The organism is Streptomyces sp. NPDC051987, assembly GCF_040680735.1.
GTDB lineage: Bacteria > Actinomycetota > Actinomycetes > Streptomycetales > Streptomycetaceae > Streptomyces.
Genome location: NZ_JBFAXI010000028.1, coordinates 1 through 102,258 on the forward strand (window position 1 = coordinate 1; position 102,258 = coordinate 102,258).

A 102,258-nucleotide genomic window follows, 5' to 3' on the forward strand; every position below is an offset into this window, starting at 1 on the left:
ACGATCACCGCGAGCGTGACCGCCACGGAGATCATCAGCGAGGTCCGGATGCCGTAGATCAGCTTGGTGAACACGTCGTAGCCGTTGCCCGGCTCGAGTCCGAACCAGAACTCGCTGCTGATGCCGCCGTTGGGCTGCACCGGCACACCCGCACTGTCGAACAGCTCCGGACGCACATCGGCGTACACGGTGTACGGGTTCTTGCCGTACAGCTTCGCGATCAGCGGAGCCGCCGCCGCGACGAGGAAGAAGAAACCCACCACGTAGGCGGATATGACACCGGTGCGGTCACGCTTGAAGCGCATCCAGGCAAGTCGGCCGGGTGACCTGTTCTCGCTGCCCTTCGAACCGTCCGCAGGGGTCGGCTTCTGCACGCTCTCGTTGGTCACCTCGAGCGAGGCAGCCGCGGATGGAGTTGGGGGGGTCATGGTGCTCCTGGCCCAAGGGAGGGTCTGATGACTCCGCAGGGCACTCTCCCCTACGGGCTACGCCGGACTTTTTCAACGCAATTCATTCACGGTCAATAAATTCTCGGGCGACTTGGGTTGCTCTTTACTTTCTTGACCTTCTCTTGACGGTTCTGTAGCTACGCGGGTAGCGCGTCGTAATCGAGTCGTGCTTTATTTCCGACTAAGCCGACCAAACGGTCAACAGGTTCGTTATGCGGACGCGTGTGCGCCGAAATCCGTACATCGACGGGTCGCAATCCAACGTTTCGGCATCGTTACGCGAAGATCCATTGCGCTACCGGAGCAAGATCCTCCGGTGGCTCGGATGAGGCGTCCGTGATCGGGTGAGGTGTCCCCCTAAAGGTCGACATCCGGCACTCCAGCCCCTCCGTTCGGGGCAGTCGGTGAGCGTTGTCGACTGATTGTGCCGATATTGAACCGGTAATGGATGATTCGGCACGGAGGAGGCACGCCATGCGTTCAGCCACGCACGCCCGAGGGGCGGTCTGCGCGGTGGTGGTGGCGTTCGCCGCCACAGCCTGCGGGGGCGGCGGGGGCAGCGGGGGCGGCGGAGGCGAGAGCGGCGTGCTCAGCTCCTCCTGGGGTGACCCCCAGAACCCCCTGGAGCCGGCCAACACCAACGAGGTCCAGGGCGGCAAGGTCCTCGACATGATCTTCCGGGGCCTGAAGAAGTACGACCCGAAGACCGGCAGGGCGACGGACATGCTCGCCCAGAAGATCGACACGAGCGACTCGCAGAACTTCACGATCACGATCAAGGACGGCTGGACGTTCAGCAACGGCGAGAAGGTGACCGCCAAGTCGTTCGTCGACGCCTGGAACTACGGGGCGAGCCTCAGGAACAACCAGAAGAACGCCTACTTCTTCGGCTACATCCAGGGCTACGACAAGGTCCACCCGGCCACCGGCGCACAGAGCGCCGACACGCTCTCCGGCCTGAAGGTCGTCGACGACAGGACCTTCACCGTCGCGCTCAACCAGAAGTTCTCCAGCTTCCCCGACACCCTCGGCTACGCGGCCTTCGCGCCGCTCCCGCAGTCCTTCTTCACCGACCACGCCGGCTGGCTGAAGCAACCCGTCGGCGACGGGCCGTACCGCATCGACTCCTACACCAAGGGCGCGCAGATGGCCCTGAGGAAGTGGGACGGCTATCCCGGCTCCGACAAGGCGCAGAACGCCGGTGTGACCCTCAAGGTCTACACGGACAGCGACACCGCCTACACCGACCTCATCGCCGGCAACCTCGACCTGGTCGACGACGTTCCCGCCTCCCAGTTGAAGAACGTCAAGAGCGACCTCGGCGACCGCTACATCAACACGCCGGCCGGCATCATCCAGACGCTCGCCTTCCCCTACTACGACAGTGCCTGGAGCAAGAACGGCGCGGAGAAGGTCCGCACCGGCCTGTCCATGGCCATCAACCGCAAGCAGATCACCGACACCATCTTCCAGCACACCCGCACCCCGGCCACCGACTGGACCTCGCCGGTGCTCGGCGCGGACGGCGGCTTCAAGGAAGGGCTGTGCGGGAGCGCCTGCGACTACAACCCCGCCGAGGCCAAACGGCTGATCCAGGAGGGCGGGGGACTCCCCGGCGGACAGCTCAAGATCACGTACAACGCCGACACCGGCTCGCACAGGATGTGGGTGGACGCCGTGTGCAACTCCATCAACAACGCACTGGGCAACGACAAGGCATGCGTCGGAAACCCGATCGGCACCTTCGCCGACTTCCGCAACCAGATCGGGCAGCACAAGATGACCGGGCCGTTCCGCGCGGGCTGGCAGATGGACTACCCGCTCATCCAGAACTTCCTCCAGCCGCTCTACTACACCAACGCCTCCTCCAACGACGGCAAGTGGTCCAACCAGGACTTCGACCGACTCGTCGACCAGGCGAACGCCCAGACCGACACCGCCCAGGCCGTCAGCACCTTCCAGCAGGCCGAGGGGGTCGTCCGCGACAACATGGCCGCCATTCCGCTCTGGTACCAGAACGGCAGCGCCGGCTACTCCACGCGGCTGTCGAACGTGGCCCTCAACCCGTTCAGCGTCCCCGTCTACAACGAGATCAAGGTCAGCTGACCCGGCATGGGGCGCTACGTCGTCCGGCGGCTGCTCCAGATGATCCCGGTGTTCGTCGGGGCCACGCTGCTGATCTTCCTCATGGTCAACGTCATGGGCGACCCGATCGCCGGCCTGTGCGGTGAGCGGGCCTGCGACCCGGCGACCGCCGCCCAGCTGAAGAAGGAGTTCGGCCTCGACCAGCCGGTGTGGCAGCAGTACCTCACCTATATGGGGAACGTCTTCACCGGGAACTTCGGCACGGCGTTCAACGGGCAGCCGGTCACCGAGCTGATGGCCACGGCGTTCCCGGTCACCGTCCGGCTGACCGTCGTGGCCATCGTCCTCGAGATCGTCATCGGCATCACGCTGGGCGTGCTGACCGGACTGCGGCGCGGGCGGCCCGTCGACACGGGGGTGCTGCTCGCCACTCTGGTCGTCATCTCCGTACCGACCTTTGTCACCGGCCTGCTGCTCCAGCTCCTGCTGGGCGTGGAGTGGGGCTGGATCAGACCGTCCGTCTCCCCGGACGCCGGCTTCGGCGAGCTGATCGTGCCCGGCTTGGTGCTCGCCTCCGTGTCGCTCGCCTACGTCACCCGGCTGACCCGCACCTCCATCGCCGAGAACAGACGGAGCGACTACGTCCGCACGGCCGTCGCCAAGGGGCTGCCCAGGCGCCGGGTCGTCACCCGGCACCTGCTGCGCAACTCCCTCATCCCCGTCGTCACCTTCATCGGCACCGACATCGGCGCGCTCATGGGCGGCGCGATCGTCACCGAGCGGATCTTCAACATCCACGGCGTCGGCTACCAGCTGTACCAGGGGATCCTGCGGCAGAACACCCAGACGGTGGTGGGTTTCGTGACCGTGCTGGTCCTGGTGTTCCTGGTGGCCAACCTCCTGGTGGACCTGCTCTACGCCGTACTCGACCCGAGGATCCGCTATGCCTGAGCAGCCGTTCGACCAGGACCGGGCCATCGCCGGGACGGGCATGGGCGGGGCGATGGACCTCGCGACGACCGAGGCGGAGACGCTGGAGCGGACGCCGGGCGGCCCGCTGGGCACCGGCCCGGCGGCCAGGCCCCGCTCGCTGTGGTCCGACGCCTGGCGGGACCTGCGGCGCAACCCGGTCTTCGTCGTCTCCGCCCTCGTCATCCTCTTCCTCGTCGTCATCTCCCTGTGGCCGTCCCTGATCGCCTCCGGCTCCCCGCTCACCTGCGACCTCGCCAAGGCCCAGGAGGGCTCCCAGCCGGGCGCGCCCTTCGGCTACGACGGCCAGGGCTGCAACGTCTACACACGGACCGTGTACGGCGCCCGTACGTCCGTCACGGTGGGTGTCTGCGCCACGCTCGGGGTCGCGCTGCTCGGGTCGGTGCTCGGCGGACTCGCCGGGTTCTACGGCGGGTTCTGGGACTCGGTGCTGTCCCGGATCACCGACGTCTTCTTCGCGATCCCGGTCGTCCTCGGCGGTCTGGTCCTCCTCTCGGTGGTGACGAGCAACACGGTCTGGCCGGTCATCGGGTTCATGGTGCTGCTCGGCTGGCCCCAGATCTCCCGGATCGCCCGCGGCTCGGTGATCACCGCCAAGCAGAACGACTACGTCCAGGCCGCCCGCGCCCTCGGCGCCTCCCACTCGCGCATCCTGCTGCGGCACATCGCGCCCAACGCCGTCGCCCCCGTGATCGTCGTGGCGACCATCGCGCTCGGCACCTACATCGCCCTGGAGGCGACCCTGTCGTACCTCGGCGTCGGTCTGAAGCCGCCCAGCGTCTCCTGGGGCATCGACATCTCCGCCGCCTCGCCCTACATCCGCAACGCCCCGCACGCGCTGCTGTGGCCCTCCGGGGCGCTCGCGCTCACCGTGCTGGCCTTCATCATGCTCGGCGACGCGGTGCGCGACGCCCTCGACCCGAAGCTGAGGTGACCGCCGCCGTGCTGCTCGACGTACGCGATCTGCAGGTGGAGTTCCGGACCCGGGACGGGGTGGCGAAGGCGGTCAACGGCGTCTCGTACGCCGTCGACGCCGGCGAGACGCTGGCCGTGCTGGGCGAGTCGGGGTCCGGGAAGTCGGTGACCGCCCAGGCCGTGATGGGGATCCTCGACACGCCGCCGGGCCGGATCGGCGCGGGCGAGATCCTCTTCCGGGGTCGCGACCTGCTGAAACTCAATGAAGAGGAGCGGCGGCGGATCCGGGGCGCCGAGATGGCGATGATCTTCCAGGACGCGCTGTCGGCGCTCAACCCGGTGCTCAGCGTGGGCGACCAGCTCGGCGAGATGTTCGTCGTGCACCGGGGGACGTCGAAGAAGGAGGCGCGGGCCAGGGCGGTCGAGCTGATGGACCGGGTGCGGATCCCGGGCGCGGCCCAGCGGGTGCGGGACTATCCGCACCAGTTCTCCGGGGGCATGCGCCAGCGCATCATGATCGCCATGGCGCTGGCCCTGGAGCCGGCGCTCATCATCGCCGACGAGCCGACGACCGCCCTGGACGTGACCGTGCAGGCCCAGGTCATGGACCTGCTCGCGGAGTTGCAGCGCGAGTACCGCATGGCGCTGATCCTGATCACCCATGACCTGGGCGTGGTCGCGGACGTGGCCGACCGCATCGCCGTGATGTACGCGGGGCGGATCGTCGAGTCCGCGCCCGTGCACGACATCTACCGGGCGCCGGCCCACCCCTATACGCGCGGGCTCCTCGACTCCATCCCGCGCCTCGACCAGAAGGGGCAGGAGCTCTACGCCATCAAGGGCCTGCCGCCCAACCTGATGAACATCCCTCCGGGGTGCGCCTTCAACCCGCGCTGTCCGATGGCCCAGGACGTCTGCCGCACCGACGACCCGCCGCTGTACGAGGTGGCGCAGGGCCGGGGCAGTGCCTGCCACTTCTGGAGGGAGTGCCTCCATGGCTGACAGGGTGGTCGAGCCGCTCCTGGAAGTGAGGGGACTGGTCAAGCACTATCCCTTGACCCAGGGCGTCCTGTTCAAGAAACAGATCGGTGCCGTCAAGGCCGTCGACGGTGTCGACTTCACGCTCGACGCGGGAGAAACCCTGGGCATCGTCGGGGAGTCCGGCTGCGGCAAGTCGACGGTGGCCAAGATGCTGGTCCATCTGGAACGGCCGACCGCGGGGTCGATCAGGTACAGGGGCGAGGACATCACCAGGCTGGGCGGCCGCGCGCTGAGAACGGTCCGCCGCAACATCCAGATGATCTTCCAGGACCCGTACACCTCCCTCAACCCCCGGATGACCGTCGGCGACATCATCGGCGAGCCCTACGAGATCCACCCCGAGGCGGCTCCCAAGGGCGACCGGCGCAGGCGGGTGCAGGAGCTGCTGGACGTCGTGGGGCTCAACCCCGAGTACGTCAACCGCTATCCGCACCAGTTCTCCGGCGGCCAGCGGCAGCGCATCGGCATCGCACGGGGGCTGGCGCTGCGCCCCGAGGTGATCGTCGCGGACGAGCCGGTGTCCGCGCTCGACGTCTCCGTCCAGGCCCAGGTGGTCAACCTGCTCGACCGGCTCCAGCACGAGTTCGACCTGAGCTACGTCTTCATCGCCCACGACCTGTCGATCGTGCGGCACATCTCGGACCGGGTCGCCGTGATGTACCTCGGGCGGATCGTGGAGACCGGCACGGACGAGGAGATCTACGAACACCCGACCCACCCCTACACCCAGGCCCTGCTCTCCGCGGTGCCGGTACCGGATCCGGCGGCCCGGGAACGCCGGGAGCGGATCATCCTGAGCGGGGACGTCCCGTCGCCCACGAACGTTCCGTCGGGGTGCCGGTTCCGCACGCGGTGCTGGAAGGCCGAGGAGCGGTGCGCGCGAGAGGTGCCGCTGCTCGCGGTGCCCGAGGTCTTCCGGCTCGCGCCGGGGCCGGCCGCCCATGACTCCGCCTGCCACTTCGCGGAGGAGAAGCGGGTGGTCCCCCCTGAGGAGGCGGCCGGGGAGCCGGTGGACGATCTTGGCAACGGGGGTGCATAGCGGGGCATATGCGGGCCAATCTCGTTAACACGCAGGCAACTTCGGCGACCCGGTCCCGATATACGGACGCGGCACGCTTAACAGCGTACGGCCGTGCGGGTGCCGTAAACGGGCCGGGATGCGCCATGTCATCCCGGCCCGTTGCCCCTTTTTGCGCCTAAACCGGCGCCGCTCTCGCGGACCTGGCTGGTGCTTCGTCGTGGTTCCTCAATTAATGGTTGCGGTGCTCTGTGGGGAGAATCCGCTCAGCCCAGCCCCAGAGCGCGCCGGAGAAAGTCCAGCTGAAGCAGCAGCAGGTTCTCCGCGACCTGTTCCTGCGGGGTCATGTGGGTCACGCCCGACAGGGGGAGGACCTCGTGCGGGCGGCCCGCTGCCAGCAGGGCCGAGGACAACCGCAGCGAGTGGGCGACCACCACGTTGTCGTCGGCGAGGCCGTGGATGATCATCATGGGGCGGTGGGGTTCGGCCGCGTCGACCAGGCCCGCGTCGTCGATCACCGAGTTGCGGCGGTAGACCTCCGGCTGTTCGCCGGGGTGGCCGAGGTAGCGCTCCTGGTAGTGGGTGTCGTACAGACGCAGGTCGGTCACCGGGGCGCCGACCACCGCCGCGTGGAAGACGTCCGGGCGGCGCAGGGCCGCGAGCGCGGCGAGGTAGCCGCCGAAGGACCAGCCGCGGACGGCCACCCTGGTCAGGTCGAGGGGGAAGTCGGCGGCGAGCGCCTGGAGCGCGTCGACCTGGTCCTGGAGGACGACCGCCGCGACGTCGTCCTTGATGGACTTCTCCCAGACGGGGGAACGGCCCGGGGTGCCCCGCCCGTCGGCGACGATCACCGCGAAACCCTGGTCGGCGAACCACTGGGAGGTCAGGTGGGCGTTGTGCGCGGCGACCACCCGCTGGCCGTGCGGACCGCCGTAGGGGTCGAGCAGGACCGGCAGGGGAGTGTCCCCGTGGTAGTCCCGTGGCATAAGCACGGCGCACGGAATTCGGCGTGCGCCCCCCTCGGTGAGCGTCACGCGCGGGGACAAACCGGGGTCTTCGGCGTACGACGTGACCGTCGCCGCCTGCTTCCCGTCGCGCAGGACCTGGGCGCGGGCGCCGGGGGTGTCCAGCGTGGCGGAGACCAGTACGGTCACGCCCCCGGCGCGCACCGCCGTGTGCACGCCGGGCTCCTGCGACACGCGCTCCACGCCGAGCTCGTTCACGCGGTAGACGTGTACCTCGCCGGTCTCGGGGGACTCGGCCTCCTCGCCGGCGGACGCGGAGACCAGCACGTCATCGGCGGTCACGTCGAGCACCGCCCGGATGTGCAACTGGGGCCCGGTGAGCGGCCGTTCACCCACCGCGAGGACCCGGGCGCCGCCCTCGTCGGCGATCCGGACCAGCTGTCCGGAGGGGCTCCAGCAGGGCACTCCACCGAAAAGTTCCAGCCATGTTGGATCTTCGTCCGCGTGCACCATCCGGGTCGCTCCCGACCCCGGATCCACGGCCAGGAACAGCTGGCTGCGCTGGTCGCGCGCCTGGACGAGCAGCAGCGGCGCCCCCGCCTCTGACCAGTGCACATGCGCCAGGTACGGATAGCGCGCCCGGTCCCAGGAGACCTCGGTGCGCTGCCCGTCGAGATCGTGCACGAACAGGCGTACGTCCGCGTTCTCGGTGCCCGCCGCCGGGTAGGCGACATGATGTGGCTCACGCTCCGGGTGGGCGGGGTCGGCGATCCACCACCTCCGGACCGGCGTGTCGTCCACGCGCGCCACGAGCAGCCGGTCCGACTGCGGCGACCACCAGAAGCCGCGGGTGCGCCCCATCTCCTCGGCCGCGATGAACTCGGCCAATCCGTAGGTGACCTGTTCCGACTCCGGCTCCGCGAGCGCCCGGTCGCCCTCGCCCTCGGCGCCCACCACGCGCAGGGCGCCCTCCGCGACGTACGCGACGTGGCGGCCGTCGGGAGCGGGGCGCGGGTCGATCACCGGCCCCGGGACGGTGAGTTCGCGGGTCGTGCCGGCCCTGAGCTCGGCCGTGAAAAGCCGCCCTGACAAGGCGAAAGACGCCAACTCCAGGGCCGCGTCCGTGGCATAGCCGACGATGCCGGCGCCGCCCTCACGGCTGCGTTCGCGGCGGGCCCGCTCCTGGGGTGAGAGATGCTCCTCGGCGCCACTGAGCAGCGTGCGCGGGTCCGCCGCGAGCCGCTCCTCGCCGCTCGGCACATCGAGCACCCAGAGGGAGTTGGCGCGGTCGGTGCCGGAACCGGAGCGCAGAAACGCCACGCGGGAGCCGTCGGGGGCCACGGTGAACGCGCGCGGCGCGCCGAGCGTGAAACGCAGGGTGCGGGCGTGCCGGCGGGGGAATGAGACAGCCTCGGTCGTCATGCCCTGACCATATTGGCCATGCGCCCCCTTGTGCGGCTGTGCGCCGAGCGATGCGCGAGCACGCATAGTTATGATCACTACCGCTAGGTGGGTATGAACCTGCTGGCTTGCGCAGGGAATTGCTGTACCGATCTACAACCCCCATAGTCCGAACCCCCCGCGTCCCTGGGATCTTTGGAGGTGAGCCGCCGTGGCACTCTCGATTTCGGCGGTGGTGCTGCTGGCGATCATCGTCTTCTTGTTGATCAAGAAGTCGGGTCTGAAGGGCGGCCATGCCGTGGTGTGCATGCTGCTCGGTTTCTATCTCGCCTCCTCGACCGTCGCACCGACGATCAGCGACCTGACGACCAACGTCGCCAGCATGATCGGCAGCATCAAGTTCTGACCCTGTCGCGACCGGGGCTGCGCGGCACCGTCGGTGCCGTTTCGTAGGGTGGGCACATGACGGAACTGCCCTCCCGGCGGCTGTTGCTCGTGCACGCGCACCCGGACGACGAGTCGATCAACAACGGCGCCACCATGGCCCGCTATGCGGCCCAGGGTGCCCATGTGACGCTGGTCACCTGCACCCTCGGCGAGGGCGGCGAGGTGATCCCGCCCGAGCTGCGCCGTCTCACCGGCCCGGCGCTGGGGGAGCACCGGCTGGGCGAGCTCGCCGCCGCCGTGCGCGAGCTCGGCGTCACCGACTTCCGGCTGCTCGGCGGCCCCGGCCGCTACCGCGACTCCGGAATGATGGGCCTGCCCGACAACGACGCACCCGACTGCTTCTGGCAGGCCGACGTCGACGAGGCCGCCGGGCACCTGGCCGAGGTGATCGTGGAGATCCGCCCCCAGGTCCTCGTCACCTACGACGACAACGGCGGGTACGGCCACCCGGACCACATCCAGGCCCACCGGGTCGCCATGAGGGCCGTCGAGCTCGCCGCCGACGCCGGTCACCGCGTCCCCAAGGTCTACTGGAACCGCGTCCCGCGCACGGTCGCCGAGGCCGCCTTCGCCCGGCTCCGGGACGACCTGCCGGGGCTGCCCTTCGCCAAGTCCGCCGCCGTCGAGGACGTGCCGGGCGTGGTCGAGGACCACCGGGTCACCACCGAGATCGACGGCGCCGCGTACGCCGATGCGAAGGCCGCCGCGATGGCCGCCCACGCCACCCAGATCGAGGTGGCACCGGGCGGCGCCCGCTGCTTCGCGCTCTCCAACGAACTGGCGCAGCCCCTGTTCACCACGGAGTACTACGAGTTGGCGAGCGGCCCGGCCGCAGGCGGGCCCGGCGCCACGCGCGAGACCGATCTCTTCGCGGGCCTCAGGGAGGCGTCATGAGTTCCGGCGACCGCGGTTCGATGCTCGCGCAACCGTTGCAGGCGCCCTCGGCCGGACGGGTCGCGGCCCTTCTCGGACTGGTCGTGCTCGGGGCCGTGGTCGGGCTCGCCGGGGCCCTCGTCCAGGCCGGCTGGTTCCCCGGCGGGCTGCTGCTCGCCCTGGCCGGCGCCGCCGGTCTCTTCCTCGGCGGGGCCCGTGCCCTGGCGAGCCGCTCCGGGGCTGTCGCACCCGCGTTCGGCTGGGTCGTCGCCGTCATCTTCCTCACCGCCAGCAGGCCGGAAGGCGACTTCCTGTTCGGCGCGGGCGGCGGCTCGTACCTCTTCCTGCTCGGCGGCATGGCGCTCGCCGTGATCTGCGCCACAATAGGTTTGGGGCGGCAACCTCAGGCGGACGGCGCCCGACTTGGCAAGTGACGTACCACTTCGCCGTGGGGCGACCGTGCGAGTCCGGTGTGGGTTTCCCCAGCGGTCATGGGATAAGCGTCAGAAGTGGCCAGTATGGTGGTGCGCGCCGCCGAACCGCCCGAGCAAGGTCGTCACGGGCGGTGGAGCCAACCGGGAGAACCTGCCTTGAGTCGTGAAACTGACACTCCGTCCTCCGGGCCCAACGGGCGCGGGGGATCCGCATACCCCTCGGGTACGCCGCCGTACGGGACCCCCATGGCTTCCGACGACGCCACGGACACGGCCCGTCCGGCCGCGCGGCCGGAGGAACGCAAGACCGAGACCACCCTGACGACTCGGATCCGGATCAACATCCCCGGTTCCCGGCCGATTCCGCCCGTGGTCGTCCGAACTCCCGTTACGGACGCCGACAGTGCGGCGGCCGGTGCCGGTGCCGGTGGCTCGGGCGAGGAGACGGGCGCGCACGCGCGACCGGCGGGTCCCGCCGCCATGGCCACCGGCACCGTCGAGTCGCCCGCGGCCGCACCGGCGTCCGCCCCGGGCGCCGACGAGAAGTCCAGCGACTGGTTCGCGCCACGCAAGTCCGGCCCGGCCAAGGGCGGTCCGCGCGACGGCGCCGGCAACGGCGCCGCGGCGCAGACCGGTTCGCCCGCCCCTGCGCCGAACGGCCCGGCGCCGGCCGGCCCGCCGCCCGGCGGCCCGGCGACCCAGGGCGGTACGCGTGCGGGCGGCGGACAACCGGGCGGTGTCGTCGGCTCCATGCGTGTGCCCGGCGCGTCCCGCCCCGGCGCCACCAACGGCGCGGGGCTGCCCGCGGGCGCGACCGGCGGTCCGGTGGCCCCCGGCCACGGCGGCGGCACCGGCTCCTTCGACGTGACCGAGGCGCTCGCCGCGGGCCCGCTCGGCGGCCCCCGGGGCGGTGCCAAGGGCGGCGGCGACACGCGCCGCGACGAGCTGCCCTACTTCTCCGACAACGGCGGCCAGAACAGCGGCCAGAACGGCGCCCAGGCCGGCCCCGGCGCGCCCGGCGGCGGCCCGGCCGGTCCGGGCGGCCCCAGCGGCTTCAACGGTCCGGGCGGTCCCGGCGGTCTCGGTGGCCCGCAGGGCCCGGCGGGCCCCACCGGCGGTCCGGTCACCGGCGACGGCCCGTTCGTCCCGCCGGTCAACGGCGGCGAGCCCTTCGGCGGCCCGAACGGCCCCGCGACCCCCGGCAACGGTTCCGTGGGCCCCGGCAACGGCCCCGCGGGCCCCGGCGGCCCGCGCAGCCGTGGCGCCCAGCCCCGGCCCGGCGCGCGCACCGCCGCCCCCGCCGGTCCCGGACTCGCGGTCCCCGGCGGCGGTCTGAGCGACGACACCGCGATCCTCACCCCGCAGAAGCCCGCCCCCGGACCGGGCACGCCCGGCTACGGCGCGCCGGCGGCCAACGTCTCCGGACACACCGTCACCAGCGGCATGCCGGTCGTGCCGCAGGGCACCGACTCCCCGTTCGCGCCGGGCGCCCCCGGCACCGTCCCGCAGTCGCAGACGACGCCGAAGCTGCCCGAGCCGGTCTCGCCGCCCCCGGCCGACGCCAAGGGCAAGGGCAAGGCGAAGGCCAAGAAGAAGCGCGGCAAGCTGCCGCTGCTCGGCGGGGTCGTGGTGGTCGCCGGCCTCGGCGTGTACGGCGCCGGGCTGCTCATGAACCACTCCGACGTGCCCAAGGGCACCACCGTGCTCGGCGTCGACATCGGCGGCGGCACCCGCGACGACGCGGTCAAGAAGCTCGACGACGCGTTCGGCAGCCGGGTGAACAAGCCGCTGAAGCTCTCGGTCGACGGCCGGACCGTCTCACTGCCCCCGGACCAGGCGGGGCTGCAGTTCGACATCCAGGCCACGGTGGACAGCGCCGCCAAGAGCGACTACAACCCGGTCTCCGTGATCGGCTCCCTGTTCGGCCAGAAGCGGGTCGTCGCCCCCGACATGCCGGTCGACGAGGAGAAGCTCCAGGCCGCCCTCAAGGGCCTCGGCGGCAGCTCCGGCTCGGTCACCGACGGCACGATCAAGTTCACCTCCGGCAAGGCCGTCGCCGTCTACGGCAAGCCGGGCAAGGGCATCGACGTGGCCGGCTCGATGAAGGCGGTCGAGCAGGCCTACCAGGCCATGGTGGAGACCGGCACCTCCTCCGCGGTGAGCGTCCCGACGACCACCGTGCAGCCGACGGTCTCCAAGGCGGAGGTCGACCGCGAGATGAAGGCGTTCGCGGAGCCGGCGATGTCGGGGCTGGTCACGGTCAAGACGGACACCGGCGTCCCGCTGCCGATGAGCCCGCAGAACTCCCTGTGGAAGTTCCTCCGGGTCAAGGCCGTCGACGGCAAGCTCGTCGACAGCCCCGACCTGAACGCGCTCAAGGAGCTCTACGGCAGCACCTTCGACGGCGTCAAGATCACCCGTGCCGGCGGTGAGAAGACGGCCGTCACCCCGCAGGACGTCTACGTCGCCCTGCGCCAGGCGTTGCTGAGCAAGACGAACCGGGTAGGTGTCATCAAGACGAACCCGAGCTAGTCGAACAACAACGAGAGGGGGCACCCGGTGATCACCGGGTGCCCCCTCTCGTCCTGTCACGCCCTGCCCATGACATCTGTCACGCGGCGCTCCGGACGGTCGGCACTGCCTCCGGTCGGGGGCTCGCCGTCAGCATGGAGGCATGACAACGACAGCGGCGACGACGGCCACCGGGGCACCGGTGGTGGTCGGGTTCGACCAAGTGAGCAAGACCTACGGGAACGTGCGGGCCGTCGACGGGCTCTCGCTGCGGCTGCACCCGGGGGAGACCGTGGCCCTGCTCGGGCCCAACGGCGCCGGCAAGTCGACCACGCTCGACCTGCTCCTCGGCCTCAAGCAGGCCGACACCGGCACGGTGAGCGTGTTCGGTCTGAGCCCGCGGGAGGCCATCGTCGCCGGACGCGTGGGCGCCATGCTGCAGAGCGGCGGCCTGATGGACGAGGTCACCGTCAAGGAGCTGGTCAAGCTGGCCTGCGACCTGCACCCGAAGCCGTACAAGGTCACCGACGTCCTCGCCCGCGCGGGCATCTCGCAGATCGCCGACCGCAAGGTCAACAAGCTCTCCGGCGGCCAGTCCCAGCGCGTCCGCTTCGCCCTCGCCACCGCCGGCGACAGCGACCTGATCGTCCTGGACGAACCGACCACCGGCATGGACGTCTCCGCCCGCCAGGCGTTCTGGGCGACCATGCGCGAACAGGCCGACCAGGGGCGGACGGTCCTGTTCGCCACGCACTACCTCGAAGAGGCCGACGCCATCGCCGACCGGGTGCTGGTGCTGCACCGGGGACGCCTGCTGGCCGACGGCACGGCCGCCGAGATCAAGGCGAAGGCCGGAGCCCGGCGGATCTCCTTCGACCTGGAGGGCGAGATCGACGAGGCCCCGCTGCGGGCGCTGCCCTTCCTCACCGCGGTCACTGTGTCAAAGAGCGGCTCCGCCGCGGGCAGCGGCCAGACCGTCCGCATGCAGTCGTCCGACGCCGACGCCACCGTCCACGCCCTCTACGGCCTCGGCGTCTATCCCCGCAACCTCGAAGTCGCCGGGCTCGGCCTGGAGCAGGCGTTCGTCGCCATCACGGAGGCCGAGGAGGCCAAGGAGGTCACCGAGTCATGAACGCCCTGATCAAGCTGGAACTCACCCGCGCCCTGCGCAACCGCAAGTTCCTGTTCTTCTCGGTGATCTACCCGTCGCTCATCTTCCTGCTGGTCTCCAGCCAGGGCGACACGGGCAAGACCGTCGACAACTCCGGGCTCTCCGTCGCCGCCTACGTGATGGTCTCCATGGCCTCCTTCGGCGCCCTGACCGCCGTCCTGATGGGCAACAGCGAACGCATCGCCAAGGAGCGCGAGAGCGGCTGGGTACGGCAGCTGCGGCTGACCACCCTGCCCGGCCGTGGCTACGTCCTCGCCAAGACCGCGAGCGCCGCCGTGGTCAGCCTGCCGTCCATCGTGGTCGTCTTCCTGGTCGCCGCGTCCGTGAAGCACGTACGCCTCGACGCCTGGCAGTGGTTCGCGCTCACCGGCGCGATCTGGGCCGGCAGCCTGGTCTTCGCCGCGCTCGGCGTCGCCATCGGGTACCTGGCGAGCGGCGACGCGGTCCGCCCGATCACGATGATCACCTACTTCGGCCTGTCGATCCTCGGCGGCCTGTGGTGGCCGTCCTCCTCTTTCCCGACCTGGCTCCAGGACATCGCGAAGTGGCTGCCCACGCACGCGTACGCTGCACTCGGGCGGGCCATCGAGCAGAGCCAGGCCCCCAAGGCCCAGGACATCGCCATCCTCGTCGTCTTCTTCGCCCTGTTCGTCGGCGGCGCGGCCTGGCTGTACCGGAAGGACACGCTGAAGGCGTGAGCACGATGACGGAAGACCTGAGGTCCGGGGACGAGGTGCGGGCGGACCGGCTGGTGCGGATCGGCCAGCCGCCGCGCAACCGGAGCGAGGCGATGCGCAAGCTGGTGTGGGTGCTGCCCTGGCTGGTGTTCCTGGGCTCCCCGGTGGACGACCTGACCTCCGGCCGCCACACCACCGGGGCCACGGCGGCCGGCTGGGCGGGCCTGGCGGCCTTCGTCGGGATCTACCTGACCATCGTCTTCCGCCAGATGGGCCGGCCGTTCCGCGGCGGTGTCGTGGCCGCCGCGGTCGCCGTGGAGTGGACACTCGCGGTCGTGCTCGCCTTCAGCCTCGGCAGTTCCTGGCTCGGCCTGTTCGTCTACGTCTCCGTGATGTGCGGGGTCACCTTCCCGCTCCGCCTCGCCTACTGGACGGTCCCGGCCACCACCGCCGCCATGATGCTGGCGGGCTGGCACGCCCACGCCCTGGACGACGCCTGGGGCCTGTTCCTGGTGGTCCTCCTGGTCGGCTACTCCATGACCGGCGTACGGCAACTCGTCGCCACCACCATCGAGTTGCGCAAGGCACGCGCCACCGTCGCCCAACTGGCCGCGAACGAGGAGCGGTTGCGGCTCGCCCGCGACCTGCACGATCTGCTGGGTCACTCTCTTTCCCTGATCACGTTGAAGAGCGAGCTGGCCGGCCGGATGCTCCCCGACCATCCCGAGAAGGCGGCCCAGCAGGTCTCCGACATCGAACAGGTCAGCCGCCAGGCCCTGGTGGACGTCCGGGAGGCGGTCACCGGCTACCGGCGGCCCCGGCTCGCCGCCGAACTCGCGGGCGCCCAGGTGGCGCTGACCGCCGCCGCGGTCACCGCGGAGGTCCCGGCCGACCCCGACCTCAGCGGAGTGCCCGAGGACGGCGAGGCCGCCCTCGCCTGGGCCCTGCGCGAGGCGATCACCAACGTCGTACGGCACAGCGGCGCGAGCGCCTGCACAGTGGAGCTGCTGCGTCGGCAGACCCTGGACGGGCCGGTCCTCGAACTCGCCGTCGAGGACAACGGTTCGGGCGGCTCGGGCAAGGGTCCGGGCAACGGTCTCACCGGCCTCACCGAGCGGCTGGAGAAGGCGGGCGGCACGCTGGAGGCGGGCCGTACGAAGCGCGGTTTCCGGCTGGTCGCCCGGGTCCCGCTGCCCTCCGGCATGGCCGTAGGATCCGGGGCATGAGCAGCACGATCAAGGTCCTCCTCGCCGAGGACCAGTCGATGGTCCGTGAGGCGCTGGCCGCCCTGCTGGGCCTGGAGGACGACATCGAGGTCGTGGCCCAGGTCGCCCGCGGCGACGAGGTGCTGGCCGCGGCCCGGGCCAACGACATCGACGTCGCCCTGCTCGACATAGAGATGCCGGGCTGCACGGGCATCGAGGCCGCGGCACAGCTCCACCAGGCGCTCCCGGCCGTCAGACTGGTGGTCCTCACCACCTTCGGCCGCCCCGGCTATCTGCGCAGCGCGATGGAGGCGGGCGCCGACGCGTTCCTCGTCAAGGACGCGCCCGCCGCCCAGCTCGCCGAGGCCGTCCGCAAGGTCCTCGCGGGCGAACGCGTGATCGACCCCACGCTCGCGGCAGCGGCCCTCGCCGAGGGCGCCAACCCCCTCACCGACCGCGAACGCGAGGTCCTCCGCGCGGCGGCCGACGGCTCCACCAACGCGGAACTGGCCGCAGCACTGCACCTCTCCCAGGGGACGGTACGCAACTACCTCTCGACGGCAATCCAGAAGCTGGCGGTCCGCAACAGGGCCGAAGCGGTCCGCATCGCCCACGAAAAAGGCTGGCTGTAGCACCCGACACCACCGACCGAGCCCCGTCACGACGGACCTGGGGGCACGGGGAACTGCGCGAACGTGGCTGCTCCGGACGGCGCCCCACAGATGCCGGGTGCCGTACCTGCCCTGGGGGCGCGGGGAACTGCGCGAACGTGGTTGTTCCGGACGGCGCCCCACAGATGCCGGGTGCCGTACCTGCCCTGGGGGCGCGGGGAACTGCGCGAACGTGGTTGTTCCGGACGGTGCCCCGCAGATGCCGGGTGCCGCATCCGACCTGGGGGCGCGGGGAACTGCGCGACCAGCCGCCACGCACCCGCAGCCGCACGACGGCGGCACCCCCCCCCCCGTCGCGACCCGGCCCCCACCCCCTCAGTTGAGGCGGGCCCGCGCCGCCCGCGCCTCGCCCCGCACCTTCTCCGCCGCGCTCTCGTCGACCACGTCGATCAACCCGGCGTACCGCTCCAACTCCTCCGCGCCGTCCACGAAGTCACCCCGTTCCACCAGCAACCGCGCCCGCTCGTAGCGCAGTCGGGCCGGATGCGACGGCAGCAGCAGGGACAGGTCCACCGCCCACAGCCCCACGTCCGTCCGCTCCGGGCGGGCCGCGGCCCACGCCCGTACGTTGTTCAGGATCCGCCGCACGACGTCCAGCGCGCCGGCCGGCTCCAGCATCGCCGGCTCCAGCGGCACCCCCGCCGCCCCCACCACCAGCAGCTCCGCGTCCGCCCCGGTCAGCACCCGCCCCCCGTCGAACGGGTCGGCCAGCACCTGCTCCTCCGCCGCCCCGAACCCCACCACGAAGTGCCCCGGCAGCGCGACCCCGTACACCGGCGCCCCCGCCCGCCGCATGACCTCCAGCCACACCACGGACAGCAGGATCGGCAGCCCGCGCCGCCGCCGCAGCACCTCGTGCAGCAGCGAGGACTCCAGCCGCTGGTAGTCCACGGCGGCCCCCCGGAAGCCGAACCGCTCGCCCAGCACCCGGCACGCCGCCGTCGCCCACGCGTGCGGCCCGCCCGGCCGGTACGGCAGCTGCCCGGCCAGCCGGTCCAGTTCCAGCTGCGCCGCGTCGATCCCGGCCTCGTCCAGCGAGCCGTCGGCCACCGCGCCCAGCAGCAGGCACAGCGCCGCCAGATCGGGCCGCTCGGACCGCGCCTCCTCGGCGAACCGCCGCCGCACCTCGGCGGCCCGGCCCGACGACGGTGGACGTGGATGCGGCTGAGCGGAAGCCATAGCTGTTTCGTGCCCCTTCGGAGTGATCGGTACCGCCTCGGCTCCCGGATTCAGGAGCCGTCCGCCTCCGGCGCCCGGTAGTGGTGGTACGCGTGGTGCGCCGCGAAGCCCAGCCGCGCGTACAGTGCCCGAGCCCCCTCGTTGTCCGTCTCCACCTGCAGCCAGGCCGCCGACGCGCCCTCCGCCAGCGCCCGCCGGGCGAGCGCGGCCATGACCTCGGTGGCCAGCCCTCGCCGCCGCTGTCCCGGATCCACCTCGACGGCGGCGAACCCGGCCCACCGGCCGTCCACCACCAGCCGTCCGACGGCCGCGGGGGCGGCCCCCTCGCCCGCGCCGGGCACGGTCGCGAACCACACCGACGGCCCGGCCCCCAGCACCCGCAACGCCACCTCGCTCACGCCCTTGCGCTGGTACCGCGCCAGCCACTCCTCGCCGGCCTCCCGGGAGAGCCGCACGCCGGCCCCCTCCGCCCGGTCGGCGACCGGCGCGAGCCCTCCGGTCCACACCTCGGCGCTCACCTCCCGCAGCCACCCGCGCCGCTCCAGCTCCGCGCAGAGCAGCTCCTGCGCCCCCTCGGCGCCGGTCGCGGTCTGCACGTACGCGGGCAGCCCCCGCGCGCCGTACCACCGCCGTACGGCCGTCAGCGCCGCGTCGAGCGGCAGCCCCGGGTCGCCGAGCGGCAGCGCGCTGTTCGCCCGCCGGGTGAACCCCGCGGCCGCCCGCAGCTCCCACTCGCCGAGCCGCTCGCTCTCCACCGGCCGCCAGCCGCGCGAGGCGACACGCGCGAGTTCGGCGTACGGTGCGGAGGGGCCCCGGCGGCGCGCCGGAGCAGTTGTCACGTGGCGCGAAGCGCCTCCTTGAGGGGCGGTGGTCGGGTGGCGGGTGGGAACCACCTTCGCCGCCACCAGCGCGGACTCCGGTATCCGGACGGTTCCGCCGTCCCGCCGTGTGATCGTCAGCATGCCGTCGTCGTCCCATGATGTGAGAACACCCACCGTGTCGGTGAACTTCTCCGCGGCGACACCATTTCCGGTCAAACGGCGCACTGATACTCGTTTGCCCACGTCAGCAGCGGTGATACGGACCTCGAAGCGTCCTGCGGCCGAGATTTCCACTGGTCAGTTCACCCCTCCTGTTCGGATCATGCCCAGGAACGGAGATACTAGGGGCGGGCATCGACGACGCCGCGCTCCCGCGCGCCAGGCGGCGGAGCCTACGGAGGCCCGCCAGCGCCCATTCGAGGAGGAACGACAGCGTGACCTACGTCATCGCGCAGCCTTGTGTCGACGTGAAGGACAAGGCGTGCATCGAGGAGTGCCCGGTCGACTGCATCTACGAGGGCCAGCGGTCCTTGTACATCCACCCGGACGAATGCGTCGACTGCGGAGCCTGTGAGCCGGTCTGCCCGGTCGAGGCGATCTTCTACGAGGACGACACTCCGGAGGAGTGGAAGGACTACTACAAGGCCAACGTCGAGTTCTTCGACGATCTCGGCTCCCCGGGCGGCGCCAGCAAGCTGGGCCTGATCGAGCGGGACCACCCGTTCATCGCCGCGCTGCCCCCGCAGGCCGAGTAGTCCGCACCGGCGGCCCGCCGCACCACCGTGCCGCCTCGGTCCCGTACGCCCTGATCACACCCGGTCGGCGCGGTACGGGACCGAGGCGTTTGCCGTACCGGTCGTACCGAAGAAAGTGAGCAAGGAACCGTGTCCGCAGTCTCCGACCGTCTGCCCGCCTTCCCCTGGGACAAGCTGGAGCCGTACAAGAAGACGGCAGCGGCGCACCCGGACGGCATCGTCGACCTGTCGGTCGGCACCCCGGTGGACCCGGTCCCCGACCTGATCCAGAAAGCCCTGATCGACGCGGCCGACTCGCCCGGCTACCCCACGGTCTGGGGCACCCCGGCGCTGCGCGACGCGATCACCGGCTGGGTCGAGCGCCGGCTGGGCGCCCGCGACGTCACCCACCGCCACGTGCTGCCGATCGTCGGCTCCAAGGAACTGGTCGCCTGGCTCCCCACCCAGCTGGGCCTCGGACCCGGCGACCGGGTGGCGTATCCGCGCCTGGCGTACCCCACCTACGAGGTCGGCGCCCGCCTGGCCCGCGCCGACCACGAGGTCTACGACGACCCGCCCGACCTGGACCCGGCCGGCCTGAAGCTCCTCTGGCTGAACTCCCCGTCCAACCCGACCGGCAGGGTCCTGCCGAAGCGGGAGCTCACGGAGATCGTCGCCTGGGCCCGCGCCCACGGCGTCCTGGTCTTCTCCGACGAGTGCTACCTGGAACTCGGCTGGGAGGCCGACCCGGTCTCGGTCCTGCACCCGGACGTCAACGGCGGCTCCTACGACGGCATCGTGGCCGTGCACTCCCTCTCCAAGCGCTCCAACCTCGCCGGCTACCGCGCGGCCTTCCTGGCCGGCGACCCGGCGGTCCTCGGCCCGCTCCTGGAGATCCGCAAGCACGGCGGCATGATGACGTCCGCCCCGACCCAGGCGGCGGTGGTGGCGGCCCTCTCCGACGACACCCACGTCCAGGAACAGCGACAGCGCTACGCGGCCCGGCGTACGGCCCTGCGCGAGGCCCTCGTCTCCCACGGCTTCCGCATCGAGCACAGCGAGGCGAGCCTGTACCTCTGGGCGACCCGCGAGGAGTCCTGCTGGCGGACGGTGTCCCACCTGGCCGACCTGGGCATCCTCGTCGCACCGGGCGACTTCTACGGCGCGGCGGGCGAGAGCTTCGTCCGCGTGGCCCTGACGGCGACGGACGAGCGCGTGCGGGCGGCGGTGGAGAGGCTCGCCTGAAGCGCGCCTCGGCTGGAGCACCCCTTCAGGGGCGCTGGGAACTGCGCCAACGCCCCCCCAGACCCGCAGCCGAAGCGCAGCAGCACAAGGGGCCCGGGGAAAACCCCGGGCCCCTTGTCGCTGCCGGTCAGGCACGTCACCCCAGCGGCAGACCCTTGACGGGCAGCCCACCCTTGGCGAGCCCGCCCGCCGGCAGTCCACCCTTCGTCGCGGTGGACGCCGTCTCACCCAGCAGCCCGCCGGCCGAGCCCGCCGCGTCGCCCGCGGTGTGCTGCACCACCGGTGCCGCCTTCTTGACGGCCTTGCCGCCGGTCTGGCCCGCGGCCGGCAGCGCCGACTCGACCGTCTTGCCGCCGGTGTGGCCGACGGCCCCGGTGACGGTCTGTGCGGCGCCGTCGGCGGTGTTGCCGACGTGCGCCCCGTCCAGGGCGGTCAGGCCGCCCAGGCCCGGGGTGGCCGGCAGGGCCGGGGCCGCGCCGGCGGAGCCGGCCGCACCGACCCCGGCGGCCGCTCCCGCTGCGACGAGCAGCGCGGCACGGGCGATCCGGCGGGTCAGAGGCAGGGACATGATGCTCCATTCGACGGGAGGGAACGTGATCGCCGTGACTACCGCTCGAAGCCCGCGAAGGTTGCGGAGGCCCAAGGTAAAGAATTCATAACGCATCGCATTATCGGGTGTGGAGAAAAGCGGGCAAACGGTGCCCGGTCGAGGCACCCCGCAGAATCCTTACGGCCCAGCGCTCCCAGGGGGTTTCACGCACGCGGGAGCCACCGTGCGCAAACGTGCGCACACCACGCATGCGGTCCGCCCCGGCTGACCCGCCGGAGGGAATCCCCGAACTACTGCCCGGTCTCGATCCGCACCGAGCCCGCGGACTGCTCCGCACCGCCCGGGCCCTGCGCGCCGGACACCGGCTGCCACTGGCTGTCCGTGCTCCCGGCCGCCCACTCCCGGCCCGCGTACGACACCCGCCGGATGTGCAGCGCCGAGGAGTTGGCCACCGCCCAGTGCGCCAGCTGCCAGCCGCGCTCGCTCTCGGTGCGCCCCGACTTGTCGGTCTTCTTCCCCTCCGGCACCGGCACGGTCACGGTCCGCCCGTGCGCCGTGGCGGTCACGCGCGGAGTGGGAGTCGGCTTCGCCGACCCGCTCACCTCGGCACCGGCCTCCTCGACCGCGTCCCGGCCGAAGTCCCGTACCAGCGCGGTCCGCACCGCGTCCGGGCCCGTGGCCGTCGCCGCGGTGCTGGCCGCCGGGCGTCCGTCGCAGGTCAGGGTGGCCGCCGCCTGCCCGGTCAGGGCGGCCGCGAGCAGCGTGGCGTCGGCCTCGTGCTTGGCGTACGCCTCCGGGAAACCGCTGCGCTGCACGCGCTGCGCGGCCACCGTCAGCGGCAGGGTCTCGTAGTCGGGCACCTTGGCCAGGTGGGCGTAGAACATGCCCGCCGCGTACGCCGGGTCCAGGATCTGCTTCGGGGTGCCCCAGCCCTGCGAGGACCGCTGCTGGAACAGGCCCAGCGAATCCCGGTCGCCGTGCCTGATGTTGCGCAGCCCCGACTCCTGGATCGCGGTCGCCAGGGCGATGGCCACCGCCCGCTCGGGCATGCCGCGGCCGGTGCCGACGGCGGCGATCGTCGCCGCGTTCACCGCCTGCTCGGGGGTGAACTGGTACGACGCGTCGTCGCCTCGGCCCGAGACGACCTTGCAGCCCTCGGCGCCACCGCCGCCGGTGACGTACTGGACGACCAGGTAGGCCGCGACGGCGCAGAGGATCAGCAGGCCCGACACGAAACGCAGGACACGGCCGCGACGCTTGGGGCGAAAGGGGGACGGCTCTGACACGCCTACAACATACTGGAGGGTACGAGCCCCTCGACCCCGGGTCCACAAGCCTGTGAACCCGCCCGCGGGATCGCGCACGCTAGGGTCGAGGGCATGGCCGACACCTCGCTTGACCTCACGCTGGACGCCGCCGCGCTCACCGCGCAGCTCGTCGACCTCCCCTCCGAGAGCGGCACCGAGAAGCCCCTCGCTGACGCGATCGAGAGCGCGCTGCGGGCCCTGCCGCACCTGACGGTCGAGCGGTACGGCAACAACGTGATCGCCCGGACGAACCTCGGCCGTCCCGAACGGGTGATCCTGGCCGGTCACATCGACACCGTCCCCATCGCGGAGAACGTGCCCTCCCGGCTCGACGCGGACGGCGTCCTGTGGGGCTGCGGCACCTGCGACATGAAGTCGGGCGTCGCGGTCCAGCTGCGCATCGCGGCCACCGTCCCGGCTCCCAACCGCGACCTGACCTTCGTCTTCTACGACAACGAGGAGGTCGCCGCCGACCTCAACGGGCTCAAGCACGTCGCCGAGGCCCGCCCCGACTGGCTGGCCGGCGACTTCGCGGTCCTGTTGGAGCCCTCGGACGGCGAGGTCGAGGGCGGCTGCCAGGGCACCCTGCGCGTCCTGCTGAAGACCTCGGGCGAGCGGGCCCACTCGGCGCGCTCCTGGATGGGCTCCAACGCCATCCACGCGGCCGCCCCGATCCTCGCCCGGCTCGCCGCCTACGAGCCCCGCCGCCCGGTCATCGACGGCCTGGAGTACCGCGAGGGCCTCAACGCGGTCGGCATCTCGGGCGGGGTCGCCGGCAACGTCATCCCCGACGCCTGCGTGGTCACCGTCAACTTCCGGTACGCCCCCGACCGTTCCGAGGCCGAGGCCGTCGCCCACGTCCGGGAGGTCTTCGCCGACTGCGGGGTGGAGGAGTTCGTGGTCGACGACCACAGCCCCGGCGCGCTGCCCGGCCTTTCCCACCCGGCCGCGGCCGCCTTCATCGAGGCGGTCGGCGGCACGCCGATGCCCAAGTTCGGCTGGACCGACGTCTCCCGTTTCTCGTCCCTGGGCGTCCCCGCGGTCAACTACGGCCCCGGCAACCCGCACTTGGCGCACAAGCGGGATGAAAGGGTGGAAACCGGAAAGATCCTGGCGAGCGAGAAGCGGTTGCGCGCCTGGCTGACCAGCTGACCCGCACGGCGGCGCTGCGCGCCCGACATGCCGACGTCCCGCGCCTGTAACCCGCTCCGATCTACGCTGAAGCAGATACACCTGCAAGCGGAGGGAGCGCTTATATGCCTACCGGGAACCCCGAGGGGAAGAAGGTGCCGCCGGACGAGCAGCGCCTGGGACCGGTCCTCCGACGGCGCGGCCAGGTGACCGCGAGCACGACGGACCAGCGCCTGCTGGACGCGGGCGGCCCCTCCGACTGGGTCCACACCGACCCCTGGCGTGTGCTGCGCATCCAGTCGGAGTTCATCGAGGGCTTCGGCACGCTCGCCGAACTGCCGCCCGCCATCAGCGTGTTCGGCTCGGCGCGGACGCCGGTGGAGTCCTCCGAGTACGACGCGGGCGTGCGGCTCGGCCGCGGCCTGGTCGAGGCCGGCTGGGCGGTCATCACGGGCGGCGGGCCCGGTGCCATGGAGGCGGCGAACAAGGGGGCGCTCGAAGCGGGCGGCGTCTCGGTCGGCCTCGGCATCGAGCTGCCCTTCGAGCAGGGCCTCAACCCGTACGTCGACATCGGCCTCAACTTCCGCTACTTCTTCGTGCGCAAGATGATGTTCGTCAAGTACGCCCAGGGCTTCGTGGTCCTGCCCGGCGGCCTCGGCACCCTCGACGAGCTCTTCGAGGCCCTCACCCTCGTCCAGACCCAGAAGGTCACCCGCTTCCCGATCGTCCTGTTCGGCAGCGCCTACTGGGGCGGGCTGGTCGACTGGCTCAAGAACACCCTGGTCGCCCAGGGCAAGGCGGCCGAGAAGGACCTCCTCCTCTTCCACGTCACGGACGACGTGGAGGAGGCAGTGGGCCTGGTCTCCAAGGAAGCGGCCCGCTGAGCCCACCGACCGCTTTCCCACCCACCCACCCGACTCGCTCCGCCGAGAAGTCCGGGTCGAACGTCGGTCTCCCCCAGGCCGGCCGACAGATCCGCTGCACACCCGCTCGGGGCCGCAAGCCGGGTGGCGCGCCGCTCGATCCACCCACTTCCCGACCCGCCGAGTCGTTCACTTCTCGATCCGCCGAGGCGGGTGGTGGGTGGGTGGGGTTTTCGGGGGTGCGGGGTGGAGCGCCTGGTCCACCACTTCCCGATCCGCCGAGTCGTTCACTTCTCGATCCGCCGAGGCGGGTGGTGGGTGGGCGGGGTCTTCGGGGGTCTGGGGGCGGAGCCCCCAGGCGGCGGCGGGGTGGGCGGGGGCTATGCCAGGCCGCGGCGGGCCACCGCCGGGGGCCGGTGGCCGGCGATCGACGCCACCATGTCCAGGACCTGACGCGTCTCGGCCACCTCGTGCACCCGGTACACCTGCGCCCCCAGCCACGCGGACACCGCCGTCGTCGCCAGCGTCCCGATCAGCCGCTCCTTCACCGGCCGGTCCAGCGTCTCGCCCACGAAGTCCTTGTTGGACAGGGACACCAGCACCGGCCACCCCGTCTCCACCATCTCCCCGAGCCGCCGCGTCGCCTCCAGGCTGTGCCGGGTGTTCTTGCCGAAGTCGTGCCCCGGGTCGATCAGCACCGACTCCCGCGGCACCCCCAGCGCCACGGCCCGCTCCGCCAGCCCCAGGGTCACCCGGAGGATGTCGGCCACCACATCGTCGTACGCCACCCGGTGCGGCCGCGTCCGAGGCTCGGCCCCGCCCGCATGTGTGCACACCAGCCCCACCCGGTACCGCGCCGCGACCTCGGCCAGCCCCGGATCGACCCCGCCCCACGCGTCGTTCAGCAGATCCGCCCCGGCCTCGCAGGCGGCCTCTCCGACCGCCGCCCGCCAGGTGTCCACGCTGATCACGACGTCCGGGAAGCGGCTGCGCACCTCCGCGACGAACCCGACGATCCGCCGCGCCTCCTCCTCGGCGGTCACCTCCTCGCCCGGCCCCGCCTTCACCCCGCCGATGTCGATGATCGCGGCCCCTTCGGCGACCGCCTGCTCCACGCGCGCGAGGGCCGGCTCGTCCCGGAAGGTCGCCCCCCGGTCGTAGAAGGAGTCCGGCGTCCGGTTCACGATGGCCATGATCACCGGTTCGTCCGGCGCGAATTCCCGCCTGCCCAGCCTGAGCATCGCCTGTGACCTCCCGTAGCAATTCCCTCGGTGGGACCGCCTGCGACCCTAACTGTCAGACTCACATGGCACGATCGGACACAGACACATTCGACACCGAGCACGCTGAGCGCACTGAGCACACGAGTGCCGCTGCACCGAGCTTCACCGAGCCTGGGGGCCCACCGCGATGGTTATGTTCCTGTTCCTCGTCGTCGCGCTCGCGGTCGTGGTCGCCGCGGTCACCCTCTCCGTGGTGAGCGGCGGCGAGAGCGGACCGCTGCCCGAGGTGGCGCCCGAGCGGCTCCAGGACCCGCTGCCCCCGGACCGCCCGGTCAGCCGCGCGGACGTGGAGAGCATCCGCTTCCCGCTCGTCGCGCGCGGCTACCGCATGGCGGACGTCGACGACGCGCTCAGCCGCCTCGGCGCCGAGCTCGCCGAGCGCGACGCCCGGATCGCCGACCTGGAGTCCGCGCTGGCCGGTGCCCAGGCCGCACCGCACACCCCGCACACCTCGCTGGACAAGGCGGAGCCCGAGGACCGGGCATGAGCGACATGGCCGACGTGGCCGTCGGGGCGGCGGTGGCCGGACCGGACGGCGGGCTGCGCTGCCCGTGGGCCCTGTCCACCGAGGACTACGTGGCGTACCACGACGAGGAGTGGGGCCGCCCGGTCCACGGCGACGACGCCCTCTACGAACGCCTCAGCCTGGAGGCCTTCCAGTCCGGACTCTCCTGGATCACGATCCTGCGCCGCCGCCCCGGCTTCCGGGCCGCCTTCGCCGGTTTCCGGATCGAGAAGGTGGCCGCGTTCACGGACGAGGACCGCGAACGCCTGCTGGCCGACCCCGGCATCATCCGCAACCGCTCGAAGATCGACGCGACGATGGCCAACGCGAAGATCCTCGCCGATTGGAGGCAGGGCGAGCTGGACGAACTGATCTGGTCCCACGCCCCGGCCCCGGGCACCTACCCCGCGCCGAGGACGATCGCCGACGTCCCCCCGGTGACCCCGGAGTCGACGGCCCTCGCCAAGGCCCTGAAGAAGCGCGGCCTGCGCTTCATCGGCCCGACGACGGCCTACGCCCTGATGCAGGCCTGCGGCCTGGTCGACGACCACCTGGAGACGTGCGTGGCCCGGAGAACCCCGTAAGGACGCGTCACCGCCCCAGATACTTGGGCTTCTCCTTGTTCACAAAAGCCTGCACGGCGATGCCGTGGTCCTCGGAGGCCCCCGCACGCGCCTGCAGCTCGTCCTCCTTGTCCAGCGTCTCGTCGAGGGAGTGCGTGAGCCCGTAGGCCACCGCCTCCTTCAGCGCCGCATAGGCCACCGTCGGCCCCTCCGCCAGCTGCCGCGCGACCTTCTCGCCCTCGGCCCGCAGCTCCGCCGACGGCACGACCTTGTTCGCGATGCCCAGGTCGTAGGCGTCCTGCGCGCTGATGCTGCGGGGGAAGAGCAGCAGGTCGGCGGCGCGTCCCGGACCGACCACCCGCGGCAGCGTCCACGACACCCCGGAGTCCGCGGTCAGCGCCACCCCCGCGAACGACGTGTTGAAGGCGGCCGTGTCGGCGACCACCCGGTAGTCCGCGGCCAGCGCGAACCCGAGGCCCGCACCGGCGGCGACCCCGTTGACGGCGGCGACCACCGGCTTCGGCGCCCCCGCCAGCGCCCGCACGATCGGGTTGTAGTGCTCGCGCACCGTCGTCATCGTCCGCCCCGCCCCGGACTCCCGGTCGGACGCGAGCAGCGTGATGTGTTCCTTGAGGTCCTGGCCCACGCAGAACGCCCGGTCCCCGGCGGCGGTCAGCAGGATCGCCCGGACGGCGGTGTCGGCCGCCGCTTCCTGCGCCGCCTCCCGAAGCGTTTCCTTCGCCGCGATGTTCAGCGCGTTCATCGCCTCCGGGCGGTTCAGCGTGATCGTCGCGAGCCCGTCGCTCACCTCGTAGAGCACGGTGTCGGTCATGGTGCGTCCCCTCCGTCGTCTCCGTCGTCGCGGCTGACGTACCGCTCGGTACGCCGATGCCCGAAGGACAGCATGGCGGAGATCGCCGTCGGGGGACCGGACGGCGCGTGTGACCTGCGTCAAAGAAAGACCGGAGCCGACTCGGCCGGCCCAGGGACGCGCGGTGGCGAAGTATCGCAGTCACATCGCCGAATTGGGTGGTTTTGCTCGCGCGCGTTGCCCAAGCGATGCCGACTGATGTTGGTCATCGGGTCCTGAGATGCGGGATAATGGCTTGGAAGCAATGTGTTCGATGCCGGAGTCGCGTTTCGCCAGGACCGCGCGCGCCCTCGGGGGCCGTCGGCAGACGATGAGCTGTTTTCAGGAAGGGGAACCAGCATGGCGGCCATGAAGCCGCGAACGGGTGATGGCCCGCTCGAGGTGACCAAGGAGGGGCGGGGCATCGTCATGCGCGTTCCGCTCGAAGGCGGCGGTCGGCTCGTCGTCGAGCTGACCCCTGACGAGGCCGCGGCGCTCGCCGACGCCCTCAAGAACGTCGTCGTCTGAGGCGTCAGCGACCATACCCTTTCGGCGGCCCCGGCATCCCGAGCGATGCCGGGGCGCTGCCGTCTTCAGCGGGTTCGCGCGGGCTAGCGCTTGACCGCGCAGAGCAGCCCGTCGCCCACCGGCAGCAGAGACGGCACCAGCTCCGGGCTCTCCCGGACCGTGCGCAGCAGTTCGCGCAGGCGCAGCACCTCGGTCGGCTGCGGCCCCGAGTCGACGGTACGGCCGTTGGCGAAGACGCCCTCGAAGACCACCAGGCCGCCCGGACGCAGCAGGCGCAACGATTCAGCGAGATAGTCGGAGTACTCCTGCCGGTCACCGTCGCAGAAGACCAGGTCGTAGCCGGCGTCCGCGAGCCGGGGCAGCACGTCCAGGGCGCGGCCGGGGATGAACCGGGCCCGGTTGCTGGCGAAGCCGCAGGCGCGGAAGGCTTGCCGGGCGAACTGCTGGTGCTCCGGCTCGGGATCCACGGTGGTCAGCACGCCGTCGGGGCGCATCCCGTGCAGCAGATACATCCCGGACACCCCGCACCCGGTGCCGATCTCGGCGACCGCCTTGGCGTCCACGGAGGCGGCGAGCATGCGCAGCGCGGCGCCCGTGCCGGGCGACACCGAGCGCAGCCCTGCCGCGCGAGCCCGGTCACGGGCCCACCGCAGTGCTTCGTCCTCGGCGACAAAGGCGTCGGCGAACGCCCAGCTCGTCTGCCGGTTGCCGGTAATGACCCTCTCCTGTCCCCGTGGTTGCCTGGGCGTGACTGTATCCGTTGGCGCCGGGAACCCGCAGATGGGACCGGGCGTTTAGAGGGGTGGAAGACAGGGCGGGGGGACACGAATGGATCACGACGTCGAGACGGCGCTCGATCACCTGCTGCCGTGGCCGGACGAGCCGGACCAGCAGAGATCAAATTCTCGTAAAACCGCTTATCCGGTGCTAACGGGCGAGGTGGCTATGGTAGGGGCTCCACTGGACACCACCAGAGCCGACAGGGGAGGTGCGGCCGCGCCTGGGGATCGGAGAGGAGCGCTGCGGCGCCTTCTCGGATCGGCAGGCAAGCCGAAATCCGTGAACGACACCGTCGCTGACCCCAGCCACGCCGACGCACTCGCCCTGGGCGAGGACCGGACCGCGACCTTCTCCACCGACGCGGACGGGCAGGCATGGACTCCGCCCACGTGGGAGGAGATCGTCAGCACGCACAGCGGTCGCGTCTACCGCCTGGCCTACCGCCTGACCGGAAACCAGCACGACGCCGAGGACCTCACCCAGGAGGTCTTCGTCCGCGTCTTCCGCTCCCTGTCGACCTACTCGCCGGGCACCTTCGAGGGCTGGCTGCACCGCATCACCACCAACCTCTTCCTCGACATGGTCCGCCGCAAGCAGCGCATCCGCTTCGACGCCCTCGGCGAGGACGCGGCCGAGCGCCTGCCCAGCCGCGAGCCCACCCCCTCGCAGGCCTTCAACGACGCGCACTTCGACGCCGACGTCCAGCAGGCCCTGGACACCCTGGCGCCCGAGTTCCGCGCCGCCGTCGTGCTCTGCGACATCGAGGGCCTGTCCTACGAGGAGATCGCCGCGACCCTCGGCGTCAAGCTCGGCACCGTCCGCTCCCGTATCCACCGGGGCCGCTCCCAGCTGCGCAAGGCCCTCGCGCACCGCTCGCCGCAGGCCCGCAAGGCCGAGCGCCGCTCCTTCGTGCCCCGTGTTCCCGCACTGGGAGGAGGGGGCGCGACCGCGTGAGTGGATCACGACCGAAACCGGCCGGGCGGCAGCTCGCCGAGCAGCATCTGGGAGACCGACTCTCCGCCCTGGTCGACGGGGAGCTCGGTCATGAGTCGCGTGAGCGCGTCCTCGCCCACCTGGCCACCTGTGCCCGGTGCAAGGCGGAGGCGGACGCGCAGCGCGCGCTGAAGAACGTCTTCGCGGCGGCCGCCCCGCCCCCGCCCTCCGAGAGCTTCCTGGCCCGCCTCCAGGGGCTGCCCGCGGGCGGCGACCAGGACGGCGGTGGTTCGCCGTTCGGCGGGACCGACCCCGCGGGGCGCGGATCCGACAGCGGGATCTTCGGCATGAGCCGGGACGACCGGTTCGAGTTCGGCTACGTCCCGGCCCGCCCGCACGATCCGGCCGCGGCCGCCGGCCGGGGCTTCCGCGTCCATCCCGTCGGCCGTCCGGACGGCGACCGACCCGCCTCGCGCTCCCTGCGGTTCGCGTTCGTCGCCGCCGGCGCCGTCTCGCTGGCCGCGGTGGCCCTCGGTGGGGTCACCGCCGGCCTGCCCGGCGCCCCGGCCGCCGACGCCCGCAGCGGGTCCGGCGGCGGCAGTGTCGCGCCGGCCGGCACGGCGGGCTCCGGCACCACCGGGACCGCCGACTCCCAGCGCCGCCGGCTGCTCACCCCGCTGCTGTCGTCCGGCACGCTGCTCGGCGGTGCCCCCGCCGCACCCACCTCGGTGTCGGCGCCGCTGCTGCCCGGAGTGCCTTCTCCGGCCGCCGCGCAACAGGCGCTGCGGGGCCTGACCGCGCCGGTGATGGTCGGCGCGGCAGCGGTCTCGCCCCTGATACGGCCGCTGAGCGCCAACCCGCCGTTCGCCCTCACCTCGTGGACCGCCACCCCCGGGGAGACCGGCGCCGGCCTGCTCGCCGCACCCGTCCCCACCACCTCCGCCGCTGCCTCCCCGTCCCCGTCCCGCTCCTCCCACGACCCCCGCTGACCGCCCGGCCCACCTGCCGAACGGCCCTGCGCGGTGCCTCGCGAACCTGGTTGAATCCGGTGAGCCAGCCATGCCCGTGAGACACCGCCGCGGGCACGGAGCCGACCTTCCGCGAGCCAGCCCGTGCCGGGGCCGGGCCGCGGTGAGCCCGCGAGGTGAGCATGGACGAGGGGACACCTGCGTCATCGGCGACCCGTGGCGACAGCCCCGGCCGCGCCCCGTCCCTCCCCTGGGACGGGGCGGCCGGGTCCGGGTCCGGGGCACAGCGGCGGCGGTCGCGGAGCCTGCGGACGCTGGTCGTGGCGGCGCTGGCGCTCACCGTGCTCTCCGGTGCGGCCGGCGGGCTGATCGGGGCCTCCCTGGAGCGCACCGGCGGGCTCGAGACCGTACAGCTGCCCCAGCCTGGTCCGCCGCTGCCCGCCCGGCCGCCCGGCGACGCCGCCGGGATCGCCGCGCGTGCGCTGCCCAGCGTCGTCACCCTGCACGTCACCGGCACGGGCGCCGGCGACCAGGCCACCGCCGGCACGGGCCTCGTCCTCGACAGCCGCGGGCGGATCCTCACCAACGACCACGTCGTCGCTCCCGCGCTCTCGGCGGGCGGCCGGATCACCGTGACCTTCAGCAGCGGAGCCACCGCCCGCGCCACCCTCGTCGGCCGGGACGCGGGCTACGACCTGGCCGTCGTCCAGGTGCACGGCGTGCACGGTCTGACCCCGCTGCCGCTGGGCGGCCCCCGCGATCACACCGGTTCCCCGGACAGGAACTGACAGAAACCTCGTCGTCGGGGCCCCGCTCGTGCCCCGACTAGGCAAACAACCCGGAAAACCGGTCGTACACACGCAGTCGGACACCTCGGGGCGGTACCGGACGGACAGGTCCGCCGGGTACCGTGGACCCGGCCCGGACCACGGAAGACCGCAACAGCGACCGGAGGGCCGAGGACCGAGGACATCGCAAGGAGCTTCAGGTGTTCAATGACATAGGACCACTCGAGCTGGTGACGATCATTGTGCTCGCCGTGCTCGTCTTCGGTCCGGACAAGCTCCCGAAGGTCATCCAGGACGTCATGCGGACCATCCGCAAGATCCGGGAGTTCTCGGAGAGCGCCAAAGAGGACATCCGGCAGGAACTCGGCCCTGAGTTCAAGGACTTCGAGCTGGAGGACCTCAACCCGAAGACCTTCATCCGCAAGCATCTCGACAGTGACGAGCTGGGGCTGAAGGAGATCCGCAACGGCTTCGACCTGAAGAAGGAGATGGCCGAGGTCACGGACGCGGTGCACAGCCGCGACACCGACGCCTCGTCGTCCTCCGGGAGCGGTTCGGCGGGGAGCGGCCGGATCGACATGACCAAGAAGCCCGACGATCCGGGCAGCGAGCGTCCGCCCTACGACGCGGACGCCACCTGAGTCCGGATCACCGGCCCGCGCATGAGCGGCGCACGTGACGCGTTTCATACCGCGCGTGCGCCGCTCATACGTCTTTTACGGCCCGAACCCGCCGCCCGTGCGACCCACGCACCGGGCGGTTTCGCTGCTGGTCCCGGCGGGGTCGATATGCTGCCGAGTTGTTGTGCGGACCGGACGAGTGCGCCCGAAGGGGGGCGGGCCGCCCCGGACCGACTGGAGCGAGGAGGCGTCCGGGCAGATGGAGACGACAAGTCGGTTGGACGGACAGGCACCGGTCGCGGAGGACGGACAGCGGGTCCTCTCCGCCCGTCGCACGGTCGACGGCTACCTGGAGGCGCCCTTCCCCTGGTACGGCCTCGACGAGGCCTTCACGGGGCCGCGCTGGCTGATGCAGGTGGGTACGGCGGCCGACGGTGCGGTGGAGCACGGGTCGATCGGGCACGGCGACGAGCCGTCGGTGCGCAACGAGCACCTCGCCGCGTCCGTCGGTGAGCCGCGGGAGAAGTTCGCGGTCGTCGTGACCGTCGCGGCGAGTCCGTCCCGCAGGAGCGCCGACGGCACGGGGCTGCTGGAGGCCACGTCCGTGTCGTCCGCGGCGTGGCTGGCCGGGGTCGGGCTGCTGTCCTTCACCTGGCCGGGGCAGATGGACCACAGCCTGCGGGACGACTGGCTGGAGCAGCAGACCGAGACGGCGTGGGAGCTGGCCGACGAGCTGACCGGGCCCGAGTGGTCGACGCTCTCGCTGCCGGTGGACGGGGTGGCCACGCCGTTCCACTACCGGGAGTCGGAGTTCGGGTGGGTGCTCGCCGGGTCCACGGGGGAGGGCGTGCATCTCGGGGCGTACGGGCGGGGGATGTCGGCCTACGGGCTGGGGTTCGCGATGATCAAGGACATCGCCGAGTACGCGTGAGTTCCGAGGGGCGCCGGTGGTTCGTGGCGCCCCTTCGCCGCGGGGGTGCGGTTGTCGTGCGACTGCGGGTGTGTTGTGGTTGCCCGCGCCCACGCCGCGGAGCCGCATGTCGAAGACAGCCTCGCGCCCCCGACGGGGCGCGCTGCAGGCCCCCTCTCAGAACTTGTTGCGCGGTGTGATGCCCAGGGACATGCCGGAGAGGCCGCGCTGCCTGCCTCCCAGCTTGCCGGCGATGCCGCGCAGGGCCGCCGCCGCCGGGCTGTCCGGGTCGGTGAGGACGACCGGCTTGCCCTCGTCGCCGCCCTCGCGGAGGCGGACGTCGATCGGGATGTTGCCGAGCACCGGCACCGTGGCGCCCGTCGTACGGGTGAGGCCGTCGGCGACCAGCTGGCCGCCACCCGTGCCGAAGACGTCGACCATCTCGCCGCAGTGCGGGCAGGGCAGGCCGGACATGTTCTCGACCACGCCGACGATCTTCTGGTGGGTCTGGACCGCGATGGAACCGGCCCGCTCGGCCACCTCCGCCGCCGCCTGCTGAGGCGTGGTCACGACCAGGATCTCGGCGTTCGGGACCAGCTGGGCCACCGAGATGGCGATGTCACCGGTGCCGGGCGGCAGGTCGAGGAGGAGGACGTCCAGGTCGCCCCAGTAGACGTCGGCGAGGAACTGCTGGAGGGCGCGGTGCAGCATCGGGCCGCGCCAGACGACCGGGGCGTTGCCCGGGGTGAACATGCCGATGGAGATGACCTTCACCCCGTTGGCCGAGGGGGGCATGATCATGTTCTCGACCTGGGTCGGGCTGCCGTCCGCGCCGAGCATGCGGGGGACCGAGTGGCCGTAGATGTCCGCGTCGACCACGCCCACCTTGAGGCCGTCGGCGGCCATCGCGACCGCGAGGTTGACCGTGACCGACGACTTGCCGACGCCGCCCTTGCCGGAGGCGACCGCGTAGACGCGGGTGAGGTTGCCCGGCTTGGCGAAGGGGACCTCGCGCTCGGCCTGGCCGCCGCGCAGGGCGGTCGCCAGCTCCTTGCGCTGCTCGTCGCTCATCACGTCCAGGGTGACGTCGACCCGGGTGACGCCCTCGACCCGGGAGACCGCCTCGGTGACGCGCTGGGTGATCGTGTCCCGCATGGGGCAGCCGGAGACCGTCAGGTACACGGTGACCGCGACCGCGCCGTCCTCCCCGATCACCACCGATTTGACCATCCCCAGTTCGGTGATGGGCCGGTTGATCTCGGGGTCGTTCACCGTCGCCAGTGCCTCGCGCACCGCGTCTTCGCTAGCCATACCCCCGATGGTACGGCGCGGCACAGGGCCCCAATAACGCCCCTCAGCGGTCGCCTACGTCACGCCCCGCCGACCGTTCTGCCGGGAATACGGCGGGTTCGTGATGCCCGTCCCGCCGCTCGTCCATCTCCTTCAGCAAATCCTGGAGCTCGGAGCGGATCCAGTCCCGGGTCGCCACCTCGCCCAGGCCCATGCGCAGGGCGGCGATCTCCCGGGTCAGGTACTCGGTGTCCGCGATGGACCGCTCGTTCTGCTTGCGGTCCTGTTCGAGGTTGACCCGGTCGCGGTCGTCCTGCCTGTTCTGCGCGAGCAGGATCAGCGGGGCCGCGTAGGAGGCCTGCAGGGACAGGGCCAGGGTCAGGAAGATGAACGGGTACTCGTCGAAGCGGAGCCTGCCGGGTGCCGCGATGTTCCACAGCACCCAGAGGATGATCACGAACGTCATCCAGACGATGAACCGCCCGGTGCCCAGGAAGCGGGCGATGCGCTCGGACAGCCGTCCGAAGGCCTCCGGGTCCCATTCGGGCAGCAGCCTGCGCCGCGGCGGGCGCGGCTGGTCCAGGCGGTGACCGCGCGACCGGCCGGCCGCGGTGGCGCCGGACGGCGTCCGCTCTCGGGTGCTCTCCCGCTCAGGCCCCATGGATCCCCGCCCCCTTCTCCGGCGTGTTCTCCGCCGTCCTCTCCATCTCCGCCGTGCTCTGCGCCGCCCCCGGCTGCGTCGGCTCCCCTTCGTCGTCCAGGTGGAACTCGGTCTCCCGCCAGTCCTCCGGCAGCATGTGGTCGAGGACGTCGTCCACCGTCACCGCGCCGAGCAGCGACCCCGCCTCGTCCACCACGGGCGCCGCGACCATGTCGTACGTGGCGAAGAACCCGGCGATGACCGGGAGCGTGGCGTCGGGGTCCAGGGGTTGCAGGTCGTCGTCGATGACCAGCGAGCTGACCAGGGTGTACGGGGGATCGCGCAGCAGCCGCTGGAAGTGCACGGTGCCCAGGTACTTGCCGGTCGGGGTCTCGTCGGGCGGCCGGCAGACGTAGACCTGGGCGGCGAGGGCCGGGGAGAGGTCGGGGTTGCGGACCCGGGCGAGGGCGTCGGCGACGGTGGCGTCCGGACGCAGCACGATCGGCTCGGTGGTCATCAGGCCGCCCGCCGTGTGCTCCTCGTACGACATCAGGCGCCGCATCTCGGCCGCGTCCGCCGGCTGCATCAGGCTCAGCAGCCGTTCCTTGTCGGCTTCGGGAAGCTCGGCGAGCAGGTCGGCCGCGTCGTCCGGGTCCATGGCCTCCAGGATGTCCGCGGCCCGCTCCTCCTTCAGCTTGCCGAGGATCTCGATCTGGTCGTCCTCGGGCAGCTCTTCGAGGACGTCCGCCAGCCGGTCGTCGTCGAGGGCCGCGGCCACCTCGGCGCGGCGTTTGGCGGACAGGTGGTGCAGCACGTTGGCGAGGTCGGCGGGGCGCAACTGCTCGAAGGTGGCGAGCAGGCTCTCGGCGCCCTGGCCGTGCTCCTCCAGGGAGAACCCGGTGACCTGCGACCACTCGACGGTGAGCGTCTCCCCTCTGGTCCGCCGGAAGGTGCCGGTGCGTCCCTTGCGGACGAAGACCCGGTCGATCTCCCAGTCCCGGCGGGCCGGCAGCTGTTGCACGGCCAGGTCGAGGACGGTGACCTCCTCGCCGGTCTCGACCAGCTGGACCCGGCGGTCGAGGAGTTCGCCGAAGACCAGGCGTTCGGTGGGGCGCTGTTCGAAGCGGCGGACGTTCAGCACGCCGGTGGTGATGACCTGGCCGGACTCGACGCCGGTCACCCGGGTCATGGGCAGGAAGATGCGGCGCCGGGTGGACAGTTCGACGACCAGGCCGAGCAGCCGGGGCGGGCGGCGGCCGACCCGCAGCATGACGACGAGGTCGCGCAGGCGGCCCACCTGGTCGCCGGCCGGATCGAAGACGGGGACACCGGCGAGGTGCGAGACGAAGATGCGGGGAGCGCCGGCTGCCATGGTGTTGCTTCCTTTACCTACCGGAGTGCTGCTTGCGTGATTTTCGGTCTCTTTCGCCCGCTCGATGGGCTTCAGGCTAGCCCGTACCGATCGGATACGCCCTGGTGGCCGGTCCGGACGGACTGGCTCCGCCGGGCCGCTGGGGCACCGGTACGCTGCGGTACGCCCTGCCGGACCCCTCAGAAAGGTGGCCCTGTCCGTGACCGCGATCGCTCCGGGCCGTACTCGCCGCGCCGCACTGGTCACCGCCGTGTGTGCCCTGGCCGTCCTCACCGGATGCGCCGAGGATCCGGACGCGGGCACGAACGGCGTGGGCAGACTCGCGCCGGACGTGATCCAGTCCAGGACGCGGGCGGCGGCGTCGTCGGTGGCGACGGTACGGATGGCGGGGACGGTGGTGACGAGCGGGCGCACGTACGAACTGGACATGCGCCTGAACAAGGACGGCGGGACGGGGTCGGTGACGTCGAAGAACTCGACGTTCCAGCTCCTGCGGGTGGGCGACACGCTGTATCTGCAGGCCGACGCGGGGTTCTGGAACCACGCCGACGGCAGCGACACGACCGCCGCGACCAAGCTCGACGGGAAGTACGTCAAGGTGCCGCAGTCGGACCCCGCGTACAAGAAGTTCAGCGGCTTCACGGACAAGGACGTCCTCCTCTCGGGCCTGCTGACCCTGCACGGTTCGCTCTCGACGGCCGGTCACCACGAGCAGTCGGGTACCCCCACCATCCGCATCACCGGCGACGGCGGCTCCGGCGGCACCCTCGACGTCTCCCTGCACGGCAAGCCCTACCCCCTCCGCCTGCAACGCGGGGGCGGCGCGGGCACTCTCACCTTCTCCGACTGGGGTAAGGACTTCAGCGTGGTCGAGCCGGAGAAGGGTGAGACGGTCGACTACGGGAAGCAGTTGCCGACGTCGTAGGGGGCGGCGTACGGATCCTCGCGGTGACCTTGACACCGTCGGCCCCCACCACGGCGCTCGAACGTCGACGCCGCGGATATCAGGACCGGCGGAAGCTCAGTGCCGGCGCATCCGCAGGTCCGGCGGAGCCGGCCCAGCCGCTTCCTGACCGCGCCCAGTTGCCTCTTGGCCCCGCCGCGACGGTGGTGCGCCACGACGGTCGGACTCGGCGGTGCCGGACTTCGGTCGGCGTCCGGTGGGGCGGGCCCCTGGCCGACGCTCGGCGGTGCCGGACGCCGGCCGGAGCTCAGCGGTAGCGGGGCCGACTTCGGCTGGGGGTCGGTTACTTGGGCTTTCGGCGCTTTGCGAGCAGTCGGGGCAGGCCCGCCGGGACAGGGCCGCGGGTCGTGGCCGGGGACGGAACCGGTGCTTCGGACAGGCTGCCCTCCGGCAGGGGCGAGGTCGACCCCGTCGGCGTCAGGCGCAACACCCTGCACTCCCTGGCCCAGCGGTCGGTCATCGCCTCGCCGTCGGGCGCGTTGAGGCGCTTGCCCTTCAGTTCGGCCACCGCCGCCTCCCATTCCGGGCTGCCGGCGGGCAGTTCCGCGACCGTCGCCGTCCAGGTGACCAGCCGGCCGCCCTTGTCCTTGCTGCGGACGGTCACCTCCGCCGACCCGCCGTCGGCCAGCTCGCCCAGCGGCTGCTCGGCCCCGTCGCCGACCAGGCACACGCCCCCGTCGGCCCACGCGTGCCACATCGCCCGCGCGGCCGCCGCGCCCGCGCCCCGCACCCAGACGAGGCCGGACTTCTTCGTGGCCTCCTCGACGAGGGCCTGGTCGAGCAGCTCGCGTGTCATGGCGTCCACCCTAGAGCCAGCCGTTTCGCTTCAGCGTGCGGTGGATGCCGAGGCAGATGCAGACCGTGATGCCCATGATCACCGGGTAGCCGTACTTCCAGTGCAGCTCCGGCATGTACTTGAAGTTCATGCCGTACACACCGCACACCATCGTCGGGACGGCGATGATCGCGGCCCAAGCCGTGATCTTGCGCATGTCCTCGTTCTGCGCCACGGACGCCTGCGCGAGGTTGGCCTGGAGGATGGAGTTGAGGAGTTCGTCGAAGCCGACGACCTGCTCCTGGACCCGGGCCAGGTGGTCGGCGACGTCCCGGAAGTACTTCTGGATGTCGGGGTCGACCAGCCGCATGGGCCGTTCGCTCAGCAGCTGCATCGGGCGCAGCAGCGGCGAGACCGCGCGCTTGAACTCCAGCACCTCGCGCTTGAGTTGGTAGATGCGCGCGGAGTCGACACCACGGGACACCCCGCCCTTGCGGCCCGGCGTGAAGACCTCGGTCTCCACCTCGTCGATGTCGTCCTGCACGGCGTCGGCGACCGCCACGTACCCGTCCACGACGTGGTCGGCGATGGCGTGCAGCACGGCCGAGGGGCCCTTGGCGAGCAGTTCGGGGTCGTCCTGGAGCCGGTGCCGCAGCGCCCGCAGCGAGCCCTGCCCGCCGTGCCGGACGGTGATGAAGAAGTCCCGGCCGGTGAAGCACATGACCTCGCCGGTCTCCACGACCTCGCTGGTGGCGGTGAGCTGGTCGTGCTCGACGTAGTGGATGGTCTTGAAGACGGTGAAGAGCGAGTCGTCGTAGCGCTCCAGCTTCGGGCGCTGGTGGGCCTGGACCGCGTCCTCGACGGCCAGCGGGTGCAGCCCGAACTCGCTCGCGATACCGGCGAACTCGGCCTCGGTCGGCTCGTGCAGGCCGATCCACACGAACCCGCCGTCCCGGCGCACCAGCCGCATCGCCTCGTGCGGGGTCAGCGGCTTGCCCGGCTCGACGCGGGCGCCGTCGCGGTAGACGGCGCAGTCGACGACGGCCGACGGCGTGCCGGGGTCGCGGGTGGTGTCGTACGCGCCGTTGTCCGGGCGCAGGCTCTTGCGCAGTGAGGGGCGGGAGGGGCGGACCACGGCACGGAGGTCGCGGATCATCGACATGGGCGGGCTCCTTCGCGACAGGCAGCGGAAGACCGCCGGCGAACGGGTGGAACTACCCGGAATGGGGACGTCCTGACTTCGGATGTTTGGCGCGTCCACAAAGCGGGGAGCACCGCACCGTTGCGGTGGCGACTTCGCTACTGATACAGATCGGACGAACGGATCCAGACAGATCCGGAACGGACCGGTCGAAAGGATCAGGCAAGCGAAACGAAGTGCTCTTCCGAACGACGACGCGCACGAAAAGGCGGCAGCCAGCCAGAGAAGAAATCAGAGGCCGGAAGAGCGAGTGGTACTGCACGGGTGACTTCGATCCATGACAGCCCCACCTCCTCCAGCCGGTCCCTCGTAAGGGAGTCCTGTCGGCGTCGGGGTCTGACCGCGACGCACTGCGTGCTGCCCCGAACCGCCGCGGCCAGAGTAGCAGCAGCCCTCGGTGTCAAGGCGCCGCTTTGCCCGGCGCTGACGAGTTCTATGCTCACGCCATGGTTGAAGTTCTTCCTCTGGTCGAGGCCCGGTTGACCACCGCACTGGGCGAACCGGACGCGCGCGCGGCGGTCACCTTCCTCGGTACGGACCGCATCGAGGTGCTCCGCTTCCACGAGGATCTCCAGGGCGAGGACGTCGTCCGCTACGCCACGCTCGGCATGTCCGCGCACCCCATGACCGACCCCACCGCGATGGTCGCCGACCCCGTCAGGGGACCCCGCGCGGAGCTGGTCCTGTCGGTCCGCGCCGGGCTCGCCGAGACCGACAAGGTGCTCCGCGCGCTCGCTGTGCTCGCCGCGTCTCCGCAGGTGGAGGGCCTGGTCGTGACGCCGGGCGCGTCGCTGGACGTCGGCGACCCGCTGTGGCCGGGGGCGCCGTTCACCTCCGTCCTGGTCGGCGAGCCCGGCGGTCTCGTCGAGGATCTGGAGCTGGACGCGCCGCTCGACCCCGTACGGTTCCTGCCGCTGCTGCCCATGACGCCGAACGAGGCGGCCTTCAAGCGCGTGCACGGCGCCGGGGCCCTCCAGGACCGCTGGCTCGCCAACGGGACGGACGTGCGTGACCCGCGCCGCGCATCCGTCCCGCTGGACTGAACGCGTGAGGTGAGCAAGCTCACCAAGCACCGTTCACCGAGAGTCAGTTGGCAAAGGCGGTGACGCTGTCCTCCGCGGCGTGCGCCGTCTCCAGCGCCTCGGCGTCCCGCGTGAGCGCGTTCCGTCGTACGAGCACCACCAGCGCGCCCAGGACCGCGGTGACCGCCGCCACCACGAACGGGACGTGGACGTCGGTCCACTCCTCGATCTTCGGGGCGAAGTAGGGGGCGGCCGCGGCGGCGAACCAGCGGACGAAGTTGTAGCCCGCGCTCGCCACCGGGCGCGGCGCGTCCGACACGCCGAGGGCCAGTTCGGTGTAGACGGTGTTGTTCACGCCGATGAACGCGCCGGACAGGACGGTGCAGACGACGGCGGCGGTGTGGCCGCCGTAGCCGAGGACGAGGACGTCGGCGGCGAGCAGGACCAACGAGCCGCCGAGCACCCGCAGGGACCCGAACCGACGCTGCAGGCGCGGGGCGACCACCACCGAGAACAGCGCCAGCAGCACACCCCAGGCGAAGAACACGGCCCCCGAGCGGTAGGGGGTCATGTTCAGCACGAACGGGGTGAAGGCCAGCACGGTGAAGAACGTGTAGTTGTAGAAGAAGGCGGATGCGGCGGCGGAGGCGAGGCCGCCGTGGCCCAGTGCCCGGATCGGGTCCAGGACCGAGGTCCTGCGGGCCGGCTTCGGCTGCTCCTTCAGGAACGCGGTGATGCACAGGAAGCCGACCGCCATCAGGGTGGCGGTGCCGAAGAAGGGGTAACGCCAGCTGATGTTGCCGAGCACCGCGCCCAGCAGCGGGCCGCACGCCATGCCGAGGCCGAGCGCCGACTCGTAGAGCAGGATCGCGGCGGCGCTGCCGCCGGCCGCCGCGCCGACGATGACGGCCAGGGCGGTCGAGACGAACAGCGCGTTGCCGAGGCCCCAGCCGGCCCGGAAGCCGACCAGCTGGCCCACGGTCCCGGAGGTGCCGGCCAGCCCCGCGAAGACGACCACGAACGCGAGGCCGAGCAGCAGAGTTTTGCGGCCGCCGACCCGGCTGGAGACGAAGCCGGTGAGCAGCATCGCCACGGCGGTGATCAGGAAGTACGAGGTGAACAGCAGGGAGACCTGGCCGGCCGTGGCGTCCAGGCCCCTGGCTATGGAGGGCAGGATCGGGTCGACGAGTCCGATGCCCATGAAGGCGACGACGGACGCTCCGGCCGTCGCCCACACGGCCCTCGGCTGCCGCAGAATGCCGCCCGCTCCCGCGTCGAACGTGTCGTCCATGCACTTCCTCCACTCAGAGCGATTTAGTTGGTGTTTACACATAGTATGTTAGGGCAGCTAATAAATGCAAAGTGCATCTAGTTCCGCCCCGTGACCGCTTCCGCCCGGACGGGTGATCGTCCTTGACGTGGGGGATCCTGGGTAGGACCGTGGGGCCCTATGAGGGGCGAACCCAGTTGCCCGAAGTGTGGTGGCCGGGTCAGGGCTCCCGGACTCTTCGCCGACACCTGGCAGTGCGACGTGCACGGGACCGTGCATCCGGTGCAGCCCGTGATCCCGCCCAGCGTGGAGGCCCTGGGTGTGGTGGTGCACCGCACCCAGGTCCCGGTGTGGATGCCGTGGCCGCTGCCGGTCGGCTGGCTGTTCACGGGCGTCGCCTGCGCCGGTGACGACCGCAGCGGGGGGCGCGCGACCGCCGTCGCCTGCTCCGGACCCGCGCCGCTCGGCGGCATAGGGGAGATGATCCTGGTCGCCGAGGAACTGGGGGTCGGCCTCGGAGCCCGGTACGCGGGGATCGACGGGCCGGATCCCGGGCCGTACATGAGCGTGGAGAAACCGCCGCAGGCAAAGGTGCTGGCGGCGGGCCGTCCGGCACCGCTCTGGCATGTCTCCGGGGCGCCGGAGGACCGGGCCGTCTTCGCGGGCGAGGCCCGGGGGCTGTGGCTCTGGGCCGTGGTGTGGCCGGAGCAGACGGGGCTGCTGATGTACGACGAGCTGGTCCTGACCGATCTGCGGGACGCGGGGGCCGAGGTGGACCTGGTGCCCTGCGGGGCGTTGTCGCCGCGCTTGCTGGAGCCGTGACGGGCGCGGTGCGCGGGGGCCGCGGCGCCGTCGTGACCGGCCGCCCAGCTCACCGCGCCCGCTCGGGGCGCGCTGTCTGTACGTCGGCTGTATGGGGTGCCCCCGGCTTTCGGGTGTGACAGGGCACCCCTTGACGGCCGTTATCCTTGACGCGTTCCCCTCCGTTCCGGCCCGTTGGAGTCCGCGTCGTGCGTATCGATCTGCACTGCCACTCCACCGCCTCCGACGGTACGGACACCCCGGCCGAGCTGGTGGCCCATGCCGCCGCGGCCGGTCTTGACGTCGTCGCCCTGACCGACCACGACACCACCCGCGGGTACGCCGAGGCCGTCGCCGCGCTGCCCGAGGGGCTCACCCTGGTCACCGGGGCCGAGCTGTCCTGTCGGATCGACGGCGTCTCCATGCACATGCTGGCCTACCTCTTCGACCCCGCGGAGCCCGCCCTGCTCGCCGAGCGCGAGCTGGTCCGGGACGACCGGGTGCCGCGCGCCCAGGCCATGGTCGCCAAGCTGGCCGCGCTGGGTGTGCCGGTCACCTGGGAGCAGGTGCGGCGGATCGCCGGGGACGGCTCGGTCGGCCGGCCGCACGTGGCGTCCGCGCTCGTCGAGCTCGGCGTCGTACCGACCGTGAGCGACGCCTTCACCGAGGAGTGGCTGGCCGACGGCGGCCGGGCCTTCGTGGAGAAGCACGAGACCGACCCCTTCGAGGCGATCCGGCTGGTCAAGCGCGCCGGCGGCGTCTGCGTGTTCGCGCACCCGGCAGCCGCCAAGCGCGGGCGCACCGTGCCGGAAGCGGCGATCGCCGAGCTGGCGGCGGCCGGTCTCGACGGCATCGAGGTCGACCACATGGACCACGACGAGGAGACCCGGGTACGGCTGCGGGGGCTCGCGAAGGAACTGGGGCTGCTGGTCACCGGGTCCTCCGACTACCACGGCAGCCGTAAGACCGTGACCCTCGGGGAGTACACCACGGACCCCGAGGTGTACGGCGAGATCACGCGCCGGGCGACCGGTGCGTTTCCGGTGCCGGGGACCGGCGGAGGCCGGGGCTGAGCCTCGCCCGCCCACGTCCCTCACTCAGCAAGGCCTGTACCACCCCATGTTCGATCTCGCCGTCTTCGGCTCCCTCTTCCTGACCCTGTTCGTCATCATGGATCCCCCCGGGATCACCCCGATCTTCCTCGCCCTCACCGCCGGCCGCCCCGGCAAGGTGCAGCGGCGGATGGCTCTCCAGGCCGTGTGCGTGGCGGGCGGTGTGATCACCGTCTTCGGGCTGCTGGGGCACCAGATCCTGGACTACCTGCACGTCTCCGTGCCCGCGCTGATGATCGCGGGCGGGCTGCTGCTCCTGCTCATCGCCCTGGACCTGCTCACCGGCAAGACCGACGAGCCGAAGCAGACCAAGGACGTCAACGTGGCGCTGGTGCCACTGGGCATGCCGCTGCTGGCCGGTCCCGGGGCGATCGTCTCCGTCATCCTCGCCGTGCAGAAGGCCGGCAGCGTGGCCGCGCAGGTGTCCGTGTGGACCGCGATCCTCGCCATCCACGTCGTGCTGTGGCTGGTCATGCGCTATTCGCTGCTGATCATCCGGCTCATCAAGGACGGCGGCGTGGTCCTGGTGACGCGCCTGGCGGGCATGATGCTCTCCGCGATCGCCGTGCAGCAGATCATCAATGGGGTCATCCAGGTGATCAAGGGCGCGTAGAGCTCCGTACGCAGCGCCCCCGCACGGCGTGGGTGCCGTGCGGGGGCGCTGAAGACTGTGCGGTGCTCCGCGTGTCGTCGGTGTTCTGTTCGTCGTCGTCGGTGTCGTGCTCTGGGTGTTGCTCGTCCGTCGTCGTCGCGTCGTTCGGTTACGAAGCCTGGGTCTCGGCCGGTCGGATCCACAGGCGCTGCCCCACGGCGGCGGCCTGCTGCACGATCCTGTTGACGGAGGCGGCGTCCACGACAGTGCTGTCCACGGTGGTGCCGTCGACCTCGTCGAGTCGCATGATTTCGAAGCGCATGGCCTCTCCCTTCGTCGCTGTGTTCCGTAACAGTCAACGGCTTGCGTGTTACAAACATTCCCTACGCTAAAGAAATTTTTCGAACGTCTAATTACCGACCGGTAAGAGTCTTCAGGGGACTGACCGGGACCGGTTGTGTTCGCAGCGTGACCGCCGGGACAATAGAGGCGATGAACGACGACCTCGCCGCCCTCCAGGCCCGCATCGACCACACGAACGAGCTGCTCACCCGCATGCTCGCCGAAGTGGCCAAGACGCCCTCGACGCACGCCATCTTCGTGGACGCGGGCTATCTCTACGCGGCCACGGGCCGGCTCGTCGCCGGGACGGAGGACCGCCGCGCCTTCGACCTCGACGCCGAAGGGCTGATCGAAGCGCTCATCGACAAGGCGCGCCAGATCTTCGCCGACAGCCGGCTGCTGCGCGTCTACTGGTACGACGGCGCCCGCCGTCGCATCCACACGGCCGAGCAGCAGGCCATCGCCGAGCTGCCCGACGTCAAGGTCCGCCTCGGCAACCTCAACGCCAACAACCAGCAGAAGGGCGTCGACTCCCTGATCCGCACCGACCTGGAGTCACTCGCCCGGCACCGCGCCATCAGCGACGCGGCCCTGCTCGGCGGCGACGAGGACCTGGTCTCGGCGGTCGAGGCCGCCCAGGGCTACGGCGCCCGCGTCCACCTCTGGGGCATCGAGGCCCCGGAGGGCCGCAACCAGGCCGAGCCGCTGCTCTGGGAGGTCGACAGCCAGCGCACCCTCGACCTCGAGTTCTTCAAGCCGTACGTCTCCCGGCGCACCGCGCCCGCCTACGAGGCGGGCGCCACCAGACCCACCCGCGAGGACGTCCGCTTCATCGGTGCGCAGATCGCCGCCAAGTGGCTGTCCGCGCGGGGCCGTGAGGCGTTGGTCGAACTGCTGCCCGGCCACCCCTACCTGCCGGGATCCGTCGACCAGGACCTGCTCGTCGAGGCCGAGGGGATGCTCCAGTACTCCCTGCGCGGCCAGGCCGACCTGCGCCGCGCCCTGCGGGACGGCTTCTGGGAGCATCTGCAGACGCAGTACTAGCCCGCCTCGGCGACGCCGTCCCAGAAGTCCGCGATCGCCCCGGCGGTCGGGGCCGGCCGTTCCGTGTTGGGCGAGTGCTCCGCGCCCTCGACGACCGTCCGGTGCGCCCCCAGCCGCCGTGCCATGTCGTCCAGCAGCGGTACCGGCCAGGTGTCGTCCCGGGCGCCCGACAGCACGTGGTACGGCAGTGACACGGCCGCCAGTTCCGCGACGCGGTCCGGTTCGGTGCACAACTGGCGCCCGGTCGCGATGAGTTGGGCCGGCTTGTTGCCCAGCCAGCGGCGCCGCAGATCCTCGCTGTCCTCCGGCCCCTCGGCCGGCGCGTCCGGCTCGTCCAGCTCCTCCGGCGCCTCCATGGCCTGCATGGCATCCCACACCTCGGCCATCGACATCACGGCGAGCGCGTCCCGCAGCAGCTTCACGCGCTGCTGCTGGGAGGAGGAGATCTGCGCCGGCCCGGAGGCCATCAGGGTCAGGGAACGGAACGGCGACCGGTCGAGGAGCACGGCCGCGCGGGCGATCTGGCCGCCGAGGGAGTGCCCCAGCAGGTGCACCGGCCGGCCCGCGCCGACCGCCGCCGCCTGCGCCAGCACGTCCCGGGCCAACTCCACCTGGGCGTAGGCCGACTCGTCGTCCGCCGGGCCGTCCGACTCGAACTGCCCGCGCCCGTCCACGGCGACGGTCCGGTAGCCGCGCCGGCCCAGCGCGTCGTGCAGCCGGTTGAAGTCCTCCTTGCTCCCGGTGAACCCGGGCAGCAGCAGCGCGACCCCCCTGGGTTCCACCCCGGCGGCCACGGGCGCGTCGACGACGGCGAACTCACCCCGGTCGGTGGCGAGCGCGTACGCGCGGGCACCGGCGGGCGGGACGAAGGTGGGAGGCCTGCTCATGGGGGAGAGGGTAACCGGAGCGGGGTGACCGACCGGGGGCCGGTGAGTGATCCCGGCACCCGAGCACGCCGGGCACGGCAGCCGGAGCACCCCGGGCCCGGCAGCGGGGAAACGCCGACGGCCCGGACCACATGGGTGGTCCGGGCCGCCGTGACGCGCGCTCAGGCCTCGGGGGCCGCCGCGGTGGCCTTCCGGGTCCGGCGGACCTTCGGCGTCGCCTCGGCGTCGACCGCCGCGTCGGCGGACGCGGCCGTCTTGCGCGCCGTGCGTCGCCTCGGGCCGGCCCCCGGCTCATCGGTGGCCTGCGCCGGGATCTCGGCGCTGACGGTCGCCGCCGTCGCCTTGCGGGTCCGGCGCGGCCTGGCCTCGGTGGCCTCCGCGGCCTCGGCGGAGTCGACGGCGGCTGCGGCCGTCTTCCGGGTCCGGCGCGGCTTGGGCGCGGCCTCGGCCACGACCTCGGCGCCCTCCGGAACCGCTGCGGCCGTTTTGCGGGTGCGGCGGGGCTTGGCCTCGGTGGCTGCCTCGGGCGTCTCCGCCTCGGCGGCGGGTGCGGCCGTCTTCCGGGTCCGGCGGGGCTTGGCTTCCGTGCCTTCGGCGGTGTCGAGCGCGGTGTCGGCGGCCGCCGTTGCCTTGCGGGTGCGGCGGGGCTTGGTCGCGGTGACCTCGGCGGCCGTTTCGACGGTTGCCGGGGCGGTCGCCTCGGGGGCGGCCTCGGTTGCCTTGCGGGTGCGTCGGCGGGTCGGGGTCGCCGGGGCTTCCTCGACTGCTTCTGCGGGGGCCTGGGCCACCTCGGTGACGGACTCGGCCGTTTTGCGGGTGCGGCGGGGCTTGGCCTCGGTGGCTGCCTCGGGCGTCTCCGCCTCAGCGGCGGGTGCGGCCGTCTTCCGGGTCCGGCGGGGCTTGGCTTCCGTGCCTTCGGCGGTGTCGAGCGCGGTGTCGGCGGCCGCCGTTGCCTTGCGGGTGCGGCGGGGCTTGGTCGCGGTGACCTCGGCGGTGGCCTGATCGGCCGTTTCGGCGGTTGCCGCCGGGGCGGCCTCGGTTGCCTTGCGGGTGCGTCGGCGGGTCGGGGTCGCCGGGGCTTCCTCGACTGCCTCTGCGGGAGCCTGGGCCACCTCGGTGACGGATTCGGCTGCCTTGCGGGTGCGGCGGCGGGGCTTGGCCTCGGTGGCTTCGGCGGTGTCGAGCGCGGTGTCGGCGGCCGCCGTCGTCTTGCGGGTGCGGCGGGGCTTGGTCGCGGTGGTCTCGGCGGCCGTTTCGACGGTTGCCGGGGCGGTCGTCTCGGGGGCGGTCTCGGCTGCCTTGCGGGTGCGGCGACGCGCGGGGGCCGCCGGGGCCTCCTCGACCGGCGCCTCGGCCACCGGCGCTGTCGCCTCCGCCACCGGCGCGGTCTCCGCGGTCCTGCGGGTGCGACGGCGGCGCGGCTTCTCGGCCGCGGCCGGTTCCGCCACGGCCGGTTCGACGACGGCCTCGACCGTCTCCACGACGGCCTCCGGCGTCACGGTCACCGCGGCGGCGGCCGCCATCGGCTCCTGCGCCGCCCCGTTGCGGGTACGGCGCCGGCGGCGCGGGGTCCGGGTGGCCGCCGGCTCCGACGCCGTGACGGCGTCTGCGGCGGACGACGCGGCCTCGGCGGCCGGCGCCGTGGACGCCGTACCGGAGGCCTGGTCCAGGGTCGTACCGCCGCGCGTGCGACGGCGGCGGCGCGGGGTGCGGGCCGGACGCTCGCGCTCCTCGGAACGGGCCTCGGCGCGAGAATCGGGGCGTCCGCCCCGGCCACCGCGACCGCGGCCACCACGGCCGCCGGTCTCGCCCAGGTCCTCCAGCTCCTCCGCGTCGAGCCCGGCGCGGGTCCGCTCCGAGCGCGGCAGGACACCCTTGGTGCCCGCGGGGATCTTCAGGTCCTCGAAGAAGTGCGGGGAGGTCGAGTACGTCTCCACCGGGTCGGGGAACTTGAGATCCAGCGCCTTGTTGATGAGCTGCCAGCGCGGGATGTCGTCCCAGTCGACGAACGTGATCGCCGTACCCGACGCGCCCGCACGGCCGGTACGGCCGACCCGGTGCAGGTACGTCTTCTCGTCCTCGGGGGACTGGTAGTTGATGACGTGCGTGACGCCCTCGACGTCGATGCCGCGTGCGGCGACGTCGGTGCAGACGAGGACGTCCACCTTGCCGTTGCGGAACGCGCGCAGCGCCTGCTCGCGGGCGCCCTGCCCGAGGTCGCCGTGGACGGCGCCGGAGGCGAAGCCGCGGCGCTGGAGCTGCTCGGCGATGTCGGCGGCGGTGCGCTTGGTGCGGCAGAAGATCATCGCGAGCCCGCGGCCCTCGGCCTGCAGTATGCGCGCGATCATCTCCGGCTTGTCCATGGAGTGCGCGCGGTAGACGAACTGCGCGATGTTCGCGACGGTCGCGCCCTCGTCGTCCGGCGCGGTGGCGCGGATGTGGGTGGGCTGGCTCATGTACCGGCGCGCGAGGCCGATGACCGCGCCCGGCATGGTGGCCGAGAACAGCATGGTCTGGCGCTTGGCCGGAAGCATGTCGATGATCTTCTCGACGTCGGGCAGGAAGCCCAGGTCGAGCATCTCGTCGGCCTCGTCCAGGACGAGCGACTTGATGTGCTTGAGGTCGAGCTTCTTCTGGCCCGCGAGGTCGAGGAGGCGGCCCGGGGTGCCGACGACCACGTCGACGCCCTTCTTCAGGGCCTCGACCTGCGGCTCGTAGGCCCGGCCGCCGTAGATGGCGAGAACGCGTACGTTGCGGACCTTGCCGGCCGTCAGCAGGTCGTTGGTGACCTGGGTGCACAGCTCGCGCGTGGGGACGACGACGAGCGCCTGCGGGGCGTTGGTGAGGGCCTCGGGTGCGGCGCGCCCGGCCTCCACGTCGGCGGGGACGGTGACGCGCTCCAGGAGCGGCAGACCGAAGCCGAGGGTCTTGCCGGTGCCGGTCTTGGCCTGGCCGATGACGTCGGTGCCGGACAGGGCGACCGGGAGTGTCATCTCCTGGATGGGGAAGGGGGTGATGATGCCGACGGCTTCCAGGGCCTCGGCGGTCTCGGGGAGGATTCCGAGTTCACGAAACGTCGTAGTCAGGGTGCTGCCTCTTCTGTGTGTCGCGGCGCGAGGCGAGCGCGGGGGGTCTTTGACGGACCGTGCCGGGGACGTCGGCTGCCTTACGGGCGGGCCGTGGGGGGCACGCCGTAGTGCACGGGACCTCTGCCGACGCTCTAGCGCTCGTACCGCTGAGGGTGTGTCCCTCCGGTCGTCGTACGCACGGTGCCGTACGAGCCGGGAGGGCTGTCGGGTCGGAGCCGATCGGGCCACCGACCGGGCATCCTCATACACGCGGCCTGTCGAGGCACGTCGTCATCCGACGGCGTACCAGCAGGCGCATTACCACCATACCCCGGAATCGTGCACACGCGATGGCCGATTTGGTCACGTCGTGGTAGTCACAGTGGTTGACCAGGGGTTCCCCGTGTCGACGGGCGGGCTATTGTGCGCTTCATGACGAGCTCTGACAAGCCTGAGACCGCCTCCGCCGAACCGACCGGTGTCGCCGCCCAGGACTGGGCGCGGGCGGCTGCCGACCCGCACTACCGTGCCGCGGTCGTGGACCTGCTCGGCGCGCTCGCGTACGGCGAGCTCGCGGCGTTCGAGCGCCTCGCGGAGGACGCCAAGCTGGCGCCGTCCCTGGCGGACAAGGCCGAGCTGGCCAAGATGGCGTCGGCCGAGTTCCACCACTTCGAGCGGCTGCGCGACCGGCTGGGGGAGATCGGCGAGGACGCCACGCAGGCGATGGAGCCGTTCGTCGCGGCCCTCGACGGCTTCCACCGGCAGACGGCGCCGTCGGACTGGCTGGAGGGTCTGGTCAAGGCCTACGTCGGCGACTCGATCGCCAGTGACTTCTACCGGGAGGTCGCGGCCCGGCTGGACTCCGACACGCGCGAACTGGTGCTGGCCGTTCTCGACGACACCGGGCACGCCGGGTTCGCGGTCGAGAAGGTGCGCGCGGCCATCGACGCCGACCCGCGGGTGGGGGGCCGACTGGCCCTGTGGGCGCGGCGGTTGATGGGCGAGGCGCTGTCGCAGTCGCAGCGGGTGGTGGCCGACCGGGACGCGCTGTCGACCATGCTGGTCGGCGGCGTGGCCGACGGGTTCGATCTCGCCGAGGTGGGCCGGATGTTCTCGCGGATCACCGAGGCGCACACGAAGCGGATGGCCGCGCTGGGGTTGGCGGCGTAGCGCTCTGCGGGGAGGCCGGGATCGCGCGGCCCTGGGCCGGTGAGGGCCGACCGCGCGGTTCCCCGCGCCCCGGCGGGGCGCTGCGGCTGGGGCGCCGCCGTCGCAAGGCGTCCGGGCTACGCCGGGATCGATCGTCGGCGCAGACGGCGGCCCGTCGGGCGGAGCAGCAGGGAGAGAGACGCCGCCGAGACGATCGCCGCACCCAGAAGGGTGACCAGGACCGCGCCGGGGTCCAGTGCGCTGTGCGTGACGAAGTCGCCGAAGAGGGCGCCCGCGACGCCCGTGCAGAACACCAGGGGCCGGGCCGGGAGCCGGTGGGACAGGCGGCTGGCGGCGGCCCACGACAGGGCCAGGCCGAGCAGGGCTGATCCAAGGACTTCCAGGAGCATCACGAGGGGTCCCTCCCACGGCCGGCCGGTGCTTCGCGGTCGTAGCCCGTCATACCCGTGACCTGCGGAATGCAATCCTCCTCTGTGGCCGATCTGTGGGCCACACGGCGAGGCGGACGGACACGGCGGAGGGGCCGGGTGGACACACGCCACCCGGCCCCTCCGCGCTGCTGTGGTCAGACCGCGCTGAAGCCGACCTTGCGCACCGTCGGCTCGCCGAGCTCGACGTACGCCAGGCGGTCCGTCGGGACCAGGACCTTGCGGCCCCGCTCGTCCGCCAGGGACAGCACCTGTGACTTGCCGGACAGCGCGTCGGCGACGAGGCGCTCGACCTCCTCGGCGTTCAGACCGCTCTCCAGAACGATCTCGCGGGGCGCGTGCTGCACGCCGATCTTGACCTCCACGGCTATGTCCCTCCGACGGTCAGTGAAGTGCGCGACCTTCCGCGCCGTACGCAGCACACATTAGCCCGGCGAGGGGACCTGCACGCTGCGTGCGGGCACGCCAGGAGCGAACAGCGAACGGGAATTCCGCGCGAGGGCGTCAGTGATGGGCGTCGATGCCGTGCAGCGGGAAGCCTGCGATGCCCCGCCACGCAAGCGAGGTCAGCAGCTGGACCGCCTGGTCGCGCGGAACGGTGCGGTCGCTGTGCAGCCAGGAACGCGCCACCACCTGGGCGAGGCCGCCGAGGCCGGAGGCCAGCAGCATCGACTCGGCCCGCGGCAGGCCGGTGTCCTCGGCGATGACCTCGCAGATCGCCTCGGCGCACTCATTGGTGACCTTGTCCACGCGCTCGCGCACCGCGGGCTCGTTGGTCAGGTCGGACTCGAAGACCAGGCGGAAGGCCCCGCCGTCGTCCTCGACGTACGCGAAGTAGGCGTCCATGGTGGCCCGGACCCGCTGCTTGTTGTCGGTCGTCGACGCGAGGGCGCCGCGCACCGCCTGGATCAGTGCTTCGCAGTGCTGGTCCAGCAGGGCCAGGTAGAGGTCGAGCTTGCCCGGGAAGTGCTGGTAGAGGACCGGCTTGCTGACGCCGGCGCGCTCGGCGATGTCGTCCATCGCGGCCGCGTGGTATCCCTGCGCGACGAACACTTCCTGGGCGGCGCCCAGCAACTGGTTGCGTCGGGCACGGCGCGGCAGGCGAGTGCCCCGCGGGCGTGCCGCCTCTGTCTGCTCGATGGCTGTCACGCCGCCTCCCAAGGTGGTCCACATGCGGATCGCTCCGCGCGGCCATCGTACTTTTCGGTAACCGTGCTGCGCGCGGTGCGAGCGCAGAATTTCACGTACCGGACGACGGCGAAAGCCGCACCGTGAAATGCGGACAGGCCAGGTGGGCCCGCCGGAGGCCGGTCGCGGTCAGCGGTAGTCGTCCTCGTCGAGCGAGATCACACGCGCCTGTTCGACGAGATCGGCCTCGTTGGCACGGTCCGGGTCCACGTCGGTGAGCGGGTCGTCGTGGGACGGTGCGATGTCCGTGTGCTGCTCGGCTGCGTCGCCCTCCGGGGCCTCGACGTCGATCTCCTGGGCGTCCTCCGCCTCCGCGTCCAGATCGTCGCGCACGTCGGGGTCGGTGGGGTCGTAGGCCATGGTGGGCTCCCTTCCTTCGTACGTCCCTGGCACAGCAGGGGTCCACCACCGGGTGCCCTGTTTACGAGCGTAGGAGACACCGGATGCGGGCGCTATGCCATCCACGCGCCGTTCGCGTCGCCGTTCGCGTCGCCGTTCGCGTCGCCGTTCGCGTCGCGGTCAGCACCGCCCTTCGGACGTCCTTCGGAGCCGCGCCTCCGGAACCACGGCTCTGTGACGGCGAACACATGAATCACTGTGTGATCGTCTCGTAACATTGGCCCATGTCTTCGACCGAGCTGCCCTCCGTGCCGCCCACCAGCGTGCTCCCCGAGGCGGCAGCCGTCAGAGTCGCGGAGGGCGAGCGACTGCGGTCGGTGGGACTGCCCGGTGTCACCCTCTCGATCCGTTCGCGCCCGCCCGTGCGCGAGGGGCTGCCGCCCGCGCTGTTCGTCCACGGGCTCGGCGGCTCCTCGCAGAACTGGTCGCAGCTGATGGAGCAGCTCGAAGGCGCCGTGGACGGCGAGGCGGTCGACCTGCCGGGCTTCGGCGACTCGCCGCCGCCGGACGACGGCGACTACTCCGTCACCGGGCACGCGCGCGCGGTCATCCGCTACCTCGACGCGTCCGGCCGGGGACCCGTCCACCTCTTCGGCAACTCCCTCGGCGGTGCGGTCGCCACCCGGGTCGCCGCTGTCCGCCCGGACCTCGTCCGCACCCTCACGCTCGTCTCGCCCGCCCTGCCCGAGCTGCGCGTGCAGCGCACCGCCGTGCCGACGGTCCTGCTCGGCCTGCCCGGCGTCGCCGGGCTCCTCACCCGCACCACCGGCAAGTGGACCGCCGAACAGCGGGTACGGGGCGTGCTGGCCCTCTGCTACGGCGATCCCGGCCGGGTGACGCCCGAGGCGTTCGAGCACGCGGTGGAGGAGCTGGAACGGCGGCTGCGGCTGCCGTACTTCTGGGACGCGATGGCGCGGTCCGCCCGCGGGATCGTCAACGCGTACACCCTGGGCGGTCAGCACGGGCTCTGGCGCCAGGCCGAGCGCGTCCTCGCCCCGACCCTGCTGATCTACGGCCGCCGCGACCAGCTCGTCGGCTACCGCATGGCCCAGAAGGCCGCGCGCAGCTTCCGCTGCTCCCGGCTGCTGTCCCTGCCGGACGCCGGACACGTGGCGATGATGGAGTACCCGGAGGCGGTCGCCGGGGCGTTCCGTGAACTCCTCGCCGTCGCCGTCGAGTCGGGCGACCAGCCGGCGGCCCGGAGCGTCGGCGGCGGGCCGGCCGCACCGGGCGCGGGGAGCTGAGGGCCGCGTGGGACGCCACAGCCGCCGCGGCCCGGCAGCCAAGGACGACCCGGCGGACATAGCCGACGCGCGCCCGGTCCGAAAGCCGGGTCGGGGTGACGGGGAGCGCGGTCCCGAGGCGACCCCGGCGCACGGCGCCCCGCGTCCGGCTGACGGGACACCGGCGCACGGTGCCCCGCGACTTTCTGACGGGGCTCCCGCGGGCGGGGTCCCGCGTTTTCCTGACGGCACCCCGGCCCACGGCGTTCCGCGTCTCTCCGACGGGACCCCGGCCCACGGTGTCCCCCGCGTGCGGGGTGGTCATCCCCAGCAGCGGGAAGCGGGCGGTGGCTGGGGCGAGTCGGGCGGGGTGCCCGGGGGCGGCTCCGGAGCCCTGGGTACGGCTACCGGGCCCGCCGGTGCGGCCTTCAGGTCGGCCGGTGTGTCCATGCCGCGGCAGCGGCGGAGCGGTCCCCGGCAGGAGTATGTCGACGCCTTCGGCGAGGACGCCGACGTCTTCACGCCTCGCCCCGGTATCGGCGCTCAGCGTGCGGAAACGTATCCGCCGGGGTCTGGCGCGCATCCCCGTCCGCTCTCCTCCGGCGCCCGCGGCGGTGCCGCCGATGACGCCGTCGCACCCGCCGGCGGGCCCGCGCGGCACGAGGGCGGCAAAGGCCGGACCTTCGCCGGAATCGCGGCCGCCGCCGTCACCACCGTGCTCGCGGTGATCGTCGCCGGTCAGTTCGTCGACGGCCGGAACGCCGGAGCGCGGGCACAGTCGGCGGCGGGCGCGGCGCGGGCCACCGACGACGCCGCCTCGCGCGGGAACAGCCGTACGACGCCGTCCGCCGACGTCTCCGCCGTGCCCGGCGTGACGACGCTGTCGTACCAGCAGGCGATGGGGGAGAAGTACCCGCTCAGCGCCGACCTGGCCGGCTCCGGGAAGTTCAGCGCCGTGCCCGGGAGCGCGAAGGCGCCGGGCAAGGGGCGGAAGTACACCTACCGGGTCGACGTGGAGCAGGGCCTTGGCCTGGACGGGAAACTGTTCGCCGAGGCCGTGCAGAAGACGCTCAACGACGACCGCAGCTGGGCCCACGACGGCGCCCGCACCTTCGCGCGCATATCCTCCGGCAGGCCCGACTTCGTGATCACCCTCGCCAGCCCCGGCACCACCGCGAAGTGGTGCGCCAAGTCCGGCCTGGACACCACCGAGGACAACGTCTCCTGCGACTCGGCGGCCACGGAACGAGTCATGATCAACGCATACAGATGGGCCCAGGGCAGCAAGACCTACGGGAACCACATCTATCCCTACCGGCAGATGCTGATCAACCACGAGGTCGGCCACCGGCTCGGCTACGGCCATGTGACCTGTGAGAAGGACGGCCAGCTCGCGCCGGTCATGCAGCAGCAGACGAAGTTCCTCGACCACGACGGAATCCACTGTCTGCCCAACCCCTGGCCCTACCCCAAGAGTTGACAGGTGGCTCATACATCACATTGACATGCGCAGAAAGGTCATACATATTTTTGGGCATGTCGTCCGTCCACGCCTTCACGCGCGCCGCCATCGAACTGGCGCTCATCGGCGTGACCGCGCTCTGCGTGGCCGACATCCACTGTCGCTGACGCCCGCCTTCAGGCGTTCGCGTCGCGATTCTCCGCTGTCGCCGTGACCTGGGTCACGGCTCTTTCGACGACCTGACGCCCGGGCAGACGTCTGTTCACTTTCGTCTCACTCCTCGTCCATCTGTCTCACTTTCCGAGACTCGCCTTCCGAGAGGTCGTCATTCCGATGCGTCACCCGTCCGTGCACAGCGCCCGCGCGGCGTATGTTTCGCTTGCCCTGGTCGTGGCAGCGGGCGCCGCCGCCTGCGGGCCCAAGGACAACGATGCCAACGGCTCCAGTGGCGACTCCGCGCCGCACAAGGGCGGCACGCTCACCGTCCTGAACTCCGACCCCCAGACGGACTTCGACCCGGCCCGCCTGTACACCTCCGGCGGCGGCAACGTGCCCTCCCTGGTCTTCCGTACCCTCACCACCCGCAACCGCGCGGACGGCGCCGCCGGCACCAAGGTCGTCCCCGACCTGGCCACCGACACCGGGCGACCCAGCAAGAACGCGACCGTGTGGACGTACACCCTGAAGGCGGGCCTCAAGTACGAGGACGGCACCCCGATCACCTCCGCCGACATCAAGTACGGCATCGAGCGCTCCTTCGCCCCCGAACTCTCCGGCGGCGCGCCCTACCTGCGGGACTGGCTGGTCGGCGCCGCCGACTACCAGGGGCCGTACAAGGACAAGAAGGGGCTCTCGGCGATCGAGACGCCGGACAGCCGGACGATCGTCTTCCATCTGAACAAGCCCGAGGGCGAGTTCCCGTTCCTGGCCACGCAGACGCAGTTCGCACCGGTCCCGAAGGCCAAGGACACGGGGACCAAGTACGAGGAGCACCCGATCTCGTCCGGCCCCTACAAGGTCGTGAAGAACGAGAACGACGGTGAGCACCTGGTCCTGGAACGCAACACATACTGGTCCGCGGCCGTCGACGACCAGCGCAAGGCGTACCCGGACACGATCGACGTGCAGTCCGGGCTCGACTCGTCCGTGATCAACCAGCGGCTTTCGGCGTCCCAGGGGGCGGACGCGGCCGCCGTGACGACGGACACCAACCTCGGCCCGGCCGAACTCGCCAAGGTGACCGGCGACAAGGAGCTCGCCGCGCGCGTCGGCACCGGCCACTTCGGCTACACGAACTACATAGCCTTCAACCCGAAGGTCAAGCCGTTCGACAACCCGAAGGTGCGGCAGGCCATCTCGTACGCCGTCGACCGGTCGTCCGTGATCAACGCGGCGGGCGGCAGCGCCCTCGCCGAGCCCGCGACCACCTTCCTGCCCGACCAGAAGTCCTTCGGCTACACGCCGTACGACCTCTTCCCGGCGGGTGACACCGGCAACGCGGCCAAGGCCAAGGAGCTGCTCAAGGAGGCCGGTTACCCGAACGGGCTCACGGTCACGCTGACCCACGACAACGCCGACAACTTCAAGACGAGCCCCGAGATCGCGACCGCGATCCAGGACGCCCTCAAGAAGGCCGGCATCACGGTCAAGCTCCAGGGCCTGGAGGACAACAACTACTCGGACACGGTCCACAGCGTGAAGACCGAGCCGGGCTTCTTCCTCGCCGCGTGGGGTGCCGACTGGCCCTCCGGCGGTCCCTTCCTCGCCCCGATCTTCGACGGCCGACAGATCGTCAAGGACGGCGCCAACTTCAACGCCTCCCAGCTCAACGATGCTTCGGTCAACGCCGAGATTGACGCGATCAACAAGTTGACCGACCTTGGCGCGGCCGCCGAGCGGTGGGGTGCGCTGGACAAGAAGATCGGCGCGCAGGCGCTGACCGTCCCGCTGTTCCACCCCGTCTACAAGCGGCTCGTCGGCAAGGACATCAAGAACGTCGTGATCAGCGACTGGACCGGTGTCCTGGACATCTCCCAGGTCGCGGTGAAGTAGCACCGTGAGCGAGGCACTTGTCGCCACCCAGGCCCCCGAGGCGTCCGCCTCGGGGGCTTCGGGGGCTCGTCGGTTCTGGCGGCGGCTGCGCACGCAGCGGGCCGCCACGGTCGCGGCGGGCGTCGTCGCGCTGCTCGTCCTGGTCGCGCTCGCCGCGCCGCTGCTCACCGCGCTGGAGGGCCAGGACCCGACCACCTACCACCCCTCACTCATCGACTCCGCCCGCGGCGGTGTGCCGACCGGCTCCTTCGGCGGCATCTCCGGCGACCACTGGCTGGGCGTGGAGCCGCAGACAGGGCGCGACCTGTTCGCGCGGCTGGTCTACGGGGCCCGGATCTCCCTGGGCGTCGCGTTCTCGGCGACCGTGATCCAGGTCCTCCTCGGCCTTGTCATCGGCGTGGCGGCCGCGCTCGGCGGTGGCTGGGCCGATCAACTGCTGAGCCGGATCACGGACATCTTCGTGGCGCTGCCCCTGATGGTCATGTCGCTGGCGCTGCTCGCGATCGTGCCGCAGAGCTTCCCCCGGCCCGTCCTGGTCACCCTCGTCATCGGGCTCATCTCCTGGGGCAACATCGCGAAGATCGTCCGCGCCCAGACGCTCACCCTGAAGGGGCTCGACTACGTCGCCGCCGCACGGCTCAGCGGCTGGGGCGCCTGGCGCATCGCCCGCCGCGAGCTGCTGCCCGGCCTGGCCGCCCCGGTCATCACGTACGCCTCGATCCTCATCCCGGTCAACATCAGCGCCGAGGCGGCCCTGTCCTTCCTCGGCATCGGCGTGAAGCCGCCGACGCCCTCCTGGGGCCAGATGCTCACCGCCGCCGACGTCTGGTACCAGGCCGCCCCGCAGTACCTGCTGCTGCCGGCCGGCGCCCTGTTCGTCACCGTGCTCGCGATGACCGTGCTCGGGGACGGCGTGCGCACCGCCCTGGACCCGCGCGCCGCCTCCCGGCTCAGCGTCGGCACCGGGCGCAGGCGCGAGGCCGTGACGACCGGTGCGACCGCGAAGGAGGAGTCCGCGTGAACGGCTTCGGCGGCTTCCTGCTCCGCCGCACCCTCGGCACCCTGGCGACCCTGCTCGCCATCTCGGTGATCGTCTACGTCGTCTTCTACGTCACCCCGGGCAACGTCGCCCAGATCACCTGCGGCCCGCGCTGCTCCCCGGAGCAGGTACACCAGGTCGCCCAGCAACTGCACCTCGGCGACCCCCTGTACGTGCGCTACTGGCACTTCCTGCAGGGCCTGGTCGCCGGCCAGGACTACTCCACCGGCACCTCCGTGGAGCACTGCTCCGCGCCCTGCCTCGGCCTGTCCTACCAGACCGACCAGCAGGTCCTCAGCATCATCCTGACCAGGCTCCCGGTCAGCCTCTCGCTGGTCTTCGGCGCGATGGTGCTGTGGCTGCTCCTGGGCGTCGGCACCGGCGTGCTCTCCGTCTGGCGGCGCGGCCGGCTCACCGAGCGGGTGCTGACCGGCCTCACGCTGGCGGGCTGGGCCACGCCGGTCTTCGTCATCGGCCTGGTCCTGATGATCGTCGTCTGCGGCGAACTGCAGCTGCTGCCCTTCCCCCAGTACGTGAAACTCACTGATGATCCCGAGCAGTGGGCCTGGAACCTGCTGCTGCCCTGGTTCTCCCTCGCCCTCATCGAGTCCGCCGCGTTCGCGCGGATGACCCGGGCGTCGATGCTGGAGACCCTGGCCGAGGACCACATCCGCACCTTCCGCGCGTACGGCGTGGGCGAGCGGTCGATCGTCGGCCGGCACGCCCTGCGCGGGGCGCTCGCGCCGGTCATCGCGCTGAACGCCAACAACTTCGGCTCGGCCGTCGGCGGCGCCGTGCTCACCGAGACGCTGTTCGGACTGCCCGGCCTCGGCCAGGAGCTGGTCCACGCCGTCAACGTGGTCGACCTGCCCGTCGTCGTCGGCATGGTCCTCGTCGTCGGCTTCTTCGTGGTGCTCGCCAACGCCGTCGCGGACGTGCTGTACGCGGTGGCCGACCGACGGGTGGTACTGACGTGAGTCTCGTCCAAGTCACTGATCTGACCGTCGAGTTCGGCGACCTGCGGGCCGTGGACGGGCTGTCGTTCACCTTGGAGCGCGGCGCCGCCCTCGCCCTGGTCGGCGAGTCCGGTTCCGGCAAGTCCACGGTCGCCTCGGCCCTGCTGGGCCTGCACCACGGCACCGGAGCGCGGGTCGGCGGCTCGATCGAGGTCGCCGGCACCGACGTACAGGCCGCCTCGGACGGTGAACTGCGGCGGCTGCGCGGCGCGAAGGCGGCGATGGTCTTCCAGGACCCGCTGTCCTCCCTCGACCCGTACCACGCGATCGGCGACCAGATCGCCGAGGTGTACCGCGTGCACACGCGCGCGTCACGAGGAGCCGCACGCGCGCGTGCCGTGGAGGTGCTCGACCGGGTCGGCATCCCGGACGCCCGGCGCCGGTCCCGCTCCCGCCCGCACGAGTTCAGCGGCGGCATGCGCCAGCGCGCGCTGATCGCCATGGCGCTCGCCTGCGAACCCGAGCTGCTCGTCGCCGACGAGCCCACCACCGCCCTCGACGTCACCGTCCAGGCGCAGATCCTCGACCTGCTGCACACCCTGCGCGAGGAGACCGGCATGGGCCTGCTGCTCGTCACCCATGACGTGGGCGTCGCCGCCGAGAACGTGGACCGGGTGCTCGTCATGCGGCACGGGCGCGTGGTCGAACAGGGCCCGGTCGCCGCCGTGCTCGGCGCGCCCGCCGAGCCGTACACCCGAGAACTCCTCTCCGCCGTCCCGCGCGTGGACGCGGTGCGGGCGGCCGCGCAGGTGTCCGACGCGGTCGTCCTGGAAGCGACCGGCCTGCGCCGCGAATTCGGGCGTGGCAAGCGGGCGTTCGCGGCCGTGGACGACGTGTCGCTGACCGTGCGCCGGGGCGAGACCCTGGGCGTCGTCGGCGAGAGCGGCAGCGGCAAGACCACCCTCGGCCGCATGCTGGTCGGGCTGCTGGAGCCGACGGCCGGCGAGGTCCGTCACGACGGCCACGCGCGCGTGGGCGTGAACCCTGCCGTCCAGATGGTCTTCCAGGACCCGGTGTCCTCCCTCAACCCGCGGCGCAGCATCGGCGAGTCCATCGCCGACCCGTTGCGCGCGCGGGGCGAACGCGACGAGGGGCGCATCAGGGCGCGCGTGACCGAACTGCTGGAGCGCGTGGGGCTCGAAGGATCGCACTACCAGCGCTATCCGCACGAGTTCAGCGGCGGCCAGCGCCAGCGCGTGGGGATCGCGCGGGCGCTCGCGGCCGACCCGCGCGTCATCGTCTGCGACGAGCCGGTCTCCGCGCTGGACGTCACCACCCAGGCCCAGGTCGTCGCCCTGCTCGGCGGGCTCCAGCGCGAACTCGGGCTCGCGCTGGTCTTCGTCGCCCACGACCTCGCCGTCGTGCGCCAGGTCAGCGACCGGGTCGCGGTCATGCGCCGCGGCCGGATCGTCGAGACCGGTCCCGCCGACGAGGTCTACGACAACCCCCAGGACCCGTACACCAGGCAACTCCTGGCCGCGGTGCCCGCCCTCGACCCCGAGGCCGCGGCCCGGCGGCGGGCCGCGCGCCGGGAGCTGGCGTCGGCGTGACGTTTCCGCAGTTCCTCGGCGTGACGCTCCGCGGCTGCTCGGCTGCCTAGCGCGACCGAACGCGACCCGCACGGGAAAGTTACGTCCGTTCACCCCTTTTGGTGGCGCGATGGACAACCGTCCGTCGCGCCACCGCCTTGTCCGCATACGTTCGTCCCGCTGCGAGCCACCGAGCCACGGTGGCTCCCATACGGGAGATCGATCGGGGGTGCACACGTGCGCATCGGACTGCTTACGGAGGGTGGCTATCCGTATGTGAGCGGTGACGCCGGACTCTGGTGCGACCGGCTCGTGCGCGGGCTCGGGCAGCACGAGTTCGACCTCTACGCGCTCAGCCGCACCCGGCGCCAGGAGGACGAGGGCCGGCTGCCGCTCCCGCCGCATGTCGGCCGGGTGCGGACGGCCCCGCTGTGGACCGCCGGAGAGGACGGGGTCAGGTACGGACGGCGCGCACGCCGGCGCTTCGCCGAGAGCTACGGCGAACTCGCGGAGATCCTCTGCGCCGGTCCGGGCACGCCGGACGCGCCGGGCACGCCGGACGCGCACAGCGCGAACGCTTCGAACAGCGCGAACGCTTCGAACGGGGCGAACGCTGTGTACGGCGCGGGCGCTGTGTACGGCGCGAACGCTGTGTACGGCGCGGGCGAGCCGGACGCCGCGGGTGGCGTCGGCGCCGCACCCGGTTCTCTGGCGGACCGTTTCGGCAACGCCCTCCACGGCCTCGCCGACCTCGCCCGCGACGAGGGCGGTCTGGCCGGCGCGCTCCGCTCCGACACCGCCCTACGCGCACTGGAGAGCGCCTGTCGCGCGCCCGGCGCACTCCGCACAGCGCGCGAGGCGCGCGTACCCGATCTGCTCGCCGTCGCCGCCCACCTCGAACGCGCCCTGCGTCCCCTCTCCCTGGACTGGTACGGCGACGACGGCCTCGGCGCGGCCGACCTCTGCCATGCCACCTCCGGCGGTCCGGCCGCCCTGGCCGGCCTGCTCGCCGGGCACTTCTCCGGCCTGCCGCTGCTGGTCACCGAGTACGGCGTGCACCTGCGCTCGCACTTCCTCGCCCTCGACTCCGGCGCGGCCACCCCGGCCGTCCGAGCCCTGCTCGCCGCCTTCCACGGCCGCCTCGCCGCCGAGGTCTACCGCCGAGCCGCGCTCGTCACCCCGGGCAACGCGCATGCCCGCCGCTGGCAGGAGCGCTGCGGGGCCGACCGCGCCCGCATCCGTACCGTCCATCCCGGCATGGCGGCCGACCGGTTCACCGAGGTGGGCGAGGCCCCGGACCGCGCCGACCCCGGCACGCTCGTATGGGTGGGCCGGATCGAGCCGGCCAAGGACCTGGTGTCCCTGCTGCACGCCTTCGCCGAGATCCGCAGGGCGGAGCCCACAGCGCGGCTGCGGGTCGTGGGCGCCCCGGCGGGGCCGGAGGGGGAGGCGTACCTGGGGCACTGCAGGATGCTCGCCGCCCAGCTCTTCCCCGACGAGGCCGAGGGCGTGCACGCGGTCGGCGACAACCCGGTCTCCTTCGAGGAGATCGGGGGCCCGGCGGCACCGACCCTCGCGGACGCCTACGCGGCAGGCGCGGTCGTCGTGCTCTCCAGCGTCGTCGAGGGTTTCCCGGCAGGACTGGTCGAGGCGATGTTCTGCGGCCGGGCGACCGTCTCCACGGACGTCGGCGCCGTGGTGGAGGTGATCGGCGGGACCGGTCTGGTCGTGCCCCCACGCAATCCGCGGGCGCTCGCGGAGGCCTGCGTGGCGCTGCTGCGCGACCCCGAGCGCCGTGAGCGCCTCGGCGCGGCCGCGCGCGCCCGAGCGCTCGAACTCTTCACCGTCGAGCAGAACATCGCGGCGTTCGACTCCCTCTACCTGGAGATCGTCTCGCACTGCCCGGTGCGCCGGGTCGTCCTCGGCCGGGCGGGCGAGCCCCTGCCCTTCGCCGTCCCGGCCGAGGTCCATGTGCCGGGCCGGTGGACCGGCCCCACGGCCCGCGTCGCGCATCAGCCCGGACCCGGCCGGGCCCCGGGCGACGCCCCCCGGCCCGCACCGGCGCGGGCCACCTCGCGCGCGGCCACCGAGGGGTCGCTGTGAACGGCGACGGAGCGGGCGCGCCCAACGCCGGTCCGGGCGAACTCGACCGGCCCGGACGGCCCGGCGCGGCCGACGCCTGGGACGCACGGTCGGAGGAATGGCTCCTGGGAGCGGACGAGGACGGCCCGGTGGACGCCTCTGCCGCGGGCGGGCCGCAGCGAGCAGGCGAGGTCGTGCCGGGCATGCGGACCGCTGCCGAGGACACCCCCGGCGGCCGTGGTCCCCATCCGCGCCGAGGCCCCACCACCGACCCTGTCAAGGCGCTGCTGCACCGCCACCGGTCGCTCTGCGAAAGGGCGGTGGACCCCCTGGAGATCGCGGCAGGCCTCGAAGCACACGGTGTCACCGACCGCACCGCCGCCCGCTTCCGGCACCGTGACGTCTTCTCGCTGGCCGAAGAGCTCTACGCGCGCGTGCCCCGCGACGACGCCCCCCAGCCACGCCCCGAACCGGCGCCCGCGCCCCGCCCGCGCGCCGACCGGGCACTGCTCACGCTCCTCCCGGGCGCCGTGTGCGCGGCGGCGGTGACCGGCGTGCGGCTCACCGAAGGCCGCCCCCGCCTCCTGGTGGCGGCCGTCGGCGCGCTCGCCGTCGCCCTGGCCGTACGCCCGGCCCTGCGCCGCGGCCCCCTGGCCGTGCCGGCCCCGACACCCGCCTGGCGCACCGTCACCGGCACCCGGGTCTGGACCTGCTGGCTCCTCGCCTATGCCCTCCTCGGAGACGGCCTGCTGCGGGCCGCCGTGGACGGAGGCCCCGACGCCCTCCCGACCGGCGCCGCCCACGGCCCCTGGCCGGTGACCACGGCGCCCGTCCTCGCCCTCACCCTCGCCTGCGCCCCGGCGGCCTGGAGCACCCACCTCCTCACCACGGGCGCCCGCCGCAGGCTCGCGAGCAGCCGGGGCCTGGCGGAGTTCACCGGCGCCGTACAGCCGCTGCTGCTCGGCACGTTCGCCCTCTTCCTGGGGGCCCTCACCGCCCTGCTCGCCCTGTGCGGCGCGGCCCTCGGCGAACCCGCCGGCTATCCCGCGGCCCTCACCCTCGGCGCCCTCCTCCTGCTCGCCCGCCTGCTCGCCGTCCACCACGTCCCGCAGGGGCCCGCCCTCGCCGTCGCCGCCGCCACGGAAGCGGCGGCCGTGGCCCTCGTCCTGGCCGGCCGGCTGCCTGGCTGCGCCTTCCTGGCCGCCCCCGTCGACACCCTGGTCGACACGTGCGGCCCGGACGGCGTCCCGGCCCTCGTCTGCGGCGCCGCCGCCCTGGCGCTGTTCCTCCGGGCGGCCCGCACCCTCACCCGGGCCCCCGCCCACGCACCGGCGGGAGACCCGCAGTGATCACAGCGCCGATGTCCTCACCCGCCTCGGTCGGCCGTCCCGGCGGCAGGCGCCCGGCACCTCGCCGGAGGCAACCGCACCATCCCTCGAAGGAGACCACCAGATGACCACCTCCCGACCCGGACCCGGAGCGTCCGGAACCACCGGAGTCGCCGGAGCGCACACCCCGGGAGCCGCACGATGAGGGTTCTGCTGATCGGAGCCAACGGATACCTCGGCCGCTTCGTCGCCGACCGGCTGCTCGCCGACCCGGCCGTCCAGCTCACCGCACTCGGCCGCGGCGACGACGCCGACGTCCGCTTCGACCTCGCCACCGGCAGCCCCGGCGCACTCACCCGCTTCCTGGACGCGGTCCACCCGGGCGTCATCGTGAACTGCGCCGGCGCCACCCGCGGCGGCGCCCGGGAACTCACCCGGCACAACACCGTCGCCGTCGCCACCGTCTGCGAGGCCCTGCGGCGCAGCGGCTGCGGTGCCCGCCTGGTGCAGATCGGCTGCAGCTCCGAGTACGGCCCGAGCCAGCCCGGCTCCTCCACCGCGGAGGACGCCGTACCCCGGCCCGGCGGCCCGTACGGCGTCAGCAAGCTCGCCGCCACCGAACTCGTCCTCGGCTCCGGTCTGGACGCCGTCGTCCTGCGCGTCTTCTCGCCCGCCGGGCCGGGCACGCCGGCAGGCTCCCCGCTCGGCCGCCTCGCCGAGGCCATGCGCCGCGCCATGCAGTCCGGCGACGGCGAACTCAAACTCGGCGGCCTCGGAGCCCAGCGCGACTTCGTCGACGTGCGTGATGTCGCCCGCGCCGTCCACGCGGCCTCGCTCTCCGCCGCCCAGGGCGTCATCAACATCGGTTCCGGCCGTGCCGTCCGGCTCCGCGACGCCGCCGGTGTCCTCGCCCGGGTCGCCGGATACGGCGGCGCCCTGCACGAACTGGACGGCCCGCCCGGACCGCTGCGCGGCGCCATCGGCCACCCCCGGATGGACGGCGAGCACACCGGTCCGGTCGCGTACCCGTACCCGGACGGCTGCGGCAGCTGGCAGCAGGCCGACGTGCGCTGCGCCCGCGACCGGCTCGGCTGGCGGCCCCGCATCAACCTCGAAGAGTCCCTCGCGGACATCTGGATGGAGGCGGCATGTCGCATCTGACCAGCACCCGGGCAGGCGCCGCGACCACCGGCGTCCGCACCGCCGTCGGCATCCCCGGCTACGCCCACCCGCTCCTCGCGCCCGCCCAGTGGGCCGAGCTCACCCGCCCCGGCACTCCCCTGCACTGGGTCGTCCTGAACGTGGCGAACGGCCCCGGCAGCCGCCCCGACCCGCACTGCCTGGAGGCGGCCGGGCGGCTCCGCAACGCGGGCGTCCGCGTCCTCGGCCACCTGGACAGCACCTACGGCGTCCGCCCCCACGGTGACCTGGTCAGCGACGCCCGGTGCTTCCACGACTGGTACCGCGTCGACGGCTTCCTGCTGGACCGCTGCCCCACCGAGCGCACCGCGCTCCCCGAGATCCGCCGCACGGTCGCCGCGCTCCGCGCCCTCGGTGAGGACCCGCACATCGTCCTCGGCCACGGCGCCCACCCCCACCCGGGCTACGCCGAGAACGCCGACCAGCTGGTGACCTTCGCCGGGCCCTGGAGCGACTACCGCTGGTCCCAGGTCGCCGAGTGGACCGCTGACTACCCGCCCGACCGCTTCTGCCACCTCGTGCACGGCGTGCCCCTCGGCCACCTCGACGAGGCGCTGCGCATAGCCCGCTGGCAGGGCGCCGCCACGGTCTACTTCACCGACCGGACCGATCGCTGGGGCCGGGCGGACCCCTGGGAGACCATGCCCGGTTACTGGGACGAGATCGTCTCGCGGATCGGAACGGGTGTCTCGGAATGAAGAAGCCCGTGGCAGTGTTACAAGGAGAACAACCGTAGTGATTGACCGATCAACGGAGTCCCCGTGTCGCTGCCACCCCTGGTCGAGCCAGCCTCTGAGCTCACCGTAGACGAGGTCCGCAGGTACTCCCGCCACCTGATCATCCCGGACGTCGGGATGGACGGGCAGAAGCGGCTGAAGAACGCGAAGGTGCTCTGTGTGGGCGCCGGCGGCCTGGGCTCGCCGGCGCTGATGTACCTGGCGGCCGCGGGCGTCGGCACTCTGGGCATCGTGGAGTTCGACGAGGTCGACGAGTCCAACCTGCAGCGCCAGATCATCCACAGCCAGGCCGACATCGGCCGCTCCAAGGCCGAGTCCGCCCGTGACTCCGTCCTCGGCATCAACCCGTACGTGAACGTGGTCCTGCACGAAGAGCGGCTCGAGGCCGAGAACGTGATGGACATCTTCAGCCAGTACGACCTGATCGTCGACGGCACGGACAACTTCGCCACCCGCTACCTGGTGAACGACGCCTGCGTGCTGCTGAACAAGCCGTACGTCTGGGGCTCCATCTACCGCTTCGACGGCCAGGCCTCGGTCTTCTGGTCCGAGCACGGTCCGTGCTACCGCTGCCTCTACCCGGAGCCGCCGCCGCCGGGCATGGTCCCCTCCTGCGCCGAGGGCGGCGTCCTCGGCGTGCTGTGCGCGTCGATCGGCTCCATCCAGGTCACGGAGGCCATCAAGGTCCTCACCGGCACCGGTGAGCCCCTGGTCGGCCGCCTGATGATCTACGACGCCCTGGAGATGCAGTACCGCCAGGTCAAGGTCCGCAAGGACCCGGACTGCGCGGTCTGCGGCGAGAACCCGACCGTCACCGAACTCATCGACTACGAGGCCTTCTGCGGCGTCGTCTCCGAGGAGGCGCAGCAGGCGGCCGCCGGCTCGACGATCACTCCCAAGCAGCTCAAGGAGTGGATCGACGACGGCGAGAACATCGAGATCATCGACGTCCGCGAGCCGAACGAGTACGAGATCGTCTCCATCCCGGGCGCCAAGCTGATCCCGAAGAACGAGTTCCTCCTCGGCACCGCCCTGGAGGGCCTGCCGCAGGACAAGAAGATCGTCCTGCACTGCAAGACGGGTGTCCGCAGTGCGGAGGTCCTCGCGGTCCTGAAGTCCGCGGGCTTCTCGGACGCGGTCCACGTCGGCGGCGGCGTGATCGGCTGGGTCAACCAGATCGAGCCGTCCAAGCCGGTCTACTGAGCACAGGCTCCGCGACGGGCGGGGGCCGCGGGCACGACGGGTGCCCGCAGTCCCCGCCTTCGTCATGAGCAGACCGAGCCGTCTTTCGGGACCGTGCCGTCCACGAGATAGGCGTTCACGGTCGAGTCCACGCAGTGGCTGCCGCTGCCGTACGCGCCGTGCCCCTCGCCCTTCCAGGTCAGCTCGACGCCGACACCCTTGCCGAGTTCGTCGGCCATCCGCCGGGCGCCCTCGTACGGGGTCGCCGGGTCGCCCGTGTTCCCGACCAGCAGGATCGGGGCCGCGCCCGGTGCGCTCACCTCCGGGGTGTCCCACTGCCCGGCCACCGGCCAGTCGTGGCACCAGCCGGCCGCGTCCCAACCCAGGAAGTCCCCGAAGACCGGCGAGACCCTCTCGAACTCCGCCAGCCGCCTCTTCGTCTCGGCGAGCGTCGGCCGCTCCTTCTCGTCCAGGCACGATATGACCCGCTGGGAGTGCGTGGCCGTGCCGTAGTGCCCCGAGGAGTCCCGCTCGTTGTACTGGTCCGCGAGCGACAGCAGCTCAGAGCCGTCGCCCTCCTCGGCCGCCTTGAGCGCGCTGGTCAGCGTCGGCCAGCTGTCCTGGCTGTACAGCGGCAGCACGATGCCGGTGATCGCGAGGGACTGGGTCAGCTTCCGGCCGGGAGAGGCGGGCAGCGGGGCGGCGTCCAGCCTCTTCAGCAGTCCGGCGATCCGCTGAGAGCCCTGCTTCGAGTCCTGCCCGGTCGACGTGAGGTAGGCGTCCAGAGCCCGCTGGAAGCCGATGGCCTGGTTCTTCTCCTGGCCGAACGAGTCGGCCGTCGGGTCCACCACCGCGTCCAGGACCAGCCGCCCCACCTTCCGCGGGAACAGGTGGGCGTATACGCCGCCGAGTTCGGTGCCGTAGGAGATGCCGACGTAGTGCAGTCGCCGGTCGCCGAGGACCTGGCGCATCAGGTCCATGTCGCGAGCCGTGTCGGTCGTCGACACATGCGCGATCAGCTTGCCCGCCGCCTTCTCGCACCCCTTGCCGAAGTCGGCCGCGTCCTGGAGGTACGCCGTCTCCTCGGCCGCGGTGTCCGGTGTCACGTCGATCGACTCGGCGTTCTGGATGTCCTTGTCGCTGCGGCAGCGGATCCCCTCGCTGGCTCCCACCCCGCGCGGGTCCCAGCTCACCAGGTCGTACCGCTGGCGCAGCGTGGAGACGGTGGAGGCGAAGTAGGGCATCGTGGAGACGCCGGAGGCGCCCGGCCCGCCGAAGTTGAAGAGCAACGAGCCGATCCGCTTCCCCGCCCCTCCGCTCGCCTGCTCCCGGATCAGCGCCAGCCCGATCGTCTGCCCGTCCGGCTTCGCCCAGTCCAACGGCACCTTGAGCTTCGCGCACCGCCACTCGTCCCCGGGAGCGACGGCGTCCGACGTGGCCTGGCAGCGGCGCCAGTCGAGCTTCTGGTCGGTGAGGGAGGCGGGCAGCGCCGCCGAGCCCGACGCGGCGGACGTGGCGGCCGGCGACTGGCCGGAGGAGGCCTTCCCCTCGTCCTCGCCCCCGCCTGACGCCCCACCGCCGCACCCGGCCACGAGCAGCCCCGCGGCGACAGCGGCCACCCACCGTACGTTTCGCACCATGCGCCCACACCCCCACCCGGGCTCTCCGCGCCTTCTTCGCGGGAGAGCGGTCAGGCCATACTAGGCGGAGTGATCGAGGGCCGTTGCGGCCTGTGGATAACCGTCTGACCTGCGGTTCTGTGGCGCCCCCACCGAGGTGCGGGGAGCTGGGGTGCGGGGAACTGCGCGACCGTCGCCACGCAGCTGCGGACGACTAGGTGCAGACTGCCCCCGCCTTCGGCACCGTCCCCCGCAGCAGGTAGCCGTTCACGGCAGCCTGCACGCACCTGTTCTTGCTGTCGTAGGCCCCGTGCCCCTGCCCGCGGTACGTCAGTTCGACGCCGACGCCCTTCCCCAGCGCGTCCACCATCTTCTTCGCGCCCTCGTACGGCGTGGCCGGATCCCCGGTGTTGCCCACCACCAGGATCGGCGCCGCCCCGGGCGCGCTCACGTCGGGATGGTCGGCGGCGCCCGGCACCGCCCAGTCGGTGCAACTGACCATGCCCCAGGCCAGATAGTCGCCGAACAGCGGGGAGGCGGCGCGGAACTCGGGCACCTTCCGCTGCACGTAGTCGGCGGTGTACCGCTGCTTCTCGTCGGCGCAGTTGATGGCGACGTTCGCCGCCGTGATGTTGCTGTACTCGCCGTTCTGGCTGCGGCCGTTCATCGAGTCGGACAGCAGCATCAGGATCTTGCCGTCGCCGTCGTACGCCTCTTCGAGCCCCTCGGTGAGGTACTCCCAGAAGTCCTTGGAGTACAGGGACTGGGCGATGCCGTTGGTGGCGGCGGTCTGGGTCAGCATGCGGGGCAGGACGCCGGGGATCGGTTTGCGGTCGAGGTCCGCGAGGAGCCTGGCGATACGGTCCTTCACATCCTGCGGGGTGTCCCCGATCGGGCACTCCGTCTTCTTCGACGTGCAGTCCTCGGCGAAGTTGTCGAGTGCGAGCTGGAAGCCCTTGGCCTGTCCGAGCGAGCTCTGCTCCGGGTCCTGGGTGGGGTCGACGACGGCGTCGAAGACGGCCCGGCCGACGTTCTTCGGGAACAGGTGGGCGTAGACGCCGCCGAGTTCGGTGCCGTAGGAGATGCCGAAGTAGTGCAGTCGCCGGTCGCCGAGGACCTGGCGCATCAGGTCCATGTCGCGGGCGGCGTCGGTGGTGCGGACGTGCGGCAGGATCGTTCGGGAGTTCTTCTCGCAGGCGGCGTTGAACTGCTGGGTGCGCTGGATCAGCCGGGTGCGTTCGGCGCTGGTGTCGGGGGTCGCGTCCTGCTGGAAGTAGTCGTCGAGCTGGGCGTCGTTCTCGCACTCGACGGGGTCGCTGCGGCCGACTCCCCGCGGATCGAAGCTGACCAGGTCGTAGCGGGTGCGCAGGGCCGCGTAGTCCTCGCCGAACGCGGGCAGCGTGGTGACCCCGCTGCCGCCGGGGCCGCCGAAGTTGAAGATCAGGGACCCGATCCGCTTGTCCGGGTCGCCGCTTGCCCTGGCCCGGATCAGCGCGAGGCCGATGGTGGCGCCGTTCGGCTTCGACCAGTCCAGCGGGGCCTTCATGGTGGCGCACTGCCAGGAGCCGCCGGCGGGCAGCGGTGAGGGCGCGTCGCCGCCGCCCTCGGCCTCGTCGGGCGCCGGGCAGTTCTTCCAGTCCAGCTTCTGCGCCGCCAGATCCCCGTCCTGGGCACCGTCGCCGCATCCGGTCAGCAAGGAGGACAGCGCCAGGGCGGCGGTCAGGGCGGCGACGCGGATCCGGGAGGGGTTCGGCATGCTCCCATCCTGGGGTCGCGCAGGGCCACGCGCGCGGGGCGCGAGCCGTCCGAGGTACGCCCCTAGAGTGCGCCTTTGCGTGACAGCTGGTTGAAGGCCAGCCAGCCCGGCAGGACCGGCAGCCACAGCGTCAGCAGCCGGAACAGCAGGACGGCGGGGGCCGCGACCTCCTTGGGAAGACCGACGGCGATCAGACCGACGGTCAGCGTCGCCTCGACCGCGCCGACACCGCCCGGGGTCGGCGCCGCGGACCCGAGCGCGTTGCCGGCGAGGAAGACGACGGCGACGCTGGCGATGCTCAGCGAGGTCGACTGGTCGCCGAAGGCACGGATGGAGGCGTCCAGGCACATCACGAAGCAGGCGGTCAGCAGCAGCATGCCGCCGATGCCGGTGACGAGCTTCTGCGGCCGCTGCAGCACGTCCAGCATGCGGGGCACGACACCCGCGAAGAGCGACCGCACGCGCGTGCTGACGAACTTGCGCAGCAACGGCACCGAGGTCACCACGAGGACCAGCACCGCGACGGTCAGCAGGCCCGCGATGACCGTGCGGGACGGCGACAGCGAGGGGGTCTTCTCGGTGCCGGTCAGATAGCCGAAGGACAGCAGCATCAGGATGTGGCAGCCGAGCCCGAACAGCTGCGAGGCTCCCACGCTGGCCACCGCCAGTCCCGGCCGCACGCCCGCGCGCTGCAGGAAGCGCGTGTTGAGGGCGACACCGCCGACGGCGGCGGGCGCCACGATCTTCACGAAGGAGCCGGCGACCTGCGCCGCCACGGTCCGCAGGAACGGCACCCGCTCCGGCACGAACCCGAGCAGGGCCATCGCGGCGGCGACGTAGCTGAGCGCCGAGAACAGCACCGCGGCGAGCACCCAGCCCCACTGCGCGTTCGCGACCAGGGGGCCGAACTCGATGTGGGTGAGCTGGGTCAGCAGGTAGTACCCGCCGATCGCGCCGGCGATCACGCTGATCAGCGTGCGCGGCCGGACCCGCTCCAGCCGGGCCGGTTCGACGGGCGCCTGCGGCCTGATCCGCAGCACCTGGTGCCGGATCTGGGTGAGCAGGTCCTCCTCGCGGGCCTCCTCCAGCGCCTCGTCCAGAGCCCGCTTCTCGGCCCGCTGCTCCGCGCGCACCGTCTTCTTGTCGGGTTTCTCGGCTTCCTGCGCACGCGCCTGCTTGGCCTGCCGGGACGCCTCCAGGACCGCGTCCCGCTCGCGCTGGGCGCGCTCCCTGGCCAGTCTGCGCAGCGTCCCGCGCGTGGAGCGCGTCAGCGCGATCGGCTGCAGCATCGGCAGACAGTCGGCGACGGCGTCGGGGCCGAGGACACCGACCGCCGAGGCCACCGCCCGCTCGGCGCCCACCCGCAGGCCGAGGGTGGTGACCAGCTGGGCGATGTCCATGCGCAGCAGCAGCTCACCGGCCGCGATCTCGCCGCCGCGCAGGTCGGTGAGGATCACCGTGCCGGAACGATCCACCAGGATGGCGTCACCGGCCAGCCTGCGGTGCGCGATCCGGCGCGACTGCAACGCCTGCACCTGGTGCCAGGTGTTGCGCAGCAGCTCGTCGGTGATCTCCTCGTCGGTCAGCGAGTCGAGGGTGCGGCCGCCGGTGTGCTCGTAGACGAGCATCACCGCGTCGGGGCCCAGTTCGGAGGTGGCGATCAGTTTGGGCGCGTTGGCGCCGGCCGCGATCGCCGCGTACGCCAGCAGAGCCTCCTGCTCCAGGGCCTGGCGCAGGGACTGCAGGCTGGAGCGGGTGGCGAAGCCGCGCAGCGTCAGGTTGCGCCACGCCCGGTAGAAGAAGCCCTGGGCCTGCTGTTCCCGGTCGACGACCGTGACGTCCAGCGGCGGGCCGTCCTCCAGGGTGACGAAGTAGCGCCGGCCCCGGTCGCCGTTCTCGGTGTCCAGGGCCTCCTCGCGGGCCGCCCCGACCGGGTGGAAGCCGACGTGCCTCAGGCCCGCCAGCAGGGTCCGCCCGGTGGGGCGCACGTTGGGGGAGCCGACCGCGTACAGCGTGCCGTAGGCGACGGTCCAGCCGATCAGCACCGTGAGAATGATCGAGAACGGTGTGGTGTAGCCGGTGACGAGCATGGAGAACGCGTCGAGCAGCAGCACGATCCACAGCACGGACCGCCATCTGGGGCGCCGGGACATGCCGACGGCCGTCATATAGGCGATGACGGGCGCGAGGTAGCCGTGCACCGGGTCGGTGAGAGCGTGGATGTCACCGGGGGAGGGCTGGGTCAGCGCCTCCTGGATCGAACCCGGTGCGGCCCTGGCCACCCACAGGTCGGTGGCGAGGGTCACGCCGTGCGCGAGGACGGCCGCGAGCACGCCGTCGGCGATGCGCAGCCCGTCCCGCTTGATCAGCCGTTCGATCGCGAACGCGACCGGGACCAGCAGGATCGCGATGCTGGAGGCCAGTCCCGCGAACCGGATCAGCAGGTCGGGAGCCTGGCCGGTGCCCTTGTTGATGTCCTGTTCGAGACCGGAGGTGGTGCCGTGCGCGACCGCCGAGATGCCGAGGAGCACGGCGATGGCGAGCACCCCGACCATGAGCCGCATGAGGTCGGAGGGGCGGTGCACGCGCGCGGGGAGCAGCGGTTCGTCGCCCTCCACCTCGTCGGGATGCGTCTCGTCGGGCACGTGTCCCGCCTCGGCGGCGTCGGGGTCTGCTGTCTCAGGCGCTGCGGCGTCAGGGGCTGCGGGGTCAGGGGCTGCGGCCTCCGAGCCCGCGGCGGCCGCCGGGCGTGCGGTGCCGGGTTCCGCCGCGTCCGGGCGCGCGGCGGCCTCAGAGGTGCTCGCCCCGCCCTCGGAGGGCACGCCCTGCTGCTCGGTCGTCTCTTCTTGATCTCGTATCACCAGTCACCGCCCGCACGATGGTGGCATGCCCCACCGACACCCGGGGGCATCAGGGTGCAGATGCGGGGGCGCACAGTCTGCCCCAAGTGCCGCGAGAGGGCGAGACGGAGACCTGCCGCGGACCGCGCCGGTTGTCGGTGGGGTGCGGCAGGATGGGTCGAATGAGCGAGCAGAGCCTTCCCGAGGACACCCGAGAGGCGTACGCGGACGAGCTGCCCGACTACGCCGAGCGGGTCCTGGAGGTCGCCGAGCGGATCCCGCCCGGGCGCGTGATGACGTACGGCGACGTCGCGGAGTGGCTTCAGGAGGGAGGCCCGCGCCAGGTCGGCCGGGTGATGTCCCACTACGGTGGGGCCGTCCCCTGGTGGCGCGTGGTGCGCGCCGACGGGGTGCTCCTCCCGGGGCACGAGCTGGGCGCACTGGACCACTACCGCACCGAGGGCACCCCGCTGAAGGAGGCGGGCAGGGCCGCGGAGGGCCATCTGCCGCGGCTCGACATGAGGCGGGCGCGGTGGGACGGCGGCGCGGACGCGGGGGCTCACACCTGACAGCTTCCGCCATCGCGGGCCCCCGGGGGGAGCCTGTGGCCCGTACGAGGGACACCGGGGACGTCCGTGGCATGACGTACGTTCGTGAGATGTGCGGCGCGTGTGCCGCGAGGGTCTCCCGGGGCGGACGGGAACAAGCGGAAGCTCTGCTTCCGAGTGGTTCGTGGGCGTAGCGTCGGCTGCGCGTGTCCCCCTCACCCCGTGGCCACCATCGCGCACACGCGACCGCGAACCGACCAGCACACCCACCAGGACCGGCGAACCACGTGAGCTCCTCTTCCTCCACAGGGCGCCTGCCGCACCCCCAGGTGCGGCAGGGGACCCGTGGCGCTTACCGACTGGTCCGTACCCCGCCGGCCGATGTGGCTCCCCCTCGTCTTGACGCTGCCCAGCGCGCGGTGGTTGACCACGGGTCCGGCCCGCTGCTCGTCCTCGCGGGTCCGGGCACCGGGAAGACCACCACCCTCGTGGAGTCGGTGGCCGCGCGGATCGCCCGCGGCGGGGACCCCGAGCGGATCCTGGTGCTGACGTTCAGCCGCAAGGCCGCCGTCGAACTGCGCGACCGCATGGCCCTGCGCGTGGGAGCGGCCCGCGCGCCCCGGGCGACCACCTTCCACTCGTACTGCTACGCGCTGGTCCGCGCCCACCAGGACAGCGGTCTGTTCGTCGACCCGCTGCGGCTGCTGTCCGGACCCGAGCAGGACGTCGCCGTCCGCGAGCTGCTGGCCGGCCAGCCCGGCCTGGAGCGGCTCGGGCTGAACCACGTGCGCTGGCCGGACGACCTGCGTGCCTGCCTGACCACCCGGGGCTTCGCCGACGAGGTCCGCGCGGTCCTCGCCCGCAGCCGCGAACTGGGCCTGGGGCCGGACGCCCTGGACGCCTTCGCCCGCCGGATCGGCCGCCCCGACTGGCGGGCCGCGGCCGCCTTCCTCGCCGAGTACCTCGACGTCCTCGACCTCCAGGGCGTCCTCGACTACGCCGAACTCGTCCACCGGGCGGTGCTGCTCGCCCACCGCCCGGAGGTGGCCGTGGACCTCGCGGGCCGCTACGACGCGGTGTACGTCGACGAGTACCAGGACACCGACCCGGCCCAGGTGCGCCTGCTGCGGGCGCTGGCCGGCGGCGGCCGCACCCTGGTCGCGTTCGGCGACCCGGACCAGTCGATCTACACGTTCCGCGGCGCCGACGTGAACGGCATCCTGGACTTCCCGTCGGCCTTCGCGCGCGTGGACGGCCGTCCCGCCCCGGTGCAGGTGCTGCGCACGTCCCGCCGCTCCGGGGCAGGGCTGCTGGCCGCGACCCGGCTGCTGACCCAGCGGATGCCGCTGACCCGGCTGCCCGCCGACAAGGCACGCGCGCACCGCGAACTGACCGCCGCGCGGGACGGCGGCCGCGTCGAGGTGTACACGTACCCGACGCCCGGCACCGAGCTGGACAACATCGCCGACATCCTGCGCCGGGCGCACCTGGAGGACGGCGTCCGCTGGAGCGACATGGCCGTCCTGGTGCGCGCCGGATCCCGCACCATCCCGACGGCCCGCCGCGCCCTCACCGCGGCCGGCGTGCCCCTCGACATCGACGGCGACGACCTGCCGCTGCGCCACGAACCCGCGGTGGCGCCGCTGCTGACAGCGCTGCGGGCGGTGGCGACGGCGGAGGCGGGGACCCCGGCGCGCGCCCCTGCGGAGACCGCCGTGCGCTCCGTCATGGGCAACGCCGCTGAGACCGCCGTGCACGCCGTCAAGGACAACGGCACGGAGACCGTCGTGCACTCCGGCGCCGAGACCGGCGCCGAGACCGGCGCCGAGACCGGCGCGGATCCCGCCGCGGACCCGGCCGTGGAGAGCCCCGGCGGGGCGGCCCCCTGCTGGCTGGACACCGAGACCGCGCTCGCCCTGCTCACCTCCCCCCTCGCCGGCATGGACGCGGCCGACCTGCGGCGCCTGGGCCGTGCCCTGCGCGACGAGGAGCGGGCGGCCGGCAACCCCCTCCCGCCCCCCTCCGACGAACTGCTCGCGCGAGCGCTCGCCGAGCCCGAGCGCCTGGCCGTGCACGACCCCGGGTACGCGCGCGGGGCGCAGCGGCTCGGCGCGCTGCTCGGCCGGGCCCGCGAGCGCCTGACGAGCGGCGGAACCGCCGAGGAGGCGCTGTGGGTCCTGTGGAACGGCACACCCTGGCCGTCACGGCTGGAGCGCGCCGCCCGCCGGGGCGGCGCGGCCGGCCGCAACGCCGACCGTGACCTGGACGCCGTGTGCGCGCTGTTCGCCACCGCCGCCCGCGCGGAGGAGCGCAGCGGAGGCCGGGGCGCGCTGAACTTCCTCGCGGAGATCGAGGCCGAGGACATCGCCGCCGACACCCTCGCCGGCCGCGCGGTACGCCCCGACGCCGTACGCCTGATGACCGCGCACCGCGCCAAGGGCCTGGAGTGGCGCCTGGTCGTCGTGGCGGGCGTCCAGGAGGGCCTGTGGCCGGACCTGCGCCGCCGCGGCTCGCTCCTGGAGGCCGACCGCATCGGCCGGGACGGACTCGCCGAGCCGCTCACCCCGGGTGCGCTGCTCGCCGAGGAGCGCCGGCTGTTCTACGTCGCCGCCACGCGCGCGCGTGACCGCCTCGTCGTCACCGCCGTGAAGGCCCCCGCGGACGACGGCGACCAGCCCTCCCGGTTCCTCACCGAACTGGGCGTCGAACCCCAGGACGTCACCGGCCGGCCCCGCCGTCCGCTCGCCGTGGCCGCACTGGTCGCCGAACTGCGCGCGACCACCGTCGACCCGCGCGCCTCAGCCGCCCTGCGGGAGGCCGCCGCCCGCCGCCTGGCCCGACTGGCCGCGCTCACCGACGAGGACGGCCGCCCCCTGGTGCCGTCCGCCCACCCCTACCGCTGGTGGGGCATGTTCGAACCGACCGAGAGCAAGGTGCCGCTGCGCGACCGCGACCAGCCCGTGGTGCTGTCCGGCAGCGCCCTGGACCAGCTCGCCAACACCTGCAGCCTGCAGTGGTTCCTGGGCCGGGAGGTGAAGGCCGACGCCCCGGCCACCACCGCCCAGGGCTTCGGCAACGTCGTGCACGTCCTCGCCGACGAGGTCGCGTCCGGACGCACCCCCGCCGACCTCGCCGTCCTCATGGAGCGCCTGGACTCGGTGTGGAACGCGCTCGCCTTCGACGCGCCCTGGAAGTCGGCGCAGGAGAAGGACAACGCGCGCGTGGCGCTGGAACGCTTCCTGAAGTGGCACGTCCTGGACCGCGCCACCCGCACCCCCGTGGCCAGCGAGCAGGACTTCGACGTCACCCTCGGAGCGGGCGACTACGAGGTGCGCATCCGCGGCCAGATGGACCGCGTGGAGACGGACGGCGAGGGCCGCGCGTACGTCGTCGACTTCAAGACCGGCAAGCAGGCGCCCAGCGCGGCCGAGGTGGCCCGCCACCCGCAGCTGGCCGTCTACCAGCTCGCGGTCCGCGAGGGCGCCGTCGACGACGCCTTCGACGGCGTACGGCCCGAGCCCGGCGGTGCCGAACTGGTCCACCTCAGACAGGGCGCCGCCCAGCGCGACGGCGGCGAGACCCTGCCCAAGGTGCAGACGCAGGAGCCGCTGGAGGGGGAGTGGGTCGGGGAGCTGCTGGCCACCGCCGCCGGTAAGGTCCTCGACGAACGGTTCGCACCGACCACCGGCCAGCACTGCACCCACTGCGCCTTCCGCGCCTCGTGCAGCGCGCGGCCCGAGGGACGCCACGTGGTGGACTGAACGCCGTGTGCCGTCGATCACGGTGTTTCACCGGATGTCGGTGCTTTTACCGATTGTCAGTGGCCGCCGCTAGCCTCTTTCCTCATGTCCGCCCGTATCACCGACCCCGAGCAGCTCAAGGAGCTCCTCGGCATCCCCTTCACCCCGGAGCAGACGGCCTGCATCACCGCGCCGCCCGCCCCGCAGGTGATCGTGGCCGGGGCCGGATCGGGCAAGACGACGGTGATGGCGGCGCGGGTCGTCTGGCTGGTCGGCACCGGGCAGGTGGCCCCGGAGCAGGTCCTCGGTCTGACCTTCACCAACAAGGCGGCCGGTGAGCTCGCCGAGCGCGTCCGCAAGGCACTGGTCAGGGCCGGCGTCACCGACCCCGACGTCATCGACCCCGACCGTCCCCCCGGCGAGCCGGTCATCTCCACGTACCACGCCTTCGCGGGCCGGCTGCTGACCGACCACGGCCTGCGCATCGGCCTGGAGCCGACGTCCCGGCTGCTCGCCGACGCCACCCGCTACCAGCTCGCCGCGCGGGTGCTGCGCGAGGCTCCGGGGCCCTACCCGGCCCTCACCCGTTCCTTCGCCGACCTGGTCAGCGACCTGCTCGCCCTCGACTCCGAACTCGCCGAACACCTGGTGCGCCCCGAGGAACTGCGCGCCTGGGACGCCGGTCTGCTGAACACCCTGACCGGCGTGAAACTCGGCAACGCCGACCTCCGCAAGGTCCCCGAGGCCGCCGCCGCGCGCCGTGAACTGGCCGAGCTGGTCGTCCGCTACCGGGCCGCCAAGCGCGAGCGGGACCTGCTCGACTTCGGCGACCAGATCGCGCTGTCCGCGGCGCTGGCCGGCATCGCGGAGGTGGGCAGGCTGTTGCGCGACGAGTTCCGGGTCGTGCTCCTCGACGAGTACCAGGACACCTCGGTCGCCCAGCGCGTCCTCCTGGCGGGCCTGTTCGGTGCCGGTACCGGCCACCCGGTGACCGCGGTCGGCGACCCCTGCCAGGCCATCTACGGCTGGCGCGGCGCCTCCGTCGCCAACCTGGACGACTTCCCCGAGCACTTCGCGCGCGCCGACGGCCGGCCCGCCACCCGCCAGGCGCTCAGCGAGAACCGCCGCAGCGGCGGCCGCCTCCTCGACCTCGCCAACGGCCTCGCCGAGCCGCTGCGCGCCCTGCACGCGGGCGTGGCGGCCCTGCGCCCCGCCCCGGGCGCCGAGCGGGACGGCACGGTCCGCTGCGCCCTGCTGCGCACCCACGCCGAGGAGATGGACTGGATCGCCGACTCGGTCGCCCACCTCGTCCGCACCGGCACGGCGCCCGGCGAGATCGCGGTCCTGTGCCGTACAGCGACCGACTTCGCGGAGATCCAGGGCACCCTCGTCGCCCGGGACGTCCCCGTCGAGGTCGTCGGCCTCTCCGGGCTGCTGCACCTGCCCGAGGTCGCCGACCTCGTCGCCGTCTGCGAGGTGCTCCAGGACCCGGGCGCCAACGCCTCCCTGGTCCGGCTGCTGACCGGCCCGCGCTGGCGCATCGGCCCCCGCGACCTGGCCCTCCTCGGCCGCCGCGCACGGCTGCTCGTGACGCACGCGCGCGTGGGCGACGCCGACGACCCGGACCGTCGGCTCGCCGCGGCCGTCGAAGGGGTCGACCCCGCCGAGGTGATATCCCTCGCCGACGCCCTGGACACGTTCCTGGAAATGCCGTTCGACAGCGGCCGGCCCGGACAGGGGGACGACGGGCTGCCGTTCTCGCCGGACGCGCGCGTGCGCTTCGCCCGTCTCGCCACCGAACTGCGCGAGCTGCGCCGCTCCCTGTCCGACCCGCTGATGGACGTGCTGCACCGCGTCCTCGCGGTCACCGGTCTGGAGGTGGAGCTGTCCGCCTCCCCGCACGCGCTGGCCGCCCGCCGCCGCGAGACGCTGTCCAACTTCCTGGACGTCGCCGCCTCCTTCGCGGCCGGCGACCAGGAGGCGAGCCTGCTCGCCTTCCTCGGCTTCCTGCGCACCGCCGCCCAGTACGAGAAGGGCCTGGACAACGCGCTGCCCGGTGGCGAGAACACCGTCAAGGTGCTCACCGCGCACAAGGCCAAGGGCCTGGAGTGGGACGTCGTCGCCGTCCCCGGACTGGTCAAGGGCACCTTCCCGAGCAGCCAGGGGCGCGAGAAGTGGACCGCGCAGGCCAGGGTGCTTCCGCACGCCCTGCGCGGCGACGCCGCCACCCTGCCCGACGTCGAGGCCTGGGACTCGCGGGGCATGAAGGCCTTCCACGAGGCCATGAAGGAGCACCAGCACACCGAGGAGCTGCGCCTCGGCTACGTCACCTTCACCCGCCCCCGTGCCCTGCTCCTCGGCTCCGGCCACTGGTGGGGACCCAGCCAGAAGAAGCCGCGCGGCCCCTCCGACTTCCTCCGGGCCCTGTACGACCACTGCGCCACCGGACACGGCGAGATCGAGGCCTGGGCCGAGGAACCCGCGGAGGACGAGGAGAACCCGGCCCTGCACACGGCCGGCGCCGACCAGGTGTGGCCGCTGCCCCTGGACGATGCCGCCCTGGCCCGTCGCCGCACGGCCGCCGAGACCGTCCTCGCCCACCTGGACGCCCTCACGGCCGGGACCGGCTCGGGCGTTCCCGCCGACCACGACCCGGCCGCCGCCGTGGCGGAGGACCCGGACTGGCCCCCGCCGCCCGAGGAGGACGAACCGGACGACCCCGGCGAGCCCGACGACCCCTTCGAGGAGGCCCTCCCGGACGCGGACTCCGCCGACTGGGACTCCTGGAGCACCGACCGCCCCGCGGTCCCGCACCAGGCGGTGCCGCATCAGGCAGTCCCGCACCAGATCGCGCCCGCCGAGCGCACACGCCCGCGCACTCCGGCACACGAGGACGCCCCCCTCGGCCCGCTCACCCCCGAGGAGGCTCGCGCCGTCGCCTCCTGGGACCGCGACCTCGACGCCCTCACCGGCGAACTGCTGCGCGCCCGCCGTGGCGTCACCGACGTCCCCCTCCCCGCCACCCTGTCCGCCACCCAGCTGATGCGGCTCGCCGAGGACCCGGACGGGCTGGCGCAGGAACTCGCCCGCCCCATGCCACGCCCGCCGCAACCGGCGGCGCGCCGGGGCACCCGGTTCCACGCCTGGGTCGAGGCACGCTTCGAAGAGCTCACGCTGCCCATGCTGGAGCCGGACGAACTGCCCGGCAGCGACGCCGAGATCGCCGACGAACGCGACCTCGAAGCCCTCAAGGAGGCCTTCGAGCGCACCGAGTACGCGCACCGCACGCCCTACCGCGTCGAGGCCCCCTTCCAGCTCACCCTCGCCGGCCGGGTCGTCCGGGGCCGTATCGACGCCGTCTACCGGACGGACCACGCCGAGGGCGCGGCGTACGGGACGACGTACGAGATCGTCGACTGGAAGACCAGCCGGGTCCGCCCCGCCGACCCGCTCCAGCTGGCGATCTACCGGATCGGCTGGGCCGAGCAGCAGGGTGTGCCGCCCGAGTCGGTCACCGCCGCGTTCGTCCACGTGCGCACCGGTGAGGTCGAACGACCGGAGGACCTTCCGGACCGAGCCGCCCTGGAAAGGCTGATCATCGGACAAGCCGAGTGTGACCAATCGCCCGCCGAGGATGTCGGTCCGGGCCGATAGGCTCGTGACCATGAGCCAGACCCCGGACAGCGCCGTCCGTACGTACATCGAGCAGCACCGCGCCGCCTTCCTCGACGACCTCGCTGAATGGCTGCGCATCCCCTCCGTGTCGGCCCAGCCCGACCACGCCCCCGATGTGCGCCGCAGCGCCGACTGGCTCGCCGCCAAGCTGACCGAGACCGGCTTCCCGACCGTCGAGGTCTGGGAGACACCAGGCGCTCCGGCCGTCTTCGCCGAATGGCCCGCGGGCGACCCCGAGGCGCCCACGGCCCTGGTCTACGGCCATCACGACGTACAGCCGGCCGCTCGCGAGGACGGCTGGGACAGCGAACCCTTCGAGCCCGTCGTCCGGGAGAACCGCCTCTACGCGCGCGGCGCGGCCGACGACAAGGGTCAGGTGTTCTTCCACACACTCGGCGTCCGCGCCCACCTCGCCGCCGCCGGCCGCACCGCACCCGCCGTCACCCTGAAGCTGCTGATCGAGGGCGAGGAGGAGTCCGGCTCGCCGAACTTCCGGACGCTCGTCGAAGAGCACGCCGAGCGACTCGCCGCCGACGTGGTGATCGTCTCCGACACCGGCATGTGGTCCGAGGACACCCCCACGGTCTGCACCGGCATGCGCGGGCTCGCCGAGTGCCAGATCGTCCTGCACGGCCCCGACCAGGACATCCACTCAGGCGCCTTCGGCGGCGCCGTCCCCAACCCGGCCACCGTCGCCGCCCGCCTCGTCGCCGCCCTGCACGACGAGCACGCGCGCGTGGCGATCCCCGGCTTCTACGACGGCGTCGTCGAACCCAGCCGGCGCGAGCGGCAGCTGTGGGCCGAGCTGCCGTTCGACGAGGAGAGCTGGCTGCGCGAGGCGCACTCGTACGCCACCGAAGGGGAGGCCGGACACACCACCCTGGAGCGCGTATGGGCCCGCCCCACCGCCGAGGTCAACGGCATCGGCGGCGGCTACCAGGGCCCCGGCAGCAAGACGATCATCCCGTCCTCCGCGTTGCTGAAGCTGTCCTTCCGACTGGTCGCCGGGCAGGAACCCGACCACATCGAGAAGATCGTCCGCGCCTGGGCCACCGAACGGATCCCCGCCGGGATCCGGGCCGAGATCACCTTCCTGCCGGCCACCCGCCCGTGTCTGACCCCGCTCGACCACCCCGGCCTCCAGTCCCTGGCCCGCGCCATGGGCCGGGCCTTCGGGAAGCCGATCCGGTTCACCCGTTCGGGTGGCTCAGGACCCGCCGCGGACCTCCAGGACGTCCTCGGCGCACCCGTCCTCTTCCTGGGCATCTCCATCCCCTCCGACGGCTGGCACGCCCCGAACGAGAAGGTCGAACTGGACCTCCTCCTCAAAGGCGTCGAGACCAGCGCCTACCTCTGGGGCGACCTCGCCGAGAGCACCCGCCCCGCCCCCTGAGCCCCCGGCGCCGTCCGGAGCGGCGCCACGGGCGGGGCACACTGGAAGGACCGCCCCGACCCCGCACCACCTGTTCTCCTCCCGCCCTACGTCCCGCTGAACCGCCCGCTGAAACATCCGTTGCACTGGGGGAGTTGGAAGCACCCGTGACCACCTGGACCGACCACACCGCCGACCGACCCATCTCGCTCACCGCCCCGAGCGGCATCGACCGCGCCGCCCACCACCGGCTCGACGAGGCCTGGCTGGCGGCGGCGTGGAGCCACCCCGACACCCGCTGTTTCGTGGTCTCCGGCGGCCAGGTCCTCATCGACGAGACGCCCGACGGCCGCACCGAACTCGTCATGACGCCCTCCTTCGAGGCCCCTCTCACCGAGGCGCACCGCTACTTCCTGGGCACCGACGAGGACGGCGTCAGCTACTTCGCCCTCCAGAAGGACGCCCTGCCCGGCCGCATCGACCAGTCCGCACGCCCGGCCGGCCTGCGCGAGGCCGGACTGCTGCTGTCCCCCCGGGACACGGGCCTGATGGTGCACGCGGTCGGCCTGGAGAACTGGCAGCGCACCCACCGCTTCTGCTCCCGCTGCGGCGAGCGCACGGTCATCGCCGCCGCCGGCCACATCCGCCGCTGCCCCGCCTGCGGCGCCGAGCACTACCCGCGCACCGACCCGGCCGTGATCATGGCCGTCACCGACGAGAACGACCGCATCCTGCTCGGCCGCCAGGTCCACTGGCCCGAGGGCCGTTTCTCCACGCTTGCCGGTTTCGTGGAGCCCGGCGAGTCCATCGAGCAGGCCGTGCGCCGCGAGGTCTTCGAGGAGGCCGGGGTCACCGTCGGCCCCGTGGAGTACGTCGCCAGCCAGCCGTGGCCGTTCCCGTCCAGCCTCATGCTCGGCTTCATGGCCCACGCCACCACGACCGAGGTGACCGTCGACGGCGACGAGATCCACGAGGCCCGCTGGTTCTCCCGCGACGAACTCGGCGCCGCCTTCGACTCCGGCGAGGTCCTGCCGCCCTACGGCATCTCCATCGCTGCCCGCCTGATCGAGATGTGGTACGGCAAGCCACTGCCGACGAGGAGCTTCGTCTGAGACGGCCCGTCATGACCGCCCAGGAGTACTGGAACCACAACGTCCACTACCACCCCGTGGTGGTGGACGCGGTGCCGGAAGGCTGCCGCGCCGCCCTGGACGTCGGCTGCGGCGACGGCCTACTGGCCGCCAGACTCGTCACCAGGGCCGAGTCGGTGACCGGCGTGGACCGATCCGCGGAGATGATCAGACAGGCGCGCAAGCGGGACGCCGGGAACCTCACCTTCCTGGAGGGCGACTACCTCGACGGTGCCCTCCTCGACGAGGGGAGCTTCGACTTCGTCAGCGCGGTCGCCGTCATCCACCACGCCCCCTTCGACGACGCGATCGGCCGACTTGTGGGGCTGCTCGCGCCCGGCGGCCGACTGGTCGTCGTCGGCCTGGCCCACGACCACACCCTGCTGGACCGGGTGATCAGCGGCTGCGGAGTCCCCGCGCACCTGCTGACCGCGTTCCGGCACGGTGGCGGCCAGGACCCGGCCGACATGCCCGTCGAGGACCCGATCATGACCTGGGGAGAGGTCCGGCGGTCCACCGCCCACCTGCTCCCCGGCCGCCGGTACCGGCGCCGGCTGCTGTGGCGTTACACGCTGGTGTGGGAGAAGCCCGGCCGTATGCACGAAGGCGGCCCCTGAACAGATCAGGGACCGCCCGGTGCCGGGAAGCGTCGGCGTGCCGACGCGGAGGAATGGAGCTGGTCGACTTCGCCGTCGACATCGATGTATCGGTGTCCATCTCGCCGTGGGTGCGCCCGTCGCTGGGTGACTGGCTCAACAACAAGAAGGACCAGTTCGACCACATCATCATCCTGAAGATCGACCGCATCGCGCGGTCGGTCCGCCATCTCTCGGACATCATCGAGTGGTGCGAGGCGAACGGTAAGGGCCTCCTCTCCTGCGAGGAGGGATTCGACCTCTCGAAGCCGTGGGGCAAGACGATCGGCAAGATCCTGGCCGTGGTCGCAGAGGCCGAGCTGGACGCCATCAAGGCCCGCAACAAGGCTTCCCGGGAGACCATGCGGAAGACCGGCCGGGCGACGCGGGCTTCACCCTGGAACTCGACCCCGAGTACGGCCCGACGCTGATCGAGATGATCCGGCGCGGAGTGCACTTCGCTGCGCTGGGGTGGGCTGACCGCCAGGGCCATGCAGCCTTCGACCCTGGGAAGCCGGCCGCTCTGCTGGGCAAGGAGGGCAAACCCCTGTCCGACCAGAGCACGACCAACGCGGTGAGCACCGGTACCGCAATGCACAAGACTCCTGTGCCGGCGGCGGTGGGTGCCGGGTCAGGCGCTTGCTCAGCGGTGGCCTCCCTGGGGAGGCGTCGTCGGGATGGCGGGGGAAGCCGTGGTCTGAGGCGCGGGCGGGCTTGGTGAATGCGAGGGGGTGCCGGCGGGATCTGAAATGCCGTACCTGACGGCGAGCAGTACACAAGCAGCAGCCGCAGCCAGGCCGAACAACACAGTGACGGTCCGGCGAGAGGGGAGGAAAGACCATCTGGGCCTGACGGGAAGGGCGGCTGGCCGCAGGTCTTTCACGCCAACGCTGTTGGCGCGGGCTTCCAGGGCGTCGCGCAGTCGTTGTTCGATCGCCTCGTTGCGGATCTGGCTGCGCTTCATCGCCGGAGCTCCGCAAGCCGCCGGCAGCGGGAGGGACGGGAGCGCGGCTGAGAGGGGTGCTCGGTCATCGAGGGATCTCCAGGTGTCTGCCGAGAGCGTCCAGGGCCCGGCTGGCGGTTGATTTGACCGTGCCGCGGGAGATGTTGAGGGTGTCGGCGATCTGGGCTTCGGTGAGGTCCGACCAGTAGCGCAGGACCAGGACCTCGCGCTGCCGGCGGGTGAGACGCTGCAATGCGTTGAGCACTTCTTGATGGGTCTCGGCAGGGAGCACGTTCTTGTCGGCGGGCGGGGCGTGGTGTTCACGCTCAGGAATGTAGGCGCGTGCCGTACGGCGTCGGCGCAGCACCGAGCGTGCCGTGTTGACCACACTGGTTCGTATGTACGCCTCGGGGTCGTCCAGGTCCGAGAGCCGACTGCCGTGGCGGCGCAGGAGCGCGGCGAAGGCATCCTGCACCACGTCCTCCGCGGTTGGAAGGTCGTCCACCAGAAGCAGGGCCAGCCGCACCAGTGCCAGGCGGCGATGCTGGTAAAGCGCGCTGAAGTCGTGCCCGTCCCCGGCTGTCGCTGTGGTGAGGGAGACGGCTTTGAACAGCGTTCTCCCGCCGTCCTTCCGGCTCGAGGTCGAACGCAGGGCGAGTCTGTACTGGGCTCGGCGTATCAGATCCACTGCGCCGCTGAACAAGGGGTGCACCGGCTTGTACATGCTCCGCCGCCAGGCGAGCGACGGTGCGGCGGCTGGGATTGTCGCTGTTCTCATATGTCTCCTGGACGTCGCGGTGCCGGTCCGTTCCGTCCGGGGCCCCGGACGGAACGGACCGTGCTGCCGGGCCTGAGCCGTGCAGCGTGCATTCACGTGGTGCCGCGGTACGACCGGGGGTCGATCAGCGGGGCCGGAACGCTGAGGAGGCTCAGTGGGCGGGAGTCGCGGACGACACCGCGCAGACGGGGGCTCCTCCGGGGCAGGGCGGAGCGGTCTGGGCGGGCTTCGCGTCCGACGGGACGTCCGTCTCCGTGCTGTGTTCGAGCGTCTGGGGCCTGGAGGTCTCCGCCGAGGCGGATGCGGCCTGCGCCGTGAAGACCCCGCCGAGGGCCAGCGCGACACCCGCAACCGAGATGCCCAACGTGGCGCGAGCCCGGTTTGAACGGACCCTGCGGGCAACGGTGTGGCGTAGTGACATTTTCGATCCTCGAATCGTCGGTTCTGGTCTGTTGGCCGGCCGTCCGTCATGGGTGGCTTCCCGTGCGGCGGCCCTCTGCTGGAGGCGCATCCACCCCGACAGACGTCCGAAGCCCCTCGGGGTTGCCGGTCGAACGAGACAGCTACGGGGAAGTTCAGTGATCTGCGTCACTGGGCTTCGTTGCCATGTCCCAAGCCGACACGAGAGCCCACAGCACAGGCCTTTGTGCGTCCCGAACCAGGAAAGGCGGCCACGGTCCGCCGCCAGTGTCCGCTTGGACTTCCTTGGAGGCTTTCGTGACCGCAGCTCAGCTCTGGAGTGCGGTGCTCGCGAGCCGGGTCAGACCTGCGTGCATCACTGCGGTTTGCCGGGGGCGGCCCCTGGTCCTGCCGCTGCGGTCTCCCCGGGGCACACAAAACCCCCGATCAGCGTCAGGCCGGTCGGGGGCTGCGTCTCGCGAGGGTCAGACGCCGAGCGCCTGCTTCACCTGGGCAAGGCTCGGGTTCGTCATCACGACCTCAGTGCCACCGCTGGAAGGAACTACCTGAACCGTCGGGACCGTCTGGTTTCCGCCGTTCGCCTTCTCCACGAATGCGGCCGACTCCGGGTCCTGCTCGATGTTGATCTCGGTGTACGCGATGCCCTCGCGGTCCAGCTGGCTCTTCAGCCGGCGGCAGTAGCCGCACCATGTGGTGCTGTACATCGTCACAGTGCCCTGCATCTCGCTCGCACTCCTTCGGCAAGGTCGGGGAAGTCCTCCGGGTGTGGAACGTACGCGACCCGTCGGCCATTCCCGCAGCACGGGCGCCCTCCGGCACCTGCCGCATTAGTACGACTGCCGTCGGTCGCCTGTGGACAACCGGCACAGCCGTCTCGGGCGACCTGGCAGCATGGCCATGTGACAGCAGCAACGCACTCCTCCCTCTTCCCGCCGGTACCGGACTCTGCCGACGCGGTGCTCGAAGGGCTCGACCCCGAGCAGCGCGCGGTGGCGACCGCCCTGCACGGGCCCGTGTGCGTGCTGGCCGGAGCCGGTACCGGCAAGACCCGGGCGATCACCCACCGGATCGCCTACGGGGTGCGGGCCGGCATCCTCCAGCCGTCCAGCGTGCTCGCCGTCACCTTCACCAACCGCGCCGCCGGGGAGATGCGCGGCCGGCTGCGCCAGCTCGGCGCTCAGGGGGTGCAGGCCCGCACCTTCCACTCTGCCGCGCTGCGCCAGCTCCAGTTCTTCTGGCCGAAAGCCATCGGTGGCTCGCTGCCCCGGCTCGTCGACCGCAAGATCCAGCTCGTCGCCGACGCGGCCGCCGCCTGCCGTCTCCGGCTCGACCGGGGCGAGCTGCGGGACGTCACCGCCGAGATCGAATGGTCCAAGGTCACCCGGACCGCCCCTGCCGACTACCCGCTCGCGATCGTGAAGGCAGGCCGGGAGGCGCCCCGCGACCCGGCCGAGGTCGCCCAGCTCTACTCGGTCTACGAGGACCTCAAGCGCGACCGCGCGGTCATCGACTTCGAGGACGTCCTGCTGCTGACGGTCGGCATCCTCCAGGACCGGCACGACATCGCCGAACAGGTCCGCGCCCAGTACCAGCACTTCGTCGTCGACGAGTACCAGGACGTCAGCCCGCTCCAGCAGCGGCTGCTGGAGCTGTGGCTCGGCGACCGCGACAGTCTGTGCGTGGTCGGTGACGCCAGCCAGACCATCTACTCGTTCACAGGTGCAACCCCCGACCACCTGCTGGACTTCCGGACCCGCCATCCGGGGGCCACCGTCGTCAAGCTGGTCCGCGACTACCGCTCCACGCCCCAGGTCGTCCATCTGGCCAACGGTCTGCTGGCGCAGGCCCGTGGCCGGGCCGCCGACCACCGCCTGGAGCTGATCTCCCAGCGCCCCGCCGGACCCGAGCCCGTCTACACCGAGTACACCGACGAGCCCGCCGAGGCGGAGGGCGCCGCGCGCCGCATCCGTGAACTCGTCGACGCCGGGGTGCCGGCCGCGGAGATCGCCGTGCTGTTCCGCACCAACGCCCAGTCCGAGACGTACGAGCAGGCCCTCGCGGACGCCGGGGTGCCCTACCAGCTGCGCGGTGCCGAGCGGTTCTTCGACCGGCCCGAGGTGCGCAAGGCGGGCGTCGCCCTGCGCGCCGCGGCCCGCTTCGGTGGCAACGACGCGCTGCTCGACGACACCGTCGACCTGCCCTCCCAGGTGCGTGCGGTCCTCTCCGGCGAGGGCTGGACCACGGAGCCCCCGGCCGGCTCGGGCGCGGTCCGGGAGCGCTGGGAGTCGCTGGCCGCCCTGGTCAATCTGGCCCATGACGTCGCCGTCGCGAGGCCCGCCGCCACCCTCGCCGACTTCGTCGCCGAACTCGACGAGCGCGCGGGTGCCCAGCACGCCCCGACCGTCCAGGGCGTCACCCTCGCCTCCCTGCACTCGGCAAAGGGCCTGGAGTGGGACGTCGTCTTCCTGGTCGGCGTCGCCGAGGGCATGGTGCCGATCACCTATGCGAAGACCGACGAACAGGTCGAGGAGGAGCGCCGTCTCCTCTACGTCGGAGTGACCCGCGCCAGGGAACGGCTCCATGTCTCCTGGTCCCTCTCCCGCACCCCCGGTGGCAGGCCGGGTCGCAGGCCCAGCCGTTTCCTGGACGGCCTGCGCCCCGGCTCCACCGGCACCGTCGGCCGTGGCGGCAGCGCCGGGGGCGCGGGCGTCGAGCGCGGCTTCGCCGGCGGCTCCCCGGCCGCTCCCCGGCGCACCCAGCGCGCCCCCGCCCGCTGCCGGGTCTGCGGACGCACGCTGACCGACGCGGGCGAGATGAAACTGATGCGCTGTGACGACTGCCCGTCCGACATGGACGAGGGCCTGTACGAGCGGCTGCGCGCATGGCGGGCGGACCAGGCCCGGCTCAGTGGCCAGCCGGCGTTCTGCGTCTTCACCGACAGGACGCTGATGGCCATCGCCGAGAGCGCCCCGGACGACGACCGGGAGCTTGCCCGGATCCCCGGTGTCGGGATGCGCAAGCTCAGCCGGTACGGAGCCGATGTTCTGGCCATCTGCGCAGGCCAGGAGCCCGAGGCGGCGGAGGCGGGGGAGTGATGAGAACTCGTCGGAAAAATAGTTTGCGCATGCCCCGGCAATCCCCATAGGTTCTAGGCACGGAAGCGGCGGCCTTCTCGAAGGCCCGGTTCCGTGTTGTACTTGCATATCCGAGCGGATCGGCTCAACACCGGTCCCCTAGACGCCGAGAGGAGGCGAGTCCAGTGATCAGCATCGAGACCAACATCAGCGCGGCCAAAATGACCGATCTCTCGGCCGTCTCCGTGTGCATGCTCGGCGTCTCCACCCTGGGCACCGGTCTGTCCGGCATTTCTGCCGTGCGTCCGGCGTCCTCCGTTTCTCTCGCGGGTCTCCCTGTCCGTGAGCGCAATGAGCGACCGACCAAGGCACTGGAAGCAGTAGTGGCACAGGCCCAGGCCTATGTCTTTACGGCAGCCGGTGCCGGAAGCCGGAAGCAGACGACGCAGCACCACCTGATGTGGGCCTTCCGTGGGCCAGAACCCTGGAGTGATCCAGCCTGATCTGTCAGGCCGGCGCCTTCAGGGCCGCGGAACCCCATCCGGGATCCGCGGCCCTTCTGTTTTGCCCGACCACGTGGGCAGAGCGAGCGAAGGAGCCTCGGGGCAAGAGCAGAACCCGGTACCAGCCGCCAACCGGTCTCACCCGACCGGCACGACCAGACGAGGAAGAACAGCCGTGCAACTCGAAGCGCACGCCCCGTCCGTACCGCCTTCCGAAACGATCCCCCCGCCCGGCCTCACGGAGGACTCCACCTTGACCCCGCTCAGCCCGCTCACCGCGCTCACCGCGCTCGACGACGCCATCGAGAACCTCGGCGTACCCGTCCCCTGCCGCTCCTACGACCCGGAGGTCTTCTTCGCCGAGTCGCCGGCGGACGTCGAGTACGCCAAGTCCCTCTGCCGCACCTGCCCGCTGATCGAGGCCTGCCTCGCCGGGGCCAAGGAGCGGCGCGAGCCCTGGGGTGTCTGGGGTGGCGAGCTGTTCGTCCAGGGTGTCGTCGTCGCCCGTAAGCGGCCGCGTGGCCGCCCGCGCAAGAACCCGGTCACGGCATGAACATCCACGGAACGATCGACCGCCCTCTCACGCACGACCCCAAGAAGCAGGCCCCGATGAAGCCGTCCACCAGCGAGCCCGCAGGCTCCGCGATCCCAGACTTCACCACCGCCGGTACCGCCACCGGCTCGCGTCAGAACAGGACCCGAGAGATGCAACTCATCCCAGAAGCCCTGGCTCGTGCGCATATGCACGAGCGACTGCACGAGGCCGAGCAGGAACGCCGGGCCGTGCGCCTGGCGACCGCTCGCCGGATGCAGCGCCGGGCCGAGCGCGCCTCGATGCGCGCCCGCCGTGCGCTCGCCATGGCCCTGATGCAGTGACCCAGCACACCTGAAGCGGTGGCCTCCCGAACCCCGGGAGGCGAAAACTTCCCCGCGGGGGCCGGTCCGGCCGAACGGACCGGCCCCCGCGGTGCGTTGTGCCCTCGGATCCGTGGTGCGGAGTTATCGTCGCCTGGTGACGAGTCTTTCCGGAGGCAGTGATCACGGCGGTTCCGCCACGGAGCCCCACCCGCTGGTGTGCGCCCGCTGCGGCAGCCCGGCCGACGTGACCGGCGGCCCCCCGCCCGCCACCTGGACCTGCTCCGTGGAGAACGGCCTCCGCCAGTTCTTCTGCGACACCTGCTCCAGGGACAACCTCAGAGCGATCGAGGGCAGGCTCGACTCGTCCTGGTGGTGAACTCGGCCCCCTTACTGAGCCTCCACGGCCTCCTCAGTCCCTTCGGCCTCTTCGGGCTGTCCGGGCTGTCCGGGCTCTTCGGACACGAACCCGGGCAGCCATGCCTCCAGTTCCTCCCGCAGCCGGACCGTCGCACCCAGTTGGCACAGCACGCCGATGGTGCTCAGGGTCACCCGGTGTATCAGCAGGTAGGCGGGTGGCAGATTGAGCTGCTTGCCCAGCTGGTGGGCGGGGTTGCGGGGGTCGGCGATGCGGGCCGCCTGGCTGCGCATCCAGGTGCGGGTGAAGGTGAACTCGTCGACCTGGGCCGGTTCGATGATCGGCACCAGGTAGTCCAGGACGGCGTCGGGGTCCAGCTCTATGGAGTCCTTGACGAACCCCTCCTCGCGCAGCAGCTCGTAGACCGCCTCCGCGTCGCCGTCCAGCGTCATTCGCAGGGAGTCGCCGATCGGGCTGGGCAGGCCGCCCGCGAGCCGGTCGACGGTGCCGAAGTCCAGCACGCCGAGGCGCCACTCCTCCTCGTCCTCCGGTTCACCGGGCAGCAGCCGGAAATTGCCGGGGTGCGGGTCCGCGTGCAGCAGGCCCGTGCGGGCGGGGCCCGAGAAGAGGAAGCGGGCCAGGAGCTGACCGGCACGGTCGCGCTGTTCCTGCGTGCCCGCCGAGATGATCTCGGAGAGCGGTATTCCGTCGATCCACTCCGTGACCAGGACCTGGTCGCACTGGTGCACCACCGCGGGCACCACCACGTCGGGGTCGCCCGCGAACTCCGCCGCGTGCGCCGCCTGGGCCTGCGCCTCCAGGGAGTAGTCCAGCTCCTCGGAGACCCGGTCGCGCAGCTCCGCGATCAGCGGCTTGATGTCCATGCCGGGGATCAGCGGTCCCAACAGCCGAGCGAAGCGGCTGAGTTGTCCAAGGTCGGACAGGAGGGCCTCGCCGGCTCCCGGATACTGCACCTTGACCGCCACCGTCCGGCCGTCCTGCCACACCGCCCGGTGCACCTGGCCGATCGAGGCCGCCGCCGAGGGCTTGTCCTCGAATTCGAGGAACAGCTCCCGCCAGTCCTCGCCGAGACGCTCGGTGAGCACCGAGTGCACGGTGCGGGTCGGCATCGGCGGTGCGGCGTCCTGGAGCTTGGTGAGCGCCGCCCGGTAGGGGCCGGCGACTTCCTCCGGGAGGGCCGACTCGAAGACGGACAGGGCCTGCCCGAACTTCATCGCCCCTCCCTTCAGCTCGCCGAGGACCTTGAACAACTGCTCCGCGGTGCGCTGTTGCAGCTCGCGGCCGACGATCTCCGCGGACTCGCCCACGATGCGCTTGCCCAGACCCCAGGTCGCCCGGCCGGCGAAGCCGAGCGGGAGCGCGGCGAGCTTGGCGGTCCGGGTGACCGCCTTCCGGGGAAGATCAGACATGCGCCCTCCAAGTCCCAGTCGGCCGTGCCGCGTCCGCGTGCTCTCGTCGCTCCGCCGACGGCCGTTGCTCCACCATTGTCGCGTGTGGATCCGCGTTGGTTGAGGAGTGTTCCCCTTTAGCTTTCTCCGCCGCTCCGCAGGGGCATGCGGGGTGCGGCCAGACCGGCCGCGCGTGCCAGTGCAGAACCGGTACGGACGCCTCCCAGCGCACCCCCGTGCCGGCCGGCGACTCCCCGTCGAGGAAGGCCAGGGCGTGCGCGGCGGCCAGCCCGGCCACGGCCGCCGCCAGCGTCAGATCGCAGGCGCCCACGCGGCGGGCCTGCCCGGAGCGCCACTGGGCGATCAGGCGCGGCCAGGCCGGATCACGGTCCGTGCGGTGCTCGTGCAGACAGCCGGCGCAGCCCGTCCCGCCGGGGAGGACGAGGGGGCCCACCACACCGGTCCCTTCCACGACACCCGTGTAGAGGTGAGGAGTCCCCGAGGCCAGCAGCGGTTCGGCGGCGCGTGCGTCCGGGGCGTGCACCAGCACGTCGTCGCGCGGGGCGATGACCACCAGCGCGAAGCCGGGCTCCGGCGCGGAAGCCGCGGTGCGGCGGGGCGGGCGGTCGGGGGCCACCCGGCGGACGACTCCGCGCGCGGCCTCGTCGCGGCGCTCGCCGATCGCCTCCGCGGGCAGCCCGCCCGGTGCCACGTCCCACGGCCGGACCCGGCCCACGTCCCGGACGTCGACCTCGCCGACGCCCGCGCCCGCCAGCAGCGCGGCCAGCGTGACACCGACCCGGCCCGCGCCCTGGACCTGAACCCGCAGCGCCCGCCGGGCCGCCAGCCGGCCGATCGCGCCGCCCGGCTCCGCGGTGGTCAGGGAGAGCGAGGCCAGATCGGGGCGCAGCCGCTCCAGCACCTCCTCCTTCTCGCGCAGCGCCCGCGCCGCCGGTCCGCCGCCCTGTGCGTCGTCCACCAGCCCGGCCTGGGACAGTCGCGCCACCAGAGCGTCGACATGCCCGTCCGGCAGGTCCATGCGGCGCCCCTCCTCGCGCAGCAACGGCAGTCCGCGGACGCCGTCGAGCAGGTCCAGGAAGCTGCCGGTCGCCGTGTCCATCGGCCCCAGTGTCATCGCGTGCGCGGGAGTCATCCCGAACTGCACGGTGTTGAGATCGCGCCAGCCGCGCCGCAGCGCGGGCTTCACCAACGGATGCATGACAGGCCCCCGTAGCCGTCGAAAGGTCACAGAACGTCCTCGTGTGCCGGTGGAGCAGGTCACGCTCCGCCGACAAGTGCCAGCATGCCCGGCGCGCAAGGCGGCCGCCGAAAGTTGTCCACAGGCGGTGGGTATTCGTCGTACAAATCAGACGCATGGATGGGGGATCGGCATCGAACCGTCCCGGACCCGGGACTTCCCCCATGTGCAGCGGGTAACGTCGGGGCGTGCCCGCCGACCCACTGCACCGCGCCGGAATGTCACAGCGCAGCACGACGAGCCAGCCGCCCAGCGGCTTGGGGGCGAGCGCGATCGAGGTTCGCAGAAGCGCCCGGCGCCGCCGGACCGTTTCCGCATACCGCGAGGGCGATCGCACCGTCGTGCTGATCCCTGCCCGGATGTCCGAGGCGGAGGAGAAGCGCTGGGTGACCGTCATGCTCAACAAACTCGCCGCCCAGGAGAGCAAGCGAGCGCTGGGCGACACCGAACTGGCCGAGCGCGCCGAGCGGCTGTCGGCCCAGTACTTCGGCGGCCGGGCCCGCCCCGTCTCGGTGCGCTGGGTCACCAACCAGAACACCCGCTGGGGCTCCTGCACCCCGGCCGAGGGCAGCATCCGCCTCTCGCACCGGCTCCAGGGCATGCCCGAGTACGTCATCGACTACGTGCTCTGCCATGAGCTGGCGCACCTGCTCGTGCCGGGCCACGGTCCCCGGTTCTGGCGGCTGCTGGAGGCGTATCCGCGCACCGAGCGGGCCCGTGGCTACCTCGAAGGGGTGGTCGCTGCCGACCGGCTTCCCCAAATGCCCGGCGCGCGCGATGAGTGACGAACGCCGGGGACGCTCCCTCCTGGGCCGCTGAGCGCGGTTGTGTACCGGGTCTGTACCGACTTCATCCGATGTCCGAGTTAGCCGTTAGCCTGGCGCGACGCACTCACATTCGGGATGGGGGACGGTCGTAACGCATGGCCAGGGAATTCCAACGCGGCCACAAGGCCAGGATCAGTGACCTCACGGCGGGCACGGATCTGTACGTAGGCGTGCAGATCTCCGGCCCCGGACTGACCTTCGACATCAGCTGCTTCGGCCTCGACGCCGACGAACGGCTGTCGGACGACCGGTACTTCGTCTTCTTCAACCAGCCGAAGTCGCCCGAGGAGTCCATCCAGCTGCTGGGCGCGCAGGCGGGCGACACGGAGTCCTTCCGGGTCACGCTGGACCGGATCCCGCCGCAGATCCACAAGCTGGCGTTCACCGCGACCATCGACGGTGCCGGGCAGATGTCGCAGGTCGGGCCCGGATACCTCCGGATCGTCGCCGGTGGCGAGGAGGTGGCCCGGTACTCCTTCACCGGCTCGGAGTTCTCCACCGAGCGCGCCGTGATGCTCGGCGACCTCTACCTGAAGGACGTGTGGCGCTTCGCCGCCGTCGGCCAGGGCTTCGACGGCGGTCTGGAGGCGCTGCTGAAGAACTTCGGCGGCGAGGTGCTGGAGGAGGAGGCGCCCGCCGCGCCGGAACCGCAGCAACCGCAGACCGGGTCCGCGCCCGGCTTCGCGCCGCCCGCCTTCGGGGTGCCCGCCGCGCCCGCGCCGTCCCCTGCGCCCATCCCGCCTGCCGCCCCCGTCCCCCAGGGCTTCACCCCGCCGCCGGCCCCCGGCCCGGTGCCCGCCTCGAACGTGCACCATGCGCCCACCGTCATCGCCCCGCTCGCGCCCGGCACCGTGCCGCCCCCGGCCCCGGCGCCCGCGCCCTACGGCCAGCCGCCCGCCCCGCCCGGCTACGGCCAGCCCCCGGCGCCCCCGCAGACTCCGGGCCCGCCGCCCGGATACCCCCAGGCACCCCAGGCCCCGGCCCCGCCCCCGGGCTACGGCCAGCAGCCGCCGTTCGGGCAGGTCCCCGGACAGCAGTCCTACGCGGTCCCGCAGGGCGCTCCCCAGGGCGGTGCCGGGGTCGGTGCCGCGCTCCAGAAGTTCAAGGAGACCCCCACCGGGCAGCGCTGGACGCCGCAGAACAGCAAGCTCATCCGCGCCGATCTCGGGATGGGCGGCCAGCCGGTGCTGGCCCGGCAGGGCAGCATGGTGCTCTACCAGGGCAAGGTCGACTTCAGCTACAAGGGCGCCGGATTCGCCGGCCGGATCGTGGGCCACGCCACCGGCCAGGAGATGCAGCTGATGCGCTGCACCGGCAACGGCCAGGTGTTCTTCGCCGAGAACTCCGCCCATCTGCACCCGATCGAGCTCCAGGGCGACGCGATCTGCGTCTCCGCCGAGAGCGTCCTCGCCTTCGACGAGAGCCTCCAGTACGAGGTGCGCCGCATCGAGGGGCACGGCATCCCCGGCGGCGCGCTGTTCACGATGCAGTTCCAGGGCACCGGCACCATCGTCGTCAAGACGCACGGCACACCCGTCGTGCTGCCCGTGACGCCGACGACCTTCGCCGACTGCAACGCGATCGTCGCCTGGTCGGCGGCGTCCCAGGTGATCGTCTCCAGCCAGGTGCGGATGCGCCGCAACGCCTATCCGGGCGACACCGGGGAGAGCGTCAACCTGCAGTTCCGGGGCGCTCCCGGCAACTTCATCGTCGTCCAGCCGTACGAGGTCTGAGGGAGCCCGTCATGAACCAGCCGCTCGCGGGCTACGCCCCCGCACCCGTCACCGCCCGCATGGAGAACCACGGCGACCACATGCTGAAGGTCGCCATGCAGACCGGCAACGACCTCCTCGCGCGCGTGGGGTCGATGGTCGCCTACGAGGGCTTCGTCCAGTACGAGCCCAACCCGCCGGCCGTGCGTCAGATCGCCCGCGACTGGGTGACCGGCGAGGGCGCGCCCCTGATGAAGTGCTCCGGCGACGGCCTGCTCTACCTCGCCGACTACGGTGCGAACGTCGTGGTCATCAACCTCGACGGCGACGGCATCTCCGTCAACGCCACCAACCTGCTCGCCTTCGACGCGCATCTGACGTGGGGCGTGGAGCGGGTCAAGGGGCTCGCGAAGTTCGCCGGTCAGGGACTGTGGAACACCAGGATCTCCGGGCAGGGCTGGGTCGCGCTGACCTCCCGGGGCAAGCCGATCGTCGTCGACTGCGGCGGCGGCGAGGACGAGACGTACGTCGACCCGGACGCGCTGGTCGCCTGGTCCCCGAACCTCAAGGTGAAGGGCAAGCGCAGCTTCAAGGCGCAGTCACTGATCGGCCGGGGCAGCGGCGAGGCCTACCAGATGGCCTTCTCCGGCCAGGGCATCGTCGTCGTCCAGCCCAGCGAGGACAGTACCGACCGCCTCCGGTTCCGGGGCTGAGGGGGAGTCAGGAAAACCATGCAGAGCCCGCTTTTCGCCTTCAACGACTCCCAGGCCCGGGACCGCTACAGCCTGCAGAACAAGCAGATGCTGCGGGTCGTCCTGGAGGGCCACGACGATGTCCTCGCCCGCAAGGGCACCATGGTCGCCTACCAGGGGCTCGTCGAGTTCGACGCCGAGTACCAGGGCCGCGGCCAGGCACGCGCGCGTGCGTACACCGGAGAGGGGCTGGACCTCATGCGCTGCCACGGGCAGGGCACGGTCTACTTCGCCAACCTCGCCCAGCACATCCACGTCCTGGACGTCGAGCAGGACGGCCTGACCGTGGACAGTGGCTACGTCCTCGCCATGGACTCCTCGCTGTACTACGAGGTCGTCGCCGTCGACAGCCTCTACGGCATCTCCGGGTCCGGGAAGTACCAGCTCAACATCACCGGGCGCGGCAAGGTCGCCCTGATGACCTCCGGCGCGCCGCTGCTGATGCAGGTCACGCCCGACAAGTACGTGAACTGCGACGCCGACGCGATCGTCGCCTGGTCCACCGGGCTGCGGGTCCAGATGCAGGCCCAGACGCATTCCTCGGGCGTGTGGCGGCGCCGCGGCAGCACCGGGGAGGGCTGGGAGCTGAGTTTCATGGGAAGTGGCTTCGCGTTGGTCCAGCCGAGTGAACTGCTGCCCCCGCAACACGCCCAGATCGGCCAGGGCGTCGCCGCCCAGTTCGGTATGGGCCAGCACGGCGCACGCGGGATGAACCAGGGCAACGTCTGGAGCTGAGGCCACGAAGACCCGCAAAGCAAGGGGCGCCCGCCATGGCGGGCGCCCCTTGCCCCTGCGTCGATGTCCCCGGAATTCCGGTTCAGAGTCGCGCGCGGATCGCTTGCAGCAGCCGTACGATCGAGTCGTCGGCGACCTCCCGCACCTCGTCGTAGGCGAACCAGCGCAGGTCGAGCGACTCGTCGCTGATCGCGTGGACGGCGCCTGGCGGGGCGAGGGCCGCGTACTGGACGTCGAAGTGCCAGTGGCAGGGCGCCGGGATCGGGTGCCGGTCCAGCCGGAGCGGACCGCCCGGCAGCAGCGTGAGACCGGGGATGCCGGACTCCTCGGTCGCCTCCCGCAGCGCCGCCGCCGCCAGGCCGGCGTCGCCCGGCTCGCAGTGACCGCCCATCTGCAGCCACATCCGCAGCTTCCGGTGCAGGGTCAGCAGCACCCGGCCGTGCTCGGGATCGACGACCAGGGCGCTCGCCGTGAGATGGCCCGCGTGACAGGCCTTCCACATGCCGTCCGGGTGCGCCGCGAGGTGGTCCAGGTAGGTCTGGCGCAGGTCCTCCTGGCCCTCGTACCCCTTGAGGACGAGGACCGCGTCGTCGTACAGGCTCACTCGGTGTCGTCGCCCTTGTCCTGCTCGTCCTGGCCCTGGTCCTCCCGCTTGCGCAGGTCGGGCTTCTGCGCGGCCTCGCCGAGCATCTCGTCCAGCTCGGAGAAGTCCAGCTGCTCGCGGTGGACGAAGCCGTCCGGGTCGTCCAGGTCGCTCGCCGTCGGCAGCATGTCCGGGTGGGCCCAGAGAGCGTCCCGGCCGTCGACACCGCGCGCGTCGGTCAGCGAGGCCCACAGCCGGGAGGCGTCGCGCAGGCGGCGCGGGCGCAGCTCCAGGCCGATCAGGGTGGCAAAGGTCTGCTCCGCGGGCCCGCCTGTGGCCCGGCGGCGGCGCAGGGTCTCGCGCAGCGCGTCGGCGGACGACAGGCGCGGTTTCGCGGCCGCGTGGACCACCGCGTCCACCCAGCCCTCGACGAGCGCCAGAGCCGTCTCCAGACGCGCCAGGGCGGCCTTCTGCTCGGGCGTGTCCTCCGGCTGGAACATGCCCTGCTGGAGCGCGTCCTGGAGCTGCTCGGGGTTCTGCGGGTCGAACTGGCCGACCACGTCCTCCAGCTTGGCCGTGTCGACCTTGATGCCGCGCGCGTACCCGTCGACTGCGCCGAACAGGTGGGAGCGCAGCCACGGCACGTGCGCGAACAGCCGCTGGTGGGCCGCCTCGCGCAGCGCCAGGTAGAGCCGCACCTCCTCCTTCGGCACGCCGAGGTCCTTGCCGAACGCCTCGACGTTCGCCGGGAGCAGCGCGGCCTTGCCGGCCGGGCTCAGCGGCAGGCCGATGTCGGTCGAACCGACGACCTCGCCCGCGAGCACACCGACGGCCTGCCCGATCTGGGTGCCGAACATCGCACCGCCCATCGAGCGCATCATGCCGATCAGCGGGCCGGCCATGGCCTGCATCTCCTCCGGCAGGACGTCGCCCATCGCGGCGCCGACCCGCTCGGCCACCGGGTCCACCAGCTCCTGCCAGGCAGGCAGCGTCGCCTCGACCCACTCCGCGCGCGACCAGGCCACGGCCGAACCGGAGCCGGACGGCAGCGACGTCGCGTCGTCCAGCCACAGGTCGGCCAGGCGGACGGCCTCCTGGACCGCGGTGCGCTCGGCGGGGCCGACGCTCGCGTCCTTGACGCCGTCCGAGGTGCCCTGGGAGACCGTCTGGCGGGCGATCTGCTTGGCCATGTCCCAGTTCACCGGGCCGCCCTCGTAGGAGAGCATCTGGCCCAGCTGCTGGAAGGCGGCGCCCAGGTCGGTGGGGTTCAGCGAACCGAACATCGCGGCGAACGGATTGTCGGCGCCCGGGGCGCCGGGGCCGCCGAAGCCGCCGGGCCCGGGTGTGCCGAAGCCGAACGGGTTGGCCGGTCCCTGCCCACCACCGCTCTGCTGGTCCTTCTTCTTGCCCTCGTCGCCGTCTTCCGGCTCCTCCGGCGGAAGGCCGAAACCGAATGGGGTGTCACTCACGGGAATCCTCGGCTGGTAAGGCCACCGGTTCTCTCCGGCGGCGCGGCTGCCCGACAACACCACCCAGCGTAGACACCCCGACCCGATCGGGCCTCGGTGCTTCGCCGACAGTCGGCCTGCGGCAGGATGGATGCCACCTGGTACGTACGCGTCACTCACGCTCGTACTGAAGACAACCGCTGGAGACGCCCGGTGAGTTCCCCAGATCCGCAGGTTCGCGCAGCGCGAAACCCGTCAACCCCTCCCGTGCTGCGCGGGCCCGTCGTCGCCGTGACCGGCGCCGCGACCGGGGTCGGCGCGCTGCTCACCGAGCGGCTGGCCGCCTCCGAGGAGATCAAGCAGGTCATCGCCATCGACGAGCGGCGCGGGGAGTGCGCGGACGCCCGGTGGCACATCCTCGACGTGCGGGATCCGGCCATCGCCGACAAGCTGCGCGGGGCCGACGTGGTGGTGCACCTCGCGCTCGACCTGGATCTGGAGACCGACCCGGCCGCCCGTACGGCCTACAACGTGCGGGGGACGCAGACCGTGCTCACCGCGGCGGCCGCGGCCGGTGTGCACCGCGTGGTGCTGTGCACCTCCGCGATGGTCTACGGCGCGCTGCCGGACAACGAGCTGCCGTTGTCCGAGGACGCGGAGCTGCGGGCGACCGCCGAGGCCACCGGCGTCGGCGACCTGCTGGAGATCGAGCGGCTCGCGCGCCGGGCGCCTCGCGCGCATCCGGGGCTCAATGTCACCGTCGTGCGCCCCGCGGTGCTGGTCGGGGGCACCGACACCGCGCTGACCAGGTATTTCGAGTCACCTCGGCTGCTCGTCGTGGCCGGGTCGCGGCCTGCCTGGCAGTTCTGTCATGTCGAAGACCTGTGCAGTGCGCTGGAGTACGCCGTCCTGGAGAAGGTCGAGGGGGAACTCGCCGTCGGGTGCGACGGGTGGCTGGAGCAGGAGGAGGTCGAGGAGCTCAGCGGGGTGCGGCGGATGGAGCTGCCGTCCGCGGTGGCGCTGGGGGCCGCGGCCCGGCTGCACCGGATCGGTCTGACGCCGTCGCCGGCCGGGGATCTCGCGTACACGATGTATCCGTGGGTGGTGAGTGGGAGCCGGCTGCATGATGCCGGGTGGCGGCCGGGGTGGACGAACGAGGAGGTGCTGGCCGAGTTGCTGGAGGAGGTTTCCGGGCGGCACACGGTGGTGGGGCGGCGGCTGGGGCGGAAGGACGCGACGGCGGCGGGGGCCGCGGGGGCGACGGTGGCGTTGTTGGGGGCGGCGGCTGTGGTGCGGCGGGCGCGGAAGGCTCGGCGGCGGATCTGAGGAGGGGGTCTCGCCCCCGCCGCCCCTACCCGTCCCGCCCTTCCAGGGGGTGGGCCCCCTTCGACCGCCCGGTTCGGGGGCTGCCGCCCCCGGACCCCCGCATCGGCCTGCCGGCCTCGTCCTCAAACGCCGGACG

The 102,258-nt window shown here is 72.2% G+C and carries 91 protein-coding genes and 1 pseudogene; 61 read left to right on the forward strand and 31 right to left on the reverse strand.

The annotated features are described in order from the left end of the window. Positions 1–428, reverse strand: a pseudogene (locus AB0M11_RS17295) (ABC transporter permease); the annotation flags it as partial. Between the two features lie 495 nt (positions 429–923). On the opposite strand from AB0M11_RS17295, the gene AB0M11_RS17300 reads away from it, so the two are divergent. The 5 genes from AB0M11_RS17300 to AB0M11_RS17320 are packed head-to-tail and all read left to right on the forward strand — an operon-like array spanning position 924 to position 6,519. Further along, positions 924–2,555, forward strand: coding sequence for an ABC transporter substrate-binding protein (locus AB0M11_RS17300; protein ID WP_365706160.1), 1,632 nt, complete (start codon positions 924–926; stop codon positions 2,553–2,555). A gap of 6 nt (positions 2,556–2,561) precedes the next feature. Further along, positions 2,562–3,485: an ABC transporter permease gene (locus AB0M11_RS17305; protein ID WP_365706161.1), complete on the forward strand. Its 924-nt coding sequence runs from the start codon at positions 2,562–2,564 to the stop codon at positions 3,483–3,485. Next, positions 3,478–4,458, forward strand: a complete 981-nt coding sequence (locus AB0M11_RS17310; protein ID WP_365706163.1) for an ABC transporter permease — start codon at positions 3,478–3,480, stop codon at positions 4,456–4,458. Before AB0M11_RS17305 ends, AB0M11_RS17310 begins: the two co-directional genes overlap by 8 nt. 8 nt (positions 4,459–4,466) lie before the next feature. Next, entirely contained in the window at positions 4,467–5,441 is a 975-nt protein-coding gene (locus AB0M11_RS17315) for an ABC transporter ATP-binding protein (protein ID WP_365706330.1), read from the forward strand. Then, positions 5,434–6,519 carry a dipeptide ABC transporter ATP-binding protein gene (locus AB0M11_RS17320; protein WP_365706164.1) on the forward strand — a complete coding sequence of 362 codons (1,086 nt, stop codon included), beginning with the start codon at positions 5,434–5,436 and terminating at the stop codon, positions 6,517–6,519. The genes AB0M11_RS17315 and AB0M11_RS17320 overlap by 8 nt, the downstream gene beginning before the upstream one ends. Positions 6,520–6,764: 245 nt before the next feature. Here AB0M11_RS17320 and AB0M11_RS17325 read toward each other — a convergent pair whose 3' ends face one another. Continuing rightward, positions 6,765–8,885, reverse strand: a complete 2,121-nt coding sequence (locus AB0M11_RS17325) for a prolyl oligopeptidase family serine peptidase (protein WP_365706168.1) — start codon at positions 8,883–8,885, stop codon at positions 6,765–6,767. Positions 8,886–9,075: 190 nt separating this feature from the next. Here AB0M11_RS17325 and AB0M11_RS17330 point away from each other — a divergent pair, with 190 nt between their 5' ends. The 8 genes from AB0M11_RS17330 to AB0M11_RS17365 all read left to right on the forward strand — a co-directional run bounded on the left by AB0M11_RS17330 (position 9,076) and on the right by AB0M11_RS17365 (position 16,814). After that, positions 9,076–9,270 carry a hypothetical protein gene (locus AB0M11_RS17330; protein WP_046733847.1) on the forward strand — a complete coding sequence of 65 codons (195 nt, stop codon included), beginning with the start codon at positions 9,076–9,078 and terminating at the stop codon, positions 9,268–9,270. Positions 9,271–9,326: 56 nt separating this feature from the next. Next, the gene (gene mshB / locus AB0M11_RS17335; RefSeq protein ID WP_365706171.1) at positions 9,327–10,205 is read left to right on the forward strand and encodes an N-acetyl-1-D-myo-inositol-2-amino-2-deoxy-alpha-D-glucopyranoside deacetylase; all 879 of its coding nucleotides are present in this window, start codon (positions 9,327–9,329) and stop codon (positions 10,203–10,205) included. Continuing rightward, positions 10,202–10,618 (forward strand): DUF6113 family protein, encoded by a 417-nt coding sequence (locus AB0M11_RS17340; RefSeq protein WP_365706173.1) that lies wholly within the window; start codon positions 10,202–10,204, stop codon positions 10,616–10,618. Before mshB ends, AB0M11_RS17340 begins: the two co-directional genes overlap by 4 nt. Positions 10,619–10,774: 156 nt before the next feature. Then, the gene (locus tag AB0M11_RS17345) at positions 10,775–13,150 is read left to right on the forward strand and encodes a peptidoglycan binding domain-containing protein (RefSeq protein WP_365706175.1); all 2,376 of its coding nucleotides are present in this window, start codon (positions 10,775–10,777) and stop codon (positions 13,148–13,150) included. Between the two features lie 142 nt (positions 13,151–13,292). Continuing rightward, entirely contained in the window at positions 13,293–14,261 is a 969-nt protein-coding gene (locus AB0M11_RS17350; protein WP_365706177.1) for an ABC transporter ATP-binding protein, read from the forward strand. Beyond that, positions 14,258–14,998 (forward strand): ABC transporter permease, encoded by a 741-nt coding sequence (locus tag AB0M11_RS17355; RefSeq protein WP_365706179.1) that lies wholly within the window; start codon positions 14,258–14,260, stop codon positions 14,996–14,998. Before AB0M11_RS17350 ends, AB0M11_RS17355 begins: the two co-directional genes overlap by 4 nt. 5 nt (positions 14,999–15,003) lie before the next feature. Further along, complete coding sequence (locus AB0M11_RS17360; protein WP_365706332.1) at positions 15,004–16,203, forward strand: histidine kinase; 1,200 nt, start codon at positions 15,004–15,006, stop codon at positions 16,201–16,203. Further along, entirely contained in the window at positions 16,200–16,814 is a 615-nt protein-coding gene (locus AB0M11_RS17365) for a response regulator transcription factor (protein WP_365706181.1), read from the forward strand. Before AB0M11_RS17360 ends, AB0M11_RS17365 begins: the two co-directional genes overlap by 4 nt. Before the next feature lie 354 nt (positions 16,815–17,168). On the opposite strand, the gene AB0M11_RS17370 is transcribed toward AB0M11_RS17365, so the two are convergent. Further along, positions 17,169–18,032: a transglutaminase-like domain-containing protein gene (locus tag AB0M11_RS17370; protein ID WP_365706183.1), complete on the reverse strand. Its 864-nt coding sequence runs from the start codon at positions 18,030–18,032 to the stop codon at positions 17,169–17,171. Between the two features lie 50 nt (positions 18,033–18,082). Continuing rightward, the gene (locus AB0M11_RS17375) at positions 18,083–19,147 is read right to left on the reverse strand and encodes a GNAT family N-acetyltransferase (protein ID WP_365706186.1); all 1,065 of its coding nucleotides are present in this window, start codon (positions 19,145–19,147) and stop codon (positions 18,083–18,085) included. Positions 19,148–19,287: 140 nt separating this feature from the next. On the opposite strand from AB0M11_RS17375, the gene fdxA reads away from it, so the two are divergent. After that, positions 19,288–19,608, forward strand: a complete 321-nt coding sequence (fdxA, locus tag AB0M11_RS17380) for a ferredoxin (protein ID WP_089098949.1) — start codon at positions 19,288–19,290, stop codon at positions 19,606–19,608. 129 nt (positions 19,609–19,737) lie between these two features. Further along, the gene (locus AB0M11_RS17385; protein WP_365706190.1) at positions 19,738–20,832 is read left to right on the forward strand and encodes a bifunctional succinyldiaminopimelate transaminase/glutamate-prephenate aminotransferase; all 1,095 of its coding nucleotides are present in this window, start codon (positions 19,738–19,740) and stop codon (positions 20,830–20,832) included. A 136-nt stretch (positions 20,833–20,968) separates the two neighbouring features. On the opposite strand, the gene AB0M11_RS17390 is transcribed toward AB0M11_RS17385, so the two are convergent. Both AB0M11_RS17390 and AB0M11_RS17395 read right to left on the reverse strand, forming a co-directional pair. Beyond that, positions 20,969–21,400, reverse strand: coding sequence for an ATP-binding protein (locus AB0M11_RS17390; RefSeq protein WP_365706192.1), 432 nt, complete (start codon positions 21,398–21,400; stop codon positions 20,969–20,971). Positions 21,401–21,672: 272 nt separating this feature from the next. Then, positions 21,673–22,668: a heavy metal transporter gene (locus tag AB0M11_RS17395; RefSeq protein WP_365706194.1), complete on the reverse strand. Its 996-nt coding sequence runs from the start codon at positions 22,666–22,668 to the stop codon at positions 21,673–21,675. Positions 22,669–22,761: 93 nt separating this feature from the next. On the opposite strand from AB0M11_RS17395, the gene dapE reads away from it, so the two are divergent. Next, entirely contained in the window at positions 22,762–23,841 is a 1,080-nt protein-coding gene (dapE, locus tag AB0M11_RS17400) for a succinyl-diaminopimelate desuccinylase (protein WP_365706196.1), read from the forward strand. Positions 23,842–23,945: 104 nt separating this feature from the next. Next, complete coding sequence (locus AB0M11_RS17405) at positions 23,946–24,704, forward strand: TIGR00730 family Rossman fold protein (RefSeq protein WP_365706198.1); 759 nt, start codon at positions 23,946–23,948, stop codon at positions 24,702–24,704. 359 nt (positions 24,705–25,063) lie between these two features. Here AB0M11_RS17405 and folP read toward each other — a convergent pair whose 3' ends face one another. Beyond that, a complete protein-coding gene (gene folP, locus AB0M11_RS17410) occupies positions 25,064–25,924 on the reverse strand; it encodes a dihydropteroate synthase (protein WP_365706200.1) in 861 nt (286 codons plus the stop codon). A gap of 169 nt (positions 25,925–26,093) precedes the next feature. Here folP and AB0M11_RS17415 point away from each other — a divergent pair, with 169 nt between their 5' ends. Both AB0M11_RS17415 and AB0M11_RS17420 read left to right on the forward strand, forming a co-directional pair. Further along, entirely contained in the window at positions 26,094–26,453 is a 360-nt protein-coding gene (locus tag AB0M11_RS17415; protein ID WP_365706203.1) for a DivIVA domain-containing protein, read from the forward strand. A 14-nt stretch (positions 26,454–26,467) separates the two neighbouring features. Further along, entirely contained in the window at positions 26,468–27,055 is a 588-nt protein-coding gene (locus AB0M11_RS17420; RefSeq protein ID WP_365706334.1) for a DNA-3-methyladenine glycosylase I, read from the forward strand. A 7-nt stretch (positions 27,056–27,062) separates the two neighbouring features. Here the strand turns inward: AB0M11_RS17420 and AB0M11_RS17425 are convergent, their stop codons facing one another. Next, positions 27,063–27,866 carry an enoyl-CoA hydratase-related protein gene (locus tag AB0M11_RS17425; protein WP_365706205.1) on the reverse strand — a complete coding sequence of 268 codons (804 nt, stop codon included), beginning with the start codon at positions 27,864–27,866 and terminating at the stop codon, positions 27,063–27,065. A 378-nt stretch (positions 27,867–28,244) separates the two neighbouring features. Between AB0M11_RS17425 and AB0M11_RS17430 the strand changes: the two genes are divergently transcribed. Beyond that, positions 28,245–28,412, forward strand: a complete 168-nt coding sequence (locus tag AB0M11_RS17430) for a DUF3117 domain-containing protein (protein WP_004950282.1) — start codon at positions 28,245–28,247, stop codon at positions 28,410–28,412. Positions 28,413–28,495: 83 nt separating this feature from the next. Here AB0M11_RS17430 and AB0M11_RS17435 read toward each other — a convergent pair whose 3' ends face one another. Then, positions 28,496–29,194: an O-methyltransferase gene (locus tag AB0M11_RS17435; protein WP_365706336.1), complete on the reverse strand. Its 699-nt coding sequence runs from the start codon at positions 29,192–29,194 to the stop codon at positions 28,496–28,498. Positions 29,195–29,357: 163 nt separating this feature from the next. Between AB0M11_RS17435 and sigE the strand changes: the two genes are divergently transcribed. The 5 genes from sigE to AB0M11_RS17460 all read left to right on the forward strand — a co-directional run bounded on the left by sigE (position 29,358) and on the right by AB0M11_RS17460 (position 33,432). Next, the gene (gene sigE, locus AB0M11_RS17440; RefSeq protein WP_365706207.1) at positions 29,358–30,146 is read left to right on the forward strand and encodes an RNA polymerase sigma factor SigE; all 789 of its coding nucleotides are present in this window, start codon (positions 29,358–29,360) and stop codon (positions 30,144–30,146) included. Beyond that, positions 30,143–31,114: a zf-HC2 domain-containing protein gene (locus AB0M11_RS17445; RefSeq protein ID WP_365706209.1), complete on the forward strand. Its 972-nt coding sequence runs from the start codon at positions 30,143–30,145 to the stop codon at positions 31,112–31,114. The genes sigE and AB0M11_RS17445 overlap by 4 nt, the downstream gene beginning before the upstream one ends. A 161-nt stretch (positions 31,115–31,275) precedes the next feature. Next, the gene (locus tag AB0M11_RS17450) at positions 31,276–31,881 is read left to right on the forward strand and encodes a trypsin-like peptidase domain-containing protein (RefSeq protein ID WP_365706211.1); all 606 of its coding nucleotides are present in this window, start codon (positions 31,276–31,278) and stop codon (positions 31,879–31,881) included. A 200-nt stretch (positions 31,882–32,081) separates the two neighbouring features. Then, positions 32,082–32,522 (forward strand): sec-independent translocase, encoded by a 441-nt coding sequence (locus AB0M11_RS17455; RefSeq protein WP_365706213.1) that lies wholly within the window; start codon positions 32,082–32,084, stop codon positions 32,520–32,522. 238 nt (positions 32,523–32,760) lie between these two features. After that, on the forward strand, positions 32,761–33,432 hold the full coding sequence (locus tag AB0M11_RS17460; RefSeq protein WP_365706215.1) for a hypothetical protein: 672 nt from the start codon (positions 32,761–32,763) through the stop codon (positions 33,430–33,432). 156 nt (positions 33,433–33,588) lie between these two features. On the opposite strand, the gene AB0M11_RS17465 is transcribed toward AB0M11_RS17460, so the two are convergent. Genes AB0M11_RS17465 through AB0M11_RS17475 form a run of 3 tightly spaced genes read right to left on the reverse strand, consistent with a single transcriptional unit; the run spans position 33,589 to position 36,713 of the window. Beyond that, positions 33,589–34,722: an Mrp/NBP35 family ATP-binding protein gene (locus AB0M11_RS17465; RefSeq protein ID WP_365706217.1), complete on the reverse strand. Its 1,134-nt coding sequence runs from the start codon at positions 34,720–34,722 to the stop codon at positions 33,589–33,591. 43 nt (positions 34,723–34,765) lie between these two features. Further along, positions 34,766–35,362: a DUF1003 domain-containing protein gene (locus AB0M11_RS17470; protein ID WP_365706219.1), complete on the reverse strand. Its 597-nt coding sequence runs from the start codon at positions 35,360–35,362 to the stop codon at positions 34,766–34,768. Then, on the reverse strand, positions 35,352–36,713 hold the full coding sequence (locus tag AB0M11_RS17475; RefSeq protein WP_365706221.1) for a CBS domain-containing protein: 1,362 nt from the start codon (positions 36,711–36,713) through the stop codon (positions 35,352–35,354). Before AB0M11_RS17475 ends, AB0M11_RS17470 begins: the two co-directional genes overlap by 11 nt. 199 nt (positions 36,714–36,912) lie before the next feature. Between AB0M11_RS17475 and AB0M11_RS17480 the strand changes: the two genes are divergently transcribed. Continuing rightward, entirely contained in the window at positions 36,913–37,638 is a 726-nt protein-coding gene (locus tag AB0M11_RS17480; protein ID WP_365706223.1) for a hypothetical protein, read from the forward strand. Positions 37,639–37,960: 322 nt separating this feature from the next. On the opposite strand, the gene AB0M11_RS17485 is transcribed toward AB0M11_RS17480, so the two are convergent. Both AB0M11_RS17485 and AB0M11_RS17490 read right to left on the reverse strand, forming a co-directional pair. Further along, positions 37,961–38,473, reverse strand: coding sequence for a hypothetical protein (locus tag AB0M11_RS17485; protein WP_365706225.1), 513 nt, complete (start codon positions 38,471–38,473; stop codon positions 37,961–37,963). 10 nt (positions 38,474–38,483) lie between these two features. After that, the gene (locus AB0M11_RS17490) at positions 38,484–39,614 is read right to left on the reverse strand and encodes a magnesium and cobalt transport protein CorA (protein WP_365706227.1); all 1,131 of its coding nucleotides are present in this window, start codon (positions 39,612–39,614) and stop codon (positions 38,484–38,486) included. A 485-nt stretch (positions 39,615–40,099) separates the two neighbouring features. On the opposite strand from AB0M11_RS17490, the gene AB0M11_RS17495 reads away from it, so the two are divergent. Then, complete coding sequence (locus AB0M11_RS17495; protein ID WP_365706229.1) at positions 40,100–40,696, forward strand: suppressor of fused domain protein; 597 nt, start codon at positions 40,100–40,102, stop codon at positions 40,694–40,696. 43 nt (positions 40,697–40,739) lie between these two features. Here AB0M11_RS17495 and AB0M11_RS17500 read toward each other — a convergent pair whose 3' ends face one another. Beyond that, positions 40,740–41,966 carry an MFS transporter gene (locus AB0M11_RS17500; protein ID WP_365706230.1) on the reverse strand — a complete coding sequence of 409 codons (1,227 nt, stop codon included), beginning with the start codon at positions 41,964–41,966 and terminating at the stop codon, positions 40,740–40,742. Between the two features lie 159 nt (positions 41,967–42,125). On the opposite strand from AB0M11_RS17500, the gene AB0M11_RS17505 reads away from it, so the two are divergent. The 3 genes from AB0M11_RS17505 (at position 42,126) to AB0M11_RS17515 (ending at position 44,471) form a co-directional block, all read left to right on the forward strand. Continuing rightward, positions 42,126–42,767, forward strand: a complete 642-nt coding sequence (locus AB0M11_RS17505; protein WP_365706232.1) for a DUF6758 family protein — start codon at positions 42,126–42,128, stop codon at positions 42,765–42,767. Between the two features lie 188 nt (positions 42,768–42,955). After that, positions 42,956–43,819: a PHP domain-containing protein gene (locus AB0M11_RS17510; RefSeq protein ID WP_365706234.1), complete on the forward strand. Its 864-nt coding sequence runs from the start codon at positions 42,956–42,958 to the stop codon at positions 43,817–43,819. A gap of 46 nt (positions 43,820–43,865) precedes the next feature. After that, a complete protein-coding gene (locus AB0M11_RS17515) occupies positions 43,866–44,471 on the forward strand; it encodes a MarC family protein (RefSeq protein WP_365706236.1) in 606 nt (201 codons plus the stop codon). A gap of 148 nt (positions 44,472–44,619) precedes the next feature. Here AB0M11_RS17515 and AB0M11_RS17520 read toward each other — a convergent pair whose 3' ends face one another. Further along, positions 44,620–44,772, reverse strand: coding sequence for a hypothetical protein (locus tag AB0M11_RS17520; protein WP_365706238.1), 153 nt, complete (start codon positions 44,770–44,772; stop codon positions 44,620–44,622). A 170-nt stretch (positions 44,773–44,942) separates the two neighbouring features. On the opposite strand from AB0M11_RS17520, the gene AB0M11_RS17525 reads away from it, so the two are divergent. After that, the gene (locus AB0M11_RS17525) at positions 44,943–45,836 is read left to right on the forward strand and encodes an NYN domain-containing protein (protein WP_365706240.1); all 894 of its coding nucleotides are present in this window, start codon (positions 44,943–44,945) and stop codon (positions 45,834–45,836) included. Here AB0M11_RS17525 and AB0M11_RS17530 read toward each other — a convergent pair. Both AB0M11_RS17530 and AB0M11_RS17535 read right to left on the reverse strand, forming a co-directional pair. Next, positions 45,833–46,723: an alpha/beta hydrolase gene (locus AB0M11_RS17530; protein WP_365706242.1), complete on the reverse strand. Its 891-nt coding sequence runs from the start codon at positions 46,721–46,723 to the stop codon at positions 45,833–45,835. The genes AB0M11_RS17525 and AB0M11_RS17530 overlap by 4 nt on opposite strands. 161 nt (positions 46,724–46,884) lie before the next feature. Continuing rightward, positions 46,885–49,716 carry a DEAD/DEAH box helicase gene (locus AB0M11_RS17535; RefSeq protein ID WP_365706244.1) on the reverse strand — a complete coding sequence of 944 codons (2,832 nt, stop codon included), beginning with the start codon at positions 49,714–49,716 and terminating at the stop codon, positions 46,885–46,887. Between the two features lie 498 nt (positions 49,717–50,214). Between AB0M11_RS17535 and AB0M11_RS17540 the strand changes: the two genes are divergently transcribed. Further along, the gene (locus AB0M11_RS17540) at positions 50,215–50,961 is read left to right on the forward strand and encodes a ferritin-like fold-containing protein (protein ID WP_365706246.1); all 747 of its coding nucleotides are present in this window, start codon (positions 50,215–50,217) and stop codon (positions 50,959–50,961) included. 116 nt (positions 50,962–51,077) lie between these two features. Here the strand turns inward: AB0M11_RS17540 and AB0M11_RS17545 are convergent, their stop codons facing one another. The 4 genes from AB0M11_RS17545 to AB0M11_RS17560 all read right to left on the reverse strand — a co-directional run bounded on the left by AB0M11_RS17545 (position 51,078) and on the right by AB0M11_RS17560 (position 52,937). Beyond that, entirely contained in the window at positions 51,078–51,350 is a 273-nt protein-coding gene (locus tag AB0M11_RS17545) for a hypothetical protein (protein ID WP_365706248.1), read from the reverse strand. A 176-nt stretch (positions 51,351–51,526) separates the two neighbouring features. Then, complete coding sequence (locus AB0M11_RS17550) at positions 51,527–51,754, reverse strand: DUF3107 domain-containing protein (protein WP_365706250.1); 228 nt, start codon at positions 51,752–51,754, stop codon at positions 51,527–51,529. Between the two features lie 139 nt (positions 51,755–51,893). After that, positions 51,894–52,538, reverse strand: a complete 645-nt coding sequence (locus tag AB0M11_RS17555; RefSeq protein WP_365706252.1) for a TetR/AcrR family transcriptional regulator — start codon at positions 52,536–52,538, stop codon at positions 51,894–51,896. 168 nt (positions 52,539–52,706) lie between these two features. Then, the gene (locus AB0M11_RS17560; protein ID WP_365706254.1) at positions 52,707–52,937 is read right to left on the reverse strand and encodes a hypothetical protein; all 231 of its coding nucleotides are present in this window, start codon (positions 52,935–52,937) and stop codon (positions 52,707–52,709) included. A gap of 263 nt (positions 52,938–53,200) precedes the next feature. Between AB0M11_RS17560 and AB0M11_RS17565 the strand changes: the two genes are divergently transcribed. The 12 genes from AB0M11_RS17565 (at position 53,201) to moeZ (ending at position 67,847) form a co-directional block, all read left to right on the forward strand. Further along, complete coding sequence (locus tag AB0M11_RS17565; protein WP_365706256.1) at positions 53,201–54,220, forward strand: alpha/beta hydrolase; 1,020 nt, start codon at positions 53,201–53,203, stop codon at positions 54,218–54,220. A gap of 58 nt (positions 54,221–54,278) precedes the next feature. Further along, entirely contained in the window at positions 54,279–55,679 is a 1,401-nt protein-coding gene (locus tag AB0M11_RS17570; RefSeq protein WP_365706338.1) for a DUF3152 domain-containing protein, read from the forward strand. A gap of 56 nt (positions 55,680–55,735) precedes the next feature. Beyond that, positions 55,736–55,828 (forward strand): Ms4533A family Cys-rich leader peptide, encoded by a 93-nt coding sequence (locus AB0M11_RS17575; protein WP_365706258.1) that lies wholly within the window; start codon positions 55,736–55,738, stop codon positions 55,826–55,828. A 166-nt stretch (positions 55,829–55,994) separates the two neighbouring features. After that, entirely contained in the window at positions 55,995–57,713 is a 1,719-nt protein-coding gene (locus tag AB0M11_RS17580; RefSeq protein ID WP_365706260.1) for an ABC transporter substrate-binding protein, read from the forward strand. A gap of 4 nt (positions 57,714–57,717) precedes the next feature. After that, positions 57,718–58,734 carry an ABC transporter permease gene (locus AB0M11_RS17585; protein ID WP_365706262.1) on the forward strand — a complete coding sequence of 339 codons (1,017 nt, stop codon included), beginning with the start codon at positions 57,718–57,720 and terminating at the stop codon, positions 58,732–58,734. After that, a complete protein-coding gene (locus tag AB0M11_RS17590; protein ID WP_365706264.1) occupies positions 58,731–59,729 on the forward strand; it encodes an ABC transporter permease in 999 nt (332 codons plus the stop codon). Before AB0M11_RS17585 ends, AB0M11_RS17590 begins: the two co-directional genes overlap by 4 nt. Further along, a complete protein-coding gene (locus tag AB0M11_RS17595; RefSeq protein ID WP_365706266.1) occupies positions 59,726–61,318 on the forward strand; it encodes an ABC transporter ATP-binding protein in 1,593 nt (530 codons plus the stop codon). Before AB0M11_RS17590 ends, AB0M11_RS17595 begins: the two co-directional genes overlap by 4 nt. Before the next feature lie 216 nt (positions 61,319–61,534). Continuing rightward, positions 61,535–63,400: a DUF3492 domain-containing protein gene (locus AB0M11_RS17600; RefSeq protein WP_365706268.1), complete on the forward strand. Its 1,866-nt coding sequence runs from the start codon at positions 61,535–61,537 to the stop codon at positions 63,398–63,400. Then, positions 63,397–64,728 carry a hypothetical protein gene (locus tag AB0M11_RS17605; protein ID WP_365706270.1) on the forward strand — a complete coding sequence of 444 codons (1,332 nt, stop codon included), beginning with the start codon at positions 63,397–63,399 and terminating at the stop codon, positions 64,726–64,728. The genes AB0M11_RS17600 and AB0M11_RS17605 overlap by 4 nt, the downstream gene beginning before the upstream one ends. 180 nt (positions 64,729–64,908) lie before the next feature. After that, positions 64,909–65,868, forward strand: a complete 960-nt coding sequence (locus tag AB0M11_RS17610) for an NAD-dependent epimerase/dehydratase (protein ID WP_365706272.1) — start codon at positions 64,909–64,911, stop codon at positions 65,866–65,868. Then, complete coding sequence (locus AB0M11_RS17615) at positions 65,856–66,605, forward strand: spherulation-specific family 4 protein (protein WP_365706274.1); 750 nt, start codon at positions 65,856–65,858, stop codon at positions 66,603–66,605. The genes AB0M11_RS17610 and AB0M11_RS17615 overlap by 13 nt, the downstream gene beginning before the upstream one ends. A gap of 63 nt (positions 66,606–66,668) precedes the next feature. Beyond that, positions 66,669–67,847 carry an adenylyltransferase/sulfurtransferase MoeZ gene (gene moeZ / locus AB0M11_RS17620; RefSeq protein ID WP_365706276.1) on the forward strand — a complete coding sequence of 393 codons (1,179 nt, stop codon included), beginning with the start codon at positions 66,669–66,671 and terminating at the stop codon, positions 67,845–67,847. Between the two features lie 62 nt (positions 67,848–67,909). Here moeZ and AB0M11_RS17625 read toward each other — a convergent pair whose 3' ends face one another. The 3 genes from AB0M11_RS17625 to AB0M11_RS17635 all read right to left on the reverse strand — a co-directional run bounded on the left by AB0M11_RS17625 (position 67,910) and on the right by AB0M11_RS17635 (position 74,062). Then, entirely contained in the window at positions 67,910–69,466 is a 1,557-nt protein-coding gene (locus AB0M11_RS17625; protein ID WP_365706278.1) for an alpha/beta hydrolase, read from the reverse strand. Positions 69,467–69,659: 193 nt separating this feature from the next. After that, positions 69,660–71,201, reverse strand: a complete 1,542-nt coding sequence (locus AB0M11_RS17630; protein WP_365706280.1) for an alpha/beta hydrolase — start codon at positions 71,199–71,201, stop codon at positions 69,660–69,662. A gap of 62 nt (positions 71,202–71,263) precedes the next feature. Then, positions 71,264–74,062, reverse strand: a complete 2,799-nt coding sequence (locus tag AB0M11_RS17635; protein WP_365706282.1) for a lysylphosphatidylglycerol synthase domain-containing protein — start codon at positions 74,060–74,062, stop codon at positions 71,264–71,266. 161 nt (positions 74,063–74,223) lie between these two features. On the opposite strand from AB0M11_RS17635, the gene AB0M11_RS17640 reads away from it, so the two are divergent. The 7 genes from AB0M11_RS17640 to AB0M11_RS17670 all read left to right on the forward strand — a co-directional run bounded on the left by AB0M11_RS17640 (position 74,224) and on the right by AB0M11_RS17670 (position 85,572). Beyond that, positions 74,224–74,610: an MGMT family protein gene (locus AB0M11_RS17640; protein ID WP_365706284.1), complete on the forward strand. Its 387-nt coding sequence runs from the start codon at positions 74,224–74,226 to the stop codon at positions 74,608–74,610. A 266-nt stretch (positions 74,611–74,876) separates the two neighbouring features. After that, positions 74,877–78,350 carry an ATP-dependent DNA helicase gene (locus AB0M11_RS17645; RefSeq protein WP_365706286.1) on the forward strand — a complete coding sequence of 1,158 codons (3,474 nt, stop codon included), beginning with the start codon at positions 74,877–74,879 and terminating at the stop codon, positions 78,348–78,350. A gap of 84 nt (positions 78,351–78,434) precedes the next feature. Further along, entirely contained in the window at positions 78,435–81,983 is a 3,549-nt protein-coding gene (locus AB0M11_RS17650; RefSeq protein ID WP_365706288.1) for a UvrD-helicase domain-containing protein, read from the forward strand. A gap of 10 nt (positions 81,984–81,993) precedes the next feature. Beyond that, entirely contained in the window at positions 81,994–83,397 is a 1,404-nt protein-coding gene (locus tag AB0M11_RS17655; protein ID WP_365706290.1) for a dipeptidase, read from the forward strand. A gap of 146 nt (positions 83,398–83,543) precedes the next feature. Further along, on the forward strand, positions 83,544–84,488 hold the full coding sequence (gene nudC, locus AB0M11_RS17660; protein ID WP_365706292.1) for an NAD(+) diphosphatase: 945 nt from the start codon (positions 83,544–83,546) through the stop codon (positions 84,486–84,488). A gap of 11 nt (positions 84,489–84,499) precedes the next feature. Beyond that, on the forward strand, positions 84,500–85,123 hold the full coding sequence (locus tag AB0M11_RS17665; protein WP_365706294.1) for a class I SAM-dependent methyltransferase: 624 nt from the start codon (positions 84,500–84,502) through the stop codon (positions 85,121–85,123). Further along, on the forward strand, positions 85,084–85,572 hold the full coding sequence (locus AB0M11_RS17670; RefSeq protein WP_365706296.1) for a recombinase family protein: 489 nt from the start codon (positions 85,084–85,086) through the stop codon (positions 85,570–85,572). The genes AB0M11_RS17665 and AB0M11_RS17670 overlap by 40 nt, the downstream gene beginning before the upstream one ends. 597 nt (positions 85,573–86,169) lie before the next feature. On the opposite strand, the gene AB0M11_RS17675 is transcribed toward AB0M11_RS17670, so the two are convergent. Further along, positions 86,170–86,862: a SigE family RNA polymerase sigma factor gene (locus AB0M11_RS17675; RefSeq protein WP_365706298.1), complete on the reverse strand. Its 693-nt coding sequence runs from the start codon at positions 86,860–86,862 to the stop codon at positions 86,170–86,172. Positions 86,863–87,746: 884 nt separating this feature from the next. After that, entirely contained in the window at positions 87,747–88,004 is a 258-nt protein-coding gene (locus tag AB0M11_RS17680) for a mycoredoxin (RefSeq protein ID WP_086682403.1), read from the reverse strand. 177 nt (positions 88,005–88,181) lie between these two features. Here AB0M11_RS17680 and AB0M11_RS17685 point away from each other — a divergent pair, with 177 nt between their 5' ends. From AB0M11_RS17685 to AB0M11_RS17705, 5 genes are all read left to right on the forward strand, one after another. Then, on the forward strand, positions 88,182–90,377 hold the full coding sequence (locus AB0M11_RS17685; RefSeq protein ID WP_365706301.1) for an ATP-dependent DNA helicase UvrD2: 2,196 nt from the start codon (positions 88,182–88,184) through the stop codon (positions 90,375–90,377). A gap of 164 nt (positions 90,378–90,541) precedes the next feature. After that, the gene (locus AB0M11_RS17690; RefSeq protein ID WP_365706303.1) at positions 90,542–90,859 is read left to right on the forward strand and encodes a hypothetical protein; all 318 of its coding nucleotides are present in this window, start codon (positions 90,542–90,544) and stop codon (positions 90,857–90,859) included. 175 nt (positions 90,860–91,034) lie between these two features. After that, positions 91,035–91,412, forward strand: a complete 378-nt coding sequence (locus AB0M11_RS17695) for a WhiB family transcriptional regulator (RefSeq protein ID WP_365706305.1) — start codon at positions 91,035–91,037, stop codon at positions 91,410–91,412. After that, positions 91,409–91,735 carry a hypothetical protein gene (locus tag AB0M11_RS17700; RefSeq protein WP_365706307.1) on the forward strand — a complete coding sequence of 109 codons (327 nt, stop codon included), beginning with the start codon at positions 91,409–91,411 and terminating at the stop codon, positions 91,733–91,735. The genes AB0M11_RS17695 and AB0M11_RS17700 overlap by 4 nt, the downstream gene beginning before the upstream one ends. Positions 91,736–91,871: 136 nt before the next feature. Continuing rightward, positions 91,872–92,093: a hypothetical protein gene (locus tag AB0M11_RS17705; RefSeq protein WP_365706309.1), complete on the forward strand. Its 222-nt coding sequence runs from the start codon at positions 91,872–91,874 to the stop codon at positions 92,091–92,093. A gap of 11 nt (positions 92,094–92,104) precedes the next feature. Here AB0M11_RS17705 and AB0M11_RS17710 read toward each other — a convergent pair whose 3' ends face one another. Then, positions 92,105–93,502, reverse strand: a complete 1,398-nt coding sequence (locus tag AB0M11_RS17710; RefSeq protein WP_365706311.1) for an AarF/ABC1/UbiB kinase family protein — start codon at positions 93,500–93,502, stop codon at positions 92,105–92,107. Continuing rightward, positions 93,495–94,700 carry a TOMM precursor leader peptide-binding protein gene (locus AB0M11_RS17715; protein ID WP_365706313.1) on the reverse strand — a complete coding sequence of 402 codons (1,206 nt, stop codon included), beginning with the start codon at positions 94,698–94,700 and terminating at the stop codon, positions 93,495–93,497. The genes AB0M11_RS17710 and AB0M11_RS17715 overlap by 8 nt, the downstream gene beginning before the upstream one ends. A 227-nt stretch (positions 94,701–94,927) precedes the next feature. Between AB0M11_RS17715 and AB0M11_RS17720 the strand changes: the two genes are divergently transcribed. The 4 genes from AB0M11_RS17720 to AB0M11_RS17735 all read left to right on the forward strand — a co-directional run bounded on the left by AB0M11_RS17720 (position 94,928) and on the right by AB0M11_RS17735 (position 98,765). Then, the gene (locus AB0M11_RS17720) at positions 94,928–95,524 is read left to right on the forward strand and encodes a M48 family metallopeptidase (RefSeq protein ID WP_365706315.1); all 597 of its coding nucleotides are present in this window, start codon (positions 94,928–94,930) and stop codon (positions 95,522–95,524) included. Positions 95,525–95,661: 137 nt separating this feature from the next. Further along, positions 95,662–97,299 (forward strand): TerD family protein, encoded by a 1,638-nt coding sequence (locus tag AB0M11_RS17725; RefSeq protein WP_365706317.1) that lies wholly within the window; start codon positions 95,662–95,664, stop codon positions 97,297–97,299. Positions 97,300–97,310: 11 nt separating this feature from the next. Next, positions 97,311–97,991, forward strand: coding sequence for an AIM24 family protein (locus tag AB0M11_RS17730; RefSeq protein WP_365706319.1), 681 nt, complete (start codon positions 97,311–97,313; stop codon positions 97,989–97,991). An 18-nt stretch (positions 97,992–98,009) separates the two neighbouring features. Further along, positions 98,010–98,765 carry an AIM24 family protein gene (locus AB0M11_RS17735; RefSeq protein WP_365706321.1) on the forward strand — a complete coding sequence of 252 codons (756 nt, stop codon included), beginning with the start codon at positions 98,010–98,012 and terminating at the stop codon, positions 98,763–98,765. 82 nt (positions 98,766–98,847) lie between these two features. Here the strand turns inward: AB0M11_RS17735 and AB0M11_RS17740 are convergent, their stop codons facing one another. After that, positions 98,848–99,369 carry an NUDIX domain-containing protein gene (locus tag AB0M11_RS17740; RefSeq protein WP_365706323.1) on the reverse strand — a complete coding sequence of 174 codons (522 nt, stop codon included), beginning with the start codon at positions 99,367–99,369 and terminating at the stop codon, positions 98,848–98,850. Further along, positions 99,366–100,817 carry a zinc-dependent metalloprotease gene (locus tag AB0M11_RS17745; protein ID WP_365706326.1) on the reverse strand — a complete coding sequence of 484 codons (1,452 nt, stop codon included), beginning with the start codon at positions 100,815–100,817 and terminating at the stop codon, positions 99,366–99,368. The genes AB0M11_RS17740 and AB0M11_RS17745 overlap by 4 nt, the downstream gene beginning before the upstream one ends. 192 nt (positions 100,818–101,009) lie before the next feature. On the opposite strand from AB0M11_RS17745, the gene AB0M11_RS17750 reads away from it, so the two are divergent. Continuing rightward, a complete protein-coding gene (locus AB0M11_RS17750) occupies positions 101,010–102,122 on the forward strand; it encodes an SDR family oxidoreductase (RefSeq protein ID WP_365706328.1) in 1,113 nt (370 codons plus the stop codon). Positions 102,123–102,258: the final 136 nt, after the last annotated feature.

Bases quoted from the DNA above. Each gene is read 5' to 3' on its own strand.
- AB0M11_RS17300 (WP_365706160.1), top strand. From the start codon at position 924: ATGCGTTCAGCCACGCACGCCCGAGGGGCGGTCTGCGCGGTGGTGGTG.
- AB0M11_RS17305 (WP_365706161.1), top strand. From the start codon at position 2,562: ATGGGGCGCTACGTCGTCCGGCGGCTGCTCCAGATGATCCCGGTGTTC.
- AB0M11_RS17310 (WP_365706163.1), top strand. From the start codon at position 3,478: ATGCCTGAGCAGCCGTTCGACCAGGACCGGGCCATCGCCGGGACGGGC.
- AB0M11_RS17320 (WP_365706164.1), top strand. From the start codon at position 5,434: ATGGCTGACAGGGTGGTCGAGCCGCTCCTGGAAGTGAGGGGACTGGTC.
- AB0M11_RS17325 (WP_365706168.1), bottom strand. From the start codon at position 8,885: ATGACGACCGAGGCTGTCTCATTCCCCCGCCGGCACGCCCGCACCCTG.
- mshB (WP_365706171.1), top strand. From the start codon at position 9,327: ATGACGGAACTGCCCTCCCGGCGGCTGTTGCTCGTGCACGCGCACCCG.
- AB0M11_RS17340 (WP_365706173.1), top strand. From the start codon at position 10,202: ATGAGTTCCGGCGACCGCGGTTCGATGCTCGCGCAACCGTTGCAGGCG.
- AB0M11_RS17350 (WP_365706177.1), top strand. From the start codon at position 13,293: ATGACAACGACAGCGGCGACGACGGCCACCGGGGCACCGGTGGTGGTC.
- AB0M11_RS17355 (WP_365706179.1), top strand. From the start codon at position 14,258: ATGAACGCCCTGATCAAGCTGGAACTCACCCGCGCCCTGCGCAACCGC.
- AB0M11_RS17360 (WP_365706332.1), top strand. From the start codon at position 15,004: ATGACGGAAGACCTGAGGTCCGGGGACGAGGTGCGGGCGGACCGGCTG.
- AB0M11_RS17365 (WP_365706181.1), top strand. From the start codon at position 16,200: ATGAGCAGCACGATCAAGGTCCTCCTCGCCGAGGACCAGTCGATGGTC.
- AB0M11_RS17370 (WP_365706183.1), bottom strand. From the start codon at position 18,032: ATGGCTTCCGCTCAGCCGCATCCACGTCCACCGTCGTCGGGCCGGGCC.
- AB0M11_RS17390 (WP_365706192.1), bottom strand. From the start codon at position 21,400: ATGTCCCTGCCTCTGACCCGCCGGATCGCCCGTGCCGCGCTGCTCGTC.
- dapE (WP_365706196.1), top strand. From the start codon at position 22,762: ATGGCCGACACCTCGCTTGACCTCACGCTGGACGCCGCCGCGCTCACC.
- AB0M11_RS17405 (WP_365706198.1), top strand. From the start codon at position 23,946: ATGCCTACCGGGAACCCCGAGGGGAAGAAGGTGCCGCCGGACGAGCAG.
- folP (WP_365706200.1), bottom strand. From the start codon at position 25,924: ATGCTCAGGCTGGGCAGGCGGGAATTCGCGCCGGACGAACCGGTGATC.
- AB0M11_RS17415 (WP_365706203.1), top strand. From the start codon at position 26,094: ATGGTTATGTTCCTGTTCCTCGTCGTCGCGCTCGCGGTCGTGGTCGCC.
- AB0M11_RS17425 (WP_365706205.1), bottom strand. From the start codon at position 27,866: ATGACCGACACCGTGCTCTACGAGGTGAGCGACGGGCTCGCGACGATC.
- AB0M11_RS17430 (WP_004950282.1), top strand. From the start codon at position 28,245: ATGGCGGCCATGAAGCCGCGAACGGGTGATGGCCCGCTCGAGGTGACC.
- sigE (WP_365706207.1), top strand. From the start codon at position 29,358: ATGGTAGGGGCTCCACTGGACACCACCAGAGCCGACAGGGGAGGTGCG.
- AB0M11_RS17450 (WP_365706211.1), top strand. From the start codon at position 31,276: ATGGACGAGGGGACACCTGCGTCATCGGCGACCCGTGGCGACAGCCCC.
- AB0M11_RS17460 (WP_365706215.1), top strand. From the start codon at position 32,761: ATGGAGACGACAAGTCGGTTGGACGGACAGGCACCGGTCGCGGAGGAC.
- AB0M11_RS17465 (WP_365706217.1), bottom strand. From the start codon at position 34,722: ATGGCTAGCGAAGACGCGGTGCGCGAGGCACTGGCGACGGTGAACGAC.
- AB0M11_RS17470 (WP_365706219.1), bottom strand. From the start codon at position 35,362: ATGGGGCCTGAGCGGGAGAGCACCCGAGAGCGGACGCCGTCCGGCGCC.
- AB0M11_RS17475 (WP_365706221.1), bottom strand. From the start codon at position 36,713: ATGGCAGCCGGCGCTCCCCGCATCTTCGTCTCGCACCTCGCCGGTGTC.
- AB0M11_RS17485 (WP_365706225.1), bottom strand. From the start codon at position 38,473: ATGACACGCGAGCTGCTCGACCAGGCCCTCGTCGAGGAGGCCACGAAG.
- AB0M11_RS17490 (WP_365706227.1), bottom strand. From the start codon at position 39,614: ATGTCGATGATCCGCGACCTCCGTGCCGTGGTCCGCCCCTCCCGCCCC.
- AB0M11_RS17495 (WP_365706229.1), top strand. From the start codon at position 40,100: ATGGTTGAAGTTCTTCCTCTGGTCGAGGCCCGGTTGACCACCGCACTG.
- AB0M11_RS17500 (WP_365706230.1), bottom strand. From the start codon at position 41,966: ATGGACGACACGTTCGACGCGGGAGCGGGCGGCATTCTGCGGCAGCCG.
- AB0M11_RS17505 (WP_365706232.1), top strand. From the start codon at position 42,126: ATGAGGGGCGAACCCAGTTGCCCGAAGTGTGGTGGCCGGGTCAGGGCT.
- AB0M11_RS17515 (WP_365706236.1), top strand. From the start codon at position 43,866: ATGTTCGATCTCGCCGTCTTCGGCTCCCTCTTCCTGACCCTGTTCGTC.
- AB0M11_RS17520 (WP_365706238.1), bottom strand. From the start codon at position 44,772: ATGCGCTTCGAAATCATGCGACTCGACGAGGTCGACGGCACCACCGTG.
- AB0M11_RS17525 (WP_365706240.1), top strand. From the start codon at position 44,943: ATGAACGACGACCTCGCCGCCCTCCAGGCCCGCATCGACCACACGAAC.
- AB0M11_RS17530 (WP_365706242.1), bottom strand. From the start codon at position 46,723: ATGAGCAGGCCTCCCACCTTCGTCCCGCCCGCCGGTGCCCGCGCGTAC.
- AB0M11_RS17535 (WP_365706244.1), bottom strand. From the start codon at position 49,716: ATGACACTCCCGGTCGCCCTGTCCGGCACCGACGTCATCGGCCAGGCC.
- AB0M11_RS17545 (WP_365706248.1), bottom strand. From the start codon at position 51,350: ATGCTCCTGGAAGTCCTTGGATCAGCCCTGCTCGGCCTGGCCCTGTCG.
- AB0M11_RS17560 (WP_365706254.1), bottom strand. From the start codon at position 52,937: ATGGCCTACGACCCCACCGACCCCGACGTGCGCGACGATCTGGACGCG.
- AB0M11_RS17565 (WP_365706256.1), top strand. From the start codon at position 53,201: ATGTCTTCGACCGAGCTGCCCTCCGTGCCGCCCACCAGCGTGCTCCCC.
- AB0M11_RS17575 (WP_365706258.1), top strand. From the start codon at position 55,736: ATGTCGTCCGTCCACGCCTTCACGCGCGCCGCCATCGAACTGGCGCTC.
- AB0M11_RS17580 (WP_365706260.1), top strand. From the start codon at position 55,995: ATGCGTCACCCGTCCGTGCACAGCGCCCGCGCGGCGTATGTTTCGCTT.
- AB0M11_RS17610 (WP_365706272.1), top strand. From the start codon at position 64,909: ATGAGGGTTCTGCTGATCGGAGCCAACGGATACCTCGGCCGCTTCGTC.
- AB0M11_RS17615 (WP_365706274.1), top strand. From the start codon at position 65,856: ATGTCGCATCTGACCAGCACCCGGGCAGGCGCCGCGACCACCGGCGTC.
- AB0M11_RS17625 (WP_365706278.1), bottom strand. From the start codon at position 69,466: ATGGTGCGAAACGTACGGTGGGTGGCCGCTGTCGCCGCGGGGCTGCTC.
- AB0M11_RS17630 (WP_365706280.1), bottom strand. From the start codon at position 71,201: ATGCCGAACCCCTCCCGGATCCGCGTCGCCGCCCTGACCGCCGCCCTG.
- AB0M11_RS17640 (WP_365706284.1), top strand. From the start codon at position 74,224: ATGAGCGAGCAGAGCCTTCCCGAGGACACCCGAGAGGCGTACGCGGAC.
- AB0M11_RS17650 (WP_365706288.1), top strand. From the start codon at position 78,435: ATGTCCGCCCGTATCACCGACCCCGAGCAGCTCAAGGAGCTCCTCGGC.
- AB0M11_RS17655 (WP_365706290.1), top strand. From the start codon at position 81,994: ATGAGCCAGACCCCGGACAGCGCCGTCCGTACGTACATCGAGCAGCAC.
- AB0M11_RS17665 (WP_365706294.1), top strand. From the start codon at position 84,500: ATGACCGCCCAGGAGTACTGGAACCACAACGTCCACTACCACCCCGTG.
- AB0M11_RS17675 (WP_365706298.1), bottom strand. From the start codon at position 86,862: ATGAGAACAGCGACAATCCCAGCCGCCGCACCGTCGCTCGCCTGGCGG.
- AB0M11_RS17680 (WP_086682403.1), bottom strand. From the start codon at position 88,004: ATGCAGGGCACTGTGACGATGTACAGCACCACATGGTGCGGCTACTGC.
- AB0M11_RS17700 (WP_365706307.1), top strand. From the start codon at position 91,409: ATGAACATCCACGGAACGATCGACCGCCCTCTCACGCACGACCCCAAG.
- AB0M11_RS17710 (WP_365706311.1), bottom strand. From the start codon at position 93,502: ATGTCTGATCTTCCCCGGAAGGCGGTCACCCGGACCGCCAAGCTCGCC.
- AB0M11_RS17715 (WP_365706313.1), bottom strand. From the start codon at position 94,700: ATGCATCCGTTGGTGAAGCCCGCGCTGCGGCGCGGCTGGCGCGATCTC.
- AB0M11_RS17725 (WP_365706317.1), top strand. From the start codon at position 95,662: ATGGCCAGGGAATTCCAACGCGGCCACAAGGCCAGGATCAGTGACCTC.
- AB0M11_RS17730 (WP_365706319.1), top strand. From the start codon at position 97,311: ATGAACCAGCCGCTCGCGGGCTACGCCCCCGCACCCGTCACCGCCCGC.
- AB0M11_RS17735 (WP_365706321.1), top strand. From the start codon at position 98,010: ATGCAGAGCCCGCTTTTCGCCTTCAACGACTCCCAGGCCCGGGACCGC.